The sequence below is a fragment of the Kibdelosporangium persicum genome, from assembly GCF_013280595.1.
Taxonomy (GTDB): domain Bacteria; phylum Actinomycetota; class Actinomycetes; order Mycobacteriales; family Pseudonocardiaceae; genus Kibdelosporangium; species Kibdelosporangium persicum.
Window position 1 is genome coordinate 492,299 of sequence record NZ_JAAATY010000001.1, and the last position, 114,291, is coordinate 606,589.

The window sequence follows — 114,291 nt, forward strand, 5'->3', positions numbered from 1 at the left end:
TGGTGAGGCCGAGCACGTCACCCAGCCACCGGACGGTCTGCCCGGGATGCGCCAGGAGAGTGACCAGCGCGGCACGGTCCGAGCCCGGCAAGCCGGTGCCCGCCGGACCGACGTCCGCGGCCAGCAACCGGTCGGCCAGCGCGAGCGACTGGGCACCGAGCAGATTCTCCAGTCTCGACATGCTGTCCATGGTCTATCAGTTGACTGACTCAGGCAACTTTTGGGCGGCTGCCGACCTGGTGGTCCGGCCAGGTGCCACCGGCAGGTGTTAGCCTCCGTCAAGACGGGAGGCGCAGGGGCGCGATGAAACTGACGATGCTCTGGGTGGCGGCCGTACTGGTCGCCGTGGCCGGGTGCGGCGGGACCTCTCCCGGGGACGATCCCACGCCGGCACCCCCGCCGCCGTCGACCGAATCCCCGACCGCGACAGCCCCGACCGGCACGACCCCGACTGGGACGACCCCGACTGGGACGACCCCGACTGGGGCCAGCCTGACCGTGCCGCCGTTACCGCCGAAGCCGTCCACCGGTGGCGGTGAAGTCGTGGTGGAAGGCGTCGTCAGCGCCGGAGTCGAGGCCGGATGCCTGGTGCTCGAGACAGGCAACGAGACGTACCTGCTGCTGGGCGCAGACCCCGCCATCGCCGCGCCGGGGCAACGCGTCATCGTGAGCGGCAAACCCGACCCGGGCGTGGCGACCACCTGCATGCAGGGCACGCCGTTCGCGGTTCGTGAGGTCAAGCGCGGGTAGCCGCCGCACCGGCGGGTACCCGGAGCCCATGACCACACCGCCTCCCGATCCCGATCCGGACCGCACACCCGGACTTGAGCCAGGCGGCGGGGTACGCCCCGGTGACACACCCCCGGACTCGGGCAGCACGTCCGGGCTGTCGCACCCGCAGCCGATCCCCAGCCGCGCGGTCCCGATCTGGGCGACCGTCCTGATCGGACTGTTCCTGCTGGGCGTGCTCGGCATGGTCATCGCCCAGACCGTAGGCCTGATCGACGCCCTGTGGTGAGGATCAGTCCCGCGACACCGCACCCAGATCCCGGGACAGGGCGAGCGCCGCGGTGCGGACCGCCGGAGCCATCCGCCGGACGTTGAGCCTGCCGGTCCACCCGGAGATTGACAGCGCGGCGACGACCTCGTTGTCGGCGCCTGTCACCGGGCTGGCCGCGCAGACCAGGCCCGCTTGGGATTCCTCGTAGTCGTACGCGATGCCGGTCGAGCGGATCGTCGCCAGCTCACGGCGCAGCACACCGGGCACCACTTTGGTGCGTTCGGCCAGCCGTGGCAGGCCGGTACGCATGACGTTCTCGACGACCTCGGGTGACGAGAACGCCAGGATCGCCTTGCCGACTCCGGTGGCGTGCGCGGGCAGTCTGCCGCCGACCCGGGACGGCAACGCGGGCGCGTCACGGTGGCGCAGGATCTCCACGTAGACGACCTCGGTTCCGTCCAGGACCGCCAGGTGCACGGTCTGACGCGTGGCGCCGCGGAGATCGGCCATGTACGGCAGCGCGGCGTCGCGGAGCCGGCGTTTGCGTGGCACCAACTCGCCGAGTTCGAACAGGTGCAGTCCGAGCACGACCGCGGTGCCCCGCCGTTCCACCATCCCGTGCGCTTCGAGCTCGGTGACCAGCCTGTGCACTGTGGACTTGGCCATGTCCGTGCGCCGGGCGAGTTCCGATATGCCCAGTTCGCGATCGTCCGGGGTGAAGGCGCCGAGGATCGCGAAGGCCCGGTCGAGCACGCTGCGAGCGTTCAGCTCAGTGGAACGCATGCGTTGCATTGTGGCCACCCGGGGCGCAGGGTGCAATCACGAAAGCGCACTCGCTGAGGAGAAAACGTGGCACTGGACGTCCAAGCCGCGGCAGCCACGCTGCTGCGGGCCTATCGCACCGGCGAGCCGGTCGAACCGTTGGTCACCCTGTTCGACGGGCTCGACGTCGACGGCGCGTACGCCGTCCAGCTCGCCCAGGTCGAGCAGTGGATCGCCGACGGCGCGGTCGTCAGAGGACACAAGGTCGGCCTGACCTCGGCGGCGATGCGACGCCAGCTCGGGGTGGACCAGCCGGACTTCGGTCACCTCACCGACCCGGATGTTCCACACCGAGACCGAGGTCATCGACATCTCGGCGTTCCTCCAGCCACGAGTCGAGCCGGAGATCGGGTTCATCCTCGGCGAGCCGCTGACCGGTCCTGGCGTGACCGTCGAGGACGTGGCCGCCGCCGTCGACCGGGTGGTGCCCGCGCTGGAGATCATCGACTCCCGGGTGCGTGACTGGCGGATCTCCATTGTGGACACCATTGCCGACAACGCGTCGTCCGGCGGAGTGGTGCTCGGCGCCACGACCACCGGACTGGCCGGTGTGGACGTTGTGTCGGCCACCGGAGTCCTCGAGGTGAACGGCGAAGTGGCCGGTACCGGCCCGGGAAGTGCCGTGCTGGGCAATCCGCTCAAGGCGGTGGCGTGGCTGGCGAACGTCCTCGGTGAACGAGGCGTGGCCCTGGAAGCCGGACATGTCGTCCTGCCGGGCTCGGTCACCGCCGCCGTCCCCGTCGCCGACGGGGACGTGGTCACCGCGACGTTCGACGGCCTTGGCCAGGTGACCGCACGGTTCGGGAAGGTGAGCGGCTGATGGGACAGCTGGCGGCGGCCATCGTCGGGCCCGGCAACATCGGCACGGACCTGCTGGCCAAGCTGCGCCGCAGCGAGGCCGTGGACGTGCGCTACCTGATCGGGGTGGACCCGGCGTCGGACGGGCTGGCCCGGGCCGCCGCCCTCGGCATCCGCACGAGCGCGCAGGGCGTGCCCTGGCTGCTGGAGCAGAACGAACTCCCGGACATCGTCTTCGAGGCCACGAGCGCGAAAGCCCATGCGGCCAACGCCGTTCGCTACGCCGAGGCCGGTATCCAGGCCATCGACCTGACGCCCGCCGCCGTGGGCCCGTTCGTCTGCCCGCCGGTGAACCTGCACGAGCACCTGAGCGCGCCGAACCTGAACATGATCACGTGTGGTGGCCAGGCGACCATCCCGATCGTGCACGCGGTGTCCCGGGTGACACCGGTGCCGTACGCGGAGATCGTCGCGTCGATCGCCTCGCGTTCCGCGGGCCCCGGGACCAGGGCGAACATCGACGAGTTCACCGAGACCACGGCACGGGCCATCGAGCAGGTCGGCGGGGCGGGCCGCGGCAAGGCCGTGATCATCCTCAACCCAGCGACCCCACCGATGATCATGCGGGACACCGTGTTCTGCGCGGTGTCACCGGACATCGACCGCGACGCGGTCACCGAGTCCATCCATCAGATGGTCGCGGAGGTCCAGCGCTACGTGCCGGGCTACACACTGCGCGCTGATCCGCAGTACGACGACCCCCGCGACGACTGGGACGGCAACGCCCGGGTCGGGGTGTTCCTCGAAGTCCGCGGCAACGGCGACTACCTGCCGGAATGGGCAGGCAACCTGGACATCATGACCGCCGCGGCCGCCCGCGTCGGCGACCTCGTCGCGACCGGGGCGGTGACACGATGAAGGCCGAGATCAGGCTGACGGACACGACACTGCGCGACGGCAGTCACGCGATGTCCCACCGTTTCACCGAAAAGCAAGTGCGGTCGGTCGTCGGCGCGCTGGACGCCGCGGGAGTCCAGGTCATCGAGGTGACCCACGGCGACGGACTCGGCGGTTCGACCTTCAACTACGGCTTCTCCGCGGTCGACGAGATCAAACTCGTCGCGGCGGCGGCCGAAACCGCGCGGCAGGCACGAATCGCCGTGCTGTTGCTGCCGGGCCTCGGCACCGTGCACGATCTGCGCCAGGCGTACGACGCCGGCGCCAGGGTGGCCCGGATCGCCACGCACTGCACCGAAGCCGACGTGTCGATCCAGCATTTCGGCGCGGCACGCGACCTCGGCATGGAGACCGTGGGCTTTCTGATGCTGTCGCACATGATCGAGCCGGACGATCTGGCCAAGCAGGCACGCGTCATGGCCGACGCGGGCTGTCAGTGCGTCTACGTCGTCGACTCCGCGGGTGCGTTGGTGCCCGACGACGTCACGGCGAGGGTTCGGGCGTTGATCGACTCGCTGGGCGGCGACGCCGAGGTCGGCATCCACGCCCACCAGAACCTGAGCCTCGGCGTGGCGAACTCCTTGGCCGCATGGCAAGCAGGCGCCAGGCAGGTCGACGGCACACTGTGTGCGTTGGGTGCGGGCGCGGGCAACGCCCCGACCGAAGTCCTGGCCGCGGTGTTCGACAAGCTCGGCGTCTACACAGGACTGGACGTTCCGGCATTGCTTGCCGCGGCGGAGGAAATCGTGCTCCCGTTCGTCGCCCGCCGCCCATGGGCCGGCCGGAACGCGATCGTCCAGGGCTACGCCGGTGTGTACTCGTCGTTCCTCCTGCACGCCGAGCGCGCCGCGGAACGCTATGGCGTACCGGCACACGAGATCCTCCGACGGGTCGGAGAGGCCCGCTACGTCGGCGGTCAGGAAGACCTGATCATCGACATCGCCATCGATCTGGCGAAGGAAACGGCCGCCTAACTCATGCGCGGAAGTGGTCGTCGCGGCCAGTCGGCCGCGACGACCACCGCCGGCTACTTCACGGCGTCCACGGAGCAGTCGACCGCCAGCTGACATCGGCGGCGTACGACGAAGGGTTGTCGTACGTGTGCGCGCCGCCGCTGGAGGCGACCCACACCTCGGCGTTGTAGTGCCGGACGTTCGTGCCCAGCTCGTTGATCGACGCCAACCGCACGGTGTCGGACGAGGACCCGGGCTGGGCGCAGAACGTCGCGTCCCGGCGATACAGATCCGAGTTCTCCAGCGGGCTCAACCGGACGCGGAACGCCTGGTGCCGCAGGTACTGGCCGGGCAGATTGCGGGCCTCCAGCGAATAGCAGGACGAATCCGCCAGCCCTGGCCGGACGACGAACGACGCGTCGGCCTTCAGCAACGGCTCACTGCCGCTGGTGACCACGTCCGTCCGGGCCAGGCCGTCCTGGTGCCGCAGATACCGGTCGGTGAAGCCCGGTGTGGTCACCTGGAACGACCGGACCGTGTTCACGGGCAGCGAGGCCCCGCTGCGCCACCACGGGATCGTCGCCGCCCAGGTGGTGTCCGCGGCGAAGTTCGCCGCGGTGTCCCACGGATTCGGCCCACCCGATCTGGCCAGGTAGACGACTTCGCCGTAGTGCCGGATGAACGAGCCTGGTGTGTCGTGGGACTCCAGGGCCGTCGCGCCGAGACCGGGCCGGGCGCAGAACGTGGCATTGCCCGCGAACGCGGCCGAACCGTCGTTCGGGTCCTTGCGGATGACCGAGTTGGCGTGCCGCAGGTACTCGCCGGGGAAGTTGCGCGACTCGAACGACAGGCAGGACGCGTTCGCCAGGCCGGGACGTGCCCAGAAGGTGCTGTCCAGCCTCAGCACGTCCGCGCTGCCGCTGTTGACGATGTCGGTCCTGGTCACGCCGTTCTGGTGGCGCAGGTACCGGTCGGTGAAACCGGGCGTGGTGACCTTCAGCGAGACCAGATCGCCCCGGCCGACCTCGGTCCCGGTGGCCCGCGCCAGCACCTCCAGGTTGACCTGGCGCACCCGGGACTCGGTCATCTTCAGAATCCGGCGGTCGTAGGTGTAGAACCCGTTGACCTCGTTCTCCACGTCGTACGGTTCCGTGTAGACCGAGCCGGACAGGCCACGGGTCTGCACGAACCTGCCGACCTCCCTGGTGATCTCCACATACCGGTTGGTCAACGACGTCTCGTCCGGATACAGCTCGCCGTACGCGAATCCCGCGCCTGGCTGCCATTCGTGCCCGACGACGCGACGCCCGAGACCGCCGTACTCACCGAGCACCGCGACTCTGGTCGCGCTCGGCAGCCTGGTGCCGCTGGACATCTGGTAGGCGTGGTCGTCCACCACGTCGCCGTTGGTCGGCTCCGGATCGGAGACACAGCAGTTCGAGCCGGAGTTGTGGTTGATCAGTCTCGTGTTGTCGATGCCCCGGACCAGGTCGACGATCCGCTGGTTGTCGTACTCGCCCCAGCCCTCGTTGAACGGCACCCACTGCACGATCGACGTGATGCCCTTGAGCTGGTCGATCATCCGGCGGAGCTCGGCCTCGTAGTTGACGTGGCTGCGTGCCGGGGTGTCGTCGACGGCGTCCAGCGAGGGCATGTCCTGCCAGACCATCAGGCCGAGCCGGTCCGCCCAGTAGAACCACCGGGCCGGTTCGACCTTGATGTGCTTGCGGACCATGTTGAAGCCCAGGGCCTTCTGGCGCTCCAGGTCGAACCGCAGCGCCGCGTCGGTCGGCGCGGTGTAGATGCCGTCCGGCCAGTAGCCCTGGTCCAGCGTGCCGAGCTGGAACACGAACTTCCCGTTCAGCAACGGCCTGAGCACGCCGCCGACCACGGCCTTGCCCAGCGACCGCATGCCGAAGTACCCGGTGACCACGTCGCCGCCGTTGATCATGGTCACCCGCAGGTCGTAGAGGAACGGGTCGTCAGGCGACCACAAGCGGGCGTTCGGCACCGGAATCCGGATGGACGAACCGGTGTTGCCGGTCGCGCTCCCGACGACCGCGCCGCCGCTGAGCACCTCGGCCCGCACCTGTCCGGCGGAGCCCTGCACGACCAGGTCGAGGGCGCCCGCCGGGACGTTCGGTGTGGTGTCCAGACGCGTGATGTGGCTGGCGTTCACCGGTTCCAGCCACACCGTCTGCCAGATACCGGACGCCGCCGTGTAGAAGATCCCGCTCGGGCTGCGGCGCTGCTTGCCGATCGGGAACGTGCTGCCGTCCACCGGCGAGAACACGCCGACGACGATCTCGTTGGCACCGGCCCGCAGCGCGTTGGTGATGTCGAACGAGAACGCGTCGAAACCGCCGGTGTGCGTGCCGATCTGGGTGCCGTTCACCCAGACCCGCGTCTCCCACGTGACCGCGCCGAAGTTCAGCTTCACCCGGCGGCCGTTCCAGGTGGACGGAACGGTGAACGTCCTGCGGTAGAACATGTTGTCCTCGTGCCGCATGATCCCGGACAACGCCGACTCGATCGGGTACGGCACCAGCACGCCTTCCGGCAGCGTCCGGCCGATCGGCGGGGTGTTGAGGTTGGGCGCGCCCTCGAACTCCCAGACGCCGTTGAGGTTCAGCCAGTCCGAGCGGACCAGTTGCGGCCGGGGGTAGTCCGGCAGCGCGTTGGTGGGGGAGACCTGGCTGGTCCACGGGGTGGTCAGCGGTGGTGTCTTCGGCACCCACGTGGCCGCGGCGGCCGCTGGTGCGGTGACCAGAGTGGCCGCGAGCAGTAAGCCCGTGAGCGCACCGATGATCGATCTGGACATTGACTCACTCCAGGGGTTATCCGTAGGTGACTGCGCCGAGGCCACTGGCCTGGGTACGCCAGTCGAGCTGGTTGGGCGAGCCCCCTGCCCAGCGCTGGCCGATCCGGTTGAGCGGGTCGCGGTCCGCCGCCCAGATCGAATTCGACTGCCGGGTCAGGAAGGGCCGGTGGCCGAGCTCGGCCAGATACCTGACGAAGATGCCTTTGAACTGCTTCTGGTTGTCGTCACACGAGTTCTGCCCGATGTCGCAGGACTCGGTCAGGACGCCGTCGCGGGTCAGCCCGGTCAGTGCCGAGTCCGCGAGCCGCCTCGCCGCGTCGAGGAATCTCGTCTCGCCGGTGGCCCGCCAGACTTCGTGCATCCCACCGATCGCCAGGCCCTGGTTGTACGTCCAGACCGTCTGGCCGTTGTTGCGGCAGTCCTGGGTCAGGCCGTCGTTGACCAGACCGGCGGAGTTGATCATTCCGCTGGCCAGGTACCAGTTCGCGGCCGTGCGGGCTCGTTGCGACCACACGGAATCGCCCGTGGTCCGCCGGTGCACGGCCGCGGTGAGCCGAAGATAGAGCCCGCTGGTGACGGCGTTCTTGTAGGTCCGTTCGCGGCTCCACCACACCCCGCCGCCACAGGTGGCCGGGTCCCAGTACTGGTGGAGGTATCCGGCGATCGTGGTGGCCATGCTCAGGTAGCGGGGATCGCCGGTGCGGTCGTACGCCGCGATCCAGGCAAGTCCCCACCAGCCCGCGTCGTCGACGGCACGGCTGATGAAGTTGCCCTCGATCGGGTCGGTGCCGCGCTGCCCGGCCGGGAACGTGCCGCGGTTGACGTCGAACGTGCGGGCGATCACCCAGTCGTACTGCCGGTCGCCCGTGTCGATCAGCGCGGTCAGAGTCGCGGCCGAGTTCCACCAGCTGCTCGGCCACCAGCCGGTGTAGGGATCGTACGAGTACATCAACGCGTCCGCGGCGGCGTGCGCCCGGCTCTGGACGGGACGGGCCCAGGCCGTGCAGCTACCTTCGGCGTGGCCGGCTTCCCGGCCGCACGCCCGCACCGCACCGCCGTAGTGACGGCCGCGCGGGTCCCGTGTCGCGAACATCGTCGTCCTGGTGGTGTTCGCGCCGGGCGCGATCGAGGTCCGGCCCAGTGACGACCCACCGGGCCAGCTCGCCCCGCCGTCCCAGGAGCGGTCCAGCCAGACCTCGTCGCCTTGACCGCCTGTTTCGATGCTGCCCCAGGCCATTCCGTTCTGGTCGGTGTGCAACCGGACGGTCCGGCCGTAGATCGTGGTCGACGGAACCGGCTGCGTGGGGCTGACCGCTTGTGCGGGGTCTGTCCGGTCACACTTGACGTCGCACACGACCGGGTAGATCCAGTCGGTGCACGCCACTCCACGGGCATCGCCGCACGCGCGGATCAGCCCACGCCGGTGCGCACGGGGATCGGAGATGTTGTACATCAGCGTCCGGGTGCCGGTCCACGTCCCGGGAATGCTCGCCTTGCCCAGCAACCCTTCCCAGGTGGTGCCGCCGTCCCAGGAGCGGTCCAGCCAGACGGCGTCACCGGTCACGCCGTTGTCGATGCTGCCCCACGCCATGCCGTCCGCGTCGGACACGTGCAGGACCAGGCGTCTGCCGTTGATGTTCTTCTCCGGCACGGGGAACGTCTCCTGCTTGGCCCGTGACGGGTCAAGCGTGTCGCACGCCAGGAAACACACCGCCGCGGCAGGCGTCACCGAAACCGGCGTGACCGTCTCGGTGGCGAGGAGGGCGACGGCGAGAACCGCTGCCCGGATCACAACAGGCGCCAGAGGTGATCGGCGGTGCCGTTGTCATCGAACTGGACGACTTGTGCGGAGTCGTCGTACGACATCAGATCGACGCCGAGAACCTTGCCGGAGTGGGCGTTCTGCAGTCGCCACAAGTTGTCCGAGTCCGCCCGGAACCGCCACAGGTGATCGGCCGTCCCGTTGTCCGCGAACTGCACGGCGTGCGCCGAGTTCGCGGTCGACATGTCCTGAATCCCGAGGACCTTGCCGGAGTGTTCGTTGCGAATCCGGAAGTAGCCGTTCGCGTCGGGCAGGAACCGCCAGTCGTGATCGGCCGTGCCGTTGTCGGCGAACTGGACCACCCTGGCCGAGTCCGCTGTGGACATCTGATCGACACCGAGAACCTTGGTGGAGTTGAGGTTCTGGATTCGCACGATCCCTTCCGGCATGATCCGCCAGAGGTGGTCGGCTGTTCCGTTGTCGTCGTACTGCACCACACGGGCGGAGTTCGCGGTCGACATGTCCTGAACACCGAGAACCTTCCCGGAGTGGACGTTCTTCAGGCGGAACCAGCCGTCGCCGTTGTCCACCACCTGCCAGCGATGATCGGCCGTGCCGTTGTCGGCGTACTGGACGACCTGTGCCGAGTTGGCGGTGGACATCCCGTCGACACCGAGAACCTTGCCCGACTGCTCGTTGCGAACCTTGACCTGACCGTTGCCCACGTCCACGATCCGCCACAGGTGACCAGGGGAGAACTGGACGACCCGGGACGTGCCCTCGACGGCCAGTTCCCTGACACTGTGCTTGTTCTGGATCCGGCACAGCACCCCGGGCGTGCCCCACCCCTTCGAGCCGCCGGTCTGCGGGAAAGCCGTGATCCTCAGCCGGGCCGCGGCCATCGGCACGAGCGTGACCTGCTGGACGGGTGCGTCAGTCGCCACCGGGCCGCTGTTCATGGTGCCGACCACGTTCTCGCTGTCGACCGTCCAATCCGGAATGGCCTGCGCCCGTGCGGTGAGCTGGATCGGCGCGTTGGCCAGCGTGAACGGATCGTTGAGGTCGCCGCCCGTGCTCACGGTGAACTGCTGGTTCGGGCGCAAGCCGTAGTTCCAGGCAGAGGCGGGTTTCACTTCGTATTCGGGCCAGTCGGCGGTGCCGGCGTAGCGGTTCCACCGTTCCTCGATGCGCAGTGAGAACGTCAACGCGCCGTAGTCCACGGATACCGCTTTGTTCTGCCAGATCCTGGTCCGTGGGCTCATCGGCAGCCTGAGCCGCACGATGTCGCCGGTCTGCCAGGTCCGGGTGATGGTGGCGTACTTCGGTCCCGCGGGCGCGATCACCGCGGTGCCGTTCACGGTCAGCAGCGGGTTCGCGCACCAGCTCGGAACCCTGACCGAGAACGGGAAACGCTTCGGCTGGGGAAGCGTCAGCCGGAACGTGATGGTGTCGCTGAACGGGTAATTGGTCTGCTGTTCGATCTTCGTCGTGCCGACCGTGACCGTCGAAGGACCGTACAGCGAGGCCACGATGCCGCCGTCGCTGGTCGTGAGCCACATTTCCTCGACGTAGTACGGCCAGCCCTGGCCGTAGTTGTGCGGGCAGCACCGGTACGCGTGGATGCCCGGCTTGTACGCCTGCATCGCGAAGCCGTTCTGGAACTGTCTCCTGGTTTTGGCGAAGTCGTCGAGCTGCACGCCGTTGGCGCTGGTGACGTAGTGCGTGACTTTGCCCTGGGGGTCAAGGCACGCGGGCAGCATGTTGAACGCCAGCTCTTCGGTCCGGTCGGCCCAGAGCGGGTCGCCGGTGATGCGGGTGAGCAGTTCGTGGCTCGCCATGAACTCGACGACACCACAGGTCTCGAAGCCTTGGCGTGGGTCACCGTAACCGGGGCGCGCGTTCTCGTCCCCGGCGAAGCCGCCGCCGGGGAACTGGCCGTACTGGGCCATGATCGCGTTGTAGACCCGGTAGACGGAATCCCGGTGCACGGGGTTCTTGCTCAGCTGCCAGTACTGCGCCGGCTCCCGGAAACCCTGGGCGAAGTTGACGTTGTGCAGGCTGGCTATGGTGTCGACCCAGCTCGCGGCGTGCCGGTGGATCCGGTGGGTGAGATCCAGCAGCGCCTGGTCACCGGTGCGGCCGTGCAGCCATACGAGGACGTCGATGGTGTCGCCCCAGCGGGTCGTGCCCCAACCGTCCTTGAAGACCGCGTCCGGTTGCCGTGTCATGAAGTCGAAGTAGCGGGTGAGAGCGCTCTCAACTCGTGCGTCGTCCCGGTACTCGGCCCACGATCTCAGGGCGTGCAACATCGGCATGTGCGGCCACAGGTCGGCGTGGCCGTTCAGGGAAGTGCGCTGGGCGCGCGGACCGAAGTAACCGTCCTGCGCCTGCGTGGCCAGGACCGCGTTGATCCAGCGCTCGGTGTCCGCGAGCACGCGGTCGTCCCCGGTGACGTAGCCGAGGTCGCCGTAGCCACGCAGCCAGTACGGGACCTCTTCCCAGCCGTTGAGGTCGGGATGGACCCAGCCGGTCTGGTCGAACCTCAGGAAGGGCGAGATTTCCGGGAAGCGGCCGTTGAGGCCGGTCAGTTGGCGGTCCAGCTGGGTGGCCAGCCAGCCGTGCGGCTCGACCGCTCCGGGTCTCAGTCTTTCGTAGGCCGCGGGAGCCGGGGCCGCATGGGCGGTGTGGTCCGGGAGCAGGGTGGTGGCTGCCGCCGCGGCGGTGGTTCTGAGCAGGGTTCTACGGCGGAACGACTTCATCGTCGGCCTCCAGGGTGCAGGGGAGTCCTGGTGCTTGCCGATCGTAGCGTGGTTACAACGTTGTGCCAACGTTGTAACGGCGGGTTGTCGCTTGGGTGGGCTGCGGTGCGGGGGTGGGTGCTTCTTGACCTTCCAGTCGCTTCGCGTCGGGCTTCTCGACCTTCTGGTCGGTTTCTGTTGTGGCTTCCGGTGCTTCCGGTCGCCTTGGTTTTGTGGCTTATAGGCCTTTTCGGTCGCTTTTGTTTTGTGGTTCTTGGCCTTCTGGTCGCCTTGGGATTGGCTCGAAAACCTTCCGGTTGCTTTGCGCTTGTAGTCCTTGACCTTCCGGTTGCCTGGTTCTGTGGCTCTTGACCTTCCGGTCGCCTTGCGCTTGGGCTTGGAATCTTTCGGTTGCTTTTGGGTTGGGGCTTCTGGCCTTTCTGTTGCTGTTGCGCTGGGGCTCCTTGTCGTGGGCGGGGCGGCTCGATTTGACAAAGGGGCCCTGGGGCGGCCTCGGGGAGGGAGCCGGGGAGACCCCCACAGCCATGCTCATGCCACTCCCTACAGGCAGTCGGGGCCTCCCCGCACCGGAGAGTTTCCGGCCGCCCCCACCCTTTGTAAAATCGAGCCTTCGTCCGGGGATCGGTTGCTTCTCTTGCTGTTACACTTTATCTTTTTCTGCTATACTGAACTTATGTTCGATCCTCGGTCTTTGAGCTTGCCCCAGGCTGTTTCCCGACTCGCCGGGAACGCTCGGCTGCGTGCCGCCCTTGACGCCGAGGACGCTCGACTGCTCGCATGGATCGCCGAACTCTCCCCTCCCGAACGAGACGGGACACGCGTCGCCGACGGCGTCGCCGAGATGATCGCGGTCGAACTGAACATCAGCCCCCAGGACGCTCTCGCGAAGCTGCTGCTCGCCCAGGAAATGGTCAATCGCCTGCCCGCAACCGTGGCCGCCCTGGCAGCCGGAGACATCGACGCCACACGCGCGGCCACGCTGACCCAGCAGACCACCGTCCTGCCCGACGACACAGCCCGATGGGTCGAACAACGCGTGCTGGAACGCGGGCCACGAGCAGACCACTCCCGGTTCCGCAACGCCATCCGCTACCACGTCACCCGCTCCGACCCCGACGCCGCCGAACGACGACGACAAAAAGCCCAGCAAGAACGCGACGTCAAGACCATCGACCTGCCCGACGGCATGGCCCAACTCAACATCACCCTCGACGCCGCCGAAGCGATCACCGCGTTCAACCAGATCGACGCCCTGGCCAAACAACGCACAACCACAGACCGGTCACTGCGGCAATGCCGCGCAGACGTGTTCATGGACCTCATACTCGGCAAAAACATCCGGCGCACCGCACTGACCACCAACGTGACAGTTCCGGTCACCACACTGGCAGGCCTCACCGACACTCCCGGCGAACTCTCCGGCTACGGGCCGATCACCGCCGAACACGCCCGCGAACTCGCCCAACACACCACCTGGCGACGCATCCTCACCGACCCCGCGGGCCACGTGCTGGAAGTCAGCCGATCCAGGTTCGCCCCACCATCCCTCAAGCGCCACATCCACCTACGCGACCGCACCTGCAGGCAACCCGGCTGCACCCAACCAGCCGAACGCACCGAAATCGACCACACCCAACGCCACACCGACAACGGCCCCACCAGCCACACCAACCTCGCCGCCTTCTGCAAACCCCACAACCTCCTCAAAGAACGCACCACCTGGAAAGTCACACAACCCACCCCCGGCACCCTCACCTTCACCACCCCCACCGGCAAAACCATCACCACCCACCCCACCCCCTACCCCCTCGAATAACCCCCCACCCCCACCAACCCCAGGTAAACCCTCGTGAGTGTTTATCAGGGTTAGAACCCGGATAAACACTCACGACCCCCACCCAGCCAGGCTGGAAGGCGACAAGAAGGGAAAAGGCCCTGGACGAAGGCTCGATTTTACAAAGGGTGGGGGCGGCCGGAAACTCTCCGGTGCGGTGAGGCCCCGACTGCCTGCAGGGAGTGGCATGAGCATGGCTGTGGGGGGGCTCCCCGGCTCCCTCCCCGAGGCCGCCCCAGGGCCCCTTTGTCAAATCGAGCCGCCCCGCCCACGACAAGGAGCCCCAGCGCAACAGAAGGCCAAAGAACCACCAGCCACAACCCAAAAGCAACCCGAAGGCCCAGAAGCCAGACACCAAAGCGACCCGAAGGTCCAGAAGCCCAACCCAAAGCAACCGAAAGATTCCAAGCCCAAGCGCAAGGCGACCGGAAGATCAACAACCACAACCCAAAGCGACCAGAAGGACCAAGAACCACAGCGCAAGGCGGCCGGAAGGGGCAAGAGCCACAGCGCAAAGCAAGCTCGAAGACCGCAAAGAACCACAAGACCTAAACCAGAGACTGCCGAACCAACCCATGCCGAAACCGAAAGAGAAGTCCGGACTCGACAAGAAACCCGAAATCGACAGCCTCCTCAACAGCCCCCACCAGGGAAGTCACGGAAACTCCCATCACCGAAGCCACGTCAGCCAGGTCAAAAGCCTCGCCAACCCCGGCCGCAGCCCGAAGCACTCGCTGAGCCGCCTCCGAAAGAAACCCGACCCACCGCACAACGACGTCCGTAACACTCGAACCGTCCCGAAGAGCCCTGGCGACGTCCAGGACGAACCCGGGGTTTCCCGCCGCGACGTCCACAAGCGACCCGGAAACCCCTGCCAGAGAAGCCAACTTCGAAGCCTCGTCGGAGGAAAGCCCGGAGAGCCGGAGAACTTCACCGCCGCCGGGCCCGACCCTGGCCCGAAGCCGGTCGACCTCGGTCCGCCGGGGAACCGGCCGGCACACCCCCACCACGAGCAGGGGCTCCCGTTGGGCGAGCTTGCTCAACCGATGCCAGGCCAGCAATCCTGTGTCGTCCACGTCCTGCAAGTCGTCGGCCACGATCACAGCAGGCCCGCTCAACTGATCAACCTCCCCCGGAGAGGCCCACACCACCGGAAACTCCACGTCAGCGAAAGCCGTGGCGAGCAGAGCCGACTTGCCCGCCCCCGGCCCGCCTTCGACCCACAAGGTCCCACCCCGCCCGCGCTCCAGATCGGCCAACCGCGCCCGGACGACGGCGAGCTCACGCTCCCGGCCCACGAGAACGTCAGGCACGGACGGCCGCACGGCCACCCGCGGAGCAGCGGCGATCTCCGAGTGAACGCGCCGCAGCGCGGCCCCAGGCTCAATTCCGAGTTCGTCGATCAACCGCCGCCGAGCTTCGGCGAAGACGGCCAGCGCCTCGTCATCCCGGCCGAACCGGTGCAAGGCGGTCATCAGCAGCCCTGTCAACGACTCCCGTAACGGGTATTCACGGACCAACCGCCGCAGTTCCGGCACGGCTTCCTGGTCCGAAGCCGCGATCAACGCCTCCGCCCGGCGTTCCAGGGCCGCCAGGCGCAGCTCCCCCAGCCGCTTGCGCTGCGAGGCCGCGAACGGCGATTCCACCCCGCCCAACGCGTCGCCCTGCCACAACGCGAGCGCCGAATCCAATGCCGTACGGGCCGCGGCGATGTCACGGCGGTTCCACGCCGACTGCGCGGCTTCTCGTAGCGCGTCGAATTCGTGCACGTCGAGCGCGCCGGGGTCGAGTTTCAACGAGTAGCCGGAGCGGGCCGAGACCAGGGTTTCGCTTGACCGGCCGAGCACGTGCCGCAGCCGGGAGATGTAGCTGTAGAGGCTGTTGCCCGCTCCGGCCGGGGCTTCGTCGCCCCAGACCGCGTCGATCAGGGCTTCCCGGGAGACCACCTGGTTGGCCCGGATGGCCAGGACCGCGAAGACGGCCCGCTGCCTGCCCGGACCCAGGTCCAGTTCCCCGTCGCCGCGCCACGCGGTGAGCGGCCCCAGCAACCGGACCCGCAGGGTTTGCCGCATCCGTGAATCCTACTGGGTGCATCCGGGCAACATTTGCCCGACGAATGGCCCTGAACTGGGTGTTCCTCTGGTGATCGGACAGTTGGCCGGGCACTCTCACGGTGAGCCCTGCGGTCGACAAGACTTCGTTAAGACTTCTCGCACAGACTTGTCCGCACACCGATCCAGCGTGTGGAGGAGTCGATGGAACAGGTGCGCGTGGCCGTCCAGACATCGGACCCGATGTCCCACGTGGGGCTGGCCAGTTTTCTCGGGTCCCACCGGGAGTTGACCGTCGTCGACGGCACCGGGGAGCAGCCCGACGTGGTGGTGTTCTCGTCCGACCGGCTCGGCAGCGAGGCGATGGCCCGGTTGCGGCAGACCGCGGCCGAGTTCGCCAAGCCGACCGTGCTGATGACCGGGGATCTCGGCGATGCTCCGCTGTTGACCGTGGTCGAGTGCCATGTGGTGGCGATCCTGCCCAAGGCGACGGTGACCGGCACCCAGCTCGTGGACAGTGTGCTGGCTGCCGCCGAGGGTAACGGCGTCATGCCGCGCGACGTGCTGGGCCAGCTTCTGCGCCGGGTCGAGGTGTTGCAGCGTGAGGTGCTGGCGCCGAACGGGCTGAACGCGTCCGGTCTGCAGCCACGCGAGGTCGATGTGCTGCGGTTGATCGCGGACGGATGGGACACCGAGGAGATCGCGCAGGAGTTGAAGTACTCGGAACGGACCGTCAAGAACGTCATCTACAACATGACCGCGCGCCTGCACCTGCGCAACCGGGCTCATGCCGTGGCGTACGCCCTGCGGGCGGGTGTGATCTAGGAGGCCTGCCGGATCTCCGACCGCGAGCCCACGCCGAGCTTCGCCATGATCTGCCCGACGTGGGCCTGAACTGTCCGCCGGGGCAACGACATCCGGGTCGCTATTTCCGGATTGGACAGTCCATTCGCGACCATCGCGGCGATCTGCTGTTCCGCGGCCGACAGCGTCTCCCAGTGGTTGCCCCCGGCGCCGGGGACGGCGTGCATGGGTTCGCGGATGCCGAACTCGCTCATCCGGGTCTTCGCGCGGGCACGGTCCCCATGGGCACCCAGGTCGACGTAGATCCGGATCGCTTCGCCGTACGCGGCCATCGCGTCGGTTCGCGCGTCGCGTGCGGCCAGCAGCACCGCCGCGTCCTCCAAGGCGGCGGCCAGTTCGACCGGACGCCCGACCGTCCGGTAGTGGTCCACGGCCACCAGCGCGGGTTCCGGATCGCGTGTGGCCAGGGCTCTGCAACGGTGCAAGGCCGCGTACGCACGGGCCGGCACCAGCTCACGGTCGGCTTCCATTTCGGCGATCGCCACGGCGTCGTCAACGAGCGCCGAATCGTGCGCCTGGGACAACCTGATGATCTCCGGGAGCCATTGGTGGCGCAGCATCATCTCCGCATAGGCCGGGTCGAGCACGGGCGCGAACTCCGCCAGCGCGCCCGGGATGTCGCCGCGCTGGGTCGCCGCCAACGCACGGGCCGCCAGCAGGAAGTCCTGGCTTTCCCGCTCCGAGTCGGTGATCACCAGGTAGCGTTCGGCCGCGTCGAGGTTCGCCACGAGCCCGGCGCGGTCGCCCCTGCGGCCCGCGATCAACGCCGACACGCCGTGCAGCAACAGCCCTGCCGGACCGGCGTCCATCAGGCCCGCGTACGTGATCGCCGGGCCGTCCTCGGTGATGGCGTCCAGTTCGTACAGTGCTTCGTCCCAGCGCCCGGTCCAGTAGTAGTGCACGGCCGCGGCGACCTGCGGACCGGCCGGCAACCGGTGCTCGACCATGAGTTCGTTGGCGGCGCGCAGGTTTTCGTCCGCGTCGGCCATCCGGTCGAGGTTCTGCAACGTGAAGAGCCGGTTGTCCAGCAGGTCGAAATGCATGCCCGCGAGGCCGGAATCGCCGCGCACCGCGTCGATCGCCGCGTCGACGTGCCGCAACGCTGTCTCGTGGTCGCGCCGGATCGTCGCCACGAGCCAGCGGCTCTGCAACGCGTGCGCGACGAGTCCCGCTTCGTCGTTCGCCTTGGCCTTCTCGTACGCCTCGCGGGCGGTGACCTCCAGAACGTCCAGGTCTGAGATGTCCCTGCGCACATGGGCGAGCATGAACTTGCGCCGCTGCCGCCACTCCTCGGGCACCACTTCGTCCACTTCGGACTCTGTGAGGACGCGGATCGCGTCCTCACGTCGCCCGCCGCGGTAGATGATCGCCGCGAGCAGTTGCCGGAGTTCCTCGGAGCGCACCGGGTCGGTCGAGATCGCCAGCGCTTCCCTGGTCTGGTCCTCCGAGTCCCGGGTGAGCCGGAAGTGCACCCGGACCAACGCGGCCAACAGGACCTCCCGCGCCGGGTCGGCCTGGTCCATCGCCGCGAGGACGGCTTCGAGCAGGTCGGACGCGATCAACGGCGCGTGGTTGGCGATCTCCGTGACGTGGGTGACCAGCCAGCCCGGCACCCAGGATTCGAGGCTGGACAAGGCGGCCACCAGTTGTTCGGCGACCCGGATCGCGGGCGCGTCCGCCGCCGCCAGCGCCTTGGCCGCCTCGCGGTGCAACACGACCCGCACGGCCGGGGAGATTCCACTGTGGATCGCCTCGCGCATCAACGGGTGCCGGAACACCAGGCGCGGTCCTTCGCCGAAGACCACGTTGGCGTCCACCGCGTCGACGAGCGCCTCGCGCAGATCCGCGGCCGGGCGGCCGGTCAGCGCCACCACGTTGTCCATTGTGGCCTCGGGACCGAGCACGGCCATCCACCGCAGGACTTCGTGTGTCCCTTGGGGCAGCGCGCCACAGGTGCGCTCGACGGCGTCCGCGAGTGATCTCGGCGCCGCCTCGACCCGCGACTGGTCGATGTGCGCGACGCCGTCGACCAGGTCGACCGCCGCGTCACGGACCAGTCCGTTGACCATTTCCCTCAGGTAGAGCGGGTTTCCGCCGGCCCGGTCGGCGACCCGGCGCAGCAGTTTGCCCGGTGTGGCCCCGACCAGGTGGCCCGTCAGCGACTCGACGTCGTCGGGCGGCAACGGCTCCATGGCGATCAGCTGGGCACGGGACCGCAACTGGTCGAGCTCCGCACGGCCGTGGCCGGTCCGCGAGCACGTCACCAGCAGCAGCGGCAACTGCCGGGTCGCCGCGGACAAGCGCCGCCAGACGTGCACGCTGGCCTCGTCGGCCCATTGCACGTCGTCGATCACCAGGACCACGGGTCCGTGCGCGCACATCCGGTCGACCAGCGCGAGCATCCGGTCGACGGCGCCGGAGATCGGGTCGTCCTCGTCGCGGCCGGTGTGGACCTGCAGATGGCGGGCCAGGTCCGCGCGGTCGCTGTCCGGGGACTTCACCGTGATGCCCAAGCATTCCATGATCAGCCGGAGCGGGAACCGGACGTCCGGCTCGTCGGCGATCGCCCAGCCGAGCTGGCAGCCCTGGCCCTGGACCTTGCCCACCGCCTCGATCAGCAGCTCCGACTTGCCGATGCCGGGATCGCCCTCGATCCAGACCATGCCGCCGCGTCCGGCGAGCACGTCGGTCACCCGGTCGCGCAGCTTCGCCACCTCGGTCGCACGGCCGACGAACAGCCGCGTCTCGCTGTTGGCGATGGCGGCGACGTGCGCGGGCATCACCGACAACGGCACGACCGTGCGTTCGTTGCCCGCCAGAATCTCCGCATGCACCTGACGCAATCCCGGGCCCGGCCCGGTGCCCAGCTCGCGCAGGAGCGTCTCGCGGGTTTCCTGGAACACGGCCAGCGCCTCGGCGTGCCGTCCGCTGCGCGCGAGCGCCAGCATCAGCAGCTCCCGCAACGATTCCCGCAACGGGTGCTCACGGACCAACGTGCCCAGGTCGGCGGCGAGTTCGACGTGCTGCCCCAGCTCGAGCCGCGCTTTGGCGGACGCTTCGGCCGCACGCAGCCACGACTCCGTCAGCCTCGTCCGTTCCTGCGCGGCGAAGGGCCCGGGAATCCCGGCCAGCGCCTCGCCGCGCCACAGGCTCAGCGCTTCGCTCAGTGTCGCGGCGGCCTTGGCGGTGGCGGATTCCCGGCCGGCCCGGGCGGTCAACGTGTCGAAGATCGTGATGTCGACCCGGTCGGATGGCAGCCGCAGCGTGTAACCGTTGTCCGCGGACGCCAGCACGTCCTTGCCCAGGATCTTGCGCAGGTTCGAGATGTAGAGGTAGACGGCGCTGGCCGCGCTGTGCGGAGCGGCCTCGCCCCAGACCGCGTCGATCAGCTCCGCACGAGACACCACCTGGCCCGCGCGCACGGCCAGGACAGCGAGCACCGCTCGTTGCCGGGGCGGTCCCAGCTGAAGCTCGACGTCGCCGTCGACCGCGCTGACCGGGCCCAGCAACTGGACACGTAACCCCGACACAACGCACAGGCTACCGGGAGTGAGAGCGCTTACACCAACGGTCAGCGGGCTGGTACGCCGGAAACGCCGCTTTCGTCCGGCCGGGTCGCGCTCGCCACGAACATGGGCAGCGCGAGGAACAGCCTGCCGGTCCGGGCCCGCTCGGCCTGCTCGGCCTGCCAGTCCTGGTCGTCGGTGAGGTTTCCGATCACCGGCAGCACGGCCGGATCCGTCCACACCATGGTGTGCACCTCCACGGCGACGTCCTGGAAGCCGTTGTCCAGCAGGTAGTTCCGGTAGTGGCGGGCCGCGTGGGGCGTGGCGATGGCGTCCGCGCGGTCGTGCACGACCTGCCGGGTCCGGGACGGGTCGTCCGAGGCGATCACGAACGTGTCCCAGTCCTGGCCCACCAGGACGATCCGGCCGCCGGGCGCGAGCACGCGGTACGCCTCGGCCACCGCCCGTGCGGGGTCGTCGAGGGCGTGCAGCACCTTGTCCGCCCGGTAGCCCAGGACGTCGCGGACCGGCAGGTCGTAGGCGTCGCCCACGCGGAAGTCGTGCGGCCACCGGGCCTTGGCCGCCTCGATCATCTGCGGGCTGACGTCGACACCGATCGGGCCGGCCCCGAGGGCGGCCAGTTCGTCGACGGCACGGCCGGTGCCGCAGCCGACGTCCACGACGGGCGCGCCTTCGGGCAGGTCGAGCAGTTCGTACGTGCGGGCGCGCAGCTCGGGCGCACCGGGCAGGCTGTCGGCGAGGTCGAGGATGGGGATCAACGAAGTGGACATGCCCGCCATGCTGGGACTTAATGTCGACATGAAGTCAAGCGAGATCGGGCCGGTCGCCGCGCGCTTCGGCCTGGCCACCCACGTTCTGCGGCACTGGGAGTCGGTGGGCCTGCTCGCGCCCGAGCGGCAGGGCGACCGCCGCCGCTACCGGCAGGACGATCTCGACCGGATCGCGATCATCCTGCACGCGAAGGAAGCGGGGTTCAGCCTGGAGGACATCCGGGAGATGTTCGTCGACGGCGACCCGGCCGACCGCAAGGAGATCATGCGCCGGCACCGGGCCGACCTCGCCGAACGCATCGCCGCGCTGCAGGCGGCGCTCGCGCTGGTCGAGAAGGGATTGGCCTGCGAGCACGAGGACATCACCCAGTGCCCCACCTTCCTCAGGGCGATCGGGCTGGCTAGAAGTCCACGCTGAGGCACGCCAACCGGGCCCCGGCGGTGCCCGCGTGTCCCGGCTCGGTGTGCGTGTGCGTCTCGTGGATCACCACGGACGAGGCCTCCCGCCCGTCGAAGCGCCACGGCACCCGGGCCACCGCGAAGGCGTTGCCCTGGCGGTCGGTCGTGAAGTCGAGCCAGACCTCGTTGCGCGGGTTGGCGTAGGCCGGGTCGACGGACGGCTGGACGGGGTCCTTCTTGTCCTGGAAGTGCGGGCCTGAGTCGGCAGGCGCCGCCCCGCACGGCTTGACGTGCACGTGCGCGCCGTACTCACGTTCGGGCAGCAGTCCCCGCGTGGTCAGCAGCACGGTCGTGCCCTGCGGAGCCTCGACGCCCACCACCGACAGCACGGCGCCTGCGGGAGCGAGTTCCTGGTTGTAGGTGACGCCTTCGGCGCCCGGGTGGTACGGCTGGATCTCCGACGACGCACTGGTCACCCGCAGGGACGGGATCTCCGCGGCGGACGCCGTGCCACCGAGCAGCACAGCAGCGGGAACGATCGCGGCCAAGGCCAGGTAACGCATGGTCACTCCTCCACTGGGGACACTCTGTGTGGATAGTGCCCCATCCAGCGGCTCGGCGCCGAACAGCCGCCCGTTGTCCACCATCCGGAGTAACAGGACCTAGACGGGCGCGGTGCCGATCAGGCCGTTGCGGGTGACCAGGGCGGCGAGTTGCTCCTCGGCCAGGTTCTCCGTCCCGGGTGGACGGTTGGGGACGACCAGGTAGCGGGTCTCCGCGTTGGCGTCCCACACCTTGATCTCGACCTCGGGCCGCAGCTCGAAGCCGAACTCACGGAGCACCTCCCTGGGCTCGCGGACCACTCGCGACCGGTAGCTCTCGCTCTTGTACCAGGTCGGCGACGGGCCGAGCAGCGCGAGCGGATAACACGAACACAGCGTGCACACGACCACGTTGTGCTCACGGTCGGTGTTGGCCACGACCTGGAGGTCCTGCACCTGAAGCCCGCCACGCATGGACAGGTCGAGCTCGGCGATCACGGCCGGGGCGTCGGCCAGCAGGCGGGCACCGAAATCCGGGTCCGTCCACGCCCTGGCGACTATGCGTGCGCCGTTGGCCGGTGACGCCCGGTTGAGGTACGCCGCCAGCGTCTCGTCGAGCGCGCCGGGGATGACCAGGCCGCGTTCCTCCAGCAGGCGCTCCAGGTGGCGGACTCTCGCCGCGATCGGCGCGTCCGAGTGGTCCCCGCTCACGGCCGCTCCAGGTAGCTCTGCCACATGCTGAGCGTCACCGAGTGGTCCCCCGTGCCGAACAGGTCCTGGGCCGCGAACCGGACCGCGTAGACCATCTCCTCCGGCGAGGAGATGCCCCGGATGACGTCGTCGGGCAGCCGGTGTGTGCCCTGGAACCGCACGACGGTGCCGACCACGCCGCGGGCGTACGCCGGCAGCCGCGTGTGGTGCGAGGGGTCGACGCTCTTCGCCCGGACCCGGTCACCCGTCGCGAAGGTCATCCAGCTCCTCCTCGGTGAAGACGCCCTTCTCGATCAGCAGTGCGCGGATCGCCAGGAACCAGCGCTGGTAGTAGGACGACGCGAGGTACTGACCGGGTGGCAGCCGCTCGACCGCGTCGCGGAACTCGTCGATCTGGTAGACGCCCTGCCGGACCAGCGTGCTGTTCAGCGCGAAGACGTGTGCCTCCCAGTCCGCGTGGAAGGGCGGCTCGTCCTGCTCGGCGACGATCTGGCCGAAGCCGTACATGCCCCCGACGTCGTTGATCCGGCTCATGATTTGATGTTAACTCTGGGAACAAGACCCTCACGTCATTTCCGGGCCGCTGGGGTAACCTCGATGAATGGCGACCAGATCACGGCTGCGCGAGGCACTGACCCTCACGGCGGTGCTCGGTTTCATTTACCTGGTCGCGATCTTCTTCGCGGCGACCGGCGGCCAGATCGACTACGTCTACGCCTGGATCACCGGGCCCGCCGCGATGGTGGTCGGTCTCGCCTTGATTCTGAGGTGCCGTCCCGGCCGGTGACGGCGGTTAAAGTGGCGCGGTGACCGAGCAGCGACTGTCCACCTGGGAAACACGGACGGAATGGCCGATGGCCGTGCTCGCGGCGGCCTTCCTTGTCGCCTATGCCTGGCAGGTACTGCACCTGAGCGCGCCCGCGTGGCTGCACCTCGCGCTGGAGATCGCGCTGTGGGTGATCTGGCTGGTCTTCGCCGCGGACTACGTGATCAGGCTGATGCTGGCGGAGCGGAAACTGCGCTTCGTCTGGCGGCACCTGTTCGATTTGCTGGCCGTCGCGCTGCCGATGGTCCGCCAACTGCGGGCGTTGCGTGTCGTCACCGTGCTCCGGGTGCTCAACCGCAAGGCTTCGACGGCCTTCCGCGGCCGGGTGGCGATTTATGTCGGGATAGTGACGCTGTTGGTGAGTTTCGCGGCGGCGATCGCGGTGCTGGATGCCGAACGCGGCAATCCGGATGCCGGAATCGACTCGTTCGGGAAAGCGCTGTGGTGGACGCTCACCACGATCTCCACGGTCGGCTACGGCGATGTTTATCCGACGACATGGGAAGGCAGGCTGGTGGCGGCCAGCCTGATGATCGGCGGGATCGCGCTGCTCGGTGTGATCACCGGAATGATCGCGTCGTGGTTCCTGGAACGCATCCAGCAAACCGAGGACACGGTGAACAAAACCGTGCGGGCCACCGTTCACCAGGAGACCGACGAACTGCACGTCGAACTGGTGACGCTGCGCGAGGAGGTCAGCAGGCTGCGCGAGCAGCTGGCGAACCAGAAACCTTCCTAACGGCCGCGGGTGGCCGGCAGTGCCAGCGCGAGGGCCAGTGACTCGTCCAGGAACATCAGCCCGCGCTCGGCGAACTGGGCGAACGCGTCCTCGATCGCCCTGACCGGCACGTCCGGGCCGAGTTTGTCCTGGACGGCCCGTGCGGTGGTGGGGCGATCACCGCATGCCAGGTAGATGCGGGCGAGCGTGTCGCGGAACGTGTACGTGCCTTCGCGGCCCTCGTGCCTGCCGTCGTAGATCCGCAGGTAGCCCGGGGAAGACCAATAGGTGAGCACGGGCCGGTGCCGCGACTCCCACAGTCCGGTCCACGCCGCCACTTCGCGAGCGAGGTCGGCGTAGGTCTCGTCCGGTAGCGCGTCCTCCATTTCGTAGTCGAAGAAGTACGCGATCCTGTCGAGGTCCACTGTCTTCGGGTACACGTACTGATAGCTGCGTTCCGGGGCACGGTGCCGCATCCGCATCCGCGTGTACATCGGGCTGAACCGCTCCAACCAGACGCGCGCGGCGCCTTCCGGCGGTTGCAGGTGGACCAGGTGCGGGATGACCGCGGCCTGCTGGGCGTAGTCCGCCGTGGTCTCGCCGGGGAATCCCCACAGGATGTTCCAGCCGACCTCGATTCCGTAGTACCTGGCCCAGCGCAGCAGGTTGACGTTCTGCGCGGCCCGCACGCCCTTGTCCATCAGCCGCAGCACGTGCGAGCTCAACGATTCCAGCCCTGGCTGAAGGCGGGTGACGCCGGCTTGGGCCAGCAGCTTCAGGTGGGCCCGGCTCAGGTTGGCCTTGACCTCGTAGAAGAACTCGTAGTCCGAGCCGTCCTCGACGACCGCCGGGAGGAGTTCCCTGACGTAGCGGGGATCCATGATGTTGTCGACGGCTTCGAACTGGAACGCGCCGTACCGCCGGGCCTGGCCGGCCAGCTCGGCGAGCACACGGTTCGGGGACTTAGCGCGGAATCGCATGGTGGTGCCGTTGAGGCCGCAGAAGGTGCAGTGGTGTTTGGCGCCCCACCAGCAACCGCGGGCCGATTCGATCGGCAGCCACACCACGTCGGGCAGCAGCCCGAGGTTCGCGGCCCGCTCGAAGTACTCGTCATAGTTCGGTACCGGCAGCTCGTCGAGTGCCTCGATCGGCGGTTCGGCGGGCGTCATCCCGTCGCGGCTCGCGACACCGGGAACGGTCAGGGGATTCGCGCCTTCCGACAACGCCTTCAGCAACCGGGGAAAGGCGGTGTCCCCTTCCCCGATCACGACGTAGTCCACGCACTCCACCGAGCGGGCGAACTCCAGCCCCATCTCGCCGTCGAAACCGGCCCCGCCGAAGACCGTCACGATGTCCGGACGGCGCTGTCTGATCCTGCGGGCCAACGCGAACGACGCGGTGTTCTGCTGGAACGTGCAACTGAACCCGACCACGTCCACATCGGACCAGTCGATCCCGTCGGCCAGGTCGTCGAGGAACGCCGGGACGTCCCGATCCCGGGTACGCAGCAGCCGGTCACGAACCGGACCGCCACCGGCCAGATAGGACAGTTCCGGCTCGAACTCCCCGGGCAGCAGGGCATCCGGGTCGGGCGCGTCGGCCCCGAACGCCTCCACCGAGAACAGCCAGTCCCCGATCATCCGGCCACGCATGTCCGCGAGCGCGCGGTAGTACTCGATCCCGATGCGCGCGGCGAAGTCCAGGTTCGCGTGCACCGTGCGCACCGGGAAACCGTTCGCCTCGCCGATCGCCCGGAGCAGTCCCAGTTGGATGGACGGGCGATCGACGTGCGTGAACGGCATCGAGAGCAGAACAGTCCGCACGGCTAGGGCTTGATGTAGCCGGGCTTGACGTGCATGTCGACGTGCTTGCCGAAGCACCGCCCGTCGACGGTCTCCTCGTCGTAGCTGAGACTCAGCGTGGTCTTGCCCGCCTTGAAGGCGGAGGAGAACTGGTCGGCGTACGCCCGGAAACCGTCCATGATCGCCGTCGTGGCGCCGTAGACCAGGCCGCAGAACAGGTCCCGTTCCTTCTCGGGCAGGCTCTCCGAGAACTTGTCGAGCTTGCGCAGCAGCGTGGTGAACTCCGCCACCGTGACTTCCTCTGGCATTTCCGTCCTCCCCTTGGTGTTCATCCCAGTCGTGCCCTGAGCTCCCCGGCTTCCGGCAGCCCGATCTGCTCGAACCGCTCAGCGGCGCGGTGCCATGCGACGTGCGCGGAACTGACGTCGCCCGCGTTGTGGTGCGCGTCGCCCAACGACGTCAGGGCGATCGCCTCGGAGTGCCGGTTGCCCAGTTCACGGTTCACGTCGACCGACGACTGGTGGCACACGATCGCGCGCTCGTGATCGCCGAGGCGGCTGTACGCCAGACCGAGACTGTCCCAGGTCTGCGCGGCGCCCACGTCGTCACCGAGCTTGAGTTGCAGGTCGATCGCCTTCTGACAGTAGTTGAGCGCGTCGACGTGCGCACCGAGCAGCGCGTGCAGGAACCCGACCGCGTTGAGCGCACGGCCTTCCCCGGGTTTGTGGCCCGCGGCCCGGAACACGTCAAGACAGCGCTGGGCGTACCTGAGCGCTTCGGTGTGCCGGTTCTCCCGTTCGAGCATCCAGCAGAAACATTGCAGGACAAGGCCTTCGCCGAGCCGGTCGCCGGCCTCGCGGTACAGTTCGAGCGCGGTCCGCAGCAGCTCGGCGCCTTCGCCGGATCGTCCGAACAGGACGTGACAGCAGCCGATGAAACACTGCGCGTAGGCCTCTTTGGCGGGATCGCCGAGGCGCCGGGCCGCTTCGAGCGCGGGCAGGAGCGAGCGGAGCTGTTCGTGCCGCAGCCCGCTGCGCGTGAAGTAACGCCGCAAGGTCCAGGCGAGCAGCCAGACCTCCTCGTCGAACCCGGTTGTCCGGGTGATGGCCGCCACCATCACCCGGTGTTCGGCATGGAACCACGCCAACGCCTTCGCCTTGTCGGACATGGGTTCGACGACCACTCCGGCGGGCAACCCCGGCAGTTCGGGTGGTGTCTCCCGGAACGGGTCGAGCAGGCCGTCGGCGAGGTTTCCACTGTGGACGTAATAGGCCAGCATCCGTTGTGTCGCGGCGAACCGGTCGTCATCGTCCTGGGCCAGTTCGGCCGCGTACGTCCGGAGCAGGTCGTGCAACCCGTACCGGCCAGGGCTCTCCTCCGCGACCAGGTGCGCGCCGGCCAGCTCCGCCAGCAACGGCCGCACCTTCGCGACCGGCAGGCCGGCCGTGCTGGCCGCCGCCCGGGTGGTCACGTCCGGCCCGGGGTGCAGGCCGAGCAGCCGGAACAACCGGGCTGCTTCGGGCGTGAGCTGAAGGTAGGACCACGAGAAGACGGCACGGGGATCGGTCGCCGGATCGGCGCCGGATAACTCGCCCAGGCCCGGCCGCAGTTCGTCGGCCAACGCGGCGAGGCTGAACTTCGGGTGGGTCGCGGCCCGGGCCGCGACCACGGCCAGCGCCAGCGGGAGCCGGGCGCACAGCCGGATGATCTCGTCGACCGCCTCCGGCTCGGCCGCCACCCGGGCCGGGCCGATCCGGCCGGCCAGCAGCTGTCGTGCCTCGGCGAGGGTGAGCAGGTCGAGCATCAGCGGATGGGCCCCCTCGGCGACCAGCCCGGCGAGCTGGTCCCGGCTGGTGACCAGGACCAGGCACTGCGAGGCTCCGGGCAGCAACGGCCGGACCTGATCGGCGTCCCTGGCGTTGTCCAGCACGATCAGCACACGCCGGTCCGCCAGCAGGCTGCGGTACAACCCGACCTGTGCCTCGAACCCGGCGGGCACCCGTTCGCGCGGCACGTGGAACGCGTCGACGAACGCGCGCACCGCCTCGGCCGGGGACACCGGTGTCCCGGTTGGATCGAACCCGCGCAGGTTGAGGTACAGCTGGCCGTCGGGGAAGTCCGCGCGCGCCCGATGCGCCCAGTGCACGGCCAGCGACGTCTTGCCGACGCCCGCGGTCCCCGAGATCACGACGATCCGGGCCTTCTCCAGTCGCCCCAGCTGTCCCAGGTACTCGGCCCGGCCGGCGAACCCGTACACGTCCGGGGGCAGCTGCGCGGGCGCCGAACTGGTCCTGCGTGGCGGCGCGGGTTCGCCCCGCAGGATCAGGCTGTGCAGCGCCCGCAGCTCCGGCCCCGGGTCGGTGCCCAGTTCGTCGGACAGTCGTTGCCGGATGGCGCTGTAGCGGTCGAGCGCCTCCGCACCCCGGCCCGCCGCGTGCAGGGCCCGCATCAGGACCCGCTCGAACTGCTCGGCCAACGGGTGTTCGGCGGCCAGGTCGAGGAAGACGTCGATCACCTTGGCCGGGCGGGCGAGCCGCAGCTCCACCTCACCCCACTGGACGATCGCGTCCAGCCGCCTGCGGGACCAGCGGTCACGGACCTGGTCGACCCACTCGCCCTGGATGCCCGCCAGAGGCGTGCCCTGCCAGAGCGCCAACGCCTCGGCCAGCGCGGTGGCCCGCTCGTCGTCCGGCAGGTCCTTGCTTCGCTCGACCAGCCGCCAGAACCGGTGCACGTCCACCGAATCCGGTGGCACGTCCAGCACGTAGCCCGCGGGCCTGCGCTCCAGCGTCGCGATTCCCTTGAGCAGCCGCCGGATCCGGCTGAGGTGCGAGTACAGGACGTTGCGCGCCTCGGCGGGCGGCGCGTGGTCCCAGACCCGGTCGATCAGTGCCTCGATCGGGACGGGTCTGCCCACGTCGACGAGCAGCGCGGCCAGCACGGCCTGCTGGCGTGGGGTTCCCACGTCGAGCGGCCGATCCGCGGTCCGCAGCTGAACCTCCCCGAACAGCCGGAACTCCATGTGACCCGATGCTGGTCGGTCCGCAAGGTTGCTGCAAGGTCCGCGAGCAGGGCGTCGCGAAATCGTGAATCCGCTTGCCGGCTTTGCTCCAACAGGGGGACGACGATGGCTCTTGCCGCTCTCGTGGACGACGCGGCTCGCGGTCGGGGCGAGGCGTGGACAACGCTGGTCCAGCGATATCGCCCGCTCGTGGCGGCGATCTGCCGCAACCTCGGCATCACCGGAGTGGACGCCGAGGACGTGGCCGGGACGCTGTGGCTGCGCCTGGTGGCGAACGTGACGTCGATCCGCGACCCGGAAGCCCTGCCGGGCTGGATCGTCACCACCACGCGCCGCGAATGCCTGCACCTGCTGCGCGACCGCGCCCGGCACGTCGCGCAGGAGACCGAGGACCTGCCCGACCCGGCCGGCCAGGGGCCGGACAGCAGGCTGCTGGTGGACGAACGCCTGGCCGCGCTGCGCGCGGCCATCGACGGACTGTCCGACCGTGACCGGCGCCTGCTCACGCTGCTGTTCGCCGACCCGCCGCTGCCCTATTCGGAGATCAGCGCGCGCCTGGGCATGCCAGTTGGCGCGATCGGCCCGACGAGGCAGCGCTGCCTGGCCAGGGTCCGCAGCAACCCCGCCATCGCGGCTCTGCTGGTCAACGAATGTCACGCCTCTCAGAGGCAGCACGAACCCGTTTGATACACCCCGTGACGGCCGCTACATCGGTTCAGTGAACGGCTTGCGCCACTCGGGGATCGGATCCGAGCCGGGCGCAGTCCAGTACTCGCGGCCTGCCACGATCCTGCCGTCCCGGACTGTCCATAACGACACCGCACGGAAGTCGCCCATGGTCTCGTGCGGCACGGCGCACTCGGACACCACCGAATCGTCCTGCTCGACCAGCCGCAACAGGTGGATCGACCAGCCTTCCGGATACTCGGAGTTGACGCGCAGGAAGTTCTCGCGGCCGACGATCCGCTCCCCGCTGACCGGCCACTCCACCACCACGTCGTCGGCGAGCAACGCACCCACCGCGGCCCAGTCCCGAGCCTGGATCCGGTCCCACAACCGCCGCACTGTCTCTCCTGACCGCATGACCGGATGATGGCAGGGGGCACCGACAGTTCCGGCGCGTTATGTTCGGGAGGGCTCCCAGCGGAAAGGGGTTAGCTGTGGTCATCGGAAGGAGCAAGCCAATGACCGACACGCTCGCGCCCGGGCACAGCAGCCTCGCCCTCGGTGTGCCCGCCGCGGCACCCGGCACGATCTACGCACTGGCGATCGCGGGCGGAATCGTGTTCGGACCGCGGGAGGGCCGCACGATCCTGTTCGGGCGCAACCGGCCGGAAGTGCACGTCTGCATCGGTGAGGACGACCGCCGGGTCAGCAGGCAACACGGTCTGCTCACCCACCAGGGCAGCCAGTGGTGGGTCCGCAACACCGGCAGGCTGCCGATCCGCCTGCCGAACTCGCGGTTGCTGTTCACCGACGAGGAACCGATCCCGCTGGTCGAGGGCTACACACCGTTGTTCGTGGGCGGATCGGGCGGGCGCGAGCACCTGCTGGAGCTGTACGTGACCGGTTCGGAGGCCCAGGCGCCGACGTCACGGCACCTCGATCCGACACATCCGCCGAGGACCTGGCGCCTGGACCCGACCGAGCGGCTGGCGCTGGTCGTGCTCGGGCAGCGTTACCTGTTGCACGAGGCCCGGCCGCAGCCGTTGTCGTGGACGCAGGCGGCGAACCAGCTCGCCCAGCTCGAACCGGACGCGAAGTGGACACCGAAGAAGGTCGAGCACCTGGTGGTCAAGGTGCGCACCCGGCTGTCCAGGGACGGCGTGGCCGGGCTGACCCGCGAGGAGATGGACGAGCCGGTCGGCAACTCGTTGAACCACAACCTGATCCGTGAGCTGTTGACCAGCACGACGCTGGTTCCGCCGGACCTACGCCTGCTCAACCAGCCCGACGACTGAACGCGCTTCGATCGCCTTGACCACCGCGGCCATGTCGGCGCCGGAGTACCCGAGCGCCGACGTCTCGCTGAACAACGCCTCGCAGACGTCCATCAGCGGCGCGGGAATGCCCGCCGCCCTGGCGGCGGCGGTGATCAGCCGGGTGTTCATCCACACGTCGTCGATCGCGGCCTGCACCTCGAAGTCCTCGGCCAGCAGCTTCGGCGCCTTGACGCGCAGGATCGGGCTGGACATCTGGCCACCGGCGAGCACGTCGGCGAAGGTGCGAAGGTCGAGGCCCAGCCGTTTGGCGAACTGGAACGACTCGGCCAGCCCGGTCACCGTGGCGATCAGGAAGATGTTGACCGACAGCTTCATCCGCAGGCCGTTCGGAACGGCACCGCAGTCGACCGTGTCCCGGCACATCGGCGCGATCACCTGCCGGACCACGGTCACGGCCTCCGGCTCACCGGCCACCATCGCGACCAGTTGACCGTTCTCCGCCGGGACACGCGATCCGGACACCGGCGCTTCGACGTAACTCCCGCCCGCGGCCACGATGTCCGCCTCAAGCCCCTGGGAGTACTCCGCATCGGTCGTTCCCATGTGGACGATGGTCTTCCCGGCGACGCGCCCGGCGAACTCCGGTGTGCCCCTCGTGAGGACCTCGTCGATCGCTTTTCCGTTGGCCAGCATGAGGATGACCAGGTCCGACCGGGCGAAGACCGTGGCCGCGTCGGGCGCCACCCCGGCACCGGGCAGGGCGGCGGCCTTGGCCGGGGTCCGGTTCCAGACCACGAGCGGAGTTCCGGCCTTCAGGAGGTTGAGTGCCATGGGGGTGCCCATGACGCCCAGCCCGATGAAACCCACAGCAGGTGTTCGCATTCCGCCAGTGTGGCACCGGCCCGCCGCCGATGTGGTCTGTGAACCGGGGGCCAATCAGTCGGCCAGCGCCAGTTCGGGTGCCGCCTTGCGGTCCGGCTTGGACGGACGCGAGGCCAGCACCAGCAACACGACGGCCACCGCGGCCACGATCGCCGCGATCGGCGGCAGTGCCGTCAGCCCGGCCGAGTTGATCACGACGCCACCGAAGACGCCGGACAGGCCGACACCGAGGTAGATCGCGGACGCGTTGAGCGACAACAACAAGCCGCTGTTCGCGGGGGACAGCTCGATCAGCCAGTTCTGGATCGGCGGGTTCACCGACCACGTGAACAGGCCCCACAGGAACAGCACCACACCGGCGGCCACGGCCGAGACCGCGGTCCACGGCAGCGTCGCCAGCAGCGCCACGAACACGCCGAAGATCACCAGCAACGGCTTCTGGCTGCCGAACCTGTCGGTCACCCGGCCGCCCAGGTTGTTGCCGATCGCCCCGCCGAGGCCGTAGACCAGCAGCAACACGCTCACAGTCACCCCGTGCACGCCGGCCGTCTCGCCGAGCAGCGGCGCGATGAACGTGAACACGCTGAACGCGGCCAGGCAGCCGAGCACGGTCATGCCGAGCACGTACTGGACGCGACGGTCAGCGGCGATGGCGAACCGGTCCCGCAGCCCGACAGGAGGCGGCGCGGCGACCGTCGGAATGCCCACCCACACCGCCACGGCACCCAGCAGAGACGCCAGCGTGACCAAGGCGAACACTCCTTGGTACCCGAGGCTGCCGCCGAGCAGGCTGCCCGCCGGTACGCCGATGATCAGGGCGAAGGTCAGTCCGCCGAACACGATCGCGACCGCCCTGCCCCGGCGTTCCGGCGGGTTCAGGATCGTGGCCACGGCCGTCGCGGCAGGCGTGAACACGGCCGCGCCGAGGGCGCTGACCACGCGGGACGCGAGCAGCAGTTCGTACGTCGGAGCGACCGCGGCGAGGGCGTTGCCCAGGGCACTGACCAGAAGTGCGACGGCCATCAGCCGACGCCGTTCCCAGCGTCCGGTGGCTGCGGCCAGCAGCGGTGAGGCGATCGCGTAGGCGATGGCGAAGGCGGTCACGAGCTGTCCGGCTGTCGCGGACGAGACGTTCAGGTCCCGGCTCACCGCGGGTAGCACGCCAGAAACGATGTATCCGCTCGTCCCGACGGCGAAGGCACCCGCGGCGAGCAGATAGGTGCGTGGCGACATGACTCTCCCAGTGGACGACTAGTTCGATGACTACCGTACTACGAGTTTCATCGAACTACGATAGTCATCGAACTTCCATTACCATGGACGTCATGACCGATTTGCCGCATCCAGCGCGCGACGAGATCCGCATCGAGGCGGTGCTGCACGCGCTCGCCGATCCGGTGCGGTTGCAGATGGTCCGGGTGCTCGCCCAACTCCCGGACGACGGGGGGATCGCGTGCGGTGCCATCGAGCTGCCGATCAGCAAGTCGACCAGGACGCACCACATCCGGACCCTGCGGGAAGCGGGCGTGGTGTGGGTACGCCCGGAAGGCACGGCGCGACTGACCACATTGCGCCGCGACGACCTCGACGCGCTCTACCCCGGCATGCTCGACGGCATCCTGAAGGCGCCGCGTTAGGTTTGCTCATGTGACCGGGATCGAGCGTGTCTTCACCGAGGAGTACGGGCGCGCGGTCGCGGTGCTCGTGCGCGTCTTCGGTGACATCGACATCGCCGAGGAGGCAGTGCAGGACGCGTTCGCCGAGGCAGTGAAGCGCTGGCCGCTGACAGGCACGCCACCGAGCCCGGCCGGGTGGATCATCACGACGGCCCGCAACCGGGCGATCGACCGGCTCCGCCGGGAAGCCAACCGCGCGGACAAGCACGCCCAGGCAGCACTGCTGCACGCACAGGACGAACCTGGGGATCAAAGCCCGGTCCAGGACGACCGGCTACGACTCATCTTCACGTGCTGCCACCCGGCACTGGCCACGGCCGCACAGGTCGCGCTCACCCTCAAACTGCTCGGCGGGCTGACCACGGCCGAGATCGCGCACGCGTTCCTGGTGCCCGAGACAACCATGGCGCAACGCCTCGTCCGGGCGAAAGGCAAGATCCGCGACGCCCGGATCCCGTACCGCGTGCCGTCCGGCGCCGACCTGCCCGAGCGGCTGAAATCCGTGCTCGCGGTCGTGTACCTGATCTTCAACGAGGGCTACACGGCCAGTTCCGGCGAGCGGCTCGTGCGCGAGGACCTGTGCGCCGAGGCGATCCGGCTCGGCCGTCTGCTCGTGGAACTCATGCCCGGCGAGCCGGAAGTCCACGGCCTGCTCGGCCTGATGCTGCTGATCGAGGCCCGCGGGCCGGCGAGGACCACGCCGGACGGCCGGCTGGTGCGGCTCGCCGACCAGGACCGATCGCTGTGGGACGCGGGCCTTCTGGCGGAAGGGCGCGCGATCGTCCGGGAATGCCTGCGCCGCGACGAACCCGGGCCGTACCAGATCCAGGCCGCGATCGCCGCCGTGCACAGCGAGGACCCGGCCGACTGGAAGCAGATCGTCCAGCTGTACGACCACTTGCTGACGTTCACTCCGACTACGGTCGTCGCGCTCAACCGTGCCGTCGCAGTGGCCGAAGTGGACGGACCAGCCACCGCCCTGGCCTTGGTGGACGAGCTCAAGCTCGGCAAGTTCCACCTGTTCCACGCGATCCGGGCGGACCTGCTGCGCAGGCTCGGCCGCCACGACGAGGCCGCGGCGGCGTACGAGTCGGCGATCGAACGCGCCGAGAACGCCTCGGAGCGTGACCATCTGCGGCGGGCGAAAGCGAGCCTGTCCGGATCGACAGGCTGACGACAGCTCATCCTCAGCTTCGTCGGTCACTCTGGAAGGCGTGTCCCCACGCATCGCCGGAGTCGACCTGGCCAGAGGCCTGGCCGTGTTCGGCATGTTCGCCGCGCACGTCGGCCCCGAGCCGGCCAGGACCAGCGGTTTGCTCGGCGACGTGATGCAGGCCGCGCATGGCCGTTCGTCGGTGTTGTTCGCGACCCTGGCCGGGCTTTCCCTGGCTTTGACCACCGGGCGCCAGCGGCCTGCCGCGACCGCACGGGACTACTTCAGGATCGCCATCAGGGCCGTCGTCCTGATCGCGCTCGGCACGTCCCTGACCTTGCTCGGCACGCCCATCGCGGTGATCCTCGCGTACTACGGCACTTACTTCGTTCTGGCGCTGCCGTTCCTGCGGCTTCGGGCGCCGTGGTTGCTCGCGACCGCCGCGGTCCTCGCGATCGCGGGGCCGTACGTGTCCATTGTGGCCAAACAGGAGTGGAGTTCCTGGGGCGATCCGCTCGAACAGATCAGCCGGGAGGGGTTTCTGCAGTTCCTGCTGACCGGCTACTACCCGGCCGTGACGTGGATGCCCTACGTGCTCGCCGGTATGGCGTTGGGCAGGCTCGACCTGACGTCCGTGCGGCTACGGCTGACGTTGCTGGTCACCGGCCCGGTGATGGCGCTGGCCGGCTACGGCGGCTCGGCCATCGCCGTCCGGGAGTACGGCGGAAGTGTGGTACCGGCCAGGGATTCGCTGCCTTGGCTGCTTGAGTCCTCACCGCACAGCAACACGTCGTTCGAGATCGTGGGTGCGCTCGGGGTGGCGATGTTCGTGCTGGCGTGCGCGCTGTTCGTGGCCGAACGCCTGCCCAAGCCGGTCTGGCCGGTGACCGCGGTCGGGACGATGTCGTTGTCGGTGTACACCGGGCACTTGTTCCTGATCGCCTGGCTGGCCGCGGCGGACGTCCGGATCAGCCCGGTGCCGGAACTGGCCCTGTTCGTCGTGCTCGCGAGCCTGTTCGCGATGGTGTGGCTGGCCGCGTTCCGCCGCGGGCCGCTCGAATACGTGCTCTACGGGCTGGCCAGGCTGGTCCCGGCGAGGCAGCTGACCAGGGCTTAATCGGTTGCCGGGACCGCCGGGCTTTTGCTGGGATGATCGAATGGAGCTGTCCGTTCTGCTGGCGTTCGCCGTCGCCTCCGCCCTGATCAGCCTCGCGCCCGGGCCGGACATGATGTTCATCATCGCCAACGGGATCGCCCGGGGCCGGCGAGCCGGGGTGATCGCCGCCCTCGGGATGTCCACCGGGATCGCGATCCACACCGTCGCGGCCGCCGCGGGCCTCGGCGCGTTGCTGGCCGCCGCGCCCGCGGTACTGGACGTCATGCGCGTTCTCGGTGCGGTCTTCTTGGTCTACCTGGCCGTCACCACGTTGCGGGCGTCGCGCAAGGCCGCTGCGGCACCAGCGGAAACGCCTGTGCCGCAACGGTCCCTGCGCAGGATGTACACGATGGCCGTGCTGACCAATCTGTCCAACCCGAAGGTGATCCTGTTCTACCTGGCCTTCTTCCCGCAGTTCATCAGCCAGGACGGCTGGCCGGCGTGGGCCCAGTTCCTCCTGCTCGGCGCGATCCTGATCTGCGTAGGCCTGAGCGTCGACGCGACCGTCGGGTTCCTCTCCGGCGCGTTGTCGGAGTTCCTGGTCCGCCGCCCGGCGATCCGGCGCTGGATGGACCGGGTGTCCGCGGCGATCTTCGGCGCGCTAGCGGTTCGGCTCGTCGCCGATCCCCACTAGCCGCTCGCTCACCTCCCACAGCCGTGCGGCGAGTTCGGGGTTCGTGCGCCTGGGCGTGCGCCGGCCCCTCCTGGTGAAGTACGCGCCGTTCACCGACTGCGCGTCGGCCACGGTTGCCAAGTGCACCAACGGTTTCGCGCCTTCGTCCGGTGTGATCGCGAACCTGCCGACCGGCGAACGCAGTACCTTCGTGACGAAACTGTTGTCCCGGAAGAACTCGGAGGCGACCGGGCCGGGATGGAACGCGCTGGCCGTCACGCTCGTTCCCTGAGCGCGGCGCGCGAGTTCCTGCGTGAACAGGATGTTGGCCAGTTTGCTGGTGGCGTACGCATCGTTCGCCCGGTACCGGCGTTCGCCGAAGCCGAGGTCGTCGAGATCGAGCCGCGCGAAGGCGTGCGCCGCGCTCGCTGTGGAGATCACCCGCGCGTCCGGCGCCGCCTTGAGGCGGTCCATCAGCAGCGACGTCAGCAGGAACGGCGCCAGGTGGTTGACCTGGAAGGTCATCTCGTGACCGTCGCGGGTGACCTGCCTGCCCCGGTTCATCAGCCCGGCGTTGTTCGCCAGCACGTCGATCCTCGGGCAGTCCAGTTCGTCAGCCAGTCTCCGGACGTCGTCAAGACTGGCGAAGTCCACAAAGTACGGTGTGCCGCCGATCCGGCGGGCGACCTCGGTCGTCTTCTCCTTCGACCGCCCGACCACCGCGACGTTCGCGCCCAAGTCGGCGAGTGCGGCCGCCGCGGCCGCGCCGACACCGGCACTCGCGCCGGTCACCACCACTGTTCTGCCGTGCATGAAGCCCCCTATCCGGATGACGTATCCGGAAGAGTATCAGAGAAACGGATAGGTTATCCGCTCTGATTCGCCCGCAGGCCCGCGAGCAGCACGGACAGGTAGACGTCGGCTCGCCCGGGATCTTGTTTGACGGCCTGTTCCAGCCCCACCATCAGGTTGAGGATGTCCTCGGCGCTGATGTCCCGCCTTACCACCCCGGCCTGGTACGCCCGGCCCAGCAGTTCGTCGGTCGCGCCCCGCATCTCGTGCTTGGCCTGGGTGGTCTGCTCCTGGGCGTCCTCGACGGCCGCGACGATCGCAGCGAGCCCGCCGTCGGTCTTGAGCTGCAGCTCCAGGATCGACCGCAACAGGAAGGTGAACGCCTCCCCGGGGTCGTCGATGCCCAGCGCGTCGTCGGCGATCCGCGCCATCGCCGCCAGCTCCTGGCCGAAGACCGCCTCGAGCAGGGCGTGCGGCGTCGGAAAATGGCGGTAGACCGTGCCGACGCCGACACCGGCCTTGCGCGCGATGTCGTTGAGCTGCAACCGGTTCCCGTTCGCCAGCTCGTTCCTGGCGACTTCCAGCACTCGTTCCCGGTTGCGCGCCGCATCCGCCCGGAGGTTCCCCGCCACACGATCAGCCTAACGCGGCATGCCGCCGACCGGCGGCCCAGCCGGCCAGAGCTCGTGCAGGTCGCGCGGGGTGAGTGGGCTGCGGTACGCGGCTTCGAGGACAGTCGCGATGGTGTGCCCGTCGGCGGACTCGGCGAGGTTGGCGAACCAGTCCACTCCGGCCGGATACGCCCATTGGTAGGACCGGAGCAGCGGGTCGGTGCCGCGGTCGGCGAGCATCCGCCCGATCGCCTCGTCCGTCCAGAACGGCACCCGGTCCTTGGCTTGGCTGAGGCAGTCCGCGACACTCCGGCCGCTGTTGATCGCGACGTGCATCTCCGCCCGGACCAACTGCAGGTAATGGTCCAGTTTGACGTGCGCCACCAACGCCTCGTCATCCGGCGCGACGAACAGCGGGAGGGTCTGCGCGAGCCCTTCGAGCAGAACCTGGTGGTCCGCGTGCACGCAGAGGATACGCACCCACGGAACGTCCTCCGTGCGGCACCTCGCCGAATAACTGGCGCTCTGCAAAGCATGGCCGAGGATCTCGTGCAGAGCGAACTGCCGTGCCTGCACGTCGGTGAACCCGGCGTTGCGCATGTTCAAGCGCAGCCGGGCGTTCTCGCCAGCACCGTCAAGCCAGTACGACCAGTACGCGTCCACATTCGCCGTCTCGACCGTGAGGTTGTAGGCCGCTGTCGTGCCCGTTGCCTTCCGGACCAACGGTTCGAACCGCGCGGCGGCTGCCCGTAAGGCATCCGGAACCTCGTCGGCGGTCAGATTGTGTTCGGAGTCAAGGAGATCCCGCCGCGTGTCCGGGCCCCACCCGATACCCAGGCCCTCAACGGCTTTCCGCGCCTCCGCGCACCGCCACGCCACGTACTCGTCGTTCCACCCGATCACCCGGCACCCTTGCGTGCGCTGGACGAACTCGTCGAGCCCCTGCCGTTCCCCCAGCAATGCCCCGACATACGCGAGGTGACAGTCAATCCGGCGCGCGAGCTCGTCCGGGGCGTCCGCCCGTAAGCGTTCCAGCCGCTGGTACACGTCGACCCGACCGTTGACCTCACCAACGGCCACTGTGGCCGGACGGCAGTCGTAATCGATGACCGGCGGCGCCCCCACCGAGATCTCGTGGGCGTTCCAGCCGTCCAGAACTCGCTCGATCTCCTCGCGCACGAGTCAACCCTAGCGAGCCGGACCGCCCGCAACCCCCGCCGTAAGTGGGCCATCCGGCCGGCCAACACACCGGGATCGACCTTCCTTACCCGAGCAACAGCCCTCGATCCCGCCAGGCGAGCCGCAGAAGGGTCAGCGCACTCGCCGACAGTCGCGGGTTGAGCCGGTCGATCGCCTCACCGGTGAACGGCATGTCCGCTCTGCCGTTCCCCCGACGACCCTGCCCTCGTCGTTGGCTGGCTAGATTTCGGGTGGGATCGGGCGGCCGCCGAGGCGGGCGCGCAGTTCGTCGAGGAACGACGGGTCGTCCCGTTGCAGGCCGGCCAGGTCGATCTCCGGCGGCAGCTCGGTGTTGCGTTCGCGTTCGAGCAGGTAGTTCACCGCCTCGGTGACGAGGTTGTCCCGGTCCACGCCGGGGATCACGAGATCGTCGAGCACGGAGTCAGGCACGGTGACCTGGTGGTGGGTCGTCACGTCGCCCTCGCGGACTTCCACGGCGTAACGGTGCGCGTCCATGTCCAGCACCCGGACGTCCTGTGGCATGCGAGCCTCCTTCCCTCCTCGCCCCCAAGTACCCGGTCAGGCCCGTGGCAATCACCCCGGCCGGGTGAAGCCCGCCTGATGCACACCATCGGGGCAGGTAGACCGGGCGAATCTGGGTAGTCCGCGGGAATCCGGGTACACGACGGGTGAGACATCCCGCGAACAAGAGAGGAGAGCCCGTGTCGCACGACACCGAGACCGGACAGGTCACCGGTACCAAGGACAAGGACTACAACATCATCTGGTTCACCGAGGCGTGCCTGAGCAACGTCCTGCGTCTGGAGACCTACATCAAGGACGCGGAGCGGGACGGCGACACCGAGCTGGCCGAGTTCTTCCGCAAGGCGCAGGGCGAGAGCCGCAAGGGCGCCGAGCAGGCCAAGCAGATGCTGAGCAAGCGCCTCGCCTAAGTAATACGTATTAGCCTCTTGTCACCACGCTCCACCGCGCCTACCGTCCCGAAAGGGACTTCAACGGCGAAGGAGCGTGGAGATGACTGTCAGCCGCCGTCAGCTGTTGGCCGGCACAGCGGCCGTGACACTGGGGCTGCCCGTCGGCGGCCCCACTGTCACAGCCACGGCCGCACCCGCGGGCTTTCCCGACTACCAGTACCTCCGGCTCGCCCTGGTCAAGAGCAAGCTGAGGTACAACCCGACGAACGAGCTGATCTTCCCGTGCATCCGCGGCACCGCCGGGCGCATCCCCAACGCCCGGGGCGCGTACTACCTCTACTACGCGCCGCATGACACCCCCGGCGGGATCTGCCTGGCCTACGCGAACTCACTGGACGAGGAATTCACCGAGTATCCCGGCAACCCGATCATCTCGCGGAACTGGCCGGGCGAGTACTCCGTCTCCCACGTCTCCTCACCGCACGCGCTGTGGAACGCCGACGCCCGCCGGATGTACCTGTACTTCCACGGCGAGAACACGGTCACGCGGCTGGCCAGTTCGGCGGACGGCATCCACTTCCGCTACGAGAAGGAAGTCCTGTCGACCCGCCTGGTTCCAGGCAGCACCGAGACGTCGTATGCGCGCGTGTTCCGCTACGACCTCCCGTCGCACAACGCGCGCTACATCATGGTCTTCATGATCAACACCAGCGCGAACCACCGGGACATCGGCTGGGGCTGGTCGCCGGACGCACTGAACTGGACCTTCGCGCAGACCCCGCTGATCAGGCACAGCGACGTGAACGCCACGGACATCTCCGGCCCGCACCTGTTGTTCCGCAACGGCAGTGCGTACGTCGTCTACCACACCGACATCGCCAGCGGCGGCAACATCCTGATCACCGAACTCGGCGCCGGCTTCACCAAGCGAAACCATTTCGGCGTCTTCCACGACTCCCTGCCCGGCGCACCCGACAACGGCCGCAGCGCCGCCCCGAGTTTCGGCACGTACAACGGCCGCGAGTACATGATCTACGAGGCGGGCTCGCGCCTGTCCGGCAACATCGCCATCGCACGGGCCGTCTAGGAGCGTGTCCGGCGGATCGCCACGAGTCAGAACGTGGCGATCGGGTTGACCGGGCTGCCGGACGTCCCGGCGAAGCGGACCGGCACGACTGCGAACTGGAAGTCCCACTGGCCGAGTTCGGCAGCCGTCGTCGCGCACGCCTCCAGGTCGCAGTTGTCGAGCAGCCACAGACCCATCGCGACGAGGCTCACGGCGTGAACCGGCATCAACACGTCGTCGTACCCCGACGGCTGGACCTCCTGCGGCGTGTCAGCACCGATCAGCGCGACCTCCCGGTCATGCAGCCACGGCAGGCAGGACGCGTGCCAGCCGGCCTGCGTGAAACCGCCGGTCTCACCGGCTTCGTGCCGGACGCGGCCATAGCCGGTCCGCAGGAGTACCGCGTCGCCGGGCCGCACCCGCACACCCTGGCGACGCTCGGCCTCCTCGAGATCCTCGGGAAACACCCCCTGTCCCGGTTCCAGCCACGGCACATCGCGGACCTTCGCGATGTCCAGCAGGACACCACGCGTGATGATCCCGTTCGCCGCCGCCGTGACGGCCGCCCACGCCGATCCCGTTGCGGCGTCGACCAACGAGTGCGACCGCCCGTTGTACATCGTGCCGTCCCAGTAGACGTGGCACGGCGAGTCGATGTGGGTGATGGTGTTGCCGTGGAACGTGATGCCGAGCCGTTCGTTCGAAAAGCCCCAGCGCCGGTCATTGTGGAACGCGGCCACCGGCATGTTCTCGGCCCCCGGCATGTCGGCGGCGCACGGGCACGTGGTCGTCGACCGCTCCATGTCCTGCGGTACGGCAACGTCCCACGCGCACGACACGCTCCTGCCGTGGCGCACGGCCCGCGCCGCCGCCAGCCGGACGTCGTCGGTGATGTGGTTCAGAGTGCCGAGCTCGTCGTCGTCGCCCCACCGCCCCCAGTTCGACAGCGTGTCGAAGTACCCGAGCACGTCGTCCTGTGTGGGCATCGATCGCTCTGCCGTCATCCCAGCATCGACTCCTCCGGTTTCGCGGTTCGAGCACCAGGGCCCGCTCGCCTGGCATGACACTAGATCAGTCGGCCGGGCCGGGAGGTACGGTACGCCACATCTGCCTGATCGGCCTTCAGCCGGGACCGATCAGCTCGTTGGTGATGGCCAGCCGGGAATCGACCCCCAGCTTGCGCAGGATTCGGGCCACGTGCATCTGCACTGTGCTGCGGGACAACGAAAGCTGGGTGGCGATGTCCGCGTTCGGCCAGCCCGCCGCGACCAGCCTGGCGATTCTCAGCTCCACTTTGGACAAGGGACCGGCCGGCACGGTGACCGGCCGCAGGCCGAACGGGGCCAGCCTGGACTCGGCGCGGCGGACGTCCCAGGCCGCGCCGAGTTCGGTGAAGACGATGATCGCGTCGTGCAGGGCGTCGCGGGCCTCGTCCAGCCTGCGGTCGGCCGCCAGCAGGATCGCGGCGTCCTCGGCGGCCAGCCCGTGCTCGATCTTCCGGCCCACCACCGAGAAGTGCTTGGCCACCGTCAGCAGCGCGCCGGGGTCCTGTTCGATCAGGCCACGGCACCACTGCGCCGCCGCGGCGGCACGGGCGGGCCAGACCTCCCTCTCGGCCTCGGCCTCACAGACCCGCAACGCGTCCGCGGCCAGGTCGTGCTCGCCGAGGTCGATCGCCAGCCGGACGAGTTTGGGCAACCACTGGTGCCGCAGCATCATCCGGGAGTAGCCCTGGTCGAGCATCGGTGTCAGCAACCGTAACGCCTCGGCCGGGCGGCCGCGCTGTTCGGCGGCCAGTGCCTCGGCCATCAACAGGAAGTCGGTGTTGTCCTTGGCTTCCGGCGTCGGGTCCGGCAGCTCGGCGGCCATCTTGAGGTGCCGTTCCAGGCGGACGGAGTCGTCCCGGTGCGCGGCGATCAACGCGGCCGTGCCGTGCAGCAACCGGATCACGCCGTGCTGGCGCAGGCCGTAGAAGGTGATCTCCGGGCCGTCGCGCATCACCGAGTCCAGATCGGCCAGGGCCTCGTCCCACCGGCCGAGCCAGAAGTAGTGCACGGCCGCGGCGATGTGCGGCCCGCTCGGCAGGTTCAGCCTGGTGACCAGGTGCCGTGCCGCGTCCAGGGTCTGGCCCGCGTCGTCCAGCCGGTCGAGGTTCTGCAGCGTGAACATCTTGTTGTCCAGCAGGCTCAGCAGCAGGTCGGCCAGTTCGGCCCGGCCGGAGATCGCCGCGATGGCCGAGTTGATGTGCTCAAGCGCCTCCGAGTGCTTGCGCAGCATGGACGCGGTCACCCAGAGGTACTGCGACCACTGCGCCACAGCGAAGGAATCCTTCGCCACCGCCGCCTTCGCCAGCTGCGCCAACGCGTCCGGCTCGGTCGACGCGGGGTCGTTCAGCCCGCTGCGGTTCACCATCGCGCGCAGCGCCTGGTGCCGGGCCCGCCAGTGCTCGGGCACGTCCGGGTCGCCGATCACCTGGTCGAGCGCCTCGACCGCCCGGGCGTTGTCGTGCCTGAGGTAGTCCAGGTACGCCAGGACGAGCCGCATCTCCGCGGACCGCTCGGGATCACCGGTCATCGCGAGCACGGCCCGCGCCTGCGTCTCCGGCATGCGGCCCAACCAGAACAGGAGCCGGGTCAGCCGGGCGGTCAAGGTTTCCCTTGCCTCGTCCCGCAGGCCCGGGCTGGCGATGGCGCACTCGAGCAGATCCGCCGCGCTGGTCGGGGAACGCCGGGCGACCGCGTTGGTGTTGGCCACGAGCCAGCGCGTGACCCACGCGTCCACCGGCACGCCCGCGCCCTGTAACTGCGCTGCCACCAACGAAACCGGCGCTCCTGCTTCGTCGAGCGTCTCGGCTGCCTGACGGTGCAACGCGACCCGCACGGCTTCCGGCATCGCCTCGTACAAAGCCCGGCGCACCAACGGATGCCGGAACGCGAACCGCTGCCCCGCCTCGCGCAGCACGCCCGCGGCCGTGGCCTCCTCGATCGCCCTGATCAGTTCGGACGCCGGCCGGGTCATCACGGTCGCCAGGTCGCCGAGGTCGAACTCGACGCCGAGCAGCGCCGCCCAGCGCAACGCGTCCTTGGTCAGGTTCGCGAGGTGACCGGTCCGCCGGGTCACGACGGAGGCCAGCGTCGGCTGTGCCGTGGCGAGCCCTTCGGTGTCGATGTCGTCGACGTCGGCCACGCCGTCCGCGATCGTGATGGCCTTGTCCCGCACCAGGGCGTGCACGATCTCGCGGATGAACGCCGGGTTGCCCGCCGCGCTGTCGGTCAGCCCCAGCAGGGCCGGTCCCGGTTCGGCACCGATCAGTCTGCCCGCGAGCTCGGCCGTGCCCGCCTCGTCGAGCGGTTCGAGCAGATGGAGGTCGCCGCCCCAGGTCGAGACCACCGACCTGAGCTGGTCCAGCTCGGCACGCCGCGGCAGCGGCCGGGCGGAACCGACGAGCAGCAACGGTAACTGCCGGGTCATCCGAACGAGCCGGTGCCACACCAGCAGGCTGGCGTCGTCCGCCCACTGCAGGTCGTCGAGCACGAGCACCACCGGCCCGTCGGCGCAGAGCTGATCGACCAGGTCGACCAGCGACTCGACCGCCGCCAGCAGGGGGTCCTCGACGGAGTCCCCCGCGCGCAGGGCCTCCGCGACCGCCGCCCGCCGGGAGTCGGCCGAGCGCACCTCGACGCCGAGACAGGAGGTGATGAGTCCCAACGGGAAACGCCTGCCCACCTCGTCACCCGCCGCCCACAGCAGCTGGCCGCCGCGATCGGCCGCGTCCCCCAGCGCCGCGGAGAGCAGCGCTGACTTGCCGATGCCCGACTCGCCTTCGACCCACACCGAGGCACCGGCGCCGTGCAGGACGTCGGCGAGCCGGTTGCGCAGCGTCGACAGCTCGCCGCCACGGCCGACGAACACGTCCGGCATCGCGACTTTCGCCAGTGAGGGCGTCCGCGACGGGGGCGTTCCGGCCGTCGGACGGGCGACGATCTCGTTGTACACCCGGCGCAGGTTCGCGCCCGGCTCGATGCCGAGCTGCTCGATCAGGATCTGTTTGGTCTCCTCGTACACCTCAAGGGCCTCCGGATCGCGGCCGCCCCGGTGCAGTGCGGTCATCAGCAGGCCGCGCAGGCTCTCCCGCAGCGGGTGCGCGCTGGCCAGCCGGTATAATTCCGTCACCGCGCCGTTGATGTCGCCGGCGGCGAGCATGATCTCGGCCCGCCGTTCCAGCGCGGCCAGCCTCAGCTCGGCCAGCCGCTTGCGGTGCAGCGCCGCGGACGGGCCCTGGATGCCCGCGAGGGCCTCGCCCTGCCAGAGCGCCAGTGCCGCGTCCATCGCCGCCCTGGCGGCGGACAGGTCACGGCGGTTCCACAGCTCGTTGCCGGATTCCCTGAGCCGGTCGAACTCGACCACGTCCAGCCGGCCGTCTTCGAGTTGCAGCGAGTAACCCGAGCCTGCCGAGACGAGCGTCTGCCCGCCGGACCACCGCGACCGATCGGGTTCGAGTACGCGCCGCAGCCGGGACACGTATGTATAGAGGCTGCCGCTGGCCCCACTCGGGGCGTTGTCGCCCCACACCGAAGCGACAAGATCCTCCCGCGAGACGACACGGTTGGCGCGCATCGCCAGTGCGGCGAACACCGCGCGTTGCCGTCCTGAGCCGAGGTCAAGCTGTTCCTCGCCCCGCCACGCGCTCACTGTCCCGAGCAGCTGGACGCGCAGGGGCTCAACCGGCTCCGCCGCCATCACTCACCCCCGAATCCCCCCGGGAGGATACCGTGCGGCACGGCATTCCGGCACAGCCGGAAGTCGGGAAAACAACCGGCAGCGGCATATGTGGGAGTTTTTCCAGACCCTCTATGAAATTCCCTAGTGTGACGCCGTTCACACTACTTTATGACGCTGCGTGACCGTCCACCCGGTGTCCAACCGGGCAGACCTGACTGACCAAAAGACGCCGAACAGGTGAAACGCCTTCTGCTTTCCCTCTCGATGGGCTTCAATACGTCCACCAGTCGCGGAGACCGTTCCGGACCGAACCGGACATTCCGCCAGACGGGTGACCCCTGTCACCCTCGCCGTCAAGGTTACTTGCGGGTTCGTCCAAATCGCGGCAAGAGTTTATGAAGGCCTTTGGCCAAGACTTAATCCCATTCCACAGGCGAGCATGTCGGGAAGGCGCGATGGAACGGGTAAAGGTCGTCATCCAAGCAGGCGATCCCATCACCTACGTTGGGCTGTCCAGCTACCTCCAGCAGAGACCGGAGGTGGTCGTGGTCGAGCAGCGGGACCAGGCCGACGTGCAGGTCCTGTCGACCGAGCGGGTGGGGCCGGAGGCGTTGGCCCGGTTGCGGAACTCGGCCGCCGACGGGGGGCTGCCGACCGTCCTGATGACCGGGGAACTGGGCGAGGCACCCCTGTTGACGCTGGTCGAGTGCCACGTCGTCGCGATCCTGCCGAAGAACTCCGTCACCGGTGACCAGCTGGTCGACTGCGTCGTCGCCGCGGCGGCGGGCAACGGCGTGATGCCGCGCGACGTGCTCGGCACCCTGTTGCGCCGGATCAAGGTGCTACAGCAGGAAGTGCTGGCGCCCAACGGGTTGAGCGCCTCCGGCCTGGAACCGCGCGAGGTCGACGTGCTGCGGCTGATCGCCGAGGGCTGGGGAACCGAGGAGATCGCCAAGGAGCTGGCTTACTCCGAGCGGACCGTCAAGAACGTCATCTTCAACATGACGACCAGGCTGCACCTGCGCAACCGGGCACACGCCGTGGCGTACGCCCTGCGCGCGGGCGTGATCTAGTCCGCCCTGGCGGTGGCGTCAGAGGCCCAGTCCGGCCAGCCTGGCCGACGTGAAGTCCAGGTCCCACTGCGCCCCGGCTTCCGCGAAGATCGCCGTGGCCTCGGCGAAGGCGGCGCGGGCCTCGGCCATCAGCCCGCGTTCGGCGAACAGCTCGGCGACATCGCCCAGCGTGGACGCCAGCTCGATCGGCCGGCCGACCCGCCGGTAGTGGTCGGCCGCGACCAGCCCGGGTTCCGGATCGCGGGTCAGCAGGGCCTTACACCGGTGCATCGCGCAGAAAGCCCGTGCGGGCACGGGTTCTCTGGCGGCCTCCAGATCAAGGATCTCGACGGCCTGTTCCACGGTCTGTCTGTCACCCAGCTTGACGGCCACGCGCACGAGACCGGGCAACCACTGGTGGCGCAACATCATCCCGGCGTACCCGGGCCGCAGGATCGGCGCCAGTTCCGCGTAGCCGCGCCGCATGTCGCCGAGCTGGGCCGCGGCCAGCGCGCGGGCGGCGAGCACGAAGTCGACGTTCTCCATCTCGGCCTTGGTGATCACCAGGTAGTGCTCGGCCATGTCGAGATGCGCGGTCGCCTCCACCGGATTGCCGCGGCGCCCCTCGATCAGTGAGAACAGCCCGTGCAACAACAACCTCGCCGGGCCCGCGTCGATCAGACCGGCGTAGGTGATCGACGGGCCGTCACCGGTGACCGTGCTGAGCGACTGCAACGCCTCGTCCCAGCGGCCACGCCAGTAGTGTTGCACGGCCGCGGTCACGTGCAGCTGGATGGGCATGCCGTCGACCGAGCTCAGTTCGTGCGCCACTCCCAGCACGGCGTCGGCCTCGTCGAGCCGGTCCAGGTTCTGCAGCGTGTAGATCTTGTTGTCCAGCAGGTCGAAGTGCATGCCGGTGAGGTCATGACGGCCGCGCACCAGGTCGATCGCCTCGTCGACGTGCCGCAACGCGGCGATGTGGTCGCGGCGCGTGGAATCGACCAGCCACCTGGTTTGCAGGGCGTGTGCGGCGGAGAAGACGTCACCCGCTCCGACGGCCTCCTCGTACGCGTCCTTCGCGGCCACCTCGGCCGTGTCGACGTTGCTCATGTCGCGCCTGAGGTACGCCAGCAACGCCTTGTGCCGCAACCGCCATTGCTCGGGCAGCGCCGAATCCACCGGCACCTCGGTCAGTGTCGCGATCGCCTCCCCCCGTCTGCCCTGCCGGTAGACGATCGCCGCGAGCAGCTGCCGCATCTCCGCGGACCGCACCGGGTCGGTCGACACCGCCAGCGCGTGCCGTGCCTTGGCCTCCGGGTCACGGGAAAGCTGGAACTGCACCCGGACCTCGGCCGCCTGCAACACTTCCCGGTACGGGTCGCCGACGTCCAGGGTGTCGATCACCTGGGCGAGCAGCTCGGCCGCGACCTGCGGGGCACGTCCGGCGAGCTCGGTGACGTGCTCGGCCAGCCAGCCGGCCACCCACGGTTCGGCGTCTCCGCCGGCGGCCACCAGCTGTTCGGACACCCGGTACGGCGGAGCGCCTGCTTCGGCAAGCACTTTCGCGGCCTGCCGGTGCAGTACGCCGCGGGTCGGGCCCGCGATGCCGCCGTACACCGTGTCGCGCATGAGCTGGTGCCGGAAGACGAGTTTCGGGCCGTCCTCGACGAGCACGTTGGCGTTCACCGCGTCGGTCACCGCGCGCACGAGATACCACACCGGACGTTCGGAGACCGTCGCGATGTTGCCGATGGTCGCCTCGGAGCCGAGCACGGCCACCCACACGAGCATCTCCTTCGTGCTGTCGGACAACGACTTCGACGACCGCTCCAGCGCGGCCACCAGCGAACGGGGCGCGTCCTCGGCCTTCGACTCGTCGACGTGGGCGACACCGTCGACCGTCTCGACCGCGCCGTCGGCCAGCAACGCGCTGACGACTTCGTTGATGTACAGCGGGTTTCCGTCGGCACGGGCGGTGATCCGGCGCAGGATCCGGCCAGGGCGCGCGCCCACCAGCCCGCTCAGCAGTTCGTCACTCTCCATAAAGGACAGCGGGTGCATCGGGATCGTGGTGCCCCGGCCCGGGTCGCCCTCGATGGACCGGCGCAGCTCCAGCAGGTCCGCCCGCTGGTGGCCGGTGTTGACCGCGCAGATCACCAGCAGCGGCAGGCGTTTGACCGCTTCGCAGAGCCTGCGCCACGTCTGCACCGTTTCGACGTCCGCCCAGTGCATGTCGTCGATGACGAGCACGACGGGCGCCACCGCGCACAACCGCTCCACGATCGACCCGACCGACTCGCCAGCGGGCAGCTTGCGGTCCATGCCCAGGCATTCCAGCATGACCTGCAACGGGAACCGGCCGGCGAGCTCGTCCGCGACCGCCCAGCCGATCTGCACGCCGCTCGTCTCGATGTCCCGCAACGCCGCGGAGATCAGTTCGGACTTGCCGATCCCCGGCTCGCCTTCGATCCAGACCGCGCCGCCGTGGCCCTGCCGGACCTCGTCCAGCCGCTCGCGCAACGACTTCAGTTCCGCCCGCCTGCCGACGAACCGGCGCCCGGCCCGTTTGGACGTGCACGGCCGGACCAGCAGACGCGGGATCTCCTCGCGTGCCGACGACATGTCGTTGCCCGCCAGGACATCGGCGTGCACCTGACGCAACGCGGGCCCAGGTTCCGCGCTCAGTTCCCGCAACAGGGTCGCCCGCGCGTCGGCGAAGACCTCCAGCGCCTCGGCGTGCCTGCCACCGCGGGCGAGCGCGATCATCAGCAGTTCCCGCAACGATTCCTGCAGCGGGTGGTCGCGCACCAGCACGTCGAGATCCGCGGCCACCTCGACGTGGTCGCCGAGTTCCAGCCGCGCCCGCGCCGACATCTCCACCGCCCGCAGCCAGGACTGTTCGAGCCGCGTGCGCTCCTGTTCGGCGAACGGACCCGGCACACCGGCGAACGCCTCGCCGCGCCACAACAGCAGTGCGTCGCCGAGCTTTTCGGTCACGCCCCGGTGATCCCCGCGCGCGGCGAGCGCGTTCGCCTGCTCGCAGAGCTCGTCGAACACCGTGACGTCCACCTGGTGGGAGTCCACACGCAACGAATAACCGTTTCCGGCGGACACAATCAGGTCGCGGCCCAGCCCGCCCAACGCCCGGCGCAGGCCGGAAACGTAGGTGTAGACGCTGCCGTCCGCGCTGGCAGGCGCGGAGCGGCCCCACACCGCTTCGACCAGCTCAGCACGCGACACCGCCTGCCCGGCCCGCATCGCCAGCACCACGAACACGGCCCGTTGCCTGCCGGGCCCGAGCCCGACCTCCTCGCCGGCGTTGATCACCCTGACCGGGCCGAGCAGCTCGACCCTCGGCAGAGTTCGCCGACCTTCTTCCCCCAGTGCACTCGTCCTGATCCCGAGAGGCACAAGGTCAACCCTACCCCAGGTTGACCGGACCCCCTTGTGCCCAGTTCAATGGCACAACTGGAGCACCTTTGAAACCTTTCGCCGCAACAAGATCATTTACGACCCGGCGGCACACCGGTTGCATCGTCCACTGTGGACGAATTCGGTGTTTCGCGCACGCCTGTGGAGTCTTTCGGGCAGAAAGCGATCAGAACGGCCCGGCGCGCGGCGCGGGCGGGTCATCCTGTCGGCAGTAGTCGTCAGGTTCAAGGAGATTCCCGTGTCGCTCACTCTCTCCGAAGCAGCAGGCGCGGCGGACACCGGCCGGCCGCCCGCGCTCGGCCTGTGGTCGACCGCCGATCGTGGCCGCACGCTGCTCGTGCACGTCCCGCACAAGCAGAACGAGCGGATCGCCGACCTCTCAGTATCCGAGAACAGCCGGGCGGTCGCCGTCGAGGTGATCCGGATCGGCGTGCCCGGACGCGACAACGTGCGCCTGGTCCGGTCCACCCGCAGCGTGCCGCTGGCCGCGCCGCTGGGCAACCGCAAGCTCACCATGACGTGGGACGGGGTCAAGGTCCCCCTGTTGCAGGCCGTCCCGGCGGGCGGGCAGGACGCCGAGGAGTCGGCGGCCGAGCGGGCCAAGAAGGAACTCGTCTCCCTGATCGACACCCTGGAGCCGGGGTCGGCGCTGCCGTCCGAGCGGGTGCTGTCCGAGCGCCTGGAGATCGCCAGGATGACCCTGCGCCACGCGGTGGACGAACTGACCCTGGCGGGCAAGGTCTCGCGGCGCCGGGGCAGCGGCACCTACGTGGCCGAATCCAAGCTGCTGTGCCGGATCACCCCCGACGGCCTCGACCTCGACCCGGCCGCGCCGGGCGCGGGATTCGGGCACGTGCACGTGGTCCGGGACGTCGTGGCCGCCGACGAGCAGGTGGCCGGGGACCTCGGGATCGAGCCCGGCGACCTGGTGCTGCACATCGGCAGGCTGCTGCTGGTCGACCACCGGCCCTTCGGCCTGGTGTCCCGGCACATCCCGATCGCCCGGCTGGCCGAGACACCGGGAGCGCCCAGCGCACTGCGGTGGTTCTCCGAACGGACGTCCAGGGTGGACACGCGGATCCAGCTGTCCACCGCGACGCCCGCCGAGGCGCGGTTGCTCGACCTCAGCCAGGTGCAGCCGATGCTGGCGTGGCACCGGATCGCGGTGGACAAAAAGGACATCCCGCTCGAGCGGACCAGGGTGCTGGCCCGCGGCGACCGTGTCGTGATCGACCTTCCAAGCTGACCGGGACCCCAACCCCCTCGTGAGTGTTTATCGGTGTTCTAACCCGGATAAACACTCACGAGGGGTGACGAGGGCCGGTCACTGTCCATTCCGGACACACGGGGCGTTCACGGGCCCCGCTCCTTGGAAACCGCTCAGGCCTTTGGCGTGTTCGGCTTTCCCGCCCTGAGGCCGACGAAGACGCCCAGACCGGCGAGCACGACGGCGCCGACAATCCACAGCCAGGTCGGGATTCCGCCGCTGTCCTCACTTTGCTGGGACGCGGGGGTCGCCGTCGCGGTCGCCACCGCCGAAGCGCTCTGCTGCGGCGCGCTCGACGACGTTGTGGGCGGGGCACTGGTGGTCGTCGGCGTCGGCGTACCGGCGGCGACGGTCAGGGTGAACGGGATCTTTCCGCTCACCGGGTCGCCGTCCGCCGAGATGACCCGCCAGCTGATGGTGTACTGGCCCGCCGGTCCCACCGGGGTGACCGGGGCGGTCACCACTTCCGCGGCCACGGTCACCTGGCCGACGGTCCACTGCTCCCCGCCGGGCCCGGCCACCGAGATGGCGCCCGGTTCGACCTGCACGGTCTCGCTGAAGGTGAGCTGGATCTGCGTCGGCGGGGCGGCCAGTGCGGCGTCCTTCGCCGGGTTGCTGCCCTTCAGCTCGGTGTGGGCGAGCGCGGGCACGGCGGTGGACAGCAGCGCGGTCGCGCTGAGCAACAGTGCGGCGGACATGCGCCTGACGAACATAAGGTGGCCCTTCACGGTCACGTAGTCGGTCAGCAGAGCACTCTAGTTCCCGGTGGTTCTCCGAAAATCTCCGTGGAACCGCTGATTGGCCCGATCGGCGGAGCCGGCCAGGTCCGCCGGACCGCTCAGGCAGTTCGCGGCCTTGGCCGACAGGTAGCGCTGCTCGGGGATGCTGCTCGTCCGCTTGGCTGCCCGCACGTAGGCCGCGTGCGCCGCTTCCCGGTCGCCCGCCATCTCGAGCAGGTGGGCGCGGACCGCGTCCAACCGGTGATGCCCGGACAGCCGGCTGTCGTCGTCCAATGTGGCCAGCATGGCCAGCCCGGCTCCTGGACCGTCCACCATGGACAGCGCGATGGCGTGGTTCAGGGTGACCATCGGGTTGGGCCGCATCCGGGACAGGATCTTGTAGAGCACGAGGATCTGCGGCCAGTCGGTGTCCTCGGGGGTCCTGGCGTCGTCGTGCAGTGCGGCGATGGCGGCTTGCAGCTGGTAGGGACCGATCGGGAACCGGGACATGGCGTCGTCGACCAGCCTGGTGCCTTCGTCGATCTCGCGCCGGTTCCAGAGCGTGCGGTCCTGCTCCGCCAGCGGGACCAGCCCGCCGTCCGCGGTGGTCCGCGCCGGCATGCGGGCGTCGGTGAGCAGCATCAACGCGAGCAGCCCGGCGACTTCGCCGTCGTCCGGCAGCAGGGCGTGCACTGTCCTGGTCAGCCGGATCGCCTCGGCCGTGAGCTCGACACTCTGCAGGTCGGGACCGGAGGACGCGGTGTAGCCCTCGTTGAAGATCAGGTACAGCACGTGCAGGACGACCTGCAGGCGCCGGCCCCATTCCGGCTCGGGGATGCCGGTGGCCCTGATCTTCTGTTTGGCGCGGCTGATCCGCTGGCCCATCGTGGCCTCAGGGACCATGAACGCCGTCGCGATCTGGGCCGTGGTCAGCCCGCCCACGGCCCGCAACGTCAGGGCGACCTGCGAGGACGGTGACAGGTCCGGGTGGCAGCAGAGGAACAGCAGCTCCAGCGTGTCGTCGTGGTCCTGGGGTTCGGCCGGCGTGCTCGGCTCCTGGCTGGCCGCGAGCGTCTCGCGGTTGCGTCTGGCCTGCTCATTGCGCCACTGGTCGGTCAGCCTGCGCGAGGCCACCGTGATCAGCCAGGACTTCGGGTGGTCCGGCATCCCGCCGGTACGCCACTGCATGCTGGCCGCCAGCAGTGCCTCCTGCACGGCGTCCTCGCACGCGTCGAACTGGCCGTACTTGCGGACGAGCACGCCGAGGACCTGCGGCGCCAGCTGACGCAGCAGGTCCTCAAGGCGAGCGGTCACATCTCCAGGCCGGCGGAGAACATCACCGGCCTGACCTCGACGGCGAAGCCGTCGTGCCGGACGTCCGGGATCATCGTGGCGAGCTCGACCGCCCGGTCCTTGCTCTCCACCTCGACCAGGTAGAAGCCGCCCATGAACTCCTTGGACTCGACGAACGGGCCGTCGGTCACCACGGGCGCGCCCTGACCGGCCCTGACCACCACGGTGTTCGACGGATCGGCCAGCGCCTGGGTGACGATCAGCTCGCCGGTCTGCTTGATCGTGTCCATGAACTTCTGGTGCCCGTTACCGATCGCCTCGCGCTCCTCGTCGGTGAGGGCCGCCATCGTCTCCTGGTTGACGTTCATGATCAGCAGGTACTTCATGTGATCTCTCCTCTCGGCGGCGCCGCGTGCCGGGCGCCTTCGCGGATGAGTCGGTGCCCGCTGACAGCTTTCGACATTCCGCCCCCGGAAACTTTCGCGACCGCCGCGACCGCGGCCGGACTCGCGATCAGGAGAAACGGGACAAATCGCCCGCGCCCTCCCGGACGATCTCGGGCTCACCCTGCGAGAAGTCGATCACCGTGGTCGGGATCGTGCCGCACTCGCCGGAGTCGATCACCGCGTCGATCACGTTGTCCAGGCGTTCCTTGATCTCCCAGCCCTGCGTCATCGGTTCGTCCTGGTCGGGCAGCAGCAACGTGCTGGACAGCAGGGGTTCGCCGAGTTCCGCGAGCAGGGCCTGGGCCACGGTGTGGTCCGGGATGCGCACGCCGACGGTCTTCTTCTTGGCGTGCTGCATGCGGCGCGGGACTTCCTTCGTCGCCGGCAGGATGAACGTGTAGCTGCCCGGCGTGACGGCCTTGATCGCCCGGAACACGTCGTTGTCGACGTAGACGAACTGGCCGAGCTGGGCGAAGTCCTGGCACACGAGGGTGAAGTGGTGCCGGTCGTCGAGCTGGCGGATCTGCCGGATGCGGTCGATCCCCTCGCGGTTGCCGAGCTGGCAGCCCAGTGCGAAACAGGAGTCGGTCGGGTACGCGATCAGGCCGTCCTGTCGCAACAACTCGACCACCTGCAGGATGGATCGCCGCTGGGGGTTGTCGGGGTGCACATCGAAATACCTCGCCATGCACCCCGACCTTACCTCCTCGTGAGTGGTTATCAGGGTTCTAACCCCGATAACCACTCACGAGGGTTTTCAGGCGCTGAAGTGGGCGACCAGCGCCCAGATCGCGGCACCGAACCCCAGGGTCGCGGCCCAGGCCCGCAGCCCGTTGAGGCGGTTCCACGGCTCTTCGAACTGCTTGCGGACCGCCGCGATGTCGGCGATCTCCTCCGGCGGCCCGTACTGATCGAGCCGGACGTTCATCGGCACGTTCCCCCGGACCGTGATCCCGAAGCAGACCAGGTACAGCACCAGGCTCAACACCACCGGCAGGAACACCGCAAGCGGCTGCCCGATGAACAGGATCACCGTGAGCACGCCGAACAGCGCCGACCCCACGAAGGTCAGGAAGAACCTGGGATTCAGCACATCTCTGTTGATCTTCTGCATCACGTCGACGAACGTGCGGTCGTCCGTGCTCCGCAGACTGACCATCACCGAGATGCAAAAAGTGTAGAAAAAGCCGGAGACCAGTCCGAGCAAGAGCGTTGTCACGATCAGTGACGCGGCCCTGACCACATCCATTGTCATTCCTCCCTGCCCCCAGACGCCCCCAGTCGGCCCGGACAGTATCAGGATGACCGGGCCGCCCGGCCTCCTTCGGATGCGGCACCCCGAACCGGCCTCCCCGCGAAGATCGATTTGCGTCTCGGCCAGGAAACCCTTTGGATCTGGGTACGTCAGGACACCGAGCCGGGGATCCACCCAGGAGTGATGACATGTTCCGGAAATCGGCAACTCTGGCCGTGGCAGTGTTATTGGCGGCCTTGGCGTCCGGCTCCTCCGCGTCGGCGGCGCAACAGCGACTGGAAGTCCAGCTGGAACCGGGCTTCTTCATCACCGAGCGGGACGGGATCTGGTACGGCAGCGACTACGTCTCCTACAACGAGTTCACGGTCCGGGCGAAAGCCCCGCACGGCCGGGGCAACGTGCGCCTGTTCCTGTCACTGCCCCACCAAATCCACGTTCTCGGGCACGAGGGCGACGGCTGGACGTGCCGGGACGTCACCGGCGGCATCGAATGCGACCACCACCGGCCCATCGCACCGGGCGCGGAGTGGCCGACGCTGCTGGTGCGGATCGATCCCGACTGCGAGCGCACCATCCGGGACTCGTTCGACGCCTACGCGGACGGCAACCACCACTTCGGCGTGCCGTTCATCTGTTACCCGACAGGGACATAAGCTCGACCGAGGCGGCGGCGTACCGGGTTTTTCGCCGGATCGGCGTCATTCCATTCTGGCCGGTCGGCGGTTATCGTGGGAGACCGGGACGACGCGGAAACAGCACCACCGGGCCGGGCGAACGCCAGGCCCGGCCGCGGACGGCCCTGGCACAACTGGCGCTGGCACAAGCGATCGCGGCACGAGGACCCTCGAACCGCATCCGCGGTCAGCGTGATCGACGGCCCTCTCGTGAGTTGGTTCGGTCACACAACTTCCTCGCGAGGGGGCCGCTGCGCGTGCCGTCCCCCGAATCCCCGGGATCGATCGTGAGACCCCTCGTGGGTACCCGGCCGCAGCTCATTTTTAGACCGAGTACCCACGAGGAAGGCTTAGTAGCGGTAGTGCTCCGGCTTGAACGGGCCTTCCACGTCCACGCCGATGTACTCCGCCTGCTCCTTGGTCAGCTTGGTCAGCTTGACGCCAAGGGCATCCAGGTGCAGCCGGGCGACCTTCTCGTCCAGGTGCTTCGGCAGCCGGTAGACGTCCTTTTCGTACTCTCCCGGCTTGGTGAAGAGCTCGATCTGGGCGATCGCCTGGTTGGTGAAGGAGTTCGACATCACGAACGACGGGTGCCCGGTCGCGTTGCCCAGGTTGAGCAGACGACCCTCGGACAGCACGATCACGGAGTGCCCGTCGGGGAACTTCCACTCGTGCACCTGGGGCTTGATCTCGATCTTCTGGATGCCGGGGATCTTCGCCAGGCCGGCCATGTCGATCTCGTTGTCGAAGTGACCGACGTTGCCGACGATCGCGTTGTGCTTCATCCGCGACATCTGCGCCGCGGAGATGATGCCGAAGTTGCCGGTCGTGGTGATGAAGAGATCACCCTTGTGCACCACGTCGTCCAGCTCGACGACCTCAAGGCCTTCCATCGCGGCCTGCAGTGCGCAGATCGGGTCGATCTCCGTCACGACCACGCGGGCGCCCTGGCCGCGCAACGACTCCGCCGCGCCCTTGCCGACGTCGCCGTACCCGCAGATGACCGCGAGCTTCCCGCCGAGCATCACGTCGGTGGCCCGGTTGATGCCGTCGGCCAGCGAGTGCCGGATCCCGTACTTGTTGTCGAACTTCGACTTGGTGACCGAGTCGTTCACATTGATCGCCGGGAACAGCAGTTCGCCGTCCTGTGCCAGCTTGTACAGGCGCTTGACGCCGTTGGTCGTCTCCTCGGTGACGCCCCGGATCTCCGCGGCGACCTTCGTGAAGCGCTTCGGGTCGCGGGCCAGGCTGTCCGCCAGCGTCTTGAGGATGAGCTGGTATTCCTCGTTGTCGTCGGCCGTGGGCTGCGGGACGGCACCGGCCGCTTCGAACTCCGCGCCCTTGTGGACCAGCAGTGTCGCGTCGCCGCCGTCGTCGACGATCATGTTGGGCAACAGGCCACCGGGGAACTGGAACAGCTGGTCGGTGCACCACCAGTACTCCGCCAGGGTTTCGCCCTTCCAGGCGAACACCGAGGTGCCCGCGGGCGCCTCCGGGGTGCCGTTCCGGCCGACCACGACCGCGGCCGCCGCGTGGTCCTGGGTGGAGAAGATGTTGCAGGACACCCAGCGGACCTCGGCGCCCAGGTCGACCAGGGTCTCGATCAGCACAGCGGTCTGGATCGTCATGTGCAGCGAGCCGGCGACACGGGCTCCCTTGAGCGGCTTCGTGTCCGCGTACTGCCGGCGGATGGCCATCAGACCAGGCATTTCGTGCTCGGCGAGCTCGATCTCCTTGCGGCCGAACGGCGCCAGCGAGAGGTCTTTGACAGCGAACTCGAGACCGTTCACGGTCTGCAACACAGGACACACCTCCTAGTGAAAGGAGGCGCCCTTGCAGTCGGGTGGATCAGGCCGAGCGTGGCGGACGGAGTCGAACCGTCCGTTGCAGCGCCTCTCGGCCTGAATCCAGGTTGGCAGACCTTCCGCGAGGCTGTCAACCGACGAAGAAGTTGGCCATCATCGCCATGTCCTCGTGTTCGAGGTTGTGGCAGTGCATCATGTACCGGCCGCGGTATCCGTCGAACCGGGCGAGCACCTCGACCACCTCGTACGGGCGTACGTCCACAGTGTCCTTCCAGCCGACGTCCTGCGCCGCCGGCCCCTTGCCGCCGCGGGACACCACCTGGAAGTGCGCGAGGTGCAGGTGCACCGGATGATGGAAGTCACTCGACAGCCGCCACCGTTCCACCGTGCCGAGCTGAGGCGTGGCAAGGGATTTCGCCGGGTCGAACATCTCACCGTTGATCGTCCACATGCGCGCACCGTGATGCTCCATTGTGGTCCGGAAGTCGAACGTCCTGGTCGCCACCGGGTCGCCGAGCCGCTCCAGGCCGGCCAGTTTCTCCGGCAGGGGCGGGCTTTCCGGGCCCGGGCGCACCACCTTGAACCGAACCAGCGATCCGAGGGTGATCTCCGTTCCGACGGGATAGCCGGCGAAGTCCACCAGGACGTCGAACCGCTCGCCGGGTGAGACGGTCAGTTTCCGGTGCTTCCTGGGCCGGTCGAGCAGTCCCGCGTCACTGCCGATCTGGATCAGGTCTCCGCCCGGCTCCAGGGCCAGGTCGTACCTGCGGGCGTTGGAGCCGTTGACGATCCGGAACCGGTATCGCGTCTGCTCGACTTCGTGCACCGGCCACGGCACGCCGTTCACCAGCATCACGTCTCCCAGAACGCCGTTCGCGTATTCCTTCTCCACCCCGGGGCCATGGTGCAGTGCCGGGTACAGAAAAGATCCGTCTTCGTCGAACGCACGGTCGGTCAGCAGCAACGGCACGTCGTACCGGCCCGTCGGCAGCCCGAGGTTCTCCTCCTCCGCGTCGCTCACCAGGCACAGGCCCGCCAGCCCACGCCACACTTGTGGTGCCGTGTAATCCATCCGGTGGTCGTGGTACCACAGCGTGGCGGCGCGTTGCCGCATCGGATACGTGTATTCCTTGGTGGCCGCCGGCTTCACGAGATCGGTCGGGTAGCCGTCGGACTCCGGCGGTGTGACACCGCCGTGCAGATGCATCGATGTCGGCGCGTCGAGTTCGTTGCGCAGTTCGACGACCGCCTGGCGTCCGTGTCGCAAGTGGAATGTCGGGCCCGGGAAAGTCCCGTCATACCCCCAGATCCGCGTCCGGACGCCAGGCAGGATCTCGACGTCGGCGGTCCGCTGCACGAGCGTGTAGTACTCCGTGGTGCCGTCGACCCGCGTCGGCTTGGCGGCCTGCGGAATCGGCAAGGGCACAGTGAACCGTTGGGGCAAGGGCCTCTTGCTGCGCAGCAAACCGTTGTTCCCTGCCTGACTGCCCACGACAAAGCCAGTCGTGCCGATCACGGCCGCGCCCGCGAGCAAGCCGAGGAAACGCCGTCTCGAAGTCATTTCGGCTCCGTGCGATACGAGAACGCCAGCGTGGTCAACGTGATGCCCGCGCCGAACAGCGCCACTCCCAGCGGGATGTGCAACCCCAGGCCCCGCGCGTGACCGAGACCGATCTGAGCGCCCGTGGCCAGCAGGGCGGCGACTCCCACCAGAACCATCCGCAACGGCGCCTTCAGCACGATCGACGCGATGATCCAGGCGATCGCCGCCAGTCCGACGACGGTCGAGTTGATCTCGTGCACGTCCAGGAAACCGGTGTCCCCCGTCACGAACAGGCCCGCCAGCACCGCCTGTCCCAGAACGGCCACCAAGAACAGCACACCCGCCGTCCGTAACAACCACACCATCGGTTTCTTCTTCACAGCACGGAATCCTGGCTTTTCCGGGCCCTGCCGGCGTCCTGCCGAGGATGTCTTCCCGCGCTACTCCCCGGGAAGTAGTCAGGGCCGCTCGTACATCGACTGAAGTACAGCCGGCGACGGCGTCACCCGGATAGTCTGCGCAGGTGAGCAGCACTCGACAGTGGATCGTGGACATCGGTGTGACCGTCGCCGTCACAGCGCTGCTGGTCGCCACGATGGAAGCGTCACCGAAACAGATGAGTGTGACCGGCTACACACTCGTACTCACCAGTGCGCTGACGCTCGTGCTGCGTCGCCGTTACCCGGTCGCTGTCCTGCTGCTGTGCGCGGTCTGCACCATCAACGTCTACTTCGTCGACAAGCCGGACGTCGCGATCGAACTGCCGTTGCTGTGCGCGCTTTACTCCACGTTGCGGTTCGGCCATCGGGTGATCGGCATCGGCACCGGCGTCACGTACCTGCTGACTCTGGTGATCATGAACGTCTTCGTGCTGCCGGGGCATCCGGCCCGTGAGGACATCCAGGACCGGATCTTGCTGCTCGGCTGGTTCGTCGCGGCGATGGTCCTCGGCGAAGCGACCCGGCTGCGCGAGAAGCGCGTCGCCGACCAAGCCCGTAACCACGAGGAGACGCTGCGTCGCCGGGGCAGCGAGGAACGGCTCCGCATCGCCCGCGAGCTGCACGACTCCTTGACACACAGCATCTCGGTCATCAAGGTCCAGGCCGGGGTGGCCGTGCACCTGGCGCGCAAACGCGGCGAGGAGGTGCCCGAAGCCCTGGTCGCGATCCAGGAAGCCAGCGGTGACGCGATGCGTGAACTGAGGCAGACGCTGGATGTCCTTCGTGGCGAACCGGACACCAGCGGCCTGGACCGGCTGGACGACCTGGTCGAACGGACTCGGAGCACCGGGCTGCCCGTACGGCTGACGATCACCGGGCACCGGCGCCCGTTGCCGACCGAGATCGATCGCACGGCGTACCGGATCGTGCAGGAGTCGTTGACGAACGTGACCCGGCATGCCTCGGCGACGTCGGCCGCCGTCCACCTTGGATTCGGGGCGCACTCGTTGACCGTGCAGATAGACGATGACGGCACGGCTTCCCCTTCGGCGCAGCCGGTCCCCGGGGTCGGGCTGATCGGTATGCGCGAGCGCATCACCGCGTTGGGTGGCGCGTTGTCGGCGGCGCCTCGTTCGTCGGGTGGGTTCACTGTCCGAGCGGAGTTGCCGGTCTCATGATCCGTGTCCTTCTCGTCGACGACCAGGCCCTGATCCGGGCGGGTTTCCGCGCTTTGCTGGCCGCGGAGGACGACATCACCGTCGTCGCGGACGCTTCCGACGGCGCACAAGGCGTCTCGCTGGCTCGGCGGCACAAGCCGGATGTCGTGTTGCTGGACGTCCAAATGCCTGTGATGGACGGGATCGAGGCCACCCGGCAGATCGCGTCCGATCCCGAACTGGCTTCGGCGCACGTCGTGATCCTGACCAACTACGGCTTCGACGAGTACGTCTTCAACGCGTTGCGCGCCGGGGCCAGCGGCTTCCTGGTGAAGGACACCGATCCCGCGGACCTGCTCACGGCCGTCCGGGTCGCCGCCCGCGGGGACGCCTTGCTGTCTCCTGCCATCACCCGCCGGCTGATCAGCGAGTTCGTGTCCCGCACGCCGCAGGCGGGGCCGGTCGTGGGACTGGACCAGCTGACCAACCGTGAGCGGGAGGTCATGGCGCTGGTGGCGAAAGGGCTGACCAACGACGAGATCGCGGCCCGCATGGTGATCAGCCCGACGACCGCCAAGACGCACGTCAGCCGGGCGATGACGAAGCTCGGTGCTCGTGACCGCGCGCAGCTGGTCGTGTTCGCCTACGAGTCCGGCCTGGTCAGGGTCGGCTGACGAGGCGCCGCGCCGTCCACAATAGACACACGGGCCGCTTGCCGGGAAAGATCGTGTCACCGGCCCGCGAGCCCGGCGCGACCCGCGCGGCGGGACGTCTAGGATCACCGGGTGGCTTCGCTCGAGACCGCGAGCCCGGCGTTGGAGGTCCTGCGCCGGGTGTTCGGCTACGACTCCTTCCGCGGTGAGCAAGAGGCGATCATCGAGCACGTGGCCGGGGGCGGTGACGCGCTCGTCCTGATGCCCACCGGTGGCGGCAAGTCGCTCTGCTACCAGATCCCGGCGCTGGTCCGGCCGGGTGTCGGGGTCGTCATCTCCCCGCTGATCGCGCTGATGCAGGACCAGGTCGACGCGCTGAACGCGCTCGGCGTGCGCGCGGGCTTCCTGAACTCCTCGCAGGACTTCGAGGAACGCAGGCTGACCGAGGCGATGTACCAGGCCGGCGAGCTCGACCTGCTGTACCTCGCGCCCGAACGGCTGCGCGTGCCCGCGACGCTGGAGCTGCTCGACCGCGGCCGGATCGCGCTGTTCGCGATCGACGAGGCCCACTGCGTGGCCCAGTGGGGACACGACTTCCGGCCCGACTACCTGGGCCTTTCCGACCTGCACGAACGCTGGCCGCAGGTGCCGAGGATCGCGTTGACCGCGACCGCCACCCAGGCCACGCACGCCGAGATCGCCACCCGGCTCAAGCTGGACGAGGCCCGGCACTTCGTGGCCAGCTTCGACCGGCCGAACATCCAGTACCGGATCGTGCCGAAGGCCGACCCGAAGCGTCAGCTGCTGGACCTGCTGCGTACCGAGCACGACGGCGACGCGGGCATCGTCTACTGCCTGTCCCGCTCGTCGGTGGAGAAAACGGCCGAGTTCCTCGTGGCCAACGGCATCGACGCGGTGCCGTACCACGCGGGCCTCGACGCGCGGACCCGTGCGCAGAACCAAGCGCGGTTCCTGCGTGAGGACGGTCTGATCGTGGTCGCCACGATCGCGTTCGGAATGGGCATCGACAAGCCGGATGTCCGGTTCGTCGCACATCTCGACCTGCCGAAGTCGGTCGAGGGCTACTACCAGGAGACGGGACGTGCGGGCCGCGACGGCCTGCCGTCGACCGCCTGGCTTGCGTACGGCCTGCAGGACGTCGTACAGCAGCGCAAGTTGATCGACACGTCCGAAGGCGACGACGCACACCGCCGTCGGCAGAGTCAGCACCTGGACGCGATGCTCGCGCTGTGCGAGACCGTCGAATGCCGCCGGGTGCAGCTGCTCGCGTACTTCGGGCAGGAATCCACGCCGTGCGGCAACTGCGACACGTGCCTGAACCCGCCGGAGTCCTGGGACGGCACGATCGCCGCGCAGAAGCTGCTGTCGACGATCTACCGGTTGCAGCGTGAACGGCGGCAGAAGTTCGGCGCCGGGCAACTGATCGACATCCTGCTCGGCCGCAAGACCGCGAAGGTCATCCAGCACGACCACGACACGCTGACAGTGTTCGGCATCGGCGAGGAACTGACTGAGAGCGGCTGGCGTGGCGTCGTCCGGCAACTGCTCGCCCAAGGCCTGGTGGCTGTCGAGGGCGACTACGGCACGTTGGTGCTCACTGACGCCAGCGCCTCGGTGCTGCGCAAGGAACGCACCGTGCTGATGCGGCGTGAGCAGGCCACCAAGGCCGCGTCCAAGCCCGCCAAGAAAGCGGCCGTGGAGATGCCCGAAGAGGCGGCGCCGGTGTTCGAACGCCTCCGGGCGTGGCGTGCGGCGACGGCCAAGGAGCAGGGCGTCCCCGCGTATGTGATCTTCCACGACGCGACACTTCGGGAGATCGCGACGTCGTCCCCGGGGACGCTCGCGGAACTCGGCCGGGTCAACGGGGTCGGCGAGAACAAGCTCGCCAAGTACGGCCAGCAGGTTCTCGACACCCTGGCGGAGTGAGAACCAGCGATTTTCGGGGTACCCGGGCGCCAGATGACGACGCCCGGGAGCCCCGAAATGTTCACACCGTACGAGCGCAGACAACTCCGCTTGATCGAAGAATGGTTCGAGCAGGACGACCCCGAACTCGCGCGCACCCTGCGTTCCGGCCCGGCGAAGAATCCTTCTTCGGCGCTTCAGGTGATCGCGGTGACCGTCGCGCTGGCTCTCGGCCTGCTCGGCATCCTCACAGGCGCTTTCATGCTCATCGTCAGTGCGCTGATCGCCGGGGTCATCGGCGGTTGCATGATCAGTTCACGGCGGAAGCAGAACAACGCCTGACCGGCGTACGATGAGCGCATGCCCGGCGACGACGCCGTGCCCGTCACGAACATGCTGCTGTACCTGGTGATCGCGACAGTTCCGACAGCAGCGTGCTGGGCGGTGCTGCGCCTGCCCCGGCTGATCCGGCGTTTCCGGCGAAGCCGTGCCACCGCCACGAACCTCCCGATCGAACGCATCGCCGCGGATCTCCGCCGCGTCCACCGCGTCCTCACTGCCTACGGGCCAGGCACCCCGATGGTCCGCCGCATGGGCACGCTCCAGGCGTACGACGCTCTGCTGATGCAGGCGTGCCGCGCGGTCGACGTACCGCACCGCCTTGACGCCGTCGGCCTCGGCACGCCTCTGGAGATCGAACGGCTCCGTGTCGAACAGTCACTGATGTCCGCCGGCCTCGTCATCCGCTAGGGCGCGTTCGACCGGCGGATGAGGGTGATGGCGCCCCACGCCGCCATCACCCCTGCACCGGGTCACCCAAGTGACGCTCCGGACAGGGCCAGCCTCCGTCGACACCCCTGTCCGGTCAGGCGGGACCGAAGCAGGTGGTGACGACAGAAGCCGACGTCCGCCCCCTCGGCATCACACCGTATGCGACGCCACCACACGGAACATCCACAGAACCAGCCCACCCACCCCCTCGTGAGTGTTTATCGGCGTTCTAACCCTGATAAACGCTCACGAGGGGTGGGTGGCCTGGATGAGCCAGGAGGCGGAGTCGTACTCCACTCCGCGTGCGGTCATGTGGTCTGCCATGTCGGTGCGGAGTGCGGCGAGCACGGAGGCTCGCCGCTCCGGCTCGATCAGCTTGGCGAACTGGCCGGCGATGAACTCGGCCGCGTCCCCGGGATCGCGGCCGAAGTACATCGGCTTCGACAACGCGGTCATCCGTACGTCCTGGAAACCCGCCTTGTCCAGTAGCGGATGAACCCGGCCGGGGTCGCTCAGCGAGAACGCGTGCGCCCCGTCCGGCGGCGGCTTCGGCAGATCACGACCGGCCGCCATGATCCCGCGGAACGTGGTGAGCCACACGTTGTCGTCCATCGGCTGCCACGCCAGCAGCACCAGCCTGCCGCCCGGCTTCAGCGCCCGCCGGATGTTGCCGAAGGCCGCGACCGGGTCCTCGAAGAACATCGAGCCGTTACGGCTGACGGCGACGTCGAACTCGCCTTCGGCGAAGGGATGCACCTGGGCGTCCGCCTGCTCGAACCGGACGTTCGTGAGGCCCGCCGAACGCTGCCGCGCCAGCGCGATCATCTGCCCGGAGAGATCGACGCCCAGAACCTCGTTGGCACACGCGGCCGCCTCGCGGGTCGTCGTGCCGGTACCGCACCCGACGTCGAGCACGTGGTCCGTCGGCTGGATCGCGGCCGCGGCGAGGAAGGGCTCCATGTAGTTCGCGATGCCCTCGTCGAGCCGGTCGGCCCGCTCCACCCAGAAGTCGCCGTCGTCGCCGTTCCAGGACTTCCACTGCTCGACATTGGTCTCAACCATGCCGGTCATCGTGGCATGCCGATATCCAGCAGGTCTTCCAGATAACGACGCAGCGCGGCCGGGTCGTCGGTGCGGATCGTGCCGGGCGTGGTGATCAACGACAGGATCAGCCGGCAGCACCACTCGACGATCACCCTCGGGTCGACGGCCGGGAACTCGCCGTCCGCGATGGCCTGCTTGACGTGCGGGCCGAACAGGCCGATGCCCATCTCGATGACCGGCTCGGAGTTCACCGTGAACCACGGCAGGATCGACGCCGGGTCCTCCCGCAGCGCCTTCTGCAGCAACCGGTGGTCACGGGCGTAGCCGACGACGAAGACGATCGTGTCGAGGAACCGCTCCCGCAGCGATCCCGACCGGGTCACCACGGACGCGGCGGCGGCGTGCATCCGGGCGATGTCCCGCTCCATCAACGCCATCACGATGGCGTCCTGGTCACCGACGTACTTGTAGACCGTCGGCCGGGAGACGCCGGCCCGCTCGGCGATCGCCGCGTGGACCCGCGCGCCGGGATGGCTCTCCAGCAAGCACTCCACGGCGGCGTCGAGGATCCGGTCCTTCAGATCGTCCGCCACGAGGAGAAGCTTATCGAGCCTGGTTGACCTGTCCCACCCGTCAGGTTTACGTTTGAGGCCCAGACGTAAAGAGGTGCGCGATGAGGGACACCGAGCAGGACGCCCAGCGGTTGCTCAACGGTTCGGTCCGGCGCTCGTACGACTCGGCCGTGGACATCGACTGGGACGCGCCGCTGGAGGACGGCAAGTACTTCCTGCCGCCGGACCTGTCCGCGCTCTACGACACCCCGCTGTGGCACCGGATGACGCCACGGCAGCGGATCGAACTGTCCAGACAGGAACTGGCGAACCTGCTCAGCGTCGGGCACTGGTTCGAGAACGTGCTCAACCAGGCCCTGCTGCGGATGATCTTCGACGCGGACCCGGGCGCGCGGCACACGCACTACGCGCTGACCGAGATCGGCGACGAGTGCCGTCACATGCTGATGTTCGGCAGGCTGATCGACAAGATCGGCGCCCGGTACTACCGGCAACCCAAGGCCCAGCTCGCGATCACCAGGTCACTGCCGCGCCGGCTGCGCGGGCTGCACCTGTGGGTCGGGGCCCTGATCGGCGAGGAAATCTTCGACACCTGGCAGCGGCGGATCATGGACGATCCCGGCATGCAGCCGGTCGTCCGGCGGATGATGCGGATCCACGTCGTCGAGGAGGCCCGGCACATCCAGTGGGCGCGGGAAGGTGTCGCACGGCGGATGCGCTACGCGTCCTGGTGGGAGAAGGAGAGCATCGGCCGGATGGTCGGCTACGGCGGCCAGTTCTTCAGCGACCAGCTCGTGCACCGCCGGATCTACGCCCGCGCCGGGCTGGACGCGGACGAGGCCTACCGGCAGGCCGTGGCCAACCCGCACTACCGCAAGGTCAAGCAGGAGGGCTTCGACAAGCTGCGCCGGTTCTTCGACGAACAGGGCATCTTCCGCGGCAGGGCCAGGGAACGCTGGCGGGCGGCCGGGTTCATCGCATGAGGGTCGCGCTGATCGGCGTGCCCGACCGGATGGCCCGCAAACTGCCCGGCTTCGACGTCGTGCTGCTCGACGAGGTCGTCAGCCACGAGTTCGACCCACGCACTGACATGTGGACGGTCACCGCGCCCAACGGCCGGACCACAACGGCGCGCGTTATCGTGACGACGTTCCCGGTGACCGGGCCGAACGCCTTCCGCTTCGAGGACGGCAACTTCCGCTACATCGCCCGCTGCCTGCGGATGATGGGCCTGCAGGACGCGAGACGCATCGAGGTCCAGCCGCACGCCCGGATCTCTTACCGGCGCAAACCGGATCCGCACGACTACATCTTCACGCCGTACGAAAGCGAGCTCGACGAAACGCATCGCGGCCCGGCCGTACTGACCGTCGACGGCGCGGAGATCGACGTCGAAGTGCACCTGATGGGCCATTTGCAGCCGATCGACGGCAGTTACCGCTGGTACGGCCGGATCACCGCACATCCCGACGTCACCGCGCTGTACAAGCGCGGCCACAACGACGTCACAGTAAGGCTTCCCGGTGGCAGCCCGCGCCGCGGACGCCTCGCCGAACTCGACCCGTGGGGCAACGCCCGGATCACCGGGACCGGCCGTCCCCCGTTTCCTTACCCCTGACCGAGAGCGCGGACGAGCTGCTCGGCGAGCTTCGGATCGGTGTCCCCGATCATCAGGTCGAGCAGCGCGTCGTCCCGCAGGCGGACCGTGATGGTGGATTCGCCGAAGCGCGCGGGACGTCCGGCGACCTTCTCGGTGAGCTGCTCCGAGCCCACCGAGTCCACCACGACCAGTGCCAGCGTCCGGCCGTCCGGGCGGCGCAGGGTGCACGTGCCGGTGTCGATCGCCCTGACCACCTCCAAGTGCAGTACCTGCTCGGCGACAGTGCACAACTGGAGCACCTGCATCGGCCTGGGCAGGTCGACGAACTCGTCGGCGGTCAGCGGTGTCGAGGAGAACGCGACCGTGCCGTCCTCGTCCACCTGGGGCAGTTCGTCGGTCTGTTCGGCCAGTACCGGGACCAGTTCGTCGAGCAGGCCGCGGACCATCATGTCGATACTGACCGGGCCCTGGGCCCGCAGGATCGGCGTCCGCTTGCTCGCCGTGCGGTAGCCGTCGGTCTCGGCGATGGCCACGTCGATGACGACCTTGGTGTTCACGTTGATCTGCGCGGGCCGCCCGGCGATCCGGGCGCTCGGCGCGAACCTGTCCCACACCCCGTGCAGCGACAGGTCGATCGCCTTCGACCCGCGGTCGTCGCGGATCCGGCACGTTCCCTTGGCACCGTCGGGATGCCGCTCACGCACCACCGCGGTGGCGGCCAGCACCCGGCGCAGCTTCTCGTCCGGCAGGGCCGAGCACAACACCTGCGACGCGGTGTCCGAGTGCACGTAACTGAGCGCCTCACCGCCGGACATGCGCACGACCCGGTCGTGGTTCCGCTTCTCCGGTCGAGGTTGTTCGGATGCGGCGGTACCACATCCAGCCAGCACCAACGCGCACACAATCAGAACGCGAACCATGGTCCCCTAGTTTCGGCCGAGCGCCTGCACAGGACGGGGTCATCTCCGCGGCGAGCCCGAGGCCGATGATCACCACCCGATTTCCGCACAGTACACGCATCCGCACGGCCGGTTCATCCGGCCCATGGCGCACGAAAGTGCACAGTGGCAACCGTTTCGGCGTCGGTCACGGGACAGCGGCGCACCAGGTCGCGATGGCGTCGGCAGTGCGCTGTTTGACGTCCTCAGGAGCTGTCGACACGGCGATGGAATGCTTCGCGACGGCGGCGAGTTCGATGTCCGACAGGCCGATGACGTCGCGCGCGATCGTGTACTGGGCGGTGACGTCCGCGCCGAAGAGGAGCGGATCGTCGGAGGCCAACGCGACCGGCACACCGGCATCGAGCAGATCGCGGATCGGCAGGGATTCGTAAGACGCTACGCCGAAAGGCGGATACGACGTTGGGCAGACCTCGAGCGCGACCTGCTTCTCCGCCAGGTAAGCCACTGTGTCCCGGTCGCGCATCGCCGTGATGCCGTGCCCGATTCGCCGGGCGTTCAGCGTGTCGACACATGCTCGTACGTGCCACGCCTCCTCGAAGAAACCCGCATGCGGCACGGAGATCAGGCCCGCGTCGGTGGCGATCCGGAACGCCTCGGCGAAGTCCGCGACGTCACCGCGGCGCTCGTCATTGGACAGACCGAACCCGGCCACGTTGGTATACCGGGCCGCCACCTTCGCCAACGCGGTCGCGTGCGCACCGGACCGGGCCCAGCTGGACGCGATGATCAGTCCGCACGGACGGCCCGCCATGGCGTCCAGCGCGACCTCGACCACCGGCTCGTACCCGCCCAGCAGTGGCGCGTACGAGGTCGGGTCGACCTGGATCTCCAGCCACGTGCACCCGTCGGCCAGGTTGTCCTCGATCGACTCGGTGATCACGCGGTGAATGTCCTCGGCGCCGCGGATGGCGGCACGCCTGGCGTCGTACCTCGCCTGGAACGCCTCCCACGGCTGGACCTCCCCCATCGGCAGCGGAGGAGGCACCGTCATCCCGTGGACCGCGGTGAGCTCGACCAGCGTGGCGTGCCGCATCCCGCCGGTCAGGTGCAGGTGCAGGTTCGCCTTGGGCAGCTCCCGGAGATCACGCACACCGGTAGCCTAGTGTTCAGGGGCACACGTCGAAACACCGAGCGTACCTCCCCACGTCGAGTCACTTGTGGACAGTCGAACGGCGTACGCCCTGCCGTAAGCGACTTTCCGGTAACCCGACCATGGGACGTTTACCCGAAATCCTACGCCCGAGTACCGAACAGTTCCGTCCAGCGGACAGTCACGTGGTATGTCAGACTGCAAACGCGCACGTGCTGCGCCATCACTCCCGGTTTCCTGCGACTGGAGGAGAGCACCGTGACGCGCGCACATCCCCCGTCAGTCCACAAGGGAGCGACGTGCACGCCGGTCGGGACGCTGCACGGACCGCCATGGCGGCACACCGAGGACATGCGGTTGCTCGACCGGGCGGGCGGCGGCCTGGCGGTGCGGGCGGACCTGCTCGGTGACATCCACCCGGCCGTGTTGCGTGACCACATGTCCGGTGAACTGATCTACAGTCTGCGCACCACAGGCTCGGGCGGGGTGTACGCCGGCAGCACCGAACAGCGCGAACGCAGGCTACTGGCCGCGGCGAAGCGCTACGACCTCGTGGAACTGGAGATCGGCCGGGACACCACGCCGGCGATCCTCGCCGCGATCCCGCCACATCACCGGCTGCTCGCGTGGTACGGGCCGAGTACCACGAGCACGTCGCTCACCGCGTTGCTGGCCAGGTTCAGCCAGATGGCCGGAATCCCGGCACGGCACTACTCCTTGACGACACACGCCGCGACGGCCGAACAGGCGCTGGCGCCCTTACGCCTGCTGCACAAGCTCAACCGGACCAACGTCACCGCGTTCAGCGTCGGCGAGACCGGCCCATGTGGACGGTTGCTGGCGCCTTGGCTCGGCGCTCCCATGGTGTACGGGCGCATCGGCGGCCGGACCGACGAGGTCCCGTCGATCAACCGGCTGTTACGCGACTACCCGTTCCCGGCCGTGCCACAGGTCCGGCACCTGTTCGGTCTCGCAGGCCGGTCGGTCGCCGGGTCGTTCTCGCCGAGGCTGCACAACCGGGCCTACCGGGCTCTCGGCTACCCAGGGCTGTACCTGCCCATTCCGACAACGGACTTCCTGTCCACCTGGCGGACCTTCGCCGACGGCCTGGCCGCGCTCGGCTTCCCGCTGGTGGGTGGAACCATTGAGGCGCCGTACAAAGAGGCGGCGTTACGGCTGGCCGAGGTGGCTAGCGGCGCGGCGGCCCGGGCCGGCGCGGCGAACGTGCTGGTTCGCACGGAGTCCGGCTGGCGGGCGCACACCACTGATCCGATCGGCGTCGTCGGCGCGCTTGGCCGGGCCGGCATCCAGCTCACCGGCAGGAAAGCGGCGGTCGTCGGGTGCGGCGGCGCCGGGCGCGGCGCGGCCGCCGGACTGCTGCGGTTCGGCGTGACACCGACGCTGGTGAACCGGGGCCAGGACCGTGGCGGGCGAGCGGCCCGGCTGCTCGGCCTTGACTACGTGCCGCTGCACCGATTCACCCCCGAGGACTACTCGTTGATCGTGCACGCGACGCCGGTCCGCGAGGATCTGGTGTTCAGTCTGGGGCAGCTCCCCCGCGACACGATTCTGGTCGACCTGGCGTACGGGCGTCGGCCGACCGCACTGGTGGATGCCGCCCGACGGCTGCGGCTGCGGGTGATCGACGGCTGGGAGGTGCTGCGGATCGTGGCCGCCCGGCAGTTCCGGTTGATGACCGGCCGGTCGATGCCGAATTTCCCCGCACCGGAACACCTTCGCTGATTTCCGGGACTTTCTTGTCATTTCGGCCCCGCCGCGGCCGGTGGCGTATTCGCGGTGCGTGCGAAAACGGGACGCAATTCCCACGAACGGCGCCGTCTCATTCGTCCAACAGTCCCAGTTCGTGCGCGACCGCCAGTGCCGCCGCCTTGCGGTGCACCCGCAGCTTGCGAAACAGATTCCCTTGCAGGTTCTCGACAGTGCGGACCGAGATGCCGAGCAGCCGCGCGGTCTGTTTGGTGGTGTGCCCCTGCGCGATAGCCGACAGGATCTCCTGTTCGCGCGGGGTGAGCGCGAGCTGCCAACGGCGCCACTCGACGTCCTGTGGACCAAGCACGGCCCGCGAGTGAGCCGCGCTGAGCAGGACGTATCCCACGTTCGCGGCCTCGACGGCCGGTGCGAGCAGATCGTCCACCCCGGACACGGGCAGGACGGTCACACCGGTGGCGACGGCCTGCGCCACGAGGTGGTGTTTGGGTTCCTGGCTGGTGATCACCACGACGCCCCGGCCACGCCGGCCGCGCCATTCGGACGTCGGCGGATCGATCAGGACGGTCACCGCCGACTCGTCCACGGTGTCGCACTCCGCGCGCCGCTTCGGGACGTTTTCCTTGTCCAGCACGATGATGTGGTGCTTGTCGAGCACCTGCCTCGCGCGGCCGGCGATCGGGCCGCCGGTCTTGGCCAGCACCACCCGGAGGCCGGGTCTTCGTTCCGCGGTCCCGCCGTCCGGCCGGGCGGGCTGGGCATGGGAAAGCAGTCCCAGGCGCACGGCGCTCGCCGCGGCGTGCGCCTGGCTGTGCACACCGAGTTTGGTGAAGATGCGCTGTTTGTGGTTCTCGACCGTGTGCGGGCTGATGCCCAGTTCCAGGCCGATCTGCCGAGGCGGGTAACCGGCGCAGACGAGGTAGAGGACTTCGAGTTCGCGCTGGGTGAGCGCGTCCCCGCCGCCGCGCTTGGCCCGCGCTGTCTCGATCGCCGATGACGGCGCCCTGATCGCGGCCAGCAACGGTTCCAGGCCGCCGGAGTACGGCACCAACGCGCTGACTCCGGCCTCATAGGCCCGGATCACGTGCGCGGTGGTCAAGGACTGGTGCAGGCCGATCATTCGCATGAGCCTGCCCGGCGGCAGCAGCAGCGAGACGAGGCGTTCGTTGCTCCACCTGGGCGCGTCGGCTTCGAACAGCGCGACGGCAGGCCGTCGCAGATCACAGAGCTGAACCAGTTCCGGACCTGAGGCCGCCGTGCCGAGCACGGTGATATCCGGCTCGCGCGCCAGGTGCGCCGCCAGCATTTCGCGGAACAACCGGTTGTGGTGCTGCAGGACGATACTGAGAACGGTAGCCATGGCCCGACCCCCGGTCCGTTCCCCCCTGTGCGCATCATGGCACAACAACGCGTTCACGAACAGCTCGGAACATTCCCGCCAATCGCGTACGCCGAACGGACGGAATGCCGGACGACTATCCTGTTTGATCTTGACCGGGTGGAACGCGGTCCGTTTGTATATCACGTGGTTCATGGTTGTCAGTCGTTGTCCCTTTCCCGCACCAGGAGACCCGATGAAGCGCTTGGCGCTGACGCTGGCCACGGCCGCCCTGATCGCAGCTCCGACGCCCGCGCACGCGGCCGATGCCTCGATCGCGGGCATCACCGGAGTGGGCGTGCACAACGCCTACGAACAAGCCACATTTCCCTGGCTGGCCGACGCGCTGGAGTCCGGCGCGTCGATGATCGAAATCGACCTCTGGCAGAACTTCCTGGGCAGCGGCCGTTATCAGGTGAGCCACGAGCCGTGGGCGGCGGCCAACAACTGCTCGTCCGCGACGAGTTTCGCCGCTTTACGGACCGGCTCACGCAACCAGGGTTTCGAAGCGTGTCTGCGCAACATCAAGCTGTGGCACGACCAGAACCCCACCCACGCGCCGCTGATCATCAAGCTGGAAGCGAAGAACGGGTACGACGGTCGTGGTGGATACGGGCCTGATCGTCTCGACGCGCTGATCGCGTCGGTGTTGGGTGCGGCCAACGTGGTGAAACCCGCTGACGTCAAGGGAAGTCACGCGACGCTGGACGCGGCCGTGCGGGCGGGCGCTTGGCCAAGCCGGGAGAGTCTGCGCGGGAAGTTCCTGTTCACGTTGATCACCGGCGCGTTCGAGGCAGGCAATCCCTTTGACAACTACGACACTCACCACGAGTACGCCGACTATCTGACCTCGCTCGGCGCCAACCTCGGCTCGGCGATGATGTTCCCGACCATCAACGGAGCGTCCTCAGTGGACCCGCGGACCGGCGGCAACGGCGGGACCCGAGCCCAGTGGTACGTCACCTTCGACGGGGATGCCGGCGGCTGGTTCAGCGGCGACACCAGCTTCTACACCAACGGGAACTACCTGGTGACGATGGCGAGTGTGCACAGTGTCGCCCCGGCCATCGACGGTCGCAACCCCACCGTGCAACAGGCCCAGGACCGGGTCCGGCAGGCGGCGGCGAAGGGCGCGACGGTGGCTTCGAGCGACTGGAACAACCCCGCCATCGTGGGCTTCACAGTCCCCCGTGGCTGACAACGACTCGTGAGTGTTTAACCGGGTTCTAACCCGGCTAAACACTCACGAGGGTTCACCTAGTGGCCGCGGACACGTTTGATCGTGTCGCGGTACCAGAGGGCGCTCTGCTTCGGCGTACGGACCTGCGTGTCGTAGTCCACGCGGACAATGCCGAATCGCTTCGCGTAGCCGTAAGACCACTCGAAGTTGTCCATCAACGACCACGCGAAGTACCCGCGCACGTCGGCCCCCGCCTGACGTGCACGCGCGACCGCGCCGATGTGGGTGTTGAAGTAGTCGATCCGGTCGAAGTCCCTGACGAAGCCCGCGGCGTCCGGCTCGTCGTCGAAGGCAGCGCCGTTCTCCGTGATCACCATCGGCAGGCCCGGGTAGTCCTTGGACAACCGGGTCAGCAGCCTGGTGAACGCGTCCGGCACGATCTCCCAGCCCATCGCGGTCACCGGGTGACCCTGCGGGATGGAACGCTCGACGGGGTTGCCGTCGCCGTCGCGGTCCCGGCCGTTCTCGTCGACGCCCGAGAAGACGTGTCCACTGTAGAAGTTCACACCGAGCACGTCGATCGGCGCCGAGATCACGCTGAGGTCGCCGGGCCGGACCGGGATGCGGATCCCGCGGGCGGCCAGGTCTTCCACGACGTCGGCCGGGTAACGGCCGTGCACCAACGGATCCATGTAGATCCGCACGCCCAGGCCATCGGCGCGGCGGGCCGCGGCGATGTCCGGCTCCGAGTCCGTCGCCGGGTCGGACGTGCCCATGTTCAGGGTGATGCCGAGCTCGATCGGCCGGGGCGCCTCGGCACGCATCCGTTGCGTGGCAAGGCCATGACCGAGCAGCAGGTGGTGGACGGCGGAGATCGCGGCGGGCAGGTCCTGACGGCCCGGCGCCTGCGTGCCGTAGGCGTAGCCGAGCATGGCCGAGCACCACGGCTCGTTCAGCGTCGTCCACGTCTGCACGCGGTCCTTCAGCTGGTCGAAGACCAGCATCGCGTAGTCGGCGAACCGGTATGCGGTGTCCCGCACCGGCCAGCCGCCTTCGTCCTCCAGTTCCTGCGGCAGGTCCCAGTGGTACAGCGTGACCCACGGGTCGATGCCCTTGCCCAGCAACTCGTCCACCAGCCGGTCGTAGAACGCCAGACCCGCGTGGTTGACCGGGCCACGTCCGCCCGGCTGCACACGCGGCCACGCCACCGAGAACCGGTACGTGTCGACGCCGAGTGAACGGATCAGCTCGACGTCCTCCGGCATCCGGTGGTAGTGGTCGCAGGCGACGTCACCGTTCTCGCCCTCGTGCACCATTCCCGGAGTCCGGCAGTACGTGTCCCAGATGGAGGGTGTTCGCCCGTCCTCGTCATACGCGCCTTCGATCTGGTACGCCGAAGTCGCGACACCCCACCGGAACGATGACGGCAGCGTGTCGATCGGATCGGCGCTTTCCCTTGCCTCGGAGTGGGTTCCGACGGTTGGCACAGTTGTATCCATAGGTCTCCTAGTCAGAACCATTCAGTGGATGGGATGCAGCCAGCAGGCCACCGTGCGCTGCTGTCCGGTGTGGCTCTCGGGGATGCCGAGCACCGGCAGGGTGGTCGCACACGGGTCGAAGGCCTTCGGGCAGCGTGGATGGAACGCGCAGCCGGTCGGCATCGCGCGTAGATCCGGCGGAGAGCCGGGGATACCGGTCAGTTCCCTGCGTGGCCCACGCAACGCGGGGAACGAGTGCAGCAAACCGTCACTGTAAGGGTGCAGTGAGTCCCGGTAGATGTCGGCGGCCGGTGCCTCCTCGACGATCCGGCCGCCGTACATGATCGCGATCCGGTCGGAGAACTCGACCAGCAGCGACAGGTCGTGCGTGATGAACAGCACCGAGAAGCCCAGCCGCTCGCGCAGTTCGATGAGCTGGCCGAGGATCTGGCGCTGGATCACCACGTCCAGCGCCGTGGTCGGCTCGTCCATGATGACGAGGCGCGGGTCGAGCGCCAGTGCCATGCCGATCATCACGCGCTGGCGCATACCACCGGACAGCTGGTGCGGGTAGGCCTCCAGCCGGTCGGCGGAGATCCCGACCAGCGCCAGCATCTCCTTGGCCCGGTCGAGCCGGGAGCGTGGCGTGGAGTCCGGATCGTGCGCCCTGATCACGTCGGTCATCTGGGTGGAGATCTTGTGCACCGGGTTGAGCGAGTTCATCGCACCCTGGAACACGATCGCGGTCTCCGCCCAGCGGAACTCGCGCAGCTCCTCGTCGGTCATCCGCATGATGTCGGCGGTGTCGCCGTTCTCCGCGTGGTAGATGACCTCGCCACCGGCGATCACGCCAGGCGGTGGCAGCAACCGGGTCAGTCCGTACGCGAGGGTCGACTTGCCGCTGCCGCTCTCCCCCGCGAGGCCGAGGACCTCGCCCCGGTGCAGGACCAGGTTCACGTCCCGGACGGCGTGCACGGCCTCGCTGCCGAGGCCGTAGTCGACATCCAGGTTCTTGACTTCGAGCACCGCGTCGCTCATAGCGTGTCGTCCTTCCGCCCAAAGCCCAGGACTGGCGTGAAACCGACGCGCATCCGGACGGTGTGCCCGTCGACCGTCTTGACCTTCGATTTGCCGTTGCCCCGCAGGCGCGGGCTGACGAACTCGTCGATCCCGAAGTTCAGCAGGGACAGCGCGGTGCCGAGCAGCGCGATCGCCAGTCCGGCCGGCACGAACCACCACCACGCGCCTTGCGCAAGCGCTTGCTGGCCCTGCGCCCAGAACAGGATCGTGCCCCAGTTCCAGTTGTCACCGCTGGTGTTCACGCCGATGAACGCCAGGGTGATCTCGGAGGTGACCGCGAAGATGACCGTGCCGATGAAGTTCGACGCGATGACGGCGGTCAGGTTGGGCATGATCTCGAAGATGATGATCCGCCACGTCTTCTCTCCCGTCGCGCGGGCGGCTTCGACGTAGTCCCTGCGCCGCAACGAGAGCGTCTGGGCGCGCAGCACTCGCGCACCCCAGGCCCATGACGTCAGGCCGATCACGAGCGCGATGGTGACGTCCGTGGTCTCCGGCAGGATCGACGTGATGATGATGATCAGCGGCAGCGCCGGGATCACCAGGAACACGTTGGACAGCGCGGACAGGCTCTCCGCGCCGGCTCCGGAGAGATACCCGGACGTCACGCCGACGAGCAGCGAAAGGATGGTCGCGATCACGCCTGCGAGCAGGCCGACCAGGATCACACTGCGGGTACCGGAGACCAGCTGGCTGAAGACGTCCTGCCCGAGGTGCGTCGTGCCGAGCCAGTGCGCCGCGGACGGTGCCTCGACCAGTGCGTTGGACCGCTCGGACGGGTCGTACGGCGCGATGAACGGACCGATGATCGCCAAGATGACGAAGAAGGCCATCATCCCGAGTCCGATCGCGGCCTTCGGGCTGGCGATGAACCGCAACCTGCGCCGCTTCGCCTTGACCGGAACGGCGGCGACCGGTGTCGCGTCCACGACAGACGGTGTTGCCATGGGTCAGCCCTCCCTTCGGGTACGCGGGTCGAGCAGCATGTACGCCAGGTCCGCGACGAAGTTGGCCAGCAGCACGGACAACGTGATGATCAGGAAGATGCCCTGCAGCAACGGGTAGTCCTTCGTGCCGACGCCCTGGAACAGCAGGAAGCCAAGGCCCGGGTACGAGAACACGATCTCGACCAGCAGGGTGCCGCCGACGATGAAGCCGAGCGACAGCGCGAAGCCCGACACGTTGGGCAGCAACGCGTTGCGGGCGGCGTAGCCGACCATCACGCGGCGCTCGGGCAGGCCCTTGGCGTGCGCGACGGTCACGTAGTCCTCGGACGCGACCGTGACCATCATGTTGCGCATGCTCAGGATCCAGCCCGCCATCGACGAGATCAGGATCGTGATCGCGGGCAGCAGGCTGTGCTGGACCGCGCTGCCGATGAACTCCCAGTCCCACGCGGGGGTCAGGCCGGTGTCGTACCCGTTGCCCGCGGGGAAGAAACTGTCCGGTCCGGTCAGCAACGCGATGGCGATCAGGCCGAGCCAGAAGTACGGGATGGACGACAGGAACGTCGTCACCGGGATGAGCGCGTCGATCCACGACCCCCGGCGCCACCCGGCCAGGGTGCCGAGCGTGGTGCCGATCAGGAAGCCGATCACCGTGGTGATGCCGACCAGCGCCATCGTCCACGGCAGTGCCTGGCCGATCACCTCGCCGACCTGGCTGGGGAAGAACGTGAACGACAGCCCGAGATCCCCGCGGAAGAGCTGGCCCCAGTACTTGACGTACTGCGACAGCAGGCTCTCGTTCGGGTCCAGTCCGAACAGGACGTACAGCGACTGCACGGCGTCACCGGTCATCTGGCCGCGGGACCTGGTGATCAGCGACTGCACCGGGTCGCCCGGCATCACCCGGGGGATGAAGAAGTTCAGCGTGATCGCGGCCCACGCGGTGAACACGTAGAACGCGACCCGCTTCAGCAGATAGCTCATGCGTGCTCCCCGCTGCGGGCGCGGCCGTCGGATGAGCCCGGCCCTGTGCCCGATGACTCGCTCGTGGCTTGTCCGTCCGCGTAGAGCCAGCACGCCGCGAAGTGCCCGGGGCCGTCGCCGATCTCGAACCGCGGCGGCAGCTCGGTCCTGCACCGGTCCATCACGTGGGGACAGCGCGGGTGGAAGCGGCATCCGGCCGGTGGGTTGATCAGGCTGGGCGGTTCACCCGTGCCGCGGTCCTTCTCACTCGCCGAGTGGGCGGCGATCTGGTCCGGGTCCGGCGCCGAGTCGATCAGCAGCTGGGTGTACGGGTGCGCGGGACGCTGGGTGACGGTCTCGCTGTCGCCGCCTTCGACGATGCGCCCGGCGTACATCACGATGGTCTCGTCGGCGAAGTACCGTGCCGAAGCGATGTCGTGCGTGATGTACAGGATCGCCAGGTTCAGGCGTTCCTTCAGGTCCCGCAGCAGGTTCAGCACACCGAGCCGGATCGAGACGTCCAACATGGACACCGGCTCGTCGGCGAGCAGCGCCTCGGGGTCCGCACCGAGCGCACGGGCGATCGCCACGCGCTGGCGCTGCCCGCCGGACAGCTCGTGCGGGAACTTGTCGATGTAGCGCTCCGGCGGCGTCAGCTGCACCCTCGTCAGCAGCGCCTCCAGCGCCTTCTCCAAGTCCTCCTTGGTCTTGCCTGCCCGGTCGTGGATCTTCAGCGCCCTGGTCAGGTGGTAGCGCACGGTGTGCACCGGGTTCAGCGACGCGAACGGGTCCTGGAAGATCATCTGGACCCGGCGCGAGTACGCCCGGAACCGCTTGCCGGACTTCACTGAGACCGACTCGCCGTGCAGCTTGATGTCGCCGGCGGTCCGGTCGTACAGCTGGGCGAGGAGCCTGGCCACAGTGGACTTGCCCGAACCGGACTCGCCGACCAACGCGGTCACCCGGCCACGACGCAACGTCAGGCTGACGTCGTCGACCGCCCGGACCACCCTGCTGACCTTGGAGAACACCTCCCGGCCGCGCTTGCGGACCGGGAAGTGCTTGGTCAGGCCATCGGCCTCCAGGACCACCTCGGTGGTCTCGGAGGCCGACGCCTTCATACCGCTCGCCGTCATGAGGCCGCGGCGGGCTTGAGGCTCATGATGATGTCCAGCGCGTTCTCCTGCGTCGGCTGCGCGGGAGCGTAGTTGTTCTGCTCGTCCGGCCAGCCGATCCAGTTCTTCGTGCTGTACTGCCCGCCGACGTTGCCCGCCGACGTGATGATCATCGGCATGTCCTCGACGAAGATCCTCTGCAGCTCGTTCATCGCCGCGGTACGTGCGGCTTCGTCGGTGGCGTTCGCGTAGGAGTTGAGCGCCGCCGTCGCGGCCGGGTTCTCGTACCGGCCGTAGTTGCCGTTGATGCCGCCGGTGCCGATCGGCTTGTACAGCGCACCGTCCATAATGGTCTGGTAGATGTCGTACGGCGTGTTGCCGTTGTTCGTCCACCGCATGGAACCGCCGAAGTCACCGGTGTCGATGGCCTTGCCCCAGGCGTCCTGGTTGATCTTCTCGACCGTGGCCTCGATGCCGATGCCCTTGAGGTTGTCCTTGATGATCTCCAGGTTGGTCACGTAGTCCGACCAGCCGGACGGCACGATCGTGCGGATCGTGACGGGTTTGCCGCCCGGGTCGAGCAGCTTGTCGCCCTGGTAGGTGAAGCCGTTGTCGGTCAGCAGCTTCTTGGCGCCCGCGACGTCGATCGTGGCCTTCGTGTCCTTGAACTCCGGCGCGATGAACGGCTCGCCCGCCGGGGTCGGGATACCCGTGATGTTGTCCACCTTCGGGTAGAAGTACCCGGCCTCGCCCTGGGTGAAGATGTCGTCGCGGTTGACGACCATGTTGACCGCACGGCGCAGGTACTTGTTGTCCCACGGCGCGATCTTGGTGTTGATGACCAGGCCGTGCACGCCGAGCGCGGCCGGGAACCACAGCTTGTAGTTCTTCGGGTCCTTGCTGGTGTAGACCGCCTGCGGGTTCGGGATGAAGACGTAGCTCCACTCGGCCTGGCCGGTGGCCAGTGCGGTGGTCTGCGCCTGGTTGTCGGTGTAGGAGGTGTAGCGGATCTCCTTGACCGCGGGGTTCCCGCCCCAGTAGCCCTCACGGGCGACGACCGTGACGGTCTGCGGGGTGAAGGTCTTGAGCGTGTACGGGCCGCTGCCGATCGGGTTCTTCACCGTCTCGGTGGCCGGCGCGGAGAACGTCGACCACTGGTGCTTGGGCACGATGAACTGCTCGTAGATCTTCTTCTGGTAGACGAACTGCGAGCTCTCGAAGCCCAGCGTGACCTCGTTGCCGGACGCGCTGATGTCCTTGTACTTGACGCTGTCGATGTTCAGGCCGGGGTTGTCGCGCAGCAGCTGGAACGTGTAGGCCACGTCCTCGGCGGTCAACGGCTTGCCGTCGGACCAGGTGACGTTGTCGCGGATGGTGAAGACGATCTTCTTGTAGTTGTCCGACCACTCCCACTTGGTGGCCAGCCACGGCTTGGTGTTCTCACCCGGCTTGATCTCGTTGTACATCACGAGCGGCTCGTAGATCGCCCGCATGTAGCCCGACTGGCGGGCAGCCGAGGTGTTCACGAACGGGTTGTTGTTCTCGGTCTGTGGCCCGTTGGGCATGCCAACGTTGAGCACAGTCGCCGAGCTGGTGTTGCTGGCCCCGCTGTTGCTGCTGCTGCAGGCGGCGAGGCTGGCCATCGACAGGATGCCAGCGAGGGCTAAGGCGGCAGTGCGCTTGGCTCGCATGGATCCTCCTTCGTGGTCTGGGTTCGGTTGTGGGAAGTACACGGGCACAACTGGACAACTCGCGAAAGTCAACCCGGCATGCGGCGGTGCCGGGGCTTCTACCCCTTGCGTGGCCTCCATGGACACGCTCTCACGGACGCCGGTCGCGCGCCGGCCAATGTTTGGCAGTCAACCGCGTGGCCGGGGTCACGTCAATAACGGGCAGGTTACGAAATGACCCTTAATTTTAGGCGTAAAGTAATCACCAGTTCACCTGACACTCACCCAGCCACTTCCCCTCGTGAGTGGAAAACCGGGTTCTAACCCGGATAAACACTCACGAGGGCATTTAGCCTGGTGGGGCATGCTGTTGCCGGCTTACGGCCAGAGAGGGGTAGTCATGGCTCCGAAGCGCACCACGGTCCGGGACCTGCGCCGCCACAACCGCTCCACCCTGCTCTCGAAGTTGTTCTTCGACGGCCCGCTCAGCAGGCACGAGTTGAGCCGGCTCACCGGGTTGAGCGCGGCGACGGTCAGCAATGTGACGGGGGAACTCGTCGAGGACCGGCTGATCATCGAGGCCGGACTGGTGGAGTCGGACGGCGGCAGACCGCGTGTGCTGCTGCGCGTCGATCCCCAGTACGGGCACGTGATCGGCATCGACGTCGGCGAGACCGGCGTCAAGGTCGAGCTGTTCGACCTGGCGATGAACCGGCTCGCCGCGGCCGACCATCCGATCAGGACGCCGAAGCCGGACCCGGGCGAAGTGGCCGAACAGATCGTCTCGGGTGTCAACCAGGTGCTTCGTTCGTCGGGCGTCGAAGAGCGCACGGTGCTCGGCATCGGCGTCGGCGTTCCCGGCACGGTCGAGCAGAGCGAGCCCGTCGTGGTGCACGCGCAGACGATCGGATGGGAAGGCGTCGCGCTCGAGCAACTGTTACGCGCGGGCGGGATCACGTTGCCGTTGTTCTTCGACAACGGCGCCAAGACGCTCGGTCAGGCGGAGATGTGGTTCGGCGCGGGCCGGGGCGCCCGGCACGCCGTGATCGCCCTGATCGGCTCAGGCGTCGGGGCCGCCGTGATCGCGGACGGCACCACGTATCGCGGATCCACCAGCAGCGCGGGCGAATGGGGCCACACGACCATTGTGTACGACGGCAGAACGTGCCGATGCGGCTCGCACGGCTGTCTTGAGGCGTACATCGGCGCCGAGGGAATCCTCGACCGGTACCGCAGGACGCGGGGCGGACGGGACCTGCCCGGCACCGACGAACAGTCCCAGTTGGACGCTCTGGTCGCGGCGGCCGTCCGGTCGAAGACCGCGGCCAAGGTGCTCGAGGAGACCGCGGGCTACCTCGGCGCCGGTATCGCGAATCTGATCAACCTGTTCAACCCCGAGCGGATCGTGCTCGGCGGCTGGGCCGGACTGGCCATCGGCGGCCGTCTGCTGCCCATGGTCCGTCAAGTCGCGCAGGCACATGCGTTACGGCATCCCTATGGCGTGACGTCAATAGAGCTCTGCCAACTGGGCCCGGACGCCGTCGCCGTCGGCGCCGCCACGCTGCCCGTCGCCGCCCTGCTTGACGAGGGCGCCGATCCCCGGGAGAACACGGCGGCCGCATGACGTGATCATCGCCTGGGATGGACCGGCGCGCCGCCGGTCCACTCAGGCCTCCCCTGCCGGAGGTCTCACCATCCGGTGGGCGCTGTCGGCCGTCCATTCCGGACAGCACAGACTGGACCATTCACACCACTGCCGTGCCGGCCTGTGGTGTGGGCCACAGGCAGGAAACACCGCGCACGCGCTCCGCGTCAAGGGCCCGGACAGCGGACCGCAGCCGACCTTCTGGCCGTCTCCGCAGCTCAGAGGCTTGTTCACGCCTTTTTTCGAGCTCGAAACAATCGCTTCCGCGATGCCGGGTAGCGCACTGGTCACGCCAGGTATTGCCGCCCTGGTCTAGACCATGCATACTGCAGACGATCGTACCCTGCTTTGGTTCAGCCACTGAAAAAACTAAACCGGGTCCTCGCGCACCCGCAGTGAGAACGCTCTCGCAACCCTGCACGAGAGGTGACGAAGATGTCCATCCGCCTGTCAACTCGGCGGACTCGGGCCGGAGCCGTGGTTTCCGCGGCTCTTGTGCTCGGTTCGATGCTGGTCGGTACTGCGCTCGGCACGCAGGCGGCCGCCGCCCCCGCACCCGACGTGAGCATCGCCGCGACCACGTTCGCCGACGAGTTCACCGGCGCGGCCGGAACTCCGGTCGACGGCAGCAAGTGGAACATGGAGGTCGGCGACAACGTCAACAACCACGAGCGGCAGTACTACACGAACCGCACGAGCAACGCGGCTCTCGACGGCCAGGGCAACCTGGTCATCACCGCGCGCCGGGAGAACCCCGGCAACTACAACTGCTGGTACGGCCGGTGTGAGTACACCTCCGCGCGGTTGAACACCGTCGGCAAGTTCAGCCAGACGTACGGCCGGTTCGAGACGCGGCTGAAGATGTCGCACGGCCAGGGCATGTGGCCCGCGTTCTGGATGATGGGCACCACCGGCGGCACATGGCCCAACAACGGCGAGATCGACGTCATGGAGAACGTCGGTTTCGAGCCGAACACCGTGCACGGCACCATTCACGGCCCGGGTTACTCCGGGTCCGGCGGGATCGGCGCCGCGTACACCGGCCCCCGGTTCGCCGACGGCTTCCACACGTTCACGCTCGATTGGTCGCCGAACCTGTTGATCTGGTACGTGGACGGCCAGGAGTACCAGCGCCGCACGCCCGCCGACCTCGGCGGCCGCACGTGGGTGTTCAACGACCGGCCGTTCTTCATCATCCTGAACCTGGCCGTCGGCGGTTACTGGCCGGGAGACCCGGATGCCAGCACGCCGATGCCGAACACCCTTGTGGTGGACTACGTTCGCGTCACCGACACGCCCGGCGGCGGTGGCGGAGGCGGCGGCCAGATCACCGGCCTCGCGGGCAAGTGCGTCGACGTCGCGGGCGCCAACACCGCCAACGGCACGCCCGTGCAGCTCTACGACTGCAACGGCACCAACGCGCAGCGCTGGACCCGGTCCGGCAACCAGCTGATGGCCCTGGGCAAGTGCCTTGACGTCTCCGGCGGCGGCACCGCCAACGGAACCGTCGTGCAGTTGTGGGACTGCAACGGAACCGGCGCGCAGCAGTGGGCCATCAGCGGTGCCAACGACATCGTCAACATCCAGGCCAACAAGTGCCTGGACGTCACCGGAAACAACTCGGCCAACGGCACAAGACTCCAGATCTGGGAATGCACAGGAGCCGCGAACCAGAAGTGGAACGCCGCAGTCTGACCGATTCCCTCGTGAGTGGTTATCGGGGTTAGAACCCTGATAACCACTCACGAGTCTTTTCCCTGACCGGCCGGTCAGCGGGTGTTGCCGGTGAACTGCCCGACCCAGTGCTTGGTCCGGTCCAGATAGGCGGTCTCCGAGTCGGCCCCGGTCCGGCCGTATGCTCCGTTGTACGTCAGGTATCCGTGCCCGGCAGGCGGGTTCGACCTGGCCGGTTCGATGATCGACCCTTCGTGCCATTCGTTGAAGGACGTCACCGAGACCCACGCCGGCGCGCCGCCCGTCGCCGGGTTGAGCGCGTTGCCCCACTGCCTGTCGTACATCGCGCCGTTGTCACGGTTGACTGTCGGCGTGGTGTTCCCCGGCACCGCACGGTCGTCGATGTAGCCGGGCGCGACCGACGGCGCCCACACCAGGCCGTTGGCCTTGCAGAAGTCCGACGCGGTCTTCCAGCCGGGCGCGGTCGCCCCGGCGATGCCGTCGTAGGTGTACATCCCGCCGAAGTGCGCGACCTTGGTGGTGTCAGTGGTCTGGGCCAGCACGATGCTGGTGGACCTGACCCGTTCCAACGGGCTCCAGTCGGTGATCCGCAGGCTCTCGAAGACGTAGAACGCGCCACGGTTGCCGTACGCGGCGGACCGGTAGAACGCCGGACTGCTGCCGTACTTGGCATTGATGTAGTCGATGTCGGCGACTGTGGACTCCGCGGTCCGGCCGGAGTACGGCTCGAGGTGCCAGGCGACCTTGATGCCGTGCCGGGCCGCCGACGCCAGCACCACCGGGGTCACGTTGTCCTCATAGGACTTCTGCCCCCACCAACTGGTCACGATCGTGCCCGCGCCGGAGCGCTGGACCCACCGCATGTGCTGGTCGACGACCGCGGTGTCGGCGGAGTCGTACGCACCGAGCGCCGGGTAGAAGTCCGCACCGACGTCTTCCGGCGGCGTCCGGCCGCCCTGTTGCCAGTGCCGGTAGTTCCCGTTCACCGACGGGCTTCCGTACCACGGGTAGTAGAAGAGATGGACGTCAGCCGCGACCGCCTGCGCAGCCGGGCCCGCCGACGCGTGCGGCGCCGGTACCAGACCCAGGGTGAGCAGGAAGACCAGCAGGCCGACAATGCTTCGCAGGGTTCGCATGTCCGTCCGCCCTCACTCCTCCGGCGACGTTGCCAGATAACGACCGATAGTAAGTTCAACGCTCTAACTAAGGCAACATCTCAACGAGATGGCGCAAATTTCCGACGAAAGTTGGGCATCTTCGCTGCTGTCGCCGCCCACCGAACGGCCTAACCCCTGTCACCTCTCAGGACCCGGTGAGCGCTTGACAAAGCGGCGCTCCGGCCGGTGAAACGGCTTCCGCGGACGAAGCGGATTCCCAGGCCCGGCCTCTGAATCGGCGTTATCCCGGAGACCACCGGATTCGACGGCCCACCGGTTGGTTGTTCGCGCGATTGCTCCGTTCGTATGAGCCGGGCCCGAAGCGGAAGAAGCGCGGGTAACGGGCAAATGTCCAAGCCGTATCTAGGGATCGCGTGGGGAGCTCGACAGGAGCTGGAGAAACAGGGAGGTCTCATGTCTGCAGGGCCGCGACTCAGCCCCGAGACGGCCGGACACCCGGCAGCCGATCCGGACGTGATCAAGGTGCTGCTCGTGGTGGACATGGATCTGTTGCGGGACGCGCTGGTGACGCTGTTGTCCGACCAAGGTGACATGGAGGTCGTCGCGGACCTGAAGTGCGACGACAACGTGATCCCGATCGCGAGCCGGATGCGGCCCGAGGTCGCGGTGATCGACGTGGACGTGCCGTGCACCCGTGGCCTGGCCATGATTCCGGAGCTTCGCGCCCGGCTGCCACACCTCAAGGTGGTCGCGCTGGCGGCGGCCCGGCCGCCGGGCCTGATCCAGCGAGCGCTCACCGCCGAGGTACTCGGGCTGGTCGACAAGAACGCCTCCGCGGACCGGCTGCTGGCCGCGATCCGTGGTGCGGCACAGGGTTCTCAGGTGGTGGACGTCAACCTGGCGGTCGCCGCGCTCGCGGCCGGGCCGAACCCGTTCACGCCACGGGAACTCCAGGTGCTCCGATTAGCCGCCGACGGTGCCTCCGGACCGGAGATCGCCTCCCGGCTCTCGCTGTCCAAGGGGACCGTGCGGAACTACCTGTCCAAAGTGATGAGCAAGACGTGTGCCCGTACCCGCATCGACGCCATCCGCATCGTCCGTGAGGCCGGGTGGTTGTGACCAGTCCCAGTGTCCCCATAGATCGCGGTACAGCGCCGACCCGCGGACCAGCGAGGCGTGGTCCCCGATCGCCGCGCTGACGCCGTCGAGGACGAGAATCCGGCCGGCCCGCCGCGCCGAGCTGATCCGGTGGGCGACCACGACGAGGGTTCCGCCTCGGCGCGCGAACGCCTCCTCGGCCCGTCGTTCGGCCACCGGGTCGAGGTGACACGTGGCCTCGTCGAGCACCACGAGCCGGGCTTCGCTCAGATATGCCCGGACCAGCGCGACCAGTTGCCGCTCACCCGCGGAAAGCCCGGCGGGGTCGAGCTGTTCGCCGATCCGCTCGACCAGATCACGTGCACCGACGGCGTCGACAGCGGAGTCGATCTGCGCGTCGGTCGCGTCCGGCCGTAGATAGGTCAGGTTGTCCCGCAGGGTGCCGGTGAAGACGTAGGCCTCCTGGGGGATCAGCACCCGGTCCGCGGCGTCGAGGTCCGTGGCCGGGACCCCGCCGAACCGGATGGTGCCGGCGTCCGGCGTCCGGAGCCCGCAGACCAGGGCGGCCAAAGTGGACTTCCCGATCCCGCTCGGGCCCACCACCGCGAGGTGTTCACCCGGCCGGACGGTGAGATCGAGATCCCGGAGCACCGGTTCGGCATGCGGCCCGTACGCGAAGGTGACGTCCTGCAGGATCAGGTCGTCGCCGTGCCGCTCATGCCGTTTCGGCGCCTGCGCCGGCGGTACCGTCGTCTCGTCGAGGATGCGGCCGAGCGTGACGACGAACCGCAGCCCGCTGCCGCCGACACCGGCGATCACCGCCTGCAGGGCCGGTTGCAGTCCGGAGACGACGTACGTCAGGCCGCCCATGATCACACCGGCGGTGAGGCCCTGACCGGCCAGCCACGGTCCGGCGACCAGCAGGGCCACCAGTGGAAGCCAGCCGCCGACGGCGAAACACACCGTGCGCAGCGCGGCGACCTTGGCCAGCGCGCGGTCGGCGTCGGCCTGGGCCTGGATCGCACCGGAGACCATGGCGGCCGCGTGCTCCTCCGCTCCGCACGCCACCACGTCCCGCGTCCCGGCCAGCACCGACCCCGCGGTCGCGGCGAGCTTTTCCTCGGCCAGCACCGACACTCGTTGCTTGGCCGCGGCGAAGCCCAGGGTGGCAAGGAATGCCACGAAGCCGAGCAGGAACGGCGGCAGGATCAGCGGCAGGATCGCGGGCGCCAGCGACAGCAGCCCGATGACCACGCCGACGACTGTGACGAGAAAGCCGCGGATCACCACGATCAACCCGGCGTAGGTGTCCCGGACGATCTCGACCTGCCGGGTGAGCCGGGCCAGCGCGCCTTCGTCCGGGTGCCCGGACACGGCCTTGTCCAGCGCACTGCCGACCACCCGGCGGACAAGGTCGTCACGGAACGGCTCGACCAGGTCACCGAGGCGCTGGAACACCATGCGCGATCCGGCCGAGCCGATCACGGCGGCCAGCATCAGCCCGGCCAGCCAGCCGAATCCGACGACCGGCCGGCCGGCGAGGAATCCGGCGTCGACGGCGTTGGCCACCGCCAGTCCCGAGATCGCGGCGGGCAACGCCTCCGGAACCGACCAGCCGATCAGCGCGAGCGCGGGCCCGGCGCGCAACGCGGCCACGCCGAACCGCACTTCGCGCTTCACTCGGCTGCTCCGAAGACGTCCCGGTACGCGGGGTCACGCCAGAGGTCCGCGTGCGTACCGGTCGCGCGGACACGGCCGGACTCCAGCCAGACGACGAGGTCCGCGTTCGCCGCGGTGGCGACCCGGTGGGTGACGATCAACCGGGTGCGGTGGCCGTGGTCGGCGGTCAGCGTCCGGCCGATCTGCATCTCGGTCACCATGTCCAAACTGGACGTCGCGTCGTCCAGCACCAGCAGCCGTTCGGCGTTCCACGCGCGGGCCAGGCCCAGGCGCTGGGCTTCGCCGCCGGACATCGGGGCTTGCGCGAGCGGCGTGTTGTACCCCAGCGGCAACCGGCTCACGAACTCATGCGCATGTGTTGCCTCGGCGGCGGACCGGACAAGATCGAGGTCACGCCCCATCCCCACGGCGTCGGCGACGGTCCCGCCGACCAGGACGGGACGCTCGAACGCGCAGCCCACGGCTCGGCGCAGCTCATCGCGCGTCAGGTACTTCATCGGCACGTCGTCCAGCAGCACGTCTCCGCTCGCCGGTTCCTCCAGCCGGGCCGCGACAGCCGCCAGGGTCGACTTCCCGGCGCCTGAGCGGCCGACGACCGCGACGGCCTTGCCACCGGGCAAGGTCAGCGAGACGTCCGCAAGGATCTCCCTCTCTCCCCTGTGGACAGTGACGTGCCGGAACTCCACCCGGCCTTCGCCTTCCGCCAGCCGGAGGTGGCCATAGCCGATCGCGGCGGTGCCGAGCACCTCGGCGGCCCGGCCGGCACCGGCCCTGGCCCGGGCCAGTCTGCCGAAGACACTGGTCATCCCGCCGAGCCCGGCGCCGAGTACCGCGTACTGCACCGCGGCGAACAGTTCCCCCGGGGTGATCCGTCCGTCCAGCAGGGCCATACCGCCCGCGGCCAGCACGGCCACTGTCACGAGTGGACCGACGACGCCGGCTTGGGCGACCGACCGGGACAGCACACGCCAGCTCGCCATTCCCTGGTCGTGCAACGCAGGCAGCTCACCCAGCACGCGGCGCTTCTCGTCCCGCGTCGTGCCGGCGGCCGCGATGGTGCGGGCCCCGGCCAGCGATTCCGCCAGCCGGGCCGCGATTCTGCCTTGGACCTGCTGGTAGGACGTGATCACCTGAGCGGTACGGCGGGTGAACGCCCGCAGTACCAAGGCGACCAGCCCGACGCCGGCGAGAAAGGCGGCCGCGAGCCAGGGATCGATCACCACGAGCAGGACGAGACTGCCGGCAGGTGGCAGCACCGCCATCCACACGGTGACGACGGCCGGGCCCGCCTGGGCGGCGTCCACGGCGTTCCCGGACACCCGGGTGACCAGATCGCCGGTGTCGAAGCGACGGTTCGGCCCGACGGCGAGCAGGTGGGTGATCAGGCGCTCGCGCAGCCACGCGGTGGTGCTCGCGACACACGCCACGCCGGCGAACGAATCGACCAGATCGCTGGCGATGCCCACCGCGATCAGCAGCCCGGCCGCCACGAGCCAGGTGCCGCCGGAGCCGCCGGTAACGATCGCGTCGACGGCTTTGCCGAGAACCGTCGGCAAAGCCAGTGTGCTCGCCGTACCGACCAGCGCGGATGTGCCGATCACCGGAAGCCAACGGCCACCGTGCCGGGCGATCGCGCCGAACGTCGTCACGTCGAGCTCCTATAGTTGGGGCGCGACCCCGGGGCGAGCGACAGTCGTCCCGGAGTCGCGCTGCTCAGCTGTCCGCGGTGGGCGTCAGTGGCAGATCAGCAGCGACAGGCCGGAGGTGCCGCCGCACAGGGTGAGGCTCAGGTTGCTCGGGCAGCTGTGGCCGCTGTTGGAGCTGCCGCCGCCGTGGCCGCCGGTCTGCGGTGCGGCTTCCATGCCCTGCAGGTCGAGAACAGACATTTTGTGCTCCTTGTCGGGGGTTTTCACGAACCCGCGCCGGCCGGCGCGGGGGCCTGAGGTGCCGTGCGGCGCGAGGGCGCCAGCAGTGGCAGGTGGACCGGCTCGTCGTGCAGAGCCATCCCGACGGCGAGCAGCACACCGGCGGTGCCGGTGGCCAGGTCCATCGAGAGGCGCAGCAAGGCCGTGCCGGGGAACGCCATCCCGCCGGCGTACGGCAACGCGTGCCATGCCAGGTCACGGATCTGCCTGGTGACCAACGGATCGGTGCCGGGCAACCGCCCGGCCAGGTAGGCGAGGATGCCCGCGCGGCCGGTGAACAGTCCCGGCAGGATGTACATTGTGGACGTCGCGGCTTTCTCGATGCCGCGGTTCGCCTCGGCGAACTGGTCGTCGTGCCTGCGGGCCAGGTACTCGTCGACGACCATCCCCAGGCCGACACTGCCGCCGTCCAGATACGGCATCGTGCGCCAGCCCTCGTTGACCTCCAGAACGCCGTTGTCACGCAGGAAACAACGCTTCAGGTCCTGACGTAACGCGTTGGCGGCACGGTCAAGGAAGTTCGAGTCACCCGTGTCGTCGTAGGCACGCAACAACAACAGCGCCTGCCCGGCACGTCCACGGAACAGTCCGGCGTGCGGGTGTATGCCGCCGCTGATCCCGGAGTCGTCCTCGTCGTCCGGTCGCTCCGCGACCAGCTCGGCGGCCCGCAGCGCGGCCTTGCGCAGCACCGGCTCGCCTGTGCGGTCGGCGAAGTGCAGCAGGTTCAGCCCGATCCCGGCCAACCCGGCGAACAGATCGGGGCCGAACGACTCCCACTTCTCCCGCAGGCAGATGTCCAGTGTGTCCAGTGCCTCCTGACGGTAGCCCAGGTGCTCCATGGTGAACGCGGCGCCGTGCAGGCCGTCGAACACACCGATCCGGGAACCGCCCTCGGGGTTCTTCGCCCGGCTGACGAGCCACTGCTCGAACTGTTCGTCGCGGTAGCCGCCGGTGGCCGACAGGGCGTAGAGGACACCGGCGGCGCCGTGCGCCAGGCCAAGCCCGCCGAACCCGAACTGCCTGGGATCACCAGGAAACAGCCGGTCGTCGCGGTCCGGTGTGGCACTCGCGACGATCGAGCGCACCATTTCGTCCCGCACCTTCGGCCACCCGGCGGTGTCCGTCGGCAGGCTCGGGCTCGGGGTCGGCGGGGTGTCCACCGGGACGATCACCTGGACGCCCTTGTCCAGGAACGCCCGCGACACCGGGAAATGCCCGGCGATGATCTCGGCGAACTGCCGGGCCTTCACCCGGTGCAGGCCGAGCAGGTTCGTCATCGGCAGGAAGAGCGCGAGCCGTAAGCAGGCCACCGCGTACTCGTCGACGCCGAACCCCGTGACTGACCGCGGTGCGGTGAAACCAGGGTTGCCCAGACCGGGCCGGACACCTTCCTCGACCGGCGCCGCGACCTCGTAGTCCAGCAAGGCGATCGTGTCGTCCGCCCGGACCATGATGTTGAACAGGTGCAGGTCGCCGTAGACGATCCCGCGCTCGTGCACGGCGGCCATGGTCTGCTCGACCTGCCGGTGGATGCTGACCGCCCAGTCGGCGAAGTTCGCGTGGTCCTCGTCCGTCGCGGCCGGGTCGATCAGCGGGTACCGCATGGTGATCGCCTTGCCCAGCACGTCCCCCTTGACGTACTCCATCACCATGAACCGGTGTTCCCCCAGCCAGAACAGGTCGTGCACCTGAGGAATGCCCGGAATTCCGGCAAGCCTGCGCAGGATCTCGTGCTCGCGTTCGAGCCGGCGCACGGCGTCGTGCCCCCAGGCGTCCAGGCCGGCGTGCGGGCGGGCTTCCTTGAGCACGACCTCTTCGCCGGTCCTGGTGTCCCTGCCGACGTAGATCCCGCCGCCGTTGGAGAAGTGCACGACGCTGTCGAACGTGTACGGCAACCCCTGAACTGTGACAGCGTTTCGGGCTGCCATGTGCGGTTCGAGGAAGGCGGGCAGCGTCACCCACGGCGGCATGTAGAAGACCGGATCGCGCCGGTCGGGCACGAGCGTCCCGTCCGGCCGCGCGATCGCGTCGACCACCTCGCCGTTGTCGTCCACTGTGTACCGGTTGACGAACGCGCCGTACCGCACGAACAGCGGTCCCTTGCCCCAGCGCAGATCGCTCAGGATGTACGGACTCGGCTCGCCGTCGAGCAGCTCACCGAGGTCGGTCAGAATCCGCTCGCAGTGGGCGTCGTCCTCGGGGTAGATCGTGACGAGCTTGCCGCTGAACCCACGCGGCGCGTACTTGGAGACTCGCGCCACGAGGGCCGACCGTGACCGGAGGAACTTGAACGTGATGCCTCGCGGCACGCAGTAGTCGAAGATCTTGTCGATCACGCGGCCGGCGTTGTCCGGCGTCGCCGAGGCGTGGATCTTCCAGCCCTGCAGCTGCGTTTTCGCCGCCCCGGAGTCGAGTACGAACCAGTCGTCCTGCTCGCGCCGCGTCCACCCGTCCGGTAATGGGCGGTCCGCGGTCGCGAACGACTCTCCGGCCGTCTGCTCGGAGTGCATCGCGTCGTAAAACGACGGATCCGCCATGCAGTAGGCCTCGTACTCCTCGTTCATGGTCGCAATCGTTGTTACCGACCGGCGGGAGGCATAGTGAGTTGCGTCATCAGTAGCCGACGCGCCTGTCACGAGGTTGCCGGTGCGTTTTTCACACCCCCTGTTCCGGGCCGTAACGCTCCGATCATCCAGCGCGATGCCACTTTTGACGAACGGGCTGGTCACCAAAGCCCCCCGTGGTGGCCGTCCCGTCCGTCAGGACATCAGCCCACGGCGTACTGAGCCTCAGCAGGTGTCCCCTCGTGAGTGTTTATCCGTGTTCTAACACGGATAAACACTCACGAGGTCTGACCAGCCCGAAGGCAACGAGTTCCGCGTCTTCCCTCCTGCCGACTAATTCGGTGGATCGCCCGGTGACCGGGTGGTTAGCGTCGGCAGAGTGATCTACGAGCATCCATTGGCGTATGTACTCGGTCTCGAGGGTGTCGCCTTGCTGCAGGGGTTCATCGGCGAACACGACCGGGAGTTCGTGGACGCCAGGCTGGCGGAGATTCGTGAACTGCTCGCGGACGAGCGGCTGACGCAACCCGTCGAGGTCACCCAGGTGAGCACAGTGGACGGTTATCGGACCTGGTCGGCCCGCTACGACGAACCGGACAACGCGGCGTTCGCCGTCGACATCCCGATCGTCACGGGCATCCTCGACGACCTGCCGGTCGGCGTGGCGTTGGACGCGGCGTGCGGCACCGGCCGTTACGCCGAGCTGCTCGCCGAGCGCGGACACCGGGTGATCGGCGTGGACAGCTCGCCGGACATGCTCGCCCTCGCCCGCAAACGCCTGCCCGGCAGCGATTTCCGGCAGGGCGACCTGCACTCCCTCCCGGTCGGCGAGGAAGTGGACGTGATCACCTGCGGGCTCGCGCTGACACACAACCGCGATCTCGGTCCGATCTTCGCCGAGTTCGCCCGGGTGCTGAAACCCGGCGGGCACCTCGTCATCGCCGACATCCACCCGGACGGCGTGCTGCGGGGCTCGATTCCTACCGTACGGGGCCCGAACAACGAACCGGCACGGTTGGTCACCTACCGCCACTCGATCGGTGACTACCTGCGTGCGGCGCTTCAGGCAGGGCTGGTGCTCCGGCGGTGTGACGAACCCAGGGCGACCGGCGGCCCGCAGCCCAAGGGCACGGAGATCGGCCCGTGGGACGTCTGGCCTTGGTCGCTGGCGGCTTTGGTACCCGAGGCGGCGCACGCCGCCGCCGGGCCGCAGCTGGTCGTCTGGCACTTCCAGGCCGATACCTTGCGCACGATGTAATCGCACGCTAGGGTTCGTGTCATGGCCAGTCCGGATGCCAGGAACCTTCTTCTGCTCGACGAGCAGACCTGCTTCGCGCTGTACGCGGCTTCCCGGGCGGTCACGGACGTGTACCGGCCATTGCTGGCCGAGCTGGACCTGACGTATCCGCAGTACCTCGTGATGCTGGTGCTGTGGGAGCGCGACAACCAGCCGGTCAAGCAGATCGGTGCCGCCCTTCACCTCGACTACGGCACCGTCTCCCCGCTGCTCAAGCGGCTGGAGACGCGTGGGCTGGTGCAACGCAGGCGACAGGCGGACGACGAGCGAAGCGTCGTGGTGAGCCTGACGCCGGAAGGGATCGCGATGCGCGAACGCGCCGAGGCGATCCCCCCGGCCATCGGATGCGCGCTGGGCCTCGACGAAGAGGACAGGCGCACGCTCATGGACCTGTTACGGCGTGTCACCACATCCGCCCGGAACACCTCATCCGAAGGAGATCACTGAGATGCCAAGCCGCGACGCGACCACACGCTGGGAAGGCGACCTGCAGACGGGAGGCGGCACCGTCACCCTCGACTCGTCGAACGCCGGGCAGTTCCCGGTCACCTTCCCGGCTCGTACCGGCGACCCGGAGGGCATGACCAGCCCGGAGGAGCTCATCGCCGCCGCGCACTCGTCCTGCCTGGCGATGAACTTCACCGGCACGATCAAGAAGGCCGGGTACACACCGGGCACCGTGGACGTCAGCGCCGAGGTCACGCTCGGCCCGGACCCCGAGGGCGGCTTCAAGATCACCGAGATCGCGATCACGCTCGTCGCCAAGGTCGAAGGCCTCGACAAGGACAAGTTCGCCGAGCTGGCGGCGACCGCCGAGCGCACCTGCCCGGTGACCAAGGCGCTGGCCGGAACCACCATCACGCTGGACGCCTCCCTCGCGGAGTAGCCCACCCGTAACCCAACCACCCCTCGTGAGTGTTTATCCGTGTTCTAACACGGATAAACACTCACGAGGGGTTACCTGGGGGTTTGACGGTTACACGTCGAAGAACACGGTCTCGTTGTCGCCCTGAAGGCGGATGTCGAAGCGGTACCCGTCGTCGGCCGGCTGGGCGATCAGCGTCCGCCGCCTGCCCGGGTCCACACTGGACAGAACCGGATCCGAAGGGTCGTCGGCGAAGTAGATCCGCGTGACCACCCGGTGCAGCAGGCCGCGGGCGAACACCGAGACGTCGATGTGCGGAGCCTGCCCGGGAATCGCCCCCGGCAACAAGGTCAGGATCCAGTAGTTGCCGTCGTCATCCGTCGGGCAACGCCCGAAAGCACGGAACTCCTTGCGCAACGGGCCGGAAGGGTCGTCCGGGTGGTCGAAGTGGCCGTCCGGATCGGCCTGCCACGTCTCGATGAGAGCGTCGGGGACCGGCTGTCCGGCGCCGTCGAACACCGTGCCGACGATGCGGATCGCCCCAGGCGTGCCTTCGGGAACGACGGTCGGGCCGTCCGCCCAAGGCAGGCCGATCGACAGGAACGGGCCAACGGTCTGCGAAGGAGTGCTCATTCGTCATCGACCTCCTGCTCGAACGGTGTGGCGTCCCGGCCACGCAGCACGATGTCGAACGAGTACGCCAAGGCCCAGTTCGGCACGGTCCGGGACCAGTCGAACGACGAGATCATCCGGGCGCGGGCCTTCGGGTCGGGCACCGAGTTGAAGATCGGGTCCTGGTCGAACAGCGGGTCGTCCGGGAAGTACATCTGGGTGACCAGGCGCTGCGTGAACGACCGGCCGAACACCGAGAAGTGGATGTGCGCGGGCCGCCAGGCGTTGTCGTGGTTCTGCCACGGATAGGCGCCCGGTTTGATCGTGGTGAACGTGTACCTGCCCTCGGCGTCGGTCAGCGTCCGGCCCACACCGTCGAAGTTGGGGTCGACCGGGCTGGGCCACCGGTCACGGACGTGGTTGTACCGGCCGCCCGCGTTGGCCTGCCAGATCTCCACCAGCGAGTTCGGCACCGGCCTGCCGTTCCCGTCGAGCAGCCTGCCGTGCACGATGATCCGCTGTCCCTGGGGTTCACCGGCGTGCTGGGCGGTCAGGTCGTTGTCGTTGGCGCCGAGGCGTCCTTCGCCCAGCAGCGGACCGGTGATCTCGGTCAGCTTCTGCGGCAACAGAACCGGGCGCTGCAAGGGGTGCCGCAGCTTGGTCGACTTGTACCCGGGGCTGTCCAGCGGCGGGTGGGTGCCGGGCGCGTCGCGCAGATACAACGGATCTCCTCCTACGGGAACGGCAGGCCGACGTAGTTCTCGGCGAGACTCGTGGCGGCGGCGGTCGATGAGGCGGTGTACCGCAACTGGGAGAGCTGCAGCCGGTGCTGGAACGCGTCGGCGTCGTGCGCCCGGTGCAGCATGCTGGTCATGTGGTACGAGAAGTGCTCGGCACGCCAGACCCTGCGCAAGCAGGTGTCCGAATAGGACTCGACCAGGTCGGTCCGGTTGTCCTGGAGCAACGCCTTGAGGGCACGGGAGAGCACGAGCACGTCGGCCATCGCCAGGTTCATCCCCTTGGCGCCGGTCGGCGGCACGATGTGCGCCGAGTCGCCCGCGAGGAACAATCGCCCGTACCGTAAGGGTTCCACGACGAAGCTACGCATCGGTGACAGCAGCCGTTCCAGGATCGGGCCTTCGTGCAACGAGAAGTCACCGGAGCTGGCGAACCGGGCGTGCAGTTCCTCCCAGATCCGCGTGTCCGGCCAGTCGGCCATCACGTCGGACGGGTCGACCTGCAGGTAAAGCCTTGTCACCTCGGGCGTGCGCATGCTGTGCAGTGCGAACCCGCGTTTGTGGTTGGCGTAGATCAGCTCGTCGTGCGCAGGCGGCGCCTTGACCAGAACGCCGAGCCACGCGAACGGGTAGACGTGGTCGTACACCGTGAGCGCACTGTCTGGAATGGACGGACGGCTGACGCCGTGGAACCCGTCGCAGCCCGCGATCACGTCTGCCTCAAGCTCCTGCGCGGCACCGTCGACGTCCTTGTAGGTCACGCGCGGCCTGTCGCCGGTCAGGTCGTGCAGCGCGACGTCGGACACCTCGAAGTGGATCTGCGCGCCCGCGTCGAGCCGGGCCGCGATCAGGTCCTTGACGATCTCCTGCTGGCCGTAGACCACGATCGTGCGGCCGGTGAGGTCGGTCAGCGCGATCCGGTGGTCCTCGCCGTCGAACCGCAGCACGATGCCGTGGTGCGGCATCCCCTCCTGGTCCAGCCGATCGGCCAGCCCGACCTGGCGCAGCAGTTCGACCGTCGGGTGCTCGCAGACACCCGCGCGGACCCGTTTCTCGACATAGTCACGGCTGCGGTTCTCCAGGACCACCGAATCGATGCCGTCCAGCCAGAGCAGGTGGGACAGCAGCAGCCCGGCCGGCCCGGCTCCGACAATGGCCACCTGAGTGCGCATGACGAGAAGAGTTGCCGAAAATCGCCACGTCAGCGACTCCGGTTTCCACTCACCGGAAGGCACACTGTCGGTATGACAGGCGAGTCGGTGGCGAGCCGGGTGTTCCGGCTGCTGGACGCGTTCAGCGAGACCAAACCCGCGCTGACACTCTCCGAGCTCAGCTCGCTGGCCGGTCTGCCGTTGAGCACCACACACCGGCTGGTCAACGAGCTGACCGAGTGGGGCGGGCTGACCCGTGGCACGGACGGCCGGTACCGCATCGGGCTGCGGCTGCTGGCGATCGGATCGCTCTCACCAGGCAGTTTGAGCCTGCGTGAGCGGGCGATGCCGTTCCTCGAAGACCTTTACGAGGCCACCAGGCAGAACGTCCAGCTGGCCGTCCGGGACGATCTCGACGCCGTCTACCTGGAACGGATCTCCGCACGCGGCGCGGTCAGCATCCTGACCAGGGTCGGCAGCCGGATGCCGCTGCACGCGACCGGCGTCGGCCTGATCCTGCTCGCCCACGCCGACGACGACGTGCGGGAGCGCGTGTTCGCGGCGCCGCTGGAACGGTTCACCGAGAAGACGATCTCCAGCACGCGACAACTGCGGGAGGTCCTCGCCGCGGCCAGGCGCGACGGGTACGTGGTCAGCGACCGGCAGATCGAGATGATCACCCAGTCGATCGCGGCGCCGATCCGGGACGCGTCGAACACCGTCATCGCGGCGTTGTCGATCGTGGTCCCGGTCGAGACCGACGCGCACACGCTCGTACCCGCGGTCCGAGCCGCTGGTCACGGCATCTCCCGGGCGATGGGCTGGCGGCCCAAGGCCCTCAGGCGCTGACGCGGACCTCGACGCACCGACAGCCCCCGGTGAGCTGCCGGCACTCGAGAACCAGCTCGTGCGTGTCGACTTCCAGTTCGACGCAGGTGATGTCAGTGCACTCGGCTGTGCCGTCGCCGTGCATGACCAGACTGCCGTGACAGTGGTCAGTCCCCCGACTGCACAGCACGCATTCGGTGGAAGGCATGCACCCCGTACTACCGCATCAGCCGTGCCGAGCCCCGTCGACACGCCGAGCGGTCAGTGATCCGCGTCGTCTTCCGCGCGACCGATCAGTTCTTCGATCTCCCACTGCCCGAACAGCTCGCGCAGTTCGTCGAAGATCGGCGTCTCCCCCACCGTGGCGTGCGTCATTGGTCCCCTCTCCCTTCACACAGCGTGTGCACCCGCATCCCCCACGAGAAGCACATCTGTCACCCATATGACGTAAGGAGGCTCCATTTCATTCCGCCCTGTTGCTGTGATCTACGTCCCATTTGTCACCCTCGGTTCATCCTGCGAGAATGTTCGGAAGACGAATACTCGTTCGCAATGCGAACACTGCGAACATTGAGGCGCACACGGAGGCGGAATGGCGTCCATAACGTCGCTGGCCGAGGCCGTCGCCGACCTGGTGCACGACGGCGACCAGGTCGCGCTGGAGGGCTTCACGCACCTGATCCCGTTCGCGGCCGGGCACGAGATCATCCGCCAGGGCCGCAAGGGCCTCACGTTGGTGCGGATGACCCCGGACCTGATCTACGACCAGCTGATCGGCGCGGGCTGTGCGCGCAAGCTGATCTTCTCGTGGGGCGGGAACCCGGGCGTCGGTTCGCTGCACCGGTTCCGTGACGCCGTGCAGCACTCGTGGCCCGTGCCGCTGGAGATCGAGGAACACAGCCACGCGGGCATGGCCAACCGTTACGTCGCAGGAGCATCCGGCCTGCCGTTCGCGGTGCTGCGCGGGTACACCGGCACCGACCTGCCCAGGCAGACCGACACGATCAAGCCGATCACGTGCCCGTTCACCGGGGAGACGCTCACCGCGGTGCCCGCGCTGAACCCGGACGTCGCGATCATCCACGCCCAGCGCGCGGACCGGAAGGGCAACGTGCAGCTCTGGGGCATCACCGGCGTGCAGAAGGAAGCCGTGCTCGCGGCGAAGCGGTCGCTGGTCACGGTCGAGGAGATCGTCGACGAACTCGAACCGAGGCCGAACGCGGTCACGTTGCCGAGCTGGGTGGTCACCAGGGTCGCCGAGGTACCACAAGGCGCCCATCCCTCCTACGCGCACGACTACTACGTGCGGGACAACGAGTACTACAAGGCATGGGACGGCATCGGCCGCGACCGGGAAGAGTTCCAGCGCTGGCTTGAGGAGGTCGTCCGATGACGTACACGACTGACGAGATGATGACCGTCGCGGCCGCACGCGTGCTCAAGGACGGCACATCCTGCTTTGTCGGTATCGGACTGCCGAGCACCGCCGCGAACCTGGCCCGCGCGACGCACGCACCGGACCTGGTGTTGATCTACGAGTCCGGCTGCATCGGCGCGAAACCGGACCGGCTGCCCCTGTCCATCGGAGACGGAATCCTCGCCGAGACCGCCGACTCGTTGGTCAGCGTGCCGGAGATCTTCAACTACTGGCTGCAGCCCGGCCGGATCGACGTCGGCTTCCTCGGCGCGGCCCAGCTCGACCGGTACGGCAACATCAACACGACGGTGATCGGCGACTACGCCGACCCCAAGGTGCGGCTGCCCGGCGCGGGCGGCGCCCCGGAGATCGCGGCGTCGTGCAAGGAGGTCGTGATCGTGGTCCGGCAGAGCCGCCGGACGTTCCTCGACAAGCTGGACTTCATCACGTCCGTCGGCCAGGACGACCGGTCGGCGTTCTCCGGCGCGGGACCACGGATGATCATCACGGATCTCGGGGTGCTGCGACCGGTCGACGGTGAGTTCACGCTGACCCAGCTCCACCCGGGAGTCGAGGTCTCCCAGGCGATCGAGGCCACCGGCTGGGATCTGAAGGTGTCGCCCGACCTGGCCGAGACACCGCCACCGACCGGCGCCGAGTTGACGGCGTTGCGCAAACTGGCAGGCTGATCCCGTGTTCGCGGCACTGTTCGGCTCGCGGGACGACCAGGCTTGGCTGACGGCCATGGTGGACGCCGAGAAGGCGCTCGCCACGGCCCTGGCCAGGACGGGTGTGATCCCTGAGCGGGCCGCTTCAGAGATCGCGCGTGTCCCGGCCGACTTCGACCTGGCCGAGCTGGGCCGGCAGGCCGTCAGCGCGGGCAACCCCGTCGTGCCACTGGTCCGCCGGATCAGGGAACGGGTTTCGGCCGAGACGGCCCGGTTCGTCCACTTCGGAGCGACCAGTCAGGACATCATGGACACGGCGGCCATGATGGTCGCCCGGAACGCTGTTTCGGCGATGCTGGCGGACGTGGACGCGGCTGCCGACGCGTGTGCGGAACTGGCCGACGAGCACCGGCGCACTGTCATGATCGCCCGGACGCTCATGCAGCACGCGTTGCCGACGACCTTCGGGCTCAAGTGCGCCGGCTGGCTGGTGGCTCTGGACGAAGCGGCCGCGAATCTCCGGCGCCTCCGGTTCACCGCACAGCTCGGCGGCGCCGTGGGGACGTTGGCGGTGTTCGCCGACACGGATGTTCCTCGCCTGTACGCCGAGGAACTCGGCCTGGCCGAACCGGTGATCCCCTGGCACACCGACCGGACCAGGATGGGCGAACTCGCCGGAGCGCTCGGCGTGCTGGCCGGCGTGCTCGGCAAGATCGCGGTGGACGTGACCCTGCTGGCCCAGACCGAGGTCGGCGAGGTGGCCGAGTCGTCCGGCGGTGGTTCGTCCACCATGCCGCACAAGCAGAACCCGGTCCGGTCGGTTCTGATCACGGCTGCCGCCAGGCAGATTCCCGGTTTGGTGGCGACCATGTTCGCCGCGATGCCGCAGGAGCACGAGCGGGCAGCGGGTGCCTGGCATGCTGAATGGGAAACGCTGAATTCACTGTTCAGCATTCTGGGCACAGCATGCACGCGTACCCGCGAACTGGTGACCGGCTTGCGGGTGGACCGCGACCGGATGCGCGCGAACGTGGACATGACGGGCGGCCTGGTGATGGCCGAGGCGGTCGTGACCGCGCTGGCCCCGGCGATGGGCCGGGCCGCGGCCTCGGAGGCGGTGACCGAGATCGCCAAGTCCGGGCGCCCCTTCCGGCAGGCGCTGATCGACGACCCGCGGATCGACTTGTCCGAAGAGGACATCGACAAGGCGTTGGACCCGGCCGGGTACCTCGGTTGCGCCAACGAGTTCATAGATCGGGCGTTGCGGCGATGAGCGACTTCGTGCAGTCCTTGGAACGCGGGCTCGCGGTCATCCGGGCCTTCGACGCGGACCACCCGGAGATGACGCTCAGCGACGTCGCCAGGGTCACCGGCCTGACCAGGGCGGCGGCCCGCCGGTTCCTGCACACGCTGGTGGACCTGGGTTACATGCGCACCGACGGCCGCCTGTTCGCCCTGCGCCCCAAGGTCCTCGAGCTCGGGTACTCGTACCTGTCCAGTCTTGGCCTTCCGGACGTCGCCCGGCCGCACCTGGAGAATCTCGCCGCCGAGGTGCACGAGTCGTGCTCGGTGTCCATTCTGGACGGTAAGGAGATCGTCTACGTGGCCCGGGTACCGACCAAGCGGATCATGAAGGTGATGATCGAGGTCGGCACCCGGTTCCCCGCGTACGCCGCGTCCATGGGCCGCGTGATGCTCGCCGCCCAGGACGACACCTGGCTCGACGAGTTCCTCAGCACGACGCCGTTGACGCCGATGACCGACCGGACGATCACCGACCCGGCAGAACTGAAGGCGGAACTGTCCCGGGTCCGTGACCAGGGCTGGTGCATGGTCGACGAGGAACTCGACCGCGGCCTGCGCTCCATCGCCGCGCCCATCCGCAACCAGGGCAAGGTCGTGGCGGCCGTGAACATCTCCACCCACGTCAGCAGGCCGCTCGACAGCGTCCACGACGACCTGCTCCCGCCCCTCCTCGCCACAGCCCAAGCCATTTCCGCAGATCTCCCCTCGTGAGTGTTTATCAGGGTTAGAACACGGATAAACACTCACGAGGGGTGAGCTGGGCTAAAGGAAGCGGATGTCGCTGATCTTCCAGGTCTCACCGGACTTCTGGGCGCTCACCAGCAACTGAGCCGCCGCGGACTCGTGCTTGTCCCCCTGCACGATCTGCCGGTCGACGAAGACCAGCAGGCGGGCGGAATCTGGGCGCAGGTCCATCACGCCGATGGACCGGACCGCGGTCGTCAGGACCTGTCCGGTGTCGGCCGCGTGCTTCCTCACCGCCGCGAACTCGGTGTTGTACTGCTGGATCGCGGCGCCGGTCAGCACCTCCTGAGCGGCCCCTGACGTCCGGTCCATCTGCGTGGGGTCGTACGAGAAGACCGTACGCAACGCCCGGCCGACCTGATCGGACACGGCATTCGTGCCGGCCACGTCGACCAGAGCCGTGTTCTCCGGCCCGGGCGAGCGCGCGAAGGAGAACCACAGCGCCGCGCACCCGCACAGGATGATCACGCCGCCGAGGATGCCCGCCAGGGTGGGCTTCATGTCCCCACCACCTCCAGCGCGCTGACCTTCCACCCCGTGCCGGTCCGGGCGAGGTCGACGTCCCACCGGCTGACGCTGGCGGTCGGCTGAGCCCCGTTCTGGCTCACCGAGACCTCGACCGCCGCGATCACGGTGGCCGTGCCGTTGTACGTGTTCATCGTCGTCACAGCGGCACCGACCGGACGCGCAGTGGCGACGGTCTTGGCCGTCAGCGCGACCTGCCGGTCGTTGTCCCGGTTACGGATCAACCGCTCGAGCAACGGCCCGGTCGATGCCTCACGCCAGCGGTCGAAGTCGGCGTCCAGCTTCTGGTAGTCCACTGTGTTCAGGTCGACGACCAGACGCTCGGCCACCGCGAGCACGTTGTCCCGTTGCCCGGCCAGTTCGGTCTCGGCGCTGTGGGCCGAATTCCACCAGCGCCAGCCCGTGAAACCGGCCGCGGCCACCGCCACCACCGCCAGCACGAGCAGGATCCGACCGATCACCTGGGCAAACCTAGCAACTGCCCGATGTTCTGCAAACCCGCGGCGCCGTTGTTCAGCCCGAGCACCCCTGGCAGCCTCGGTGGCGGCGGCGCGGCCGTCCCACCGGGAGGAACCTGCTTGGGAACGCCCGCGAACGGCGCGTTCTGCGACCCACGGACACCGATCGGGCTGTTCGGCGGCTCGGCGCAGTAGGCGTCGCGGTTGACCGGCGTCGGCTCGGTCTGGCTGGCGTTGCGCTGCTTCGTGCCTTCGTAACCCTTCACACACGGTGGCGGGTCGAAGAAGTTGAGCATGATCCCCAGGTGCCCGGTGCCGTCCGGCGCGGTGCTCGGCGTGAACGCCGAGATCACCGGGTAGGCCACCATGAACTGCTCGATCGCGGCCGTCCGGCTGGTCGTGATGGACGTGGTGGTCAGCAGGTTCGCGAACACCACACCGAGATCCGGCCCGGACGTGCGCAGGATGTCCACCACCTGGTCGGCCACGCCGGGCGTGACCTCGATCAGCTTGCGCAGGTCCGGATCGGACGTCTTGAGCTGCTCGGACAGCTTCCGCAGCCCGGAACTGAACGCGAGCAACCGCTGGGCGTCGGCCTGCTGACGCTCCAGCACCGTCCGCCCGGTGCTGAGCAACCCGGTCGTCTGCGGCAGGTGCTGGATCGCGGTGGCGGTGAACTGCCCGGCGGAGTCCAGCAGCAGCTGGAGGTCCTGGCCCGCACCGGCGAACGCCGTGTTCAACTCGTCCACCACGGTCCGCAGCGAGTCGACCGGCACACTCCGAACCAGACCGTCCAGATTGGAGAGCAGGGTGTCCGTCGCGGGCGGAATACTGGTTCGGTCACGAGGAATCACCGATCCGGCCGCGAGATAGGGGCCACGATCGCCGGCCGGTTGGAGATCGACGTACTGCTCGCCGATGGCCGACCGGTTGGCCACGACCGCCTTGGTGTCCGCCGGGATCGAGTGCCCGGACTCCATCACCAGCTCGACGTCCACACCGGAGTCGACCAGATGCATTTCCCCTACCCTGCCAACGGTCACCCCGCGATAGGTGACCTCGGCGTTGGTGAAGATCCCGCCCGAATCAGGCAACTGAACGGTCACCACGTACCCACTGGCACCGAACAACCGGTCCAGCCCGGCATACCGAGCGCCCGCGTACGTCACGGCGACCACCGCGATCACGATGAACACCACGAACCGGAGTTTGACGCCTCGGGTGAGCATCACCCACCTCCCAGCAACGTGCCCAGCAGCCCGGCAAGCGGACTCTGACCAGCAGGCGGTGTTCCGTTCTGCGGCAGCAGATCCGGCAGGATCGGTACCGGGATCGGCAACGGCAGCGGCCCGGTGTTGTCGCCGTACGGCTGGCCAGGCGGCGCCAGCAAGGTCTGTCCCGAGTTGGACAGGTTGTTGATCATCTCGGTGAAGTCGAGGCTGAGCTTGGCGTCCACGTTGAAGTAGTCGCCACGAACCGCGTTCACCGCATACGACGGATACGGGTACGTCACGAGGTACTCCAGCGCGGTCGGGAGTTTGTCCCCGGTCTCGACCAGTTTGCGCAGTGTCGGTTCGAGAAGTTTGAGATCCGCGACCAAATCGGCCTTGCTGCGGTTCACCGTGTCCACGGCCACATCGGACAACGTGTCGAGCGCGGTCAGCATCCCGGTCAGCTGCGTCCGTTGCTGTTCGAGGATCTTCAGGCCCGGCGACAGATTGTCCAAGGCGTTGGTGAGGTTGCCGGTCTGGTCGACCAGCGTGCCCGACAGCTTGGCCAGGCCGTCGATCGCGCGCACGATGTCGTCGCGCTGTCCATCCAAAGTAGACACTATGGTCCGCACGTTGGACAGCAGCTCCCGGATCTGCGTCTCGTTCCCGGACAAAGCGTTGTTGAGCTCGACGACGATCGTGCGCAACTGCTCGACACCGCCACCGTTCAGCAGCATCGAAAGCGCGCCCAGCACCTCTTCGACTTCGGGATTGCGGTTGGTCCGGCTCAGCGGGACGACAGCGCCATCGGCCAGCCGGCCCTGCGGCGGCTCGCCGACAGGCTCACGAAGCTGGACGTACTTCTCCCCCAACAGGCTCGACTGCCTGAGTTCGGCCCCGGCATTGGCGGGCAACGTCACCGAACCGTTGACCACCAGCGTCACCAGCGCCACCTTGTTGTCCGGCGCCAGTTCGATCTTCGCCACCCGGCCGACGGCCACGTCGTTGACCTTCACGCTGGCCTGCGGTACGAGATCCAGCACGTCACCGAACTGAGCGGTGATCTGGTAAGGATGATCCCCGACATCCGCGCCGCCGGGCAGCGGAGTGTTGTACAGCCCGCCGAACCCGCCCTCGGTGCACCCGGCGAGCATCAACGCGACGAGAACCACCGCCCGCTTCATCGGCGCATCACCTCAAGCAGCGGCACCGGCAACGGCGGCAGTGTCCCGTTCTGCAGGGCAGTCAGGGTTTCGGCCACGCTGGGCAGCTTCAACGTGCCGTCCAGAACCGGCGCCAGCTTCTTGCAGATGTCGTTCAGCGTCGCCGGGACAGCCTTGGGCGTGCCCTGCTCGATCAGACGGCACACCATCAGGATCGGCGGGTGCGTCAACTCGTTCAGGTCCGCGCGGACACCGATCGTGCCCGACGCGGCATCGTAGGAGTTGATCAGGTTCGTGGCGCCGACCGGCGCCACGTCCAGGATCTCCGCGATCGCCCCGCGCTGGTCCACCAAGGCCTTGGTCACACCGGTCAGCTTCGCCACATTGGACGCCAGCAGGTCCTTGTTCTCGGCCACGAACGCCTTCACGTCGCCCAGCGCCACCGCCAGCGAGCTCAGCGCCTCCGCGACCTCCGCACGGTCGTCGGCGAGGAACGTGCTCACGTCCGCCAACCGCCCGTAGAACTCGTGCACCGCCTTGTCGCTGTTGGCCAGGGCTTCGGTGAACTTGCCCAGGTTGTCCACGGTGCGGAACAGATCGTCCTTCGACCCGGCCAGGGTCTCCGCGGCGGCGGCCAGTTGCCTGACCGTGTTGTTGAGGTTCTGCCCGTTGCCTTTGAGCGTTCCGGCCAACGTGTCCAGCAGGTCCGAAACCGCACCGTCCTTGTTGGCACCGTGGGGACCTAGGTCGGTCGTCAGCTTGTTCACGCTGGCGTACAGGTCGTCCAGTTCTACCGGGGACGCGGTGTCCGATCGTGGGATGACCGCGCCGGAGGCCATCACCGGGCCATCGGTGTAGGCCGGCGTCAACTGCACGTACCGGTCGCTGACCAACGAAGGCGCGACGATGACGGCCTTCGCCGACGCGGGGACCTGGACGCCCGAGTCGACCAGCATGTCCACTTTGACCTGTTCGCCCTCCGGCTGGACGTCGACGATCTCGCCGACCGGGACGCCGAGGACGCGGACCGCCGATCCTGAGTAGACACCGACGGTCCTGTCGAAGTACGCGGTGACCCGCAGACCACTGGGGGTCCGGAGCAACCACCAGAGGCCGGTCGCCAGGATGAGGCCGAGCACGCAGGCGATGGCGACCGTCCTGGCGGTGTTGAGCTGGCGCTGGGTCCGTACGGTCATCGGCCACCTCCCGAGATCGGCGGCAGGCATCCGTCCGGGTTGATCGTCAGCCCGTTCGTCTTGCCCGGACCGAGGTTGACGTACGGCGGCAGCAGGCCGCACAGATAGCCTTCGAACCAGCGTCCGTTGCCGGTGGTGTTGGTCGAGATCCGGACGAAGGGCGCGAGCGCGGCCAGCCCACGGCTGAGGTTGTCCTGATTGCGTTGCAGCAACGACGTCACCTTTTCCAGCTGCTGCAACACGGGTTTGAGCTGCGTGCGGTTGTCCGCGACCAGGCCGCGCAGCTCGTTCGCCAGTGCCGTGGTGCCTTTGAGCAACTGGGTGATCGCTTCCTTGCGGCGCTGGATCTCGGCGAGCAACAGGTTGCCGTCGGCGATCAGCTTGACGATCTGGTCGTTGCGGCCGGCCAGCGTTCTGGAGACCTGGCTGGTGTTGGCGAGCAGCTCCGCCAACGCCTTGTCCCTGCTCGAAATCGTCTTCGACAGGGCGGACAGGCCGTCGAGCGCACCCCGCATGTGTTCCGGTGTGTCCTTGAACGTGTCGGCGACGACCTTGAAGCTCTCCGCGAGCTTGACCGTGTCCAGGTTGTCCACGGTCGTACTCAGCTCGCCGAGCGCGGAGTTCACGTCGAACGGCGTGGTCGTGCGGGTCCGGGGAATCGGCTCGCCCGGGTCCTGCGAGCCCGGCCCACCGGGCTCCAACGCGAGGTACTTCTCGCCCAGCAGCGTCTTGATCCCGATCGCCGCCCTGGTCTGGTCGCCCAGCCGGACGTCGCGGACCTTGAAGCCGACCCTGACCTGGTTGCCAGCGAGCGCCACCGTGGACACCTCGCCGACCTTCACGCCGGCGATCTGGACCTCGTTGCCGTCGGCGAGGCCGGCCGCCTCGCTGAAGTAGGCGGAGTACGTGGTGCCGGTGCCGATGATCGGCAGGTCGTCGGAGAAGAACACCGCCAGTGTGGACAGCACCAGAACGGCCAGTGTGGACGCGCCGACCACGGCCTGGTTTCTCTCCTTGCGCGGCGACGCGCGTTTCCCAGCGGAGCCGCGGGACAGCACAGCTTTCATGGTCCACACCTCTCCGGCATCTCGGTGGCCGGCACCGGGAGCAGACTCATCTGCAGGTTCAGCCCGGAGATGCCCACGGTCCCGGACATCCGGCACAGGTAGAAGTTCAGCCAGCTGCCATAGCTGACCGTACGGGTGAACGTGTCCGCCCGGTGCTCCAGGCCTTTGAGCATCCCGTCCAGCAACGGTTCCCGCTTGGCCAAGGTCTCCGACAGCGTGCCCAGCAGTGCGATGTCCTGTTTCAGCGGTGGCCGGGCCTGCTGCAACAGCCCTGCTGTGGTGTCGGTGAGCGAGCCGAGTGCCGAGATCGCCTCGCCGATCGGCTGACGGTCCCCGGACAGCCCGGAAACCAGTTGCTGCAGGCTCAGAATCAGGTCCGAGACCTGGTCCGTCCGGCTGTTCACAGTGGACATGACGGTGTTGAGGTTGTCGACGAGCTCGCCGATCACCTTGTCGCGTCCGGCGATCGTGGACGTCAGCGTCGCGGTGTGCCGCAGGATGCCGTCGACCGTGCCGCCTTCGCCCTGCAGCACCTGGACGATCTCGAAGGCGAGCTTGTTGACGTCCTCCGGTTCCAACGCCTGGAACAACGGCTGGAACCCGTTGAACAGCACCGTCAGGTTCAGCGCCGGTTTGGTGCGCTCCACCGGGATCGTGCCGCCCGGTTCCAGCAACTGCGAACTGCCGGTGCCCATGCCCAGCGCCAGGTACCGCTGCCCGACCAGGTTGCGGTACTTCACGGTAGCGGTCGCCGAAGCGGGCAGCCTGCGGCCGGCGTCGATGTCGAACGACACTTCGGCGTACTTGTCCTCGACGACCGACAGCGCCTCGACCGTGCCCACCTTCACCCCGAGGATGCGCACGTCATCACCGATGTTCAGGCCGGACGCGTCGGCGAACCTGGCCTTGTAGGCCGATGTCTCGCCGAAGTTGCTGTTGGCGATGGTCGCGCCGAGCAGCGCGGTCAGCGTGACCGTGACGACGGCGAACACGACCATCTTGATGATCGGTCCGGTGACGTTCCTCATTCGACAGTCACCTCCGCACCTCGGTACACGGGCGCCATGAGGAAACTCGTCCACGTGGGCACGTGCTCCGGCGCGACGCCGAGCTTCGGCGCCAGCAGCACGGACACCAGGTCAAGCTCTTGCTTGGTGTTCTCGACACCGGCGGCCTGCGGTGACGTCGAGCCGGGAATGATCGACGTGGCCCCGGTCTGCCTGGGCGGCGGCGGTTTCGCCGACCCGTCCCTGATCGGTCCGCCCGGCGGGTACTGCGGGAACACCGCGGGCAGCTTGACCTGCTCGTAACAGCGTGGCCCGCGTTTGTCGTCGAACCGCGGAGTGTCCACACCGGGCAGGTACTTGCCGCGGTTTCCGGTGAACTCCAACGTCACCCGCATCATGTTGGGGTGTGCCTGGCCCTTGCCGAACGCCGCCTCGGCATCCGGGACCCGGTCGGCGATCTGCTCCAGCATGCACGGGTACTCGGGTGCGTACTTGGCCAGCACCTCGAGCGTCGGCCGGGACGTGACCACCAGATTGATCAGATTGTTCTTGTTGACCTGGATGAAGTTGCCGAGGTCGACCGACGCGTCGGTCAGTGATCCGAACAGGTTCCGCAGGTTCACCTGCTCGTCCACGATCGTGCGGGTCGTGGTGGTCAGGTCGGACAGCGCCTGCACCAGGTCGGGAGCCGCCCGGGTGAAGGTGCCGGACACCGAAGCAAGCGCTTGGATGTCCGCGGTCAGGTCCGGCAGCGACGGGTTGATCCGCTTGAGGTAGTCGTTGAGCTGCACCAGCGTGTCGCCGAGCTGCTCGCCCCGGCCGTGCAGCGCGGTGGAGATCGAGTTCAGCGTCATCGCCAGCTTCTCCGGTTGCACGGCCTGCAACACCGGCATCACGTTGTTCAGCACACGTTCCAGCTCGATCGCGGCGGAACTGCGGTCCTGCGGGATCACCGATCCCTCGGTCAAGCGCTTGCTCTCCGGCTGTGGTGGCATCTGCAGCGCGACGTACCGCTCGCCGAACAGCGTTTTGGGCAGCAGGCGTGCCGACACGTTCGCCGGGATCACGTCGACCTTCTCCGGCCGCAACGCGAGGTCCAGCACGGCGTGGTCACCCATCGCGCGAATCGACCGGACCTCGCCGACGATCATGCCGCGAACCTTCACGTCCGCGCCCGCACGCATCTGGTTGCCGACGTTGTCGGTCTTCAGGCTGACCATCACCACCGGCGTGAACGCCTTGCGGTACCCGGCGACGGTCAGCCCGAGGAACAACGCGATGATCACCAGGAACAGCAGTCCCAGCAGGTGATACCTCGCGCGCGCGATCATCCGGCTATCCGCACCGTCGTGGTTGATCCCCAGATCGCGAGGCTGAGGAAGAAGTCCAAGATGGACAGCATGACGATCGCCGCCCGCACCGCCCGGCCGACGGCCACCCCGACACCCGCCGGCCCGCCGGAGGCGGTGTAGCCGTAGTAGCAGTGCGTCAGGATCACGACCACGCTGAACACGATCACCTTGAGGAACGACCAGAGCACGTCCTCAGGCGGCAGGAACAGATGGAAGTAGTGGTCATACGTGCCCGCGGACTGGCCGTAGAAGTAGACCGTGACCGCGCGGGAGGCCAGATAGGACGAAAGCAGGCCGACCGCGTACAACGGGATCACCGCGGCGATCCCGGCGAGCACCCGGGTGGTCACCAGGTACGGCATGCTGGGCACGGCCATCGTCTCCAGGGCGTCGATCTCCTCGGAGATCCGCATCGCGCCCAGCTGCGCGGTGAACCCGCAGCCGACCGTCGCCGAGAGCGCCAGCCCCGCGGAAAGCGGCGCCACCTCACGGGTGTTGAAGTACGCCGACAGGAACCCGGTCAGCGCACCGGTGCCGAGCTGGTTGAGTGACGAATAGCCTTGCAGGCCCACGATCGTGCCGGTGAACAGCGTCATCCCGATCATCACGCCGAGCGTGCCGCCGATGACCGCCAACGCGCCGGTGCCGAAGCTGACCTCGGTCAGCAGCCGCAGGACCTCCTTGGAGTAGCGCCGGACGGTGCGCGGCGCCCACAGCAACGCCCTGGTGTAGAACGACAACTGCCTGCCGAGGCGTTCCAGGCCGGTGAACGGGCGCGCGGCGAGGTCCAGGACGGCCCCGCGAGGCTCCTGGTCCCGTGGTCGCACCGCCGTCATCTACAAGCCCTTCGACGGCACGATCCGCAGGTAGATCCCGGTCAGCACCACGTTGATCAGGAACAGCAGCAGGAACGTGATCACCACGGCCTGGTTGACCGCGTCACCGACGCCCTTCGGCCCGGCCGCGGGGTTGAGCCCCCGGTAGGCCGCCACGACCCCGGCGACAAAACCGTACAGCAGCGCTTTGATCTCGCTGATCCACAGGTCCGGCAGTTGCGCCAGCGCGTTGAAACTGGCCAGGTACGCGCCTGGCGTGCCGCCTTGCATGATCACGTTGAAGAAGTAGCCGCCCATCGTGCCGACCACGCTGACCAGGCCGTTGAGCAGCACGGCCACCACCATCGCGGCCAGCACCCTCGGCACGATGAGGCGTTGCACCGGCGACACGCCGAGCACTTCCATCGCGTCGATCTCTTCACGGATCTTGCGGGCGCCGATGTCCGCGCACACCGCCGATCCGCCCGCGCCGGCCACCAGAAGCGCTGTGATCAGCGGACTCGCCTGCTGCACGATCGCCAGCGCGCTGGCCGCGCCGGTGAACGACTGGGCGCCGATCTGCTGGGTCAGCGACCCGAGCTGCAGTGCGATGACCGCGCCGAACGGGATCGCCACCAGTGCCGTCGGCAGGATCGTGACGCTGGCGAAGAACCAGCACTGCTGGATGAACTCGCGGAACTGGAAAGGGCGCTTCGGGATGGCCCGCAGCACTTCCCAGGCGAGCGTCGAGATCCGCCCCACCTGGCGCAGCGCGGCCACGCCAGGGGTTCTGGACCTCTTCGTGGTGGGATTCATAGGACAGTCAAAGTAGAGAGTGTGTGGCCGTCGCGCCACCGTCGGCCACGAATTCCGCTCCAGTGGAGTACGAACTCTCGTCGCTGGCCAGGAACACCTGCAGGTTCGCGATTTCCTCGGGCTGGCCGCATCGGCGCAGCGCCACCCGCTTGCCGACCCTGGTCATGTCGACTTCCGCGCCCCCGGCCGCGTCGCGCACCATCTGGGTGTCGATCACGCCGGGGTGAACGGAGTTCACTCGAATGCCGAGGTGCCCGAGTTCCATCGCGGCCGCCTTCGTCATTCCCCGGATGGCGAACTTGCTGGCGGTGTAGGACGTCAGGAACGGCATGCCGCCAAGGCCTTCCACCGACGACACGTTGATGATCGACCCGCCCTTCGCCTCGGTCAGCGCCGGGATGACCGCCCGCATGCCGAGGAAGCAGCCGATCTGGTTGACCCTGATGACGTGTTCGTACTCGGCCAGTGTCGTGTCGGCGATGGACTTCACGTGCACGATGCCCGCGTTGTTCACCAGCACGTTCAGCGCCCCGAACTCGGTGCGTGTCCGGTCGACCGCGGCCGTCCAGTCGTCTTCGGACGCCACGTCGAGGTGCTGGTACACGGCGGCTTCGCCGAGTTCGGCGGCGAGTTCCTTGCCCTGCTCGTCGAGGATGTCCGCGATGGTGACCTTCGCGCCCTCCTCGACGAACCGCCTCGCCGTCGCCGCGCCCTGGCCCCGCGCGGCCCCGGAGACCAGCGCGACCTTCCCGTCCAGGCGGCCCATCACATCATCGCCTCGGTCAGCGGCATCATCACGGACTTCAGCTCGGTGTACGCCTCGTAGGCCGACCGGCCGCCCTCACGGCCGATCCCGGACTGCTGGTATCCGCCGAACGGCATGTGCGGTTCGACCTGGAATCCGTTGATCCCGATCGATCCCGCCCGGAGCCGCTTGGACACCCGGAAGGCCCGCTGGACTTCTTTGGTGTACACACCGGCGCCCAGGCCGTACTGGGTGTCGTTGGCCAGCCTGATCGCCTCGTCCTCGTCGGAGAACGGCACGACCGCGAGCACCGGGCCGAAGATCTCCTCCTGCGCGATGGTCATCTTGTTGTCGACGTCCGCGAACAACGTCGCCGCGACGAAGTTGCCGTTGCCGAGATCGCCTTCGAGCCGATTCCCGCCCTGGACAAGGCGTGCGCCCTCTTCCTGTCCTTTCTGGATGTACCCGAGCACCCGGTCGAGCTGGCGTTCGTTGATCAGCGGGCTGGCAAGCACGGCGGGGTCGAACGGGTCGCCGTATGCCATGTAGCCGGCGACACCCTGTGCCACGGTGATGAACTCGTCGTACACGTCGCGGTGGACCAGAGCACGGGTCTGCGCGATGCACGCCTGGCCGGACAAGCCCATTGTCACCGTACCCATCGCGGTCGCCGCGGCCAGCGGGACTTCCGCGTCCGCGAAGACGATCGCCGGGCTCTTGCCGCCCAGTTCCATCGAGACGCGCTTGAGTGTTCCCGCCGACGCCTCGACGATCCGCTTGCCGACCGCACGGCTGCCGGTGAAACTCACCTTGTCGACAAGCGGATGCGTGATCAGCGCTTCGCCGGTCGGGTCGCCCGGCCCGGTGACGACGTTGACCACGCCTTCGGGCAGGCCCGCTTCCAGCAGCAACTCGACCAGTCTGAGCACGGAGAAGCTCGCGTACTCCGACGGCTTGAGCACCACAGTGCACCCGGCGGCCAGCGCGGGCCCGAGTTTCTGGGCGAACAACAGGAAAGGCGCGTTCCACGGCAGGATCGCGGCCACCACACCGATCGGCTCGCGGAACGTCACGGCGAGTTTGTCGCCGCCCTGGTAGCCAGGGAACGTCTCGCCGCCCGCCTTGTCGATCCAGCCCGCGTGGTGGTCGAAGACGTCGGCCGCGACCGTGACGCTGGCGGCGTAGATGTTGCCGAACGTCTTGGGCACGCCGTTGTCCAGCGCCAGCAGCGAGAGCAGTTCGTCGCTGTGTTCGCGCAGCAAGGCGCTGAACCTGTGCATCACGCGGACTCGTTCGCCGACCGTGGATCGCGGCCACGGGCCTTCGTCGAACGCCTTGCGCGCCGCCTTCACCGCGGCGTCGACGTCCTCGGCGGTGGCGACGGCGAACCTGCCGATCTCCTCGCGGGTGGCCGGATGCCGGTGTGTCCACGTGACACCGTCGCCGCTGGCCCGCCACTGTCCGCCGACGAGCAGCAATCCGTCCTTGAGGCCCACCTCGTCGCGGTGCGCGAGCATGCTGAGCGCCATGACACTCCTTCTAGGACAGTGTTCGATCAGAAGCGGACATCGTTACAACCTCAGTGTTTCCGTGCACGCGAAGGTTCTCTCCGGATCGCGTGTCCCGAACGTCGTGGTGAGATCGCCGAAGCTGGTGAACGTCCGCTCGACGGTCGGCGCGG

Annotated in this window: 104 protein-coding genes, 2 pseudogenes and 1 riboswitch (2 of these 107 only partly in view); of the genes and pseudogenes, 41 read left to right on the forward strand and 65 right to left on the reverse strand. The window is 68.2% G+C overall.

Translation table 11 applies throughout. From position 1 onward, the window contains the following. Positions 1-181, reverse strand: partial view of a MarR family winged helix-turn-helix transcriptional regulator gene (locus GC106_RS02275; protein ID WP_173123766.1) — the beginning only. It extends 317 nt beyond the left edge of the window; 181 of the gene's 498 nt are visible here — the first part of the coding sequence; it begins with the start codon at positions 179-181; the stop codon falls past the left edge of the window. A gap of 122 nt (positions 182-303) precedes the next feature. Here GC106_RS02275 and GC106_RS02280 point away from each other — a divergent pair, with 122 nt between their 5' ends. Both GC106_RS02280 and GC106_RS02285 read left to right on the forward strand, forming a co-directional pair. Then, positions 304-750, forward strand: a complete 447-nt coding sequence (locus GC106_RS02280; protein WP_173123768.1) for a hypothetical protein — start codon at positions 304-306, stop codon at positions 748-750. A 28-nt stretch (positions 751-778) separates the two neighbouring features. Continuing rightward, positions 779-1,018, forward strand: coding sequence for a DUF6480 family protein (locus GC106_RS02285; RefSeq protein ID WP_173123770.1), 240 nt, complete (start codon positions 779-781; stop codon positions 1,016-1,018). A 3-nt stretch (positions 1,019-1,021) separates the two neighbouring features. Here the strand turns inward: GC106_RS02285 and GC106_RS02290 are convergent, their stop codons facing one another. Beyond that, entirely contained in the window at positions 1,022-1,783 is a 762-nt protein-coding gene (locus GC106_RS02290; RefSeq protein ID WP_173123772.1) for an IclR family transcriptional regulator, read from the reverse strand. Between the two features lie 72 nt (positions 1,784-1,855). Here GC106_RS02290 and GC106_RS02295 point away from each other — a divergent pair. The 3 genes and pseudogenes from GC106_RS02295 (at position 1,856) to dmpG (ending at position 4,551) form a co-directional block, all read left to right on the forward strand. Next, positions 1,856-2,642 (forward strand): annotated as a pseudogene (locus tag GC106_RS02295) (2-keto-4-pentenoate hydratase). Further along, positions 2,642-3,538, forward strand: coding sequence for an acetaldehyde dehydrogenase (acetylating) (locus tag GC106_RS02300; protein WP_173123774.1), 897 nt, complete (start codon positions 2,642-2,644; stop codon positions 3,536-3,538). The pseudogene GC106_RS02295 and the gene GC106_RS02300 overlap by 1 nt, the downstream one beginning before the upstream one ends. Continuing rightward, entirely contained in the window at positions 3,535-4,551 is a 1,017-nt protein-coding gene (gene dmpG, locus GC106_RS02305) for a 4-hydroxy-2-oxovalerate aldolase (protein ID WP_173123776.1), read from the forward strand. The genes GC106_RS02300 and dmpG overlap by 4 nt, the downstream gene beginning before the upstream one ends. 58 nt (positions 4,552-4,609) lie before the next feature. Here the strand turns inward: dmpG and GC106_RS02310 are convergent, their stop codons facing one another. Genes GC106_RS02310 through GC106_RS02320 form a run of 3 tightly spaced genes read right to left on the reverse strand, consistent with a single transcriptional unit; the run spans position 4,610 to position 11,872 of the window. Continuing rightward, a complete protein-coding gene (locus GC106_RS02310) occupies positions 4,610-7,351 on the reverse strand; it encodes an AbfB domain-containing protein (RefSeq protein ID WP_173123778.1) in 2,742 nt (913 codons plus the stop codon). A gap of 16 nt (positions 7,352-7,367) precedes the next feature. Continuing rightward, the gene (locus GC106_RS49190; RefSeq protein ID WP_312872360.1) at positions 7,368-9,143 is read right to left on the reverse strand and encodes a glycoside hydrolase family 76 protein; all 1,776 of its coding nucleotides are present in this window, start codon (positions 9,141-9,143) and stop codon (positions 7,368-7,370) included. Further along, positions 9,140-11,872 carry an RICIN domain-containing protein gene (locus tag GC106_RS02320; protein WP_173123780.1) on the reverse strand — a complete coding sequence of 911 codons (2,733 nt, stop codon included), beginning with the start codon at positions 11,870-11,872 and terminating at the stop codon, positions 9,140-9,142. Before GC106_RS02320 ends, GC106_RS49190 begins: the two co-directional genes overlap by 4 nt. 673 nt (positions 11,873-12,545) lie before the next feature. Here GC106_RS02320 and GC106_RS02325 point away from each other — a divergent pair. Next, entirely contained in the window at positions 12,546-13,688 is a 1,143-nt protein-coding gene (locus GC106_RS02325) for an HNH endonuclease signature motif containing protein (protein WP_173123782.1), read from the forward strand. A 566-nt stretch (positions 13,689-14,254) separates the two neighbouring features. Here GC106_RS02325 and GC106_RS02330 read toward each other — a convergent pair. Next, the gene (locus GC106_RS02330; protein ID WP_173123784.1) at positions 14,255-15,778 is read right to left on the reverse strand and encodes an ATP-binding protein; all 1,524 of its coding nucleotides are present in this window, start codon (positions 15,776-15,778) and stop codon (positions 14,255-14,257) included. Between the two features lie 183 nt (positions 15,779-15,961). Between GC106_RS02330 and GC106_RS02335 the strand changes: the two genes are divergently transcribed. Next, positions 15,962-16,582 carry a helix-turn-helix transcriptional regulator gene (locus GC106_RS02335; RefSeq protein WP_173123786.1) on the forward strand — a complete coding sequence of 207 codons (621 nt, stop codon included), beginning with the start codon at positions 15,962-15,964 and terminating at the stop codon, positions 16,580-16,582. Here the strand turns inward: GC106_RS02335 and GC106_RS02340 are convergent. Beyond that, positions 16,579-20,151, reverse strand: a complete 3,573-nt coding sequence (locus tag GC106_RS02340) for an ATP-binding protein (RefSeq protein WP_173123788.1) — start codon at positions 20,149-20,151, stop codon at positions 16,579-16,581. The two genes, GC106_RS02335 and GC106_RS02340, sit on opposite strands and share 4 nt — an antisense overlap. A 41-nt stretch (positions 20,152-20,192) precedes the next feature. Then, a complete protein-coding gene (locus tag GC106_RS02345) occupies positions 20,193-20,918 on the reverse strand; it encodes a methyltransferase domain-containing protein (RefSeq protein ID WP_173123790.1) in 726 nt (241 codons plus the stop codon). Here GC106_RS02345 and GC106_RS02350 point away from each other — a divergent pair. After that, on the forward strand, positions 20,896-21,336 hold the full coding sequence (locus tag GC106_RS02350) for a MerR family transcriptional regulator (protein ID WP_376777686.1): 441 nt from the start codon (positions 20,896-20,898) through the stop codon (positions 21,334-21,336). The two genes, GC106_RS02345 and GC106_RS02350, sit on opposite strands and share 23 nt — an antisense overlap. On the opposite strand, the gene GC106_RS02355 is transcribed toward GC106_RS02350, so the two are convergent. The 4 genes from GC106_RS02355 to GC106_RS02370 form a co-directional block, all read right to left on the reverse strand. Continuing rightward, positions 21,320-21,880, reverse strand: a complete 561-nt coding sequence (locus tag GC106_RS02355) for a superoxide dismutase family protein (protein WP_173123792.1) — start codon at positions 21,878-21,880, stop codon at positions 21,320-21,322. The two genes, GC106_RS02350 and GC106_RS02355, sit on opposite strands and share 17 nt — an antisense overlap. A gap of 99 nt (positions 21,881-21,979) precedes the next feature. Continuing rightward, complete coding sequence (nthA, locus tag GC106_RS02360; protein ID WP_173123794.1) at positions 21,980-22,570, reverse strand: nitrile hydratase subunit alpha; 591 nt, start codon at positions 22,568-22,570, stop codon at positions 21,980-21,982. Beyond that, on the reverse strand, positions 22,567-22,830 hold the full coding sequence (locus GC106_RS02365; protein WP_173123796.1) for an SH3-like domain-containing protein: 264 nt from the start codon (positions 22,828-22,830) through the stop codon (positions 22,567-22,569). Before GC106_RS02365 ends, nthA begins: the two co-directional genes overlap by 4 nt. Beyond that, a complete protein-coding gene (locus tag GC106_RS02370) occupies positions 22,811-23,104 on the reverse strand; it encodes an SH3-like domain-containing protein (protein WP_173123798.1) in 294 nt (97 codons plus the stop codon). Before GC106_RS02370 ends, GC106_RS02365 begins: the two co-directional genes overlap by 20 nt. Positions 23,105-23,171: 67 nt before the next feature. Here GC106_RS02370 and GC106_RS02375 point away from each other — a divergent pair, with 67 nt between their 5' ends. Next, positions 23,172-23,357, forward strand: coding sequence for a hypothetical protein (locus tag GC106_RS02375; protein WP_173123800.1), 186 nt, complete (start codon positions 23,172-23,174; stop codon positions 23,355-23,357). A 19-nt stretch (positions 23,358-23,376) separates the two neighbouring features. Next, positions 23,377-24,135 (forward strand): potassium channel family protein, encoded by a 759-nt coding sequence (locus GC106_RS02380; RefSeq protein ID WP_312872362.1) that lies wholly within the window; start codon positions 23,377-23,379, stop codon positions 24,133-24,135. Here the strand turns inward: GC106_RS02380 and GC106_RS02385 are convergent. The 3 genes from GC106_RS02385 to GC106_RS02395 are packed head-to-tail and all read right to left on the reverse strand — an operon-like array spanning position 24,132 to position 28,938. Then, a complete protein-coding gene (locus tag GC106_RS02385) occupies positions 24,132-25,937 on the reverse strand; it encodes a RiPP maturation radical SAM C-methyltransferase (protein ID WP_312872363.1) in 1,806 nt (601 codons plus the stop codon). The two genes, GC106_RS02380 and GC106_RS02385, sit on opposite strands and share 4 nt — an antisense overlap. A 2-nt stretch (positions 25,938-25,939) precedes the next feature. Continuing rightward, positions 25,940-26,224 (reverse strand): hypothetical protein, encoded by a 285-nt coding sequence (locus GC106_RS02390; RefSeq protein WP_173123802.1) that lies wholly within the window; start codon positions 26,222-26,224, stop codon positions 25,940-25,942. Positions 26,225-26,244: 20 nt separating this feature from the next. Further along, positions 26,245-28,938, reverse strand: a complete 2,694-nt coding sequence (locus tag GC106_RS02395) for an AfsR/SARP family transcriptional regulator (protein WP_173123804.1) — start codon at positions 28,936-28,938, stop codon at positions 26,245-26,247. A 105-nt stretch (positions 28,939-29,043) separates the two neighbouring features. Between GC106_RS02395 and GC106_RS02400 the strand changes: the two genes are divergently transcribed. Next, on the forward strand, positions 29,044-29,625 hold the full coding sequence (locus GC106_RS02400; protein WP_173123806.1) for an RNA polymerase sigma factor: 582 nt from the start codon (positions 29,044-29,046) through the stop codon (positions 29,623-29,625). 18 nt (positions 29,626-29,643) lie between these two features. On the opposite strand, the gene GC106_RS02405 is transcribed toward GC106_RS02400, so the two are convergent. Next, entirely contained in the window at positions 29,644-30,021 is a 378-nt protein-coding gene (locus GC106_RS02405; RefSeq protein ID WP_173123808.1) for a nuclear transport factor 2 family protein, read from the reverse strand. 101 nt (positions 30,022-30,122) lie between these two features. Between GC106_RS02405 and GC106_RS02410 the strand changes: the two genes are divergently transcribed. Next, positions 30,123-30,899: an FHA domain-containing protein gene (locus GC106_RS02410; RefSeq protein ID WP_173123810.1), complete on the forward strand. Its 777-nt coding sequence runs from the start codon at positions 30,123-30,125 to the stop codon at positions 30,897-30,899. Here GC106_RS02410 and GC106_RS02415 read toward each other — a convergent pair. Continuing rightward, a complete protein-coding gene (locus GC106_RS02415) occupies positions 30,870-31,763 on the reverse strand; it encodes an NAD(P)-dependent oxidoreductase (protein WP_173123812.1) in 894 nt (297 codons plus the stop codon). The genes GC106_RS02410 and GC106_RS02415 overlap by 30 nt on opposite strands. A gap of 54 nt (positions 31,764-31,817) precedes the next feature. Then, positions 31,818-32,996, reverse strand: coding sequence for an MFS transporter (locus GC106_RS02420; RefSeq protein ID WP_173123814.1), 1,179 nt, complete (start codon positions 32,994-32,996; stop codon positions 31,818-31,820). Between the two features lie 83 nt (positions 32,997-33,079). On the opposite strand from GC106_RS02420, the gene GC106_RS02425 reads away from it, so the two are divergent. From GC106_RS02425 to GC106_RS02440, 4 genes are read left to right on the forward strand one after another with little or no spacing between them, the layout of a single operon-like run. Continuing rightward, on the forward strand, positions 33,080-33,400 hold the full coding sequence (locus GC106_RS02425; RefSeq protein WP_217279928.1) for an ArsR/SmtB family transcription factor: 321 nt from the start codon (positions 33,080-33,082) through the stop codon (positions 33,398-33,400). Between the two features lie 10 nt (positions 33,401-33,410). Beyond that, on the forward strand, positions 33,411-34,613 hold the full coding sequence (locus GC106_RS02430; protein WP_173123818.1) for an RNA polymerase sigma factor: 1,203 nt from the start codon (positions 33,411-33,413) through the stop codon (positions 34,611-34,613). Positions 34,614-34,653: 40 nt separating this feature from the next. Further along, on the forward strand, positions 34,654-35,709 hold the full coding sequence (locus GC106_RS02435) for a heparan-alpha-glucosaminide N-acetyltransferase domain-containing protein (protein ID WP_173123820.1): 1,056 nt from the start codon (positions 34,654-34,656) through the stop codon (positions 35,707-35,709). Between the two features lie 40 nt (positions 35,710-35,749). Further along, entirely contained in the window at positions 35,750-36,382 is a 633-nt protein-coding gene (locus GC106_RS02440; RefSeq protein ID WP_173123822.1) for a LysE family translocator, read from the forward strand. Here GC106_RS02440 and GC106_RS02445 read toward each other — a convergent pair. From GC106_RS02445 to GC106_RS02465, 4 genes are all read right to left on the reverse strand, one after another. Next, positions 36,350-37,174: an SDR family NAD(P)-dependent oxidoreductase gene (locus tag GC106_RS02445; protein ID WP_173123824.1), complete on the reverse strand. Its 825-nt coding sequence runs from the start codon at positions 37,172-37,174 to the stop codon at positions 36,350-36,352. The genes GC106_RS02440 and GC106_RS02445 overlap by 33 nt on opposite strands. Positions 37,175-37,227: 53 nt before the next feature. Then, positions 37,228-37,785, reverse strand: a complete 558-nt coding sequence (locus GC106_RS02450) for a TetR/AcrR family transcriptional regulator (protein WP_173123826.1) — start codon at positions 37,783-37,785, stop codon at positions 37,228-37,230. Between the two features lie 9 nt (positions 37,786-37,794). Continuing rightward, complete coding sequence (locus GC106_RS02455; RefSeq protein ID WP_173123828.1) at positions 37,795-38,943, reverse strand: hypothetical protein; 1,149 nt, start codon at positions 38,941-38,943, stop codon at positions 37,795-37,797. A 240-nt stretch (positions 38,944-39,183) separates the two neighbouring features. Continuing rightward, entirely contained in the window at positions 39,184-39,486 is a 303-nt protein-coding gene (locus tag GC106_RS02465; RefSeq protein WP_173123830.1) for a hypothetical protein, read from the reverse strand. Between the two features lie 179 nt (positions 39,487-39,665). On the opposite strand from GC106_RS02465, the gene GC106_RS02470 reads away from it, so the two are divergent. Together GC106_RS02470 and GC106_RS02475 are read left to right on the forward strand one after the other, a co-directional pair. After that, the gene (locus tag GC106_RS02470) at positions 39,666-39,896 is read left to right on the forward strand and encodes a hypothetical protein (RefSeq protein ID WP_173123832.1); all 231 of its coding nucleotides are present in this window, start codon (positions 39,666-39,668) and stop codon (positions 39,894-39,896) included. An 82-nt stretch (positions 39,897-39,978) separates the two neighbouring features. Then, positions 39,979-40,965, forward strand: a complete 987-nt coding sequence (locus GC106_RS02475) for a hypothetical protein (RefSeq protein WP_173123834.1) — start codon at positions 39,979-39,981, stop codon at positions 40,963-40,965. Positions 40,966-40,991: 26 nt separating this feature from the next. On the opposite strand, the gene GC106_RS02480 is transcribed toward GC106_RS02475, so the two are convergent. Continuing rightward, entirely contained in the window at positions 40,992-41,948 is a 957-nt protein-coding gene (locus GC106_RS02480) for a cyclase family protein (protein ID WP_246364622.1), read from the reverse strand. Between the two features lie 118 nt (positions 41,949-42,066). Continuing rightward, positions 42,067-45,684: an ATP-binding protein gene (locus GC106_RS02485; RefSeq protein ID WP_173123836.1), complete on the reverse strand. Its 3,618-nt coding sequence runs from the start codon at positions 45,682-45,684 to the stop codon at positions 42,067-42,069. Between the two features lie 437 nt (positions 45,685-46,121). On the opposite strand from GC106_RS02485, the gene GC106_RS02490 reads away from it, so the two are divergent. After that, positions 46,122-46,739: a helix-turn-helix transcriptional regulator gene (locus GC106_RS02490; protein ID WP_173123838.1), complete on the forward strand. Its 618-nt coding sequence runs from the start codon at positions 46,122-46,124 to the stop codon at positions 46,737-46,739. An 18-nt stretch (positions 46,740-46,757) separates the two neighbouring features. Here GC106_RS02490 and GC106_RS02495 read toward each other — a convergent pair whose 3' ends face one another. Further along, positions 46,758-50,129 carry an ATP-binding protein gene (locus GC106_RS02495; RefSeq protein WP_173123840.1) on the reverse strand — a complete coding sequence of 1,124 codons (3,372 nt, stop codon included), beginning with the start codon at positions 50,127-50,129 and terminating at the stop codon, positions 46,758-46,760. 259 nt (positions 50,130-50,388) lie between these two features. Here GC106_RS02495 and GC106_RS02500 point away from each other — a divergent pair, with 259 nt between their 5' ends. Then, the gene (locus GC106_RS02500) at positions 50,389-51,396 is read left to right on the forward strand and encodes a GntR family transcriptional regulator (protein ID WP_173123842.1); all 1,008 of its coding nucleotides are present in this window, start codon (positions 50,389-50,391) and stop codon (positions 51,394-51,396) included. Positions 51,397-51,530: 134 nt separating this feature from the next. Here the strand turns inward: GC106_RS02500 and GC106_RS02505 are convergent, their stop codons facing one another. The 5 genes from GC106_RS02505 to GC106_RS02525 form a co-directional block, all read right to left on the reverse strand. Beyond that, entirely contained in the window at positions 51,531-52,115 is a 585-nt protein-coding gene (locus tag GC106_RS02505) for a copper resistance CopC family protein (RefSeq protein ID WP_246364623.1), read from the reverse strand. A 57-nt stretch (positions 52,116-52,172) separates the two neighbouring features. Further along, positions 52,173-53,450 (reverse strand): RNA polymerase sigma factor, encoded by a 1,278-nt coding sequence (locus tag GC106_RS02510; RefSeq protein ID WP_173123846.1) that lies wholly within the window; start codon positions 53,448-53,450, stop codon positions 52,173-52,175. Further along, on the reverse strand, positions 53,447-53,815 hold the full coding sequence (locus GC106_RS02515; protein ID WP_173123848.1) for a YciI family protein: 369 nt from the start codon (positions 53,813-53,815) through the stop codon (positions 53,447-53,449). Before GC106_RS02515 ends, GC106_RS02510 begins: the two co-directional genes overlap by 4 nt. A gap of 127 nt (positions 53,816-53,942) precedes the next feature. Beyond that, positions 53,943-54,563: an L-threonylcarbamoyladenylate synthase gene (locus tag GC106_RS02520; protein WP_173123850.1), complete on the reverse strand. Its 621-nt coding sequence runs from the start codon at positions 54,561-54,563 to the stop codon at positions 53,943-53,945. Positions 54,564-54,632: 69 nt separating this feature from the next. Further along, on the reverse strand, positions 54,633-55,034 hold the full coding sequence (locus GC106_RS02525; RefSeq protein WP_173123852.1) for an anthrone oxygenase family protein: 402 nt from the start codon (positions 55,032-55,034) through the stop codon (positions 54,633-54,635). Positions 55,035-55,318: 284 nt separating this feature from the next. Between GC106_RS02525 and GC106_RS02530 the strand changes: the two genes are divergently transcribed. Beyond that, positions 55,319-55,783, forward strand: coding sequence for a hypothetical protein (locus tag GC106_RS02530; RefSeq protein ID WP_173123854.1), 465 nt, complete (start codon positions 55,319-55,321; stop codon positions 55,781-55,783). A 371-nt stretch (positions 55,784-56,154) separates the two neighbouring features. Here the strand turns inward: GC106_RS02530 and ahcY are convergent, their stop codons facing one another. The 3 genes from ahcY to GC106_RS02545 form a co-directional block, all read right to left on the reverse strand. Beyond that, positions 56,155-57,615, reverse strand: a complete 1,461-nt coding sequence (gene ahcY, locus GC106_RS02535) for an adenosylhomocysteinase (protein ID WP_173123856.1) — start codon at positions 57,613-57,615, stop codon at positions 56,155-56,157. Between the two features lie 7 nt (positions 57,616-57,622). Continuing rightward, a riboswitch (S-adenosyl-L-homocysteine riboswitch) is annotated at positions 57,623-57,708 on the reverse strand. Between the two features lie 31 nt (positions 57,709-57,739). Next, the gene (locus GC106_RS02540; protein ID WP_173123859.1) at positions 57,740-59,170 is read right to left on the reverse strand and encodes a multicopper oxidase family protein; all 1,431 of its coding nucleotides are present in this window, start codon (positions 59,168-59,170) and stop codon (positions 57,740-57,742) included. Next, the gene (locus GC106_RS02545; protein WP_173123861.1) at positions 59,167-59,517 is read right to left on the reverse strand and encodes a hypothetical protein; all 351 of its coding nucleotides are present in this window, start codon (positions 59,515-59,517) and stop codon (positions 59,167-59,169) included. The genes GC106_RS02540 and GC106_RS02545 overlap by 4 nt, the downstream gene beginning before the upstream one ends. Before the next feature lie 158 nt (positions 59,518-59,675). Here GC106_RS02545 and GC106_RS02550 point away from each other — a divergent pair, with 158 nt between their 5' ends. The 5 genes from GC106_RS02550 to GC106_RS02570 all read left to right on the forward strand — a co-directional run bounded on the left by GC106_RS02550 (position 59,676) and on the right by GC106_RS02570 (position 64,078). Beyond that, positions 59,676-60,770: a sensor histidine kinase gene (locus GC106_RS02550; protein WP_312872364.1), complete on the forward strand. Its 1,095-nt coding sequence runs from the start codon at positions 59,676-59,678 to the stop codon at positions 60,768-60,770. Next, positions 60,767-61,423 (forward strand): response regulator, encoded by a 657-nt coding sequence (locus tag GC106_RS02555; RefSeq protein ID WP_173123863.1) that lies wholly within the window; start codon positions 60,767-60,769, stop codon positions 61,421-61,423. Before GC106_RS02550 ends, GC106_RS02555 begins: the two co-directional genes overlap by 4 nt. 111 nt (positions 61,424-61,534) lie before the next feature. Next, positions 61,535-63,349 (forward strand): DNA helicase RecQ, encoded by a 1,815-nt coding sequence (recQ, locus tag GC106_RS02560; protein ID WP_173123866.1) that lies wholly within the window; start codon positions 61,535-61,537, stop codon positions 63,347-63,349. A 57-nt stretch (positions 63,350-63,406) separates the two neighbouring features. After that, the gene (locus GC106_RS02565; protein ID WP_173123868.1) at positions 63,407-63,670 is read left to right on the forward strand and encodes a DUF3040 domain-containing protein; all 264 of its coding nucleotides are present in this window, start codon (positions 63,407-63,409) and stop codon (positions 63,668-63,670) included. A gap of 18 nt (positions 63,671-63,688) precedes the next feature. Next, positions 63,689-64,078, forward strand: coding sequence for a hypothetical protein (locus GC106_RS02570; protein WP_173123870.1), 390 nt, complete (start codon positions 63,689-63,691; stop codon positions 64,076-64,078). 267 nt (positions 64,079-64,345) lie between these two features. On the opposite strand, the gene GC106_RS02575 is transcribed toward GC106_RS02570, so the two are convergent. Continuing rightward, the gene (locus GC106_RS02575; protein WP_246364624.1) at positions 64,346-65,161 is read right to left on the reverse strand and encodes a class I SAM-dependent methyltransferase; all 816 of its coding nucleotides are present in this window, start codon (positions 65,159-65,161) and stop codon (positions 64,346-64,348) included. 5 nt (positions 65,162-65,166) lie between these two features. Then, positions 65,167-65,736 (reverse strand): TetR/AcrR family transcriptional regulator, encoded by a 570-nt coding sequence (locus tag GC106_RS02580; RefSeq protein WP_173123874.1) that lies wholly within the window; start codon positions 65,734-65,736, stop codon positions 65,167-65,169. An 80-nt stretch (positions 65,737-65,816) separates the two neighbouring features. On the opposite strand from GC106_RS02580, the gene GC106_RS02585 reads away from it, so the two are divergent. Then, positions 65,817-66,698: an AurF N-oxygenase family protein gene (locus tag GC106_RS02585; protein ID WP_173123876.1), complete on the forward strand. Its 882-nt coding sequence runs from the start codon at positions 65,817-65,819 to the stop codon at positions 66,696-66,698. Then, on the forward strand, positions 66,695-67,333 hold the full coding sequence (locus tag GC106_RS47480; RefSeq protein WP_246364625.1) for a DUF4873 domain-containing protein: 639 nt from the start codon (positions 66,695-66,697) through the stop codon (positions 67,331-67,333). The genes GC106_RS02585 and GC106_RS47480 overlap by 4 nt, the downstream gene beginning before the upstream one ends. Here GC106_RS47480 and GC106_RS02595 read toward each other — a convergent pair. Both GC106_RS02595 and add read right to left on the reverse strand, forming a co-directional pair. Further along, positions 67,324-68,235: a hypothetical protein gene (locus GC106_RS02595; RefSeq protein ID WP_173123878.1), complete on the reverse strand. Its 912-nt coding sequence runs from the start codon at positions 68,233-68,235 to the stop codon at positions 67,324-67,326. The genes GC106_RS47480 and GC106_RS02595 overlap by 10 nt on opposite strands. A gap of 166 nt (positions 68,236-68,401) precedes the next feature. Then, entirely contained in the window at positions 68,402-69,367 is a 966-nt protein-coding gene (add, locus tag GC106_RS02600; protein WP_217279929.1) for an adenosine deaminase, read from the reverse strand. Positions 69,368-69,625: 258 nt separating this feature from the next. On the opposite strand from add, the gene GC106_RS02605 reads away from it, so the two are divergent. Next, entirely contained in the window at positions 69,626-71,110 is a 1,485-nt protein-coding gene (locus GC106_RS02605) for a type I 3-dehydroquinate dehydratase (protein WP_173123880.1), read from the forward strand. 97 nt (positions 71,111-71,207) lie between these two features. Here the strand turns inward: GC106_RS02605 and GC106_RS02610 are convergent, their stop codons facing one another. Further along, complete coding sequence (locus tag GC106_RS02610; protein WP_173123882.1) at positions 71,208-72,455, reverse strand: response regulator transcription factor; 1,248 nt, start codon at positions 72,453-72,455, stop codon at positions 71,208-71,210. A 214-nt stretch (positions 72,456-72,669) separates the two neighbouring features. Here GC106_RS02610 and GC106_RS02615 point away from each other — a divergent pair, with 214 nt between their 5' ends. Continuing rightward, entirely contained in the window at positions 72,670-73,671 is a 1,002-nt protein-coding gene (locus GC106_RS02615; protein ID WP_173123884.1) for a phosphatidylinositol-specific phospholipase C domain-containing protein, read from the forward strand. 59 nt (positions 73,672-73,730) lie between these two features. Here GC106_RS02615 and GC106_RS02620 read toward each other — a convergent pair whose 3' ends face one another. Genes GC106_RS02620 through GC106_RS02645 form a run of 6 tightly spaced genes read right to left on the reverse strand, consistent with a single transcriptional unit; the run spans position 73,731 to position 80,927 of the window. Further along, entirely contained in the window at positions 73,731-75,152 is a 1,422-nt protein-coding gene (locus GC106_RS02620; RefSeq protein WP_173123886.1) for a GH1 family beta-glucosidase, read from the reverse strand. Between the two features lie 21 nt (positions 75,153-75,173). Next, positions 75,174-76,169: an ABC transporter ATP-binding protein gene (locus GC106_RS02625; RefSeq protein ID WP_173123888.1), complete on the reverse strand. Its 996-nt coding sequence runs from the start codon at positions 76,167-76,169 to the stop codon at positions 75,174-75,176. Further along, positions 76,166-77,158, reverse strand: a complete 993-nt coding sequence (locus tag GC106_RS02630; RefSeq protein ID WP_173123890.1) for an ABC transporter permease — start codon at positions 77,156-77,158, stop codon at positions 76,166-76,168. Before GC106_RS02630 ends, GC106_RS02625 begins: the two co-directional genes overlap by 4 nt. 3 nt (positions 77,159-77,161) lie before the next feature. Beyond that, complete coding sequence (locus GC106_RS02635) at positions 77,162-78,142, reverse strand: ABC transporter permease (RefSeq protein WP_173123892.1); 981 nt, start codon at positions 78,140-78,142, stop codon at positions 77,162-77,164. After that, positions 78,139-79,242, reverse strand: a complete 1,104-nt coding sequence (locus GC106_RS02640) for an ABC transporter ATP-binding protein (RefSeq protein WP_246364626.1) — start codon at positions 79,240-79,242, stop codon at positions 78,139-78,141. Before GC106_RS02640 ends, GC106_RS02635 begins: the two co-directional genes overlap by 4 nt. Before the next feature lie 11 nt (positions 79,243-79,253). Then, on the reverse strand, positions 79,254-80,927 hold the full coding sequence (locus tag GC106_RS02645; protein WP_173123896.1) for an ABC transporter substrate-binding protein: 1,674 nt from the start codon (positions 80,925-80,927) through the stop codon (positions 79,254-79,256). Between the two features lie 379 nt (positions 80,928-81,306). Between GC106_RS02645 and GC106_RS02650 the strand changes: the two genes are divergently transcribed. Together GC106_RS02650 and GC106_RS02655 are read left to right on the forward strand one after the other, a co-directional pair. Beyond that, on the forward strand, positions 81,307-82,530 hold the full coding sequence (locus tag GC106_RS02650) for an ROK family transcriptional regulator (protein WP_173123898.1): 1,224 nt from the start codon (positions 81,307-81,309) through the stop codon (positions 82,528-82,530). A gap of 528 nt (positions 82,531-83,058) precedes the next feature. After that, positions 83,059-84,246 (forward strand): RICIN domain-containing protein, encoded by a 1,188-nt coding sequence (locus tag GC106_RS02655; protein ID WP_376777688.1) that lies wholly within the window; start codon positions 83,059-83,061, stop codon positions 84,244-84,246. A 74-nt stretch (positions 84,247-84,320) separates the two neighbouring features. On the opposite strand, the gene GC106_RS02660 is transcribed toward GC106_RS02655, so the two are convergent. Further along, positions 84,321-85,382, reverse strand: a complete 1,062-nt coding sequence (locus GC106_RS02660; protein ID WP_173123902.1) for a glycoside hydrolase family 99 protein — start codon at positions 85,380-85,382, stop codon at positions 84,321-84,323. Between the two features lie 435 nt (positions 85,383-85,817). On the opposite strand from GC106_RS02660, the pseudogene GC106_RS46985 reads away from it, so the two are divergent. Further along, a pseudogene (locus GC106_RS46985) lies at positions 85,818-86,399 on the forward strand (response regulator); the annotation flags it as partial. Here the strand turns inward: GC106_RS46985 and GC106_RS02665 are convergent. The 4 genes from GC106_RS02665 to lanKC all read right to left on the reverse strand — a co-directional run bounded on the left by GC106_RS02665 (position 86,328) and on the right by lanKC (position 92,631). Continuing rightward, a complete protein-coding gene (locus GC106_RS02665; protein ID WP_173123904.1) occupies positions 86,328-88,142 on the reverse strand; it encodes an ABC transporter ATP-binding protein in 1,815 nt (604 codons plus the stop codon). The pseudogene GC106_RS46985 and the gene GC106_RS02665 sit on opposite strands and share 72 nt — an antisense overlap. Next, positions 88,139-89,791, reverse strand: coding sequence for an ABC transporter ATP-binding protein (locus GC106_RS49195; RefSeq protein WP_173123906.1), 1,653 nt, complete (start codon positions 89,789-89,791; stop codon positions 88,139-88,141). The genes GC106_RS02665 and GC106_RS49195 overlap by 4 nt, the downstream gene beginning before the upstream one ends. 84 nt (positions 89,792-89,875) lie before the next feature. Continuing rightward, complete coding sequence (locus GC106_RS02675) at positions 89,876-90,028, reverse strand: SapB/AmfS family lanthipeptide (RefSeq protein WP_173123908.1); 153 nt, start codon at positions 90,026-90,028, stop codon at positions 89,876-89,878. Positions 90,029-90,051: 23 nt separating this feature from the next. Continuing rightward, positions 90,052-92,631: a class III lanthionine synthetase LanKC gene (lanKC, locus tag GC106_RS02680; protein WP_173123910.1), complete on the reverse strand. Its 2,580-nt coding sequence runs from the start codon at positions 92,629-92,631 to the stop codon at positions 90,052-90,054. Positions 92,632-93,010: 379 nt separating this feature from the next. Here lanKC and GC106_RS02685 point away from each other — a divergent pair, with 379 nt between their 5' ends. From GC106_RS02685 to GC106_RS02695, 3 genes are read left to right on the forward strand one after another with little or no spacing between them, the layout of a single operon-like run. Then, complete coding sequence (locus GC106_RS02685; protein ID WP_173123912.1) at positions 93,011-93,889, forward strand: class I SAM-dependent methyltransferase; 879 nt, start codon at positions 93,011-93,013, stop codon at positions 93,887-93,889. 21 nt (positions 93,890-93,910) lie between these two features. Beyond that, on the forward strand, positions 93,911-94,375 hold the full coding sequence (locus tag GC106_RS02690) for a MarR family winged helix-turn-helix transcriptional regulator (RefSeq protein WP_173123914.1): 465 nt from the start codon (positions 93,911-93,913) through the stop codon (positions 94,373-94,375). 1 nt (position 94,376) lies between these two features. Continuing rightward, positions 94,377-94,814 (forward strand): OsmC family peroxiredoxin, encoded by a 438-nt coding sequence (locus GC106_RS02695; protein WP_173123916.1) that lies wholly within the window; start codon positions 94,377-94,379, stop codon positions 94,812-94,814. Positions 94,815-94,904: 90 nt separating this feature from the next. On the opposite strand, the gene pcaG is transcribed toward GC106_RS02695, so the two are convergent. The 3 genes from pcaG to GC106_RS02710 are packed head-to-tail and all read right to left on the reverse strand — an operon-like array spanning position 94,905 to position 97,314. Continuing rightward, complete coding sequence (pcaG, locus tag GC106_RS02700) at positions 94,905-95,426, reverse strand: protocatechuate 3,4-dioxygenase subunit alpha (RefSeq protein ID WP_173123918.1); 522 nt, start codon at positions 95,424-95,426, stop codon at positions 94,905-94,907. Then, on the reverse strand, positions 95,423-96,127 hold the full coding sequence (gene pcaH, locus GC106_RS02705; RefSeq protein WP_173123920.1) for a protocatechuate 3,4-dioxygenase subunit beta: 705 nt from the start codon (positions 96,125-96,127) through the stop codon (positions 95,423-95,425). The genes pcaG and pcaH overlap by 4 nt, the downstream gene beginning before the upstream one ends. 11 nt (positions 96,128-96,138) lie before the next feature. Then, the gene (locus GC106_RS02710) at positions 96,139-97,314 is read right to left on the reverse strand and encodes a 4-hydroxybenzoate 3-monooxygenase (RefSeq protein WP_173123922.1); all 1,176 of its coding nucleotides are present in this window, start codon (positions 97,312-97,314) and stop codon (positions 96,139-96,141) included. Between the two features lie 72 nt (positions 97,315-97,386). Between GC106_RS02710 and GC106_RS02715 the strand changes: the two genes are divergently transcribed. From GC106_RS02715 to GC106_RS02735, 5 genes are all read left to right on the forward strand, one after another. Continuing rightward, on the forward strand, positions 97,387-98,142 hold the full coding sequence (locus tag GC106_RS02715; protein WP_173123924.1) for an IclR family transcriptional regulator: 756 nt from the start codon (positions 97,387-97,389) through the stop codon (positions 98,140-98,142). Between the two features lie 571 nt (positions 98,143-98,713). Further along, positions 98,714-99,514, forward strand: a complete 801-nt coding sequence (locus GC106_RS02720; protein WP_173123926.1) for a CoA transferase subunit A — start codon at positions 98,714-98,716, stop codon at positions 99,512-99,514. Beyond that, positions 99,511-100,227 (forward strand): CoA-transferase subunit beta, encoded by a 717-nt coding sequence (locus tag GC106_RS02725; RefSeq protein ID WP_173123928.1) that lies wholly within the window; start codon positions 99,511-99,513, stop codon positions 100,225-100,227. Before GC106_RS02720 ends, GC106_RS02725 begins: the two co-directional genes overlap by 4 nt. Positions 100,228-100,231: 4 nt before the next feature. After that, positions 100,232-101,479, forward strand: coding sequence for a 3-carboxy-cis,cis-muconate cycloisomerase (gene pcaB / locus GC106_RS02730; protein WP_312872368.1), 1,248 nt, complete (start codon positions 100,232-100,234; stop codon positions 101,477-101,479). Then, complete coding sequence (locus GC106_RS02735) at positions 101,476-102,222, forward strand: IclR family transcriptional regulator (protein ID WP_173123930.1); 747 nt, start codon at positions 101,476-101,478, stop codon at positions 102,220-102,222. The genes pcaB and GC106_RS02735 overlap by 4 nt, the downstream gene beginning before the upstream one ends. Positions 102,223-102,273: 51 nt before the next feature. Here GC106_RS02735 and GC106_RS02740 read toward each other — a convergent pair whose 3' ends face one another. The 13 genes in view from GC106_RS02740 to GC106_RS02800 are tightly spaced (at most 42 nt apart) and all read right to left on the reverse strand, a layout consistent with a single transcriptional unit that may run on beyond the window. Further along, entirely contained in the window at positions 102,274-102,756 is a 483-nt protein-coding gene (locus tag GC106_RS02740; RefSeq protein WP_173123932.1) for a hypothetical protein, read from the reverse strand. Further along, positions 102,753-103,241, reverse strand: coding sequence for an Rv1363c family protein (locus GC106_RS02745; protein ID WP_173123934.1), 489 nt, complete (start codon positions 103,239-103,241; stop codon positions 102,753-102,755). Before GC106_RS02745 ends, GC106_RS02740 begins: the two co-directional genes overlap by 4 nt. Continuing rightward, positions 103,238-104,467, reverse strand: a complete 1,230-nt coding sequence (locus GC106_RS02750) for an MCE family protein (RefSeq protein ID WP_173123936.1) — start codon at positions 104,465-104,467, stop codon at positions 103,238-103,240. Before GC106_RS02750 ends, GC106_RS02745 begins: the two co-directional genes overlap by 4 nt. Then, positions 104,467-105,633 (reverse strand): MCE family protein, encoded by a 1,167-nt coding sequence (locus GC106_RS02755; RefSeq protein WP_173123938.1) that lies wholly within the window; start codon positions 105,631-105,633, stop codon positions 104,467-104,469. Before GC106_RS02755 ends, GC106_RS02750 begins: the two co-directional genes overlap by 1 nt. Further along, positions 105,630-106,808, reverse strand: coding sequence for an MCE family protein (locus GC106_RS02760; protein WP_173123940.1), 1,179 nt, complete (start codon positions 106,806-106,808; stop codon positions 105,630-105,632). Before GC106_RS02760 ends, GC106_RS02755 begins: the two co-directional genes overlap by 4 nt. Continuing rightward, the gene (locus GC106_RS02765; RefSeq protein ID WP_173123942.1) at positions 106,805-107,875 is read right to left on the reverse strand and encodes an MCE family protein; all 1,071 of its coding nucleotides are present in this window, start codon (positions 107,873-107,875) and stop codon (positions 106,805-106,807) included. Before GC106_RS02765 ends, GC106_RS02760 begins: the two co-directional genes overlap by 4 nt. After that, positions 107,872-108,903 (reverse strand): MCE family protein, encoded by a 1,032-nt coding sequence (locus tag GC106_RS02770; protein WP_173123944.1) that lies wholly within the window; start codon positions 108,901-108,903, stop codon positions 107,872-107,874. The genes GC106_RS02765 and GC106_RS02770 overlap by 4 nt, the downstream gene beginning before the upstream one ends. Further along, complete coding sequence (locus GC106_RS02775; RefSeq protein ID WP_173123946.1) at positions 108,900-110,213, reverse strand: MCE family protein; 1,314 nt, start codon at positions 110,211-110,213, stop codon at positions 108,900-108,902. Before GC106_RS02775 ends, GC106_RS02770 begins: the two co-directional genes overlap by 4 nt. Further along, positions 110,210-111,070 (reverse strand): MlaE family ABC transporter permease, encoded by an 861-nt coding sequence (locus GC106_RS02780; protein ID WP_173123948.1) that lies wholly within the window; start codon positions 111,068-111,070, stop codon positions 110,210-110,212. Before GC106_RS02780 ends, GC106_RS02775 begins: the two co-directional genes overlap by 4 nt. Continuing rightward, the gene (locus tag GC106_RS02785) at positions 111,071-111,865 is read right to left on the reverse strand and encodes an MlaE family ABC transporter permease (protein WP_173123950.1); all 795 of its coding nucleotides are present in this window, start codon (positions 111,863-111,865) and stop codon (positions 111,071-111,073) included. A gap of 7 nt (positions 111,866-111,872) precedes the next feature. Next, positions 111,873-112,631 carry a glucose 1-dehydrogenase gene (locus GC106_RS02790; protein WP_173123952.1) on the reverse strand — a complete coding sequence of 253 codons (759 nt, stop codon included), beginning with the start codon at positions 112,629-112,631 and terminating at the stop codon, positions 111,873-111,875. Beyond that, complete coding sequence (locus tag GC106_RS02795; protein ID WP_173123954.1) at positions 112,631-114,139, reverse strand: aldehyde dehydrogenase family protein; 1,509 nt, start codon at positions 114,137-114,139, stop codon at positions 112,631-112,633. Before GC106_RS02795 ends, GC106_RS02790 begins: the two co-directional genes overlap by 1 nt. Positions 114,140-114,181: 42 nt before the next feature. Beyond that, positions 114,182-114,291: the final stretch of a 3-oxoacyl-ACP reductase gene (locus GC106_RS02800; protein ID WP_173123956.1), read on the reverse strand. Its footprint extends 739 nt past the window's final position; the window shows 110 of its 849 coding nt (coding positions 740-849); the start codon falls outside the window, past its right edge; the stop codon is at positions 114,182-114,184.

Coding starts and splice junctions, on each gene's coding strand:
- GC106_RS02280 (WP_173123768.1), top strand. CDS start 304: ATGAAACTGACGATGCTCTGGGTGGCGGCCGTACTGGTCGCCGTGGCC.
- GC106_RS02285 (WP_173123770.1), top strand. CDS start 779: ATGACCACACCGCCTCCCGATCCCGATCCGGACCGCACACCCGGACTT.
- GC106_RS02290 (WP_173123772.1), bottom strand. CDS start 1,783: ATGCGTTCCACTGAGCTGAACGCTCGCAGCGTGCTCGACCGGGCCTTC.
- GC106_RS02300 (WP_173123774.1), top strand. CDS start 2,642: ATGGGACAGCTGGCGGCGGCCATCGTCGGGCCCGGCAACATCGGCACG.
- dmpG (WP_173123776.1), top strand. CDS start 3,535: ATGAAGGCCGAGATCAGGCTGACGGACACGACACTGCGCGACGGCAGT.
- GC106_RS02310 (WP_173123778.1), bottom strand. CDS start 7,351: ATGTCCAGATCGATCATCGGTGCGCTCACGGGCTTACTGCTCGCGGCC.
- GC106_RS02320 (WP_173123780.1), bottom strand. CDS start 11,872: ATGAAGTCGTTCCGCCGTAGAACCCTGCTCAGAACCACCGCCGCGGCG.
- GC106_RS02325 (WP_173123782.1), top strand. CDS start 12,546: ATGTTCGATCCTCGGTCTTTGAGCTTGCCCCAGGCTGTTTCCCGACTC.
- GC106_RS02330 (WP_173123784.1), bottom strand. CDS start 15,778: ATGCGGCAAACCCTGCGGGTCCGGTTGCTGGGGCCGCTCACCGCGTGG.
- GC106_RS02335 (WP_173123786.1), top strand. CDS start 15,962: ATGGAACAGGTGCGCGTGGCCGTCCAGACATCGGACCCGATGTCCCAC.
- GC106_RS02350 (WP_376777686.1), top strand. CDS start 20,896: ATGGGGATCAACGAAGTGGACATGCCCGCCATGCTGGGACTTAATGTC.
- GC106_RS02345 (WP_173123790.1), bottom strand. CDS start 20,918: ATGTCCACTTCGTTGATCCCCATCCTCGACCTCGCCGACAGCCTGCCC.
- GC106_RS02355 (WP_173123792.1), bottom strand. CDS start 21,880: ATGCGTTACCTGGCCTTGGCCGCGATCGTTCCCGCTGCTGTGCTGCTC.
- GC106_RS02365 (WP_173123796.1), bottom strand. CDS start 22,830: ATGACCTTCGCGACGGGTGACCGGGTCCGGGCGAAGAGCGTCGACCCC.
- GC106_RS02370 (WP_173123798.1), bottom strand. CDS start 23,104: ATGAGCCGGATCAACGACGTCGGGGGCATGTACGGCTTCGGCCAGATC.
- GC106_RS02375 (WP_173123800.1), top strand. CDS start 23,172: ATGGCGACCAGATCACGGCTGCGCGAGGCACTGACCCTCACGGCGGTG.
- GC106_RS02390 (WP_173123802.1), bottom strand. CDS start 26,224: ATGCCAGAGGAAGTCACGGTGGCGGAGTTCACCACGCTGCTGCGCAAG.
- GC106_RS02395 (WP_173123804.1), bottom strand. CDS start 28,938: ATGGAGTTCCGGCTGTTCGGGGAGGTTCAGCTGCGGACCGCGGATCGG.
- GC106_RS02400 (WP_173123806.1), top strand. CDS start 29,044: ATGGCTCTTGCCGCTCTCGTGGACGACGCGGCTCGCGGTCGGGGCGAG.
- GC106_RS02405 (WP_173123808.1), bottom strand. CDS start 30,021: ATGCGGTCAGGAGAGACAGTGCGGCGGTTGTGGGACCGGATCCAGGCT.
- GC106_RS02410 (WP_173123810.1), top strand. CDS start 30,123: ATGACCGACACGCTCGCGCCCGGGCACAGCAGCCTCGCCCTCGGTGTG.
- GC106_RS02415 (WP_173123812.1), bottom strand. CDS start 31,763: ATGCGAACACCTGCTGTGGGTTTCATCGGGCTGGGCGTCATGGGCACC.
- GC106_RS02420 (WP_173123814.1), bottom strand. CDS start 32,996: ATGTCGCCACGCACCTATCTGCTCGCCGCGGGTGCCTTCGCCGTCGGG.
- GC106_RS02425 (WP_217279928.1), top strand. CDS start 33,080: ATGGACGTCATGACCGATTTGCCGCATCCAGCGCGCGACGAGATCCGC.
- GC106_RS02440 (WP_173123822.1), top strand. CDS start 35,750: ATGGAGCTGTCCGTTCTGCTGGCGTTCGCCGTCGCCTCCGCCCTGATC.
- GC106_RS02445 (WP_173123824.1), bottom strand. CDS start 37,174: ATGCACGGCAGAACAGTGGTGGTGACCGGCGCGAGTGCCGGTGTCGGC.
- GC106_RS02465 (WP_173123830.1), bottom strand. CDS start 39,486: ATGCCACAGGACGTCCGGGTGCTGGACATGGACGCGCACCGTTACGCC.
- GC106_RS02475 (WP_173123834.1), top strand. CDS start 39,979: ATGACTGTCAGCCGCCGTCAGCTGTTGGCCGGCACAGCGGCCGTGACA.
- GC106_RS02480 (WP_246364622.1), bottom strand. CDS start 41,948: ATGACGGCAGAGCGATCGATGCCCACACAGGACGACGTGCTCGGGTAC.
- GC106_RS02485 (WP_173123836.1), bottom strand. CDS start 45,684: ATGGCGGCGGAGCCGGTTGAGCCCCTGCGCGTCCAGCTGCTCGGGACA.
- GC106_RS02490 (WP_173123838.1), top strand. CDS start 46,122: ATGGAACGGGTAAAGGTCGTCATCCAAGCAGGCGATCCCATCACCTAC.
- GC106_RS02505 (WP_246364623.1), bottom strand. CDS start 52,115: ATGTCCGCCGCACTGTTGCTCAGCGCGACCGCGCTGCTGTCCACCGCC.
- GC106_RS02515 (WP_173123848.1), bottom strand. CDS start 53,815: ATGAAGTACCTGCTGATCATGAACGTCAACCAGGAGACGATGGCGGCC.
- GC106_RS02520 (WP_173123850.1), bottom strand. CDS start 54,563: ATGGCGAGGTATTTCGATGTGCACCCCGACAACCCCCAGCGGCGATCC.
- GC106_RS02525 (WP_173123852.1), bottom strand. CDS start 55,034: ATGGTCAGTCTGCGGAGCACGGACGACCGCACGTTCGTCGACGTGATG.
- GC106_RS02530 (WP_173123854.1), top strand. CDS start 55,319: ATGTTCCGGAAATCGGCAACTCTGGCCGTGGCAGTGTTATTGGCGGCC.
- GC106_RS02540 (WP_173123859.1), bottom strand. CDS start 59,170: ATGACTTCGAGACGGCGTTTCCTCGGCTTGCTCGCGGGCGCGGCCGTG.
- GC106_RS02545 (WP_173123861.1), bottom strand. CDS start 59,517: ATGGTGTGGTTGTTACGGACGGCGGGTGTGCTGTTCTTGGTGGCCGTT.
- GC106_RS02555 (WP_173123863.1), top strand. CDS start 60,767: ATGATCCGTGTCCTTCTCGTCGACGACCAGGCCCTGATCCGGGCGGGT.
- GC106_RS02565 (WP_173123868.1), top strand. CDS start 63,407: ATGTTCACACCGTACGAGCGCAGACAACTCCGCTTGATCGAAGAATGG.
- GC106_RS02570 (WP_173123870.1), top strand. CDS start 63,689: ATGCCCGGCGACGACGCCGTGCCCGTCACGAACATGCTGCTGTACCTG.
- GC106_RS02575 (WP_246364624.1), bottom strand. CDS start 65,161: ATGGTTGAGACCAATGTCGAGCAGTGGAAGTCCTGGAACGGCGACGAC.
- GC106_RS02585 (WP_173123876.1), top strand. CDS start 65,817: ATGAGGGACACCGAGCAGGACGCCCAGCGGTTGCTCAACGGTTCGGTC.
- GC106_RS47480 (WP_246364625.1), top strand. CDS start 66,695: ATGAGGGTCGCGCTGATCGGCGTGCCCGACCGGATGGCCCGCAAACTG.
- GC106_RS02595 (WP_173123878.1), bottom strand. CDS start 68,235: ATGGTTCGCGTTCTGATTGTGTGCGCGTTGGTGCTGGCTGGATGTGGT.
- GC106_RS02610 (WP_173123882.1), bottom strand. CDS start 72,455: ATGGCTACCGTTCTCAGTATCGTCCTGCAGCACCACAACCGGTTGTTC.
- GC106_RS02615 (WP_173123884.1), top strand. CDS start 72,670: ATGAAGCGCTTGGCGCTGACGCTGGCCACGGCCGCCCTGATCGCAGCT.
- GC106_RS02620 (WP_173123886.1), bottom strand. CDS start 75,152: ATGGATACAACTGTGCCAACCGTCGGAACCCACTCCGAGGCAAGGGAA.
- GC106_RS02625 (WP_173123888.1), bottom strand. CDS start 76,169: ATGAGCGACGCGGTGCTCGAAGTCAAGAACCTGGATGTCGACTACGGC.
- GC106_RS02630 (WP_173123890.1), bottom strand. CDS start 77,158: ATGGCAACACCGTCTGTCGTGGACGCGACACCGGTCGCCGCCGTTCCG.
- GC106_RS02635 (WP_173123892.1), bottom strand. CDS start 78,142: ATGAGCTATCTGCTGAAGCGGGTCGCGTTCTACGTGTTCACCGCGTGG.
- GC106_RS02640 (WP_246364626.1), bottom strand. CDS start 79,242: ATGAAGGCGTCGGCCTCCGAGACCACCGAGGTGGTCCTGGAGGCCGAT.
- GC106_RS02645 (WP_173123896.1), bottom strand. CDS start 80,927: ATGCGAGCCAAGCGCACTGCCGCCTTAGCCCTCGCTGGCATCCTGTCG.
- GC106_RS02650 (WP_173123898.1), top strand. CDS start 81,307: ATGGCTCCGAAGCGCACCACGGTCCGGGACCTGCGCCGCCACAACCGC.
- GC106_RS02655 (WP_376777688.1), top strand. CDS start 83,059: ATGCTGGTCGGTACTGCGCTCGGCACGCAGGCGGCCGCCGCCCCCGCA.
- GC106_RS02660 (WP_173123902.1), bottom strand. CDS start 85,382: ATGCGAACCCTGCGAAGCATTGTCGGCCTGCTGGTCTTCCTGCTCACC.
- GC106_RS02675 (WP_173123908.1), bottom strand. CDS start 90,028: ATGTCTGTTCTCGACCTGCAGGGCATGGAAGCCGCACCGCAGACCGGC.
- lanKC (WP_173123910.1), bottom strand. CDS start 92,631: ATGAACGAGGAGTACGAGGCCTACTGCATGGCGGATCCGTCGTTTTAC.
- GC106_RS02690 (WP_173123914.1), top strand. CDS start 93,911: ATGGCCAGTCCGGATGCCAGGAACCTTCTTCTGCTCGACGAGCAGACC.
- GC106_RS02695 (WP_173123916.1), top strand. CDS start 94,377: ATGCCAAGCCGCGACGCGACCACACGCTGGGAAGGCGACCTGCAGACG.
- pcaG (WP_173123918.1), bottom strand. CDS start 95,426: ATGAGCACTCCTTCGCAGACCGTTGGCCCGTTCCTGTCGATCGGCCTG.
- GC106_RS02710 (WP_173123922.1), bottom strand. CDS start 97,314: ATGCGCACTCAGGTGGCCATTGTCGGAGCCGGGCCGGCCGGGCTGCTG.
- GC106_RS02715 (WP_173123924.1), top strand. CDS start 97,387: ATGACAGGCGAGTCGGTGGCGAGCCGGGTGTTCCGGCTGCTGGACGCG.
- GC106_RS02720 (WP_173123926.1), top strand. CDS start 98,714: ATGGCGTCCATAACGTCGCTGGCCGAGGCCGTCGCCGACCTGGTGCAC.
- GC106_RS02725 (WP_173123928.1), top strand. CDS start 99,511: ATGACGTACACGACTGACGAGATGATGACCGTCGCGGCCGCACGCGTG.
- GC106_RS02735 (WP_173123930.1), top strand. CDS start 101,476: ATGAGCGACTTCGTGCAGTCCTTGGAACGCGGGCTCGCGGTCATCCGG.
- GC106_RS02740 (WP_173123932.1), bottom strand. CDS start 102,756: ATGAAGCCCACCCTGGCGGGCATCCTCGGCGGCGTGATCATCCTGTGC.
- GC106_RS02750 (WP_173123936.1), bottom strand. CDS start 104,467: ATGCTCACCCGAGGCGTCAAACTCCGGTTCGTGGTGTTCATCGTGATC.
- GC106_RS02755 (WP_173123938.1), bottom strand. CDS start 105,633: ATGAAGCGGGCGGTGGTTCTCGTCGCGTTGATGCTCGCCGGGTGCACC.
- GC106_RS02760 (WP_173123940.1), bottom strand. CDS start 106,808: ATGACCGTACGGACCCAGCGCCAGCTCAACACCGCCAGGACGGTCGCC.
- GC106_RS02765 (WP_173123942.1), bottom strand. CDS start 107,875: ATGAAAGCTGTGCTGTCCCGCGGCTCCGCTGGGAAACGCGCGTCGCCG.
- GC106_RS02770 (WP_173123944.1), bottom strand. CDS start 108,903: ATGAGGAACGTCACCGGACCGATCATCAAGATGGTCGTGTTCGCCGTC.
- GC106_RS02775 (WP_173123946.1), bottom strand. CDS start 110,213: ATGATCGCGCGCGCGAGGTATCACCTGCTGGGACTGCTGTTCCTGGTG.
- GC106_RS02780 (WP_173123948.1), bottom strand. CDS start 111,070: ATGACGGCGGTGCGACCACGGGACCAGGAGCCTCGCGGGGCCGTCCTG.
- GC106_RS02785 (WP_173123950.1), bottom strand. CDS start 111,865: ATGAATCCCACCACGAAGAGGTCCAGAACCCCTGGCGTGGCCGCGCTG.
- GC106_RS02790 (WP_173123952.1), bottom strand. CDS start 112,631: ATGGGCCGCCTGGACGGGAAGGTCGCGCTGGTCTCCGGGGCCGCGCGG.
- GC106_RS02795 (WP_173123954.1), bottom strand. CDS start 114,139: ATGGCGCTCAGCATGCTCGCGCACCGCGACGAGGTGGGCCTCAAGGAC.